General features: G+C 42.2%; 111 protein-coding genes, 22 tRNA genes, 3 rRNA genes, 1 pseudogene and 1 riboswitch (2 of these 138 cut by a window edge). Of the genes and pseudogenes, 90 read left to right on the top strand and 47 right to left on the bottom strand.

Annotation, left to right across the window (positions count from 1 at the left end; translation table 11 throughout):
- Positions 1-1,158, bottom strand: the 5' portion of a protein-coding gene (locus MKY17_RS25625) for a glycoside hydrolase family 18 protein (RefSeq protein ID WP_098371424.1). The gene continues 129 nt to the left of window position 1, outside the view; the window shows 1,158 of its 1,287 coding nt (coding positions 1-1,158); its start codon is at positions 1,156-1,158; its stop codon lies beyond the left edge, outside the window.
- Between the two features lie 164 nt (positions 1,159-1,322).
- Here MKY17_RS25625 and MKY17_RS25620 point away from each other — a divergent pair, with 164 nt between their 5' ends.
- Positions 1,323-1,526: an alpha/beta-type small acid-soluble spore protein gene (locus tag MKY17_RS25620; RefSeq protein WP_057278019.1), complete on the top strand. Its 204-nt coding sequence runs from the start codon at positions 1,323-1,325 to the stop codon at positions 1,524-1,526.
- Between the two features lie 60 nt (positions 1,527-1,586).
- Here the strand turns inward: MKY17_RS25620 and MKY17_RS25615 are convergent, their stop codons facing one another.
- A complete protein-coding gene (locus tag MKY17_RS25615) occupies positions 1,587-2,330 on the bottom strand; it encodes a glycerophosphodiester phosphodiesterase (RefSeq protein ID WP_179891055.1) in 744 nt (247 codons plus the stop codon).
- Between the two features lie 153 nt (positions 2,331-2,483).
- Here MKY17_RS25615 and MKY17_RS25610 point away from each other — a divergent pair, with 153 nt between their 5' ends.
- The 4 genes from MKY17_RS25610 (at position 2,484) to MKY17_RS25595 (ending at position 6,781) form a co-directional block, all read left to right on the top strand.
- A complete protein-coding gene (locus MKY17_RS25610; protein ID WP_286177032.1) occupies positions 2,484-3,311 on the top strand; it encodes an undecaprenyl-diphosphate phosphatase in 828 nt (275 codons plus the stop codon).
- 374 nt (positions 3,312-3,685) lie between these two features.
- Positions 3,686-5,008 carry an amino acid permease gene (locus tag MKY17_RS25605; protein WP_098371422.1) on the top strand — a complete coding sequence of 441 codons (1,323 nt, stop codon included), beginning with the start codon at positions 3,686-3,688 and terminating at the stop codon, positions 5,006-5,008.
- Positions 5,009-5,157: 149 nt separating this feature from the next.
- Positions 5,158-6,348 carry an MFS transporter gene (locus tag MKY17_RS25600; protein WP_098371421.1) on the top strand — a complete coding sequence of 397 codons (1,191 nt, stop codon included), beginning with the start codon at positions 5,158-5,160 and terminating at the stop codon, positions 6,346-6,348.
- 103 nt (positions 6,349-6,451) lie between these two features.
- Positions 6,452-6,781, top strand: a complete 330-nt coding sequence (locus MKY17_RS25595) for a hypothetical protein (RefSeq protein ID WP_061465409.1) — start codon at positions 6,452-6,454, stop codon at positions 6,779-6,781.
- Positions 6,782-6,886: 105 nt separating this feature from the next.
- Here the strand turns inward: MKY17_RS25595 and MKY17_RS25590 are convergent, their stop codons facing one another.
- Positions 6,887-7,030 (bottom strand): hypothetical protein, encoded by a 144-nt coding sequence (locus MKY17_RS25590; RefSeq protein WP_179891054.1) that lies wholly within the window; start codon positions 7,028-7,030, stop codon positions 6,887-6,889.
- Positions 7,031-7,174: 144 nt separating this feature from the next.
- Here MKY17_RS25590 and MKY17_RS25585 point away from each other — a divergent pair, with 144 nt between their 5' ends.
- From MKY17_RS25585 to MKY17_RS25575, 3 genes are all read left to right on the top strand, one after another.
- Positions 7,175-8,038, top strand: coding sequence for an STAS domain-containing protein (locus MKY17_RS25585; RefSeq protein ID WP_098371420.1), 864 nt, complete (start codon positions 7,175-7,177; stop codon positions 8,036-8,038).
- Positions 8,039-8,216: 178 nt separating this feature from the next.
- Complete coding sequence (locus MKY17_RS25580; RefSeq protein WP_098371419.1) at positions 8,217-8,654, top strand: hypothetical protein; 438 nt, start codon at positions 8,217-8,219, stop codon at positions 8,652-8,654.
- Positions 8,655-8,949: 295 nt separating this feature from the next.
- Positions 8,950-11,319 carry a penicillin acylase family protein gene (locus MKY17_RS25575; protein ID WP_339201062.1) on the top strand — a complete coding sequence of 790 codons (2,370 nt, stop codon included), beginning with the start codon at positions 8,950-8,952 and terminating at the stop codon, positions 11,317-11,319.
- 54 nt (positions 11,320-11,373) lie between these two features.
- Here MKY17_RS25575 and MKY17_RS25570 read toward each other — a convergent pair whose 3' ends face one another.
- Both MKY17_RS25570 and MKY17_RS25565 read right to left on the bottom strand, forming a co-directional pair.
- Positions 11,374-11,592, bottom strand: coding sequence for a hypothetical protein (locus MKY17_RS25570; RefSeq protein WP_081395591.1), 219 nt, complete (start codon positions 11,590-11,592; stop codon positions 11,374-11,376).
- A complete protein-coding gene (locus MKY17_RS25565) occupies positions 11,585-12,208 on the bottom strand; it encodes a sigma-70 family RNA polymerase sigma factor (RefSeq protein ID WP_098371417.1) in 624 nt (207 codons plus the stop codon). The genes MKY17_RS25570 and MKY17_RS25565 overlap by 8 nt, the downstream gene beginning before the upstream one ends.
- Positions 12,209-12,364: 156 nt before the next feature.
- Between MKY17_RS25565 and MKY17_RS25560 the strand changes: the two genes are divergently transcribed.
- The 4 genes from MKY17_RS25560 to MKY17_RS25545 all read left to right on the top strand — a co-directional run bounded on the left by MKY17_RS25560 (position 12,365) and on the right by MKY17_RS25545 (position 18,405).
- On the top strand, positions 12,365-12,529 hold the full coding sequence (locus MKY17_RS25560) for a YvrJ family protein (protein ID WP_098371416.1): 165 nt from the start codon (positions 12,365-12,367) through the stop codon (positions 12,527-12,529).
- A gap of 411 nt (positions 12,530-12,940) precedes the next feature.
- Positions 12,941-13,771: a GNAT family N-acetyltransferase gene (locus MKY17_RS25555; RefSeq protein ID WP_098371415.1), complete on the top strand. Its 831-nt coding sequence runs from the start codon at positions 12,941-12,943 to the stop codon at positions 13,769-13,771.
- 11 nt (positions 13,772-13,782) lie between these two features.
- The gene (locus MKY17_RS25550; RefSeq protein WP_098371414.1) at positions 13,783-14,241 is read left to right on the top strand and encodes a DinB family protein; all 459 of its coding nucleotides are present in this window, start codon (positions 13,783-13,785) and stop codon (positions 14,239-14,241) included.
- 345 nt (positions 14,242-14,586) lie between these two features.
- Positions 14,587-18,405, top strand: coding sequence for a bifunctional 2',3'-cyclic-nucleotide 2'-phosphodiesterase/3'-nucleotidase (locus tag MKY17_RS25545; RefSeq protein ID WP_286177031.1), 3,819 nt, complete (start codon positions 14,587-14,589; stop codon positions 18,403-18,405).
- 80 nt (positions 18,406-18,485) lie between these two features.
- On the opposite strand, the gene MKY17_RS25540 is transcribed toward MKY17_RS25545, so the two are convergent.
- Positions 18,486-18,944 (bottom strand): TspO/MBR family protein, encoded by a 459-nt coding sequence (locus tag MKY17_RS25540; RefSeq protein ID WP_098371413.1) that lies wholly within the window; start codon positions 18,942-18,944, stop codon positions 18,486-18,488.
- Between the two features lie 142 nt (positions 18,945-19,086).
- Here MKY17_RS25540 and MKY17_RS25535 point away from each other — a divergent pair, with 142 nt between their 5' ends.
- Positions 19,087-19,950: a DUF4349 domain-containing protein gene (locus MKY17_RS25535; RefSeq protein WP_098371412.1), complete on the top strand. Its 864-nt coding sequence runs from the start codon at positions 19,087-19,089 to the stop codon at positions 19,948-19,950.
- Between the two features lie 46 nt (positions 19,951-19,996).
- Here MKY17_RS25535 and MKY17_RS25530 read toward each other — a convergent pair whose 3' ends face one another.
- The 5 genes and pseudogenes from MKY17_RS25530 to MKY17_RS25510 all read right to left on the bottom strand — a co-directional run bounded on the left by MKY17_RS25530 (position 19,997) and on the right by MKY17_RS25510 (position 23,745).
- A complete protein-coding gene (locus tag MKY17_RS25530) occupies positions 19,997-21,364 on the bottom strand; it encodes an amino acid permease (RefSeq protein ID WP_098371411.1) in 1,368 nt (455 codons plus the stop codon).
- A gap of 316 nt (positions 21,365-21,680) precedes the next feature.
- Positions 21,681-21,797, bottom strand: a pseudogene (locus MKY17_RS25525) (endonuclease); the annotation flags it as partial.
- 257 nt (positions 21,798-22,054) lie between these two features.
- A complete protein-coding gene (locus MKY17_RS25520) occupies positions 22,055-22,402 on the bottom strand; it encodes a phage holin family protein (protein ID WP_098371410.1) in 348 nt (115 codons plus the stop codon).
- 139 nt (positions 22,403-22,541) lie between these two features.
- Positions 22,542-22,742 carry a hypothetical protein gene (locus tag MKY17_RS25515; protein WP_339201058.1) on the bottom strand — a complete coding sequence of 67 codons (201 nt, stop codon included), beginning with the start codon at positions 22,740-22,742 and terminating at the stop codon, positions 22,542-22,544.
- A gap of 112 nt (positions 22,743-22,854) precedes the next feature.
- On the bottom strand, positions 22,855-23,745 hold the full coding sequence (locus MKY17_RS25510) for a TetR/AcrR family transcriptional regulator (RefSeq protein ID WP_098372287.1): 891 nt from the start codon (positions 23,743-23,745) through the stop codon (positions 22,855-22,857).
- 604 nt (positions 23,746-24,349) lie between these two features.
- Between MKY17_RS25510 and katA the strand changes: the two genes are divergently transcribed.
- The 3 genes from katA to MKY17_RS25495 all read left to right on the top strand — a co-directional run bounded on the left by katA (position 24,350) and on the right by MKY17_RS25495 (position 27,413).
- Entirely contained in the window at positions 24,350-25,813 is a 1,464-nt protein-coding gene (katA, locus tag MKY17_RS25505; protein ID WP_179891105.1) for a catalase KatA, read from the top strand.
- A 194-nt stretch (positions 25,814-26,007) separates the two neighbouring features.
- The gene (locus tag MKY17_RS25500) at positions 26,008-26,181 is read left to right on the top strand and encodes a hypothetical protein (protein WP_179891106.1); all 174 of its coding nucleotides are present in this window, start codon (positions 26,008-26,010) and stop codon (positions 26,179-26,181) included.
- Positions 26,182-26,219: 38 nt separating this feature from the next.
- The gene (locus MKY17_RS25495; RefSeq protein WP_098372289.1) at positions 26,220-27,413 is read left to right on the top strand and encodes a M14 family metallopeptidase; all 1,194 of its coding nucleotides are present in this window, start codon (positions 26,220-26,222) and stop codon (positions 27,411-27,413) included.
- Between the two features lie 438 nt (positions 27,414-27,851).
- Here the strand turns inward: MKY17_RS25495 and MKY17_RS25490 are convergent, their stop codons facing one another.
- Positions 27,852-28,178, bottom strand: coding sequence for a hypothetical protein (locus MKY17_RS25490; RefSeq protein ID WP_260399879.1), 327 nt, complete (start codon positions 28,176-28,178; stop codon positions 27,852-27,854).
- Between the two features lie 270 nt (positions 28,179-28,448).
- Here MKY17_RS25490 and purT point away from each other — a divergent pair, with 270 nt between their 5' ends.
- From purT to rpsN, 10 genes are all read left to right on the top strand, one after another.
- Entirely contained in the window at positions 28,449-29,603 is a 1,155-nt protein-coding gene (gene purT / locus MKY17_RS25485) for a phosphoribosylglycinamide formyltransferase 2 (protein WP_098372290.1), read from the top strand.
- A 682-nt stretch (positions 29,604-30,285) separates the two neighbouring features.
- On the top strand, positions 30,286-31,653 hold the full coding sequence (locus MKY17_RS25480; RefSeq protein ID WP_098372291.1) for an alkaline phosphatase: 1,368 nt from the start codon (positions 30,286-30,288) through the stop codon (positions 31,651-31,653).
- Positions 31,654-31,675: 22 nt separating this feature from the next.
- Positions 31,676-32,323 carry a DUF4352 domain-containing protein gene (locus MKY17_RS25475; RefSeq protein ID WP_098372292.1) on the top strand — a complete coding sequence of 216 codons (648 nt, stop codon included), beginning with the start codon at positions 31,676-31,678 and terminating at the stop codon, positions 32,321-32,323.
- A gap of 103 nt (positions 32,324-32,426) precedes the next feature.
- Positions 32,427-32,579, top strand: a complete 153-nt coding sequence (locus MKY17_RS25470; protein ID WP_076368068.1) for a YpzG family protein — start codon at positions 32,427-32,429, stop codon at positions 32,577-32,579.
- 197 nt (positions 32,580-32,776) lie between these two features.
- Positions 32,777-33,157, top strand: coding sequence for a nucleotide excision repair endonuclease (locus MKY17_RS25465; protein ID WP_170946990.1), 381 nt, complete (start codon positions 32,777-32,779; stop codon positions 33,155-33,157).
- Between the two features lie 165 nt (positions 33,158-33,322).
- Positions 33,323-33,493 (top strand): hypothetical protein, encoded by a 171-nt coding sequence (locus MKY17_RS25460; protein WP_179891107.1) that lies wholly within the window; start codon positions 33,323-33,325, stop codon positions 33,491-33,493.
- Positions 33,494-33,908: 415 nt separating this feature from the next.
- Positions 33,909-35,102: a GTP-binding protein gene (locus MKY17_RS25455; protein WP_286177131.1), complete on the top strand. Its 1,194-nt coding sequence runs from the start codon at positions 33,909-33,911 to the stop codon at positions 35,100-35,102.
- Positions 35,103-35,124: 22 nt separating this feature from the next.
- Complete coding sequence (gene rpmG / locus MKY17_RS25450) at positions 35,125-35,274, top strand: 50S ribosomal protein L33 (protein ID WP_034310390.1); 150 nt, start codon at positions 35,125-35,127, stop codon at positions 35,272-35,274.
- A gap of 103 nt (positions 35,275-35,377) precedes the next feature.
- Positions 35,378-35,512 (top strand): hypothetical protein, encoded by a 135-nt coding sequence (locus MKY17_RS25445; protein WP_286177132.1) that lies wholly within the window; start codon positions 35,378-35,380, stop codon positions 35,510-35,512.
- Between the two features lie 45 nt (positions 35,513-35,557).
- On the top strand, positions 35,558-35,827 hold the full coding sequence (gene rpsN, locus MKY17_RS25440) for a 30S ribosomal protein S14 (RefSeq protein ID WP_098372293.1): 270 nt from the start codon (positions 35,558-35,560) through the stop codon (positions 35,825-35,827).
- Between the two features lie 196 nt (positions 35,828-36,023).
- On the opposite strand, the gene MKY17_RS25435 is transcribed toward rpsN, so the two are convergent.
- Positions 36,024-36,428: a VOC family protein gene (locus MKY17_RS25435; RefSeq protein WP_098372294.1), complete on the bottom strand. Its 405-nt coding sequence runs from the start codon at positions 36,426-36,428 to the stop codon at positions 36,024-36,026.
- Positions 36,429-36,733: 305 nt separating this feature from the next.
- On the opposite strand from MKY17_RS25435, the gene MKY17_RS25430 reads away from it, so the two are divergent.
- The 3 genes from MKY17_RS25430 to MKY17_RS25420 all read left to right on the top strand — a co-directional run bounded on the left by MKY17_RS25430 (position 36,734) and on the right by MKY17_RS25420 (position 39,266).
- Positions 36,734-37,003 carry a DUF1292 domain-containing protein gene (locus MKY17_RS25430; RefSeq protein ID WP_034310405.1) on the top strand — a complete coding sequence of 90 codons (270 nt, stop codon included), beginning with the start codon at positions 36,734-36,736 and terminating at the stop codon, positions 37,001-37,003.
- Between the two features lie 221 nt (positions 37,004-37,224).
- Complete coding sequence (locus MKY17_RS25425; RefSeq protein ID WP_098372295.1) at positions 37,225-37,653, top strand: cell wall hydrolase; 429 nt, start codon at positions 37,225-37,227, stop codon at positions 37,651-37,653.
- 146 nt (positions 37,654-37,799) lie between these two features.
- The gene (locus tag MKY17_RS25420) at positions 37,800-39,266 is read left to right on the top strand and encodes a PAS domain-containing sensor histidine kinase (protein WP_098372296.1); all 1,467 of its coding nucleotides are present in this window, start codon (positions 37,800-37,802) and stop codon (positions 39,264-39,266) included.
- A gap of 37 nt (positions 39,267-39,303) precedes the next feature.
- Here the strand turns inward: MKY17_RS25420 and MKY17_RS25415 are convergent, their stop codons facing one another.
- Positions 39,304-40,296: an acryloyl-CoA reductase gene (locus MKY17_RS25415; RefSeq protein WP_098372297.1), complete on the bottom strand. Its 993-nt coding sequence runs from the start codon at positions 40,294-40,296 to the stop codon at positions 39,304-39,306.
- A 167-nt stretch (positions 40,297-40,463) separates the two neighbouring features.
- On the opposite strand from MKY17_RS25415, the gene MKY17_RS25410 reads away from it, so the two are divergent.
- A complete protein-coding gene (locus MKY17_RS25410; protein ID WP_063234129.1) occupies positions 40,464-40,904 on the top strand; it encodes a peptidylprolyl isomerase in 441 nt (146 codons plus the stop codon).
- Positions 40,905-40,982: 78 nt separating this feature from the next.
- Here the strand turns inward: MKY17_RS25410 and MKY17_RS25405 are convergent, their stop codons facing one another.
- Positions 40,983-41,921, bottom strand: a complete 939-nt coding sequence (locus tag MKY17_RS25405) for an oxidoreductase (RefSeq protein ID WP_098372298.1) — start codon at positions 41,919-41,921, stop codon at positions 40,983-40,985.
- 107 nt (positions 41,922-42,028) lie between these two features.
- A complete protein-coding gene (locus tag MKY17_RS25400) occupies positions 42,029-42,799 on the bottom strand; it encodes a TSUP family transporter (protein WP_098372299.1) in 771 nt (256 codons plus the stop codon).
- Between the two features lie 216 nt (positions 42,800-43,015).
- On the opposite strand from MKY17_RS25400, the gene MKY17_RS25395 reads away from it, so the two are divergent.
- On the top strand, positions 43,016-43,798 hold the full coding sequence (locus MKY17_RS25395) for a helix-turn-helix domain-containing protein (RefSeq protein ID WP_098372300.1): 783 nt from the start codon (positions 43,016-43,018) through the stop codon (positions 43,796-43,798).
- Positions 43,799-43,859: 61 nt separating this feature from the next.
- Here the strand turns inward: MKY17_RS25395 and MKY17_RS25390 are convergent, their stop codons facing one another.
- Positions 43,860-44,213 carry a hypothetical protein gene (locus MKY17_RS25390; RefSeq protein ID WP_098372301.1) on the bottom strand — a complete coding sequence of 118 codons (354 nt, stop codon included), beginning with the start codon at positions 44,211-44,213 and terminating at the stop codon, positions 43,860-43,862.
- 181 nt (positions 44,214-44,394) lie between these two features.
- Between MKY17_RS25390 and nagZ the strand changes: the two genes are divergently transcribed.
- Together nagZ and MKY17_RS25380 are read left to right on the top strand one after the other, a co-directional pair.
- On the top strand, positions 44,395-45,630 hold the full coding sequence (gene nagZ / locus MKY17_RS25385) for a beta-N-acetylhexosaminidase (RefSeq protein ID WP_098372329.1): 1,236 nt from the start codon (positions 44,395-44,397) through the stop codon (positions 45,628-45,630).
- Between the two features lie 91 nt (positions 45,631-45,721).
- Positions 45,722-45,910, top strand: a complete 189-nt coding sequence (locus MKY17_RS25380; RefSeq protein ID WP_098372302.1) for a hypothetical protein — start codon at positions 45,722-45,724, stop codon at positions 45,908-45,910.
- A gap of 434 nt (positions 45,911-46,344) precedes the next feature.
- Here the strand turns inward: MKY17_RS25380 and MKY17_RS25375 are convergent, their stop codons facing one another.
- Both MKY17_RS25375 and MKY17_RS25370 read right to left on the bottom strand, forming a co-directional pair.
- Entirely contained in the window at positions 46,345-46,746 is a 402-nt protein-coding gene (locus MKY17_RS25375; RefSeq protein WP_034310428.1) for an SET domain-containing protein, read from the bottom strand.
- Positions 46,747-47,031: 285 nt separating this feature from the next.
- A complete protein-coding gene (locus MKY17_RS25370) occupies positions 47,032-48,657 on the bottom strand; it encodes a M4 family metallopeptidase (protein ID WP_098372303.1) in 1,626 nt (541 codons plus the stop codon).
- A gap of 442 nt (positions 48,658-49,099) precedes the next feature.
- Between MKY17_RS25370 and MKY17_RS25365 the strand changes: the two genes are divergently transcribed.
- The 3 genes from MKY17_RS25365 to MKY17_RS25355 all read left to right on the top strand — a co-directional run bounded on the left by MKY17_RS25365 (position 49,100) and on the right by MKY17_RS25355 (position 52,711).
- Complete coding sequence (locus MKY17_RS25365; protein ID WP_098372304.1) at positions 49,100-50,584, top strand: amino acid permease; 1,485 nt, start codon at positions 49,100-49,102, stop codon at positions 50,582-50,584.
- A 244-nt stretch (positions 50,585-50,828) separates the two neighbouring features.
- Positions 50,829-51,929, top strand: coding sequence for a CaiB/BaiF CoA-transferase family protein (locus MKY17_RS25360; protein ID WP_098372305.1), 1,101 nt, complete (start codon positions 50,829-50,831; stop codon positions 51,927-51,929).
- Positions 51,930-52,186: 257 nt separating this feature from the next.
- On the top strand, positions 52,187-52,711 hold the full coding sequence (locus MKY17_RS25355; protein ID WP_098372306.1) for a hypothetical protein: 525 nt from the start codon (positions 52,187-52,189) through the stop codon (positions 52,709-52,711).
- Between the two features lie 222 nt (positions 52,712-52,933).
- Here MKY17_RS25355 and MKY17_RS25350 read toward each other — a convergent pair whose 3' ends face one another.
- Positions 52,934-54,037 (bottom strand): 5-methyltetrahydropteroyltriglutamate--homocysteine S-methyltransferase, encoded by a 1,104-nt coding sequence (locus tag MKY17_RS25350; protein WP_098372307.1) that lies wholly within the window; start codon positions 54,035-54,037, stop codon positions 52,934-52,936.
- Positions 54,038-54,119: 82 nt separating this feature from the next.
- A riboswitch (SAM riboswitch) is annotated at positions 54,120-54,221 on the bottom strand.
- Between the two features lie 175 nt (positions 54,222-54,396).
- Between MKY17_RS25350 and MKY17_RS25345 the strand changes: the two genes are divergently transcribed.
- The 6 genes from MKY17_RS25345 to MKY17_RS25320 all read left to right on the top strand — a co-directional run bounded on the left by MKY17_RS25345 (position 54,397) and on the right by MKY17_RS25320 (position 60,257).
- Positions 54,397-54,825 carry a hypothetical protein gene (locus MKY17_RS25345; RefSeq protein ID WP_098372308.1) on the top strand — a complete coding sequence of 143 codons (429 nt, stop codon included), beginning with the start codon at positions 54,397-54,399 and terminating at the stop codon, positions 54,823-54,825.
- 165 nt (positions 54,826-54,990) lie between these two features.
- Positions 54,991-55,533 (top strand): glycerol-3-phosphate responsive antiterminator, encoded by a 543-nt coding sequence (locus MKY17_RS25340; RefSeq protein ID WP_286177135.1) that lies wholly within the window; start codon positions 54,991-54,993, stop codon positions 55,531-55,533.
- A gap of 227 nt (positions 55,534-55,760) precedes the next feature.
- A complete protein-coding gene (locus tag MKY17_RS25335) occupies positions 55,761-56,585 on the top strand; it encodes an MIP/aquaporin family protein (RefSeq protein ID WP_076368047.1) in 825 nt (274 codons plus the stop codon).
- Positions 56,586-56,606: 21 nt separating this feature from the next.
- Complete coding sequence (gene glpK, locus MKY17_RS25330; RefSeq protein WP_098372309.1) at positions 56,607-58,097, top strand: glycerol kinase GlpK; 1,491 nt, start codon at positions 56,607-56,609, stop codon at positions 58,095-58,097.
- Between the two features lie 231 nt (positions 58,098-58,328).
- On the top strand, positions 58,329-58,508 hold the full coding sequence (locus MKY17_RS25325) for a hypothetical protein (RefSeq protein ID WP_339201054.1): 180 nt from the start codon (positions 58,329-58,331) through the stop codon (positions 58,506-58,508).
- Between the two features lie 96 nt (positions 58,509-58,604).
- Positions 58,605-60,257, top strand: coding sequence for an FAD-dependent oxidoreductase (locus tag MKY17_RS25320; RefSeq protein ID WP_098372310.1), 1,653 nt, complete (start codon positions 58,605-58,607; stop codon positions 60,255-60,257).
- Between the two features lie 336 nt (positions 60,258-60,593).
- On the opposite strand, the gene MKY17_RS25315 is transcribed toward MKY17_RS25320, so the two are convergent.
- The 4 genes from MKY17_RS25315 to MKY17_RS25300 form a co-directional block, all read right to left on the bottom strand.
- Positions 60,594-61,814, bottom strand: a complete 1,221-nt coding sequence (locus MKY17_RS25315; protein WP_098372311.1) for a helix-turn-helix domain-containing protein — start codon at positions 61,812-61,814, stop codon at positions 60,594-60,596.
- A 134-nt stretch (positions 61,815-61,948) separates the two neighbouring features.
- Complete coding sequence (putP, locus tag MKY17_RS25310; RefSeq protein WP_098372312.1) at positions 61,949-63,415, bottom strand: sodium/proline symporter PutP; 1,467 nt, start codon at positions 63,413-63,415, stop codon at positions 61,949-61,951.
- Positions 63,416-63,581: 166 nt separating this feature from the next.
- Positions 63,582-65,123 carry an L-glutamate gamma-semialdehyde dehydrogenase gene (gene pruA / locus MKY17_RS25305; protein ID WP_098372313.1) on the bottom strand — a complete coding sequence of 514 codons (1,542 nt, stop codon included), beginning with the start codon at positions 65,121-65,123 and terminating at the stop codon, positions 63,582-63,584.
- A 56-nt stretch (positions 65,124-65,179) separates the two neighbouring features.
- On the bottom strand, positions 65,180-66,097 hold the full coding sequence (locus tag MKY17_RS25300; protein WP_095394596.1) for a proline dehydrogenase: 918 nt from the start codon (positions 66,095-66,097) through the stop codon (positions 65,180-65,182).
- A gap of 416 nt (positions 66,098-66,513) precedes the next feature.
- Between MKY17_RS25300 and MKY17_RS25295 the strand changes: the two genes are divergently transcribed.
- Complete coding sequence (locus MKY17_RS25295; protein ID WP_179891108.1) at positions 66,514-66,681, top strand: hypothetical protein; 168 nt, start codon at positions 66,514-66,516, stop codon at positions 66,679-66,681.
- 562 nt (positions 66,682-67,243) lie between these two features.
- Here MKY17_RS25295 and MKY17_RS25290 read toward each other — a convergent pair.
- The 4 genes from MKY17_RS25290 to MKY17_RS25275 all read right to left on the bottom strand — a co-directional run bounded on the left by MKY17_RS25290 (position 67,244) and on the right by MKY17_RS25275 (position 70,151).
- The gene (locus MKY17_RS25290) at positions 67,244-67,474 is read right to left on the bottom strand and encodes a helix-turn-helix transcriptional regulator (protein WP_098372314.1); all 231 of its coding nucleotides are present in this window, start codon (positions 67,472-67,474) and stop codon (positions 67,244-67,246) included.
- Positions 67,475-68,393: 919 nt separating this feature from the next.
- A complete protein-coding gene (locus tag MKY17_RS25285) occupies positions 68,394-69,392 on the bottom strand; it encodes a phosphotransferase (protein ID WP_098372315.1) in 999 nt (332 codons plus the stop codon).
- Positions 69,393-69,458: 66 nt separating this feature from the next.
- Positions 69,459-69,932, bottom strand: a complete 474-nt coding sequence (locus MKY17_RS25280) for a hypothetical protein (RefSeq protein ID WP_098372316.1) — start codon at positions 69,930-69,932, stop codon at positions 69,459-69,461.
- Positions 69,933-69,989: 57 nt separating this feature from the next.
- Positions 69,990-70,151 carry a hypothetical protein gene (locus MKY17_RS25275; protein ID WP_179891109.1) on the bottom strand — a complete coding sequence of 54 codons (162 nt, stop codon included), beginning with the start codon at positions 70,149-70,151 and terminating at the stop codon, positions 69,990-69,992.
- Positions 70,152-70,965: 814 nt separating this feature from the next.
- Between MKY17_RS25275 and MKY17_RS25270 the strand changes: the two genes are divergently transcribed.
- From MKY17_RS25270 to MKY17_RS25260, 3 genes are all read left to right on the top strand, one after another.
- Positions 70,966-71,361 (top strand): VOC family protein, encoded by a 396-nt coding sequence (locus MKY17_RS25270; protein WP_098372317.1) that lies wholly within the window; start codon positions 70,966-70,968, stop codon positions 71,359-71,361.
- Positions 71,362-71,385: 24 nt separating this feature from the next.
- Positions 71,386-71,757, top strand: a complete 372-nt coding sequence (locus tag MKY17_RS25265; RefSeq protein ID WP_098372318.1) for an MmcQ/YjbR family DNA-binding protein — start codon at positions 71,386-71,388, stop codon at positions 71,755-71,757.
- A 328-nt stretch (positions 71,758-72,085) separates the two neighbouring features.
- A complete protein-coding gene (locus tag MKY17_RS25260; protein ID WP_098372331.1) occupies positions 72,086-73,288 on the top strand; it encodes a PLP-dependent aminotransferase family protein in 1,203 nt (400 codons plus the stop codon).
- 436 nt (positions 73,289-73,724) lie between these two features.
- On the opposite strand, the gene MKY17_RS25255 is transcribed toward MKY17_RS25260, so the two are convergent.
- The 5 genes from MKY17_RS25255 to MKY17_RS25235 all read right to left on the bottom strand — a co-directional run bounded on the left by MKY17_RS25255 (position 73,725) and on the right by MKY17_RS25235 (position 77,739).
- Entirely contained in the window at positions 73,725-74,267 is a 543-nt protein-coding gene (locus tag MKY17_RS25255; RefSeq protein ID WP_142323980.1) for a hypothetical protein, read from the bottom strand.
- Positions 74,268-74,393: 126 nt separating this feature from the next.
- Positions 74,394-74,633, bottom strand: coding sequence for a hypothetical protein (locus MKY17_RS25250; protein ID WP_098372321.1), 240 nt, complete (start codon positions 74,631-74,633; stop codon positions 74,394-74,396).
- A gap of 171 nt (positions 74,634-74,804) precedes the next feature.
- Positions 74,805-74,877: transfer RNA gene (locus MKY17_RS25245), tRNA-Ala, on the bottom strand.
- 382 nt (positions 74,878-75,259) lie between these two features.
- Entirely contained in the window at positions 75,260-76,507 is a 1,248-nt protein-coding gene (locus tag MKY17_RS25240; protein ID WP_098372323.1) for a hypothetical protein, read from the bottom strand.
- Between the two features lie 524 nt (positions 76,508-77,031).
- Positions 77,032-77,739 carry an MgtC/SapB family protein gene (locus tag MKY17_RS25235; RefSeq protein ID WP_098372324.1) on the bottom strand — a complete coding sequence of 236 codons (708 nt, stop codon included), beginning with the start codon at positions 77,737-77,739 and terminating at the stop codon, positions 77,032-77,034.
- Between the two features lie 150 nt (positions 77,740-77,889).
- Between MKY17_RS25235 and MKY17_RS25230 the strand changes: the two genes are divergently transcribed.
- Complete coding sequence (locus tag MKY17_RS25230; protein WP_098372325.1) at positions 77,890-78,789, top strand: DMT family transporter; 900 nt, start codon at positions 77,890-77,892, stop codon at positions 78,787-78,789.
- A gap of 32 nt (positions 78,790-78,821) precedes the next feature.
- On the opposite strand, the gene MKY17_RS25225 is transcribed toward MKY17_RS25230, so the two are convergent.
- The gene (locus MKY17_RS25225; RefSeq protein WP_098372326.1) at positions 78,822-79,007 is read right to left on the bottom strand and encodes a hypothetical protein; all 186 of its coding nucleotides are present in this window, start codon (positions 79,005-79,007) and stop codon (positions 78,822-78,824) included.
- A gap of 441 nt (positions 79,008-79,448) precedes the next feature.
- Here MKY17_RS25225 and MKY17_RS25220 point away from each other — a divergent pair.
- The 24 genes from MKY17_RS25220 to MKY17_RS25105 all read left to right on the top strand — a co-directional run bounded on the left by MKY17_RS25220 (position 79,449) and on the right by MKY17_RS25105 (position 86,319).
- A 16S ribosomal RNA gene (locus MKY17_RS25220) occupies positions 79,449-80,999 on the top strand.
- 174 nt (positions 81,000-81,173) lie between these two features.
- Positions 81,174-84,106 (top strand): 23S ribosomal RNA (locus MKY17_RS25215).
- Positions 84,107-84,224: 118 nt separating this feature from the next.
- Positions 84,225-84,340, top strand: a 5S ribosomal RNA gene (gene rrf / locus MKY17_RS25210).
- The 16S, 23S and 5S rRNA genes sit together here with 21 tRNA genes alongside, the layout of an rRNA operon.
- A gap of 10 nt (positions 84,341-84,350) precedes the next feature.
- A tRNA-Val gene (locus tag MKY17_RS25205) sits at positions 84,351-84,426 on the top strand.
- Between the two features lie 10 nt (positions 84,427-84,436).
- A tRNA-Thr gene (locus MKY17_RS25200) sits at positions 84,437-84,512 on the top strand.
- Positions 84,513-84,532: 20 nt separating this feature from the next.
- Positions 84,533-84,608, top strand: a tRNA-Lys gene (locus MKY17_RS25195).
- Positions 84,609-84,616: 8 nt separating this feature from the next.
- Positions 84,617-84,698 (top strand) — tRNA-Leu (locus MKY17_RS25190).
- 8 nt (positions 84,699-84,706) lie between these two features.
- Positions 84,707-84,781 (top strand) — tRNA-Gly (locus tag MKY17_RS25185).
- A 12-nt stretch (positions 84,782-84,793) separates the two neighbouring features.
- A tRNA-Leu gene (locus tag MKY17_RS25180) sits at positions 84,794-84,882 on the top strand.
- Between the two features lie 9 nt (positions 84,883-84,891).
- Positions 84,892-84,968: transfer RNA gene (locus tag MKY17_RS25175), tRNA-Arg, on the top strand.
- An 11-nt stretch (positions 84,969-84,979) separates the two neighbouring features.
- Positions 84,980-85,056 (top strand) — tRNA-Pro (locus tag MKY17_RS25170).
- Between the two features lie 17 nt (positions 85,057-85,073).
- Positions 85,074-85,149, top strand: a tRNA-Ala gene (locus MKY17_RS25165).
- Positions 85,150-85,177: 28 nt separating this feature from the next.
- Positions 85,178-85,254: transfer RNA gene (locus tag MKY17_RS25160), tRNA-Met, on the top strand.
- A 10-nt stretch (positions 85,255-85,264) separates the two neighbouring features.
- Positions 85,265-85,341: transfer RNA gene (locus tag MKY17_RS25155), tRNA-Ile, on the top strand.
- A 21-nt stretch (positions 85,342-85,362) separates the two neighbouring features.
- Positions 85,363-85,455, top strand: a tRNA-Ser gene (locus MKY17_RS25150).
- A 104-nt stretch (positions 85,456-85,559) separates the two neighbouring features.
- Positions 85,560-85,633, top strand: a tRNA-Met gene (locus MKY17_RS25145).
- A 6-nt stretch (positions 85,634-85,639) separates the two neighbouring features.
- Positions 85,640-85,715: transfer RNA gene (locus tag MKY17_RS25140), tRNA-Asp, on the top strand.
- Positions 85,716-85,738: 23 nt separating this feature from the next.
- Positions 85,739-85,814 (top strand) — tRNA-Phe (locus tag MKY17_RS25135).
- 17 nt (positions 85,815-85,831) lie between these two features.
- Positions 85,832-85,907 (top strand) — tRNA-His (locus MKY17_RS25130).
- Positions 85,908-85,911: 4 nt separating this feature from the next.
- A tRNA-Gly gene (locus MKY17_RS25125) sits at positions 85,912-85,985 on the top strand.
- Between the two features lie 5 nt (positions 85,986-85,990).
- A tRNA-Ile gene (locus tag MKY17_RS25120) sits at positions 85,991-86,067 on the top strand.
- A 10-nt stretch (positions 86,068-86,077) separates the two neighbouring features.
- Positions 86,078-86,152 (top strand) — tRNA-Asn (locus MKY17_RS25115).
- 1 nt (position 86,153) lies between these two features.
- Positions 86,154-86,244, top strand: a tRNA-Ser gene (locus MKY17_RS25110).
- Between the two features lie 3 nt (positions 86,245-86,247).
- Positions 86,248-86,319, top strand: a tRNA-Glu gene (locus tag MKY17_RS25105).
- Positions 86,320-86,360: 41 nt separating this feature from the next.
- Here the strand turns inward: MKY17_RS25105 and MKY17_RS25100 are convergent.
- Positions 86,361-87,110 carry a TraR/DksA C4-type zinc finger protein gene (locus MKY17_RS25100; RefSeq protein ID WP_098369231.1) on the bottom strand — a complete coding sequence of 250 codons (750 nt, stop codon included), beginning with the start codon at positions 87,108-87,110 and terminating at the stop codon, positions 86,361-86,363.
- Between the two features lie 138 nt (positions 87,111-87,248).
- Entirely contained in the window at positions 87,249-88,169 is a 921-nt protein-coding gene (locus tag MKY17_RS25095) for a 1,4-dihydroxy-2-naphthoate polyprenyltransferase (RefSeq protein ID WP_098369232.1), read from the bottom strand.
- A 299-nt stretch (positions 88,170-88,468) separates the two neighbouring features.
- Between MKY17_RS25095 and MKY17_RS25090 the strand changes: the two genes are divergently transcribed.
- From MKY17_RS25090 to MKY17_RS25060, 7 genes are all read left to right on the top strand, one after another.
- Entirely contained in the window at positions 88,469-89,878 is a 1,410-nt protein-coding gene (locus MKY17_RS25090; RefSeq protein ID WP_098369233.1) for an isochorismate synthase, read from the top strand.
- Complete coding sequence (gene menD / locus MKY17_RS25085; RefSeq protein WP_098369234.1) at positions 89,871-91,622, top strand: 2-succinyl-5-enolpyruvyl-6-hydroxy-3-cyclohexene-1-carboxylic-acid synthase; 1,752 nt, start codon at positions 89,871-89,873, stop codon at positions 91,620-91,622. The genes MKY17_RS25090 and menD overlap by 8 nt, the downstream gene beginning before the upstream one ends.
- The gene (menH, locus tag MKY17_RS25080) at positions 91,619-92,440 is read left to right on the top strand and encodes a 2-succinyl-6-hydroxy-2,4-cyclohexadiene-1-carboxylate synthase (RefSeq protein ID WP_098369235.1); all 822 of its coding nucleotides are present in this window, start codon (positions 91,619-91,621) and stop codon (positions 92,438-92,440) included. Before menD ends, menH begins: the two co-directional genes overlap by 4 nt.
- Position 92,441: 1 nt before the next feature.
- Entirely contained in the window at positions 92,442-93,260 is an 819-nt protein-coding gene (gene menB, locus MKY17_RS25075) for a 1,4-dihydroxy-2-naphthoyl-CoA synthase (protein ID WP_076369982.1), read from the top strand.
- A gap of 86 nt (positions 93,261-93,346) precedes the next feature.
- On the top strand, positions 93,347-94,825 hold the full coding sequence (locus MKY17_RS25070; RefSeq protein ID WP_098369236.1) for an o-succinylbenzoate--CoA ligase: 1,479 nt from the start codon (positions 93,347-93,349) through the stop codon (positions 94,823-94,825).
- The gene (menC, locus tag MKY17_RS25065; protein ID WP_098369237.1) at positions 94,822-95,925 is read left to right on the top strand and encodes an o-succinylbenzoate synthase; all 1,104 of its coding nucleotides are present in this window, start codon (positions 94,822-94,824) and stop codon (positions 95,923-95,925) included. The genes MKY17_RS25070 and menC overlap by 4 nt, the downstream gene beginning before the upstream one ends.
- Positions 95,926-96,307: 382 nt before the next feature.
- Complete coding sequence (locus MKY17_RS25060; RefSeq protein ID WP_179890951.1) at positions 96,308-96,454, top strand: hypothetical protein; 147 nt, start codon at positions 96,308-96,310, stop codon at positions 96,452-96,454.
- 47 nt (positions 96,455-96,501) lie between these two features.
- Here the strand turns inward: MKY17_RS25060 and MKY17_RS25055 are convergent, their stop codons facing one another.
- Together MKY17_RS25055 and MKY17_RS25050 are read right to left on the bottom strand one after the other, a co-directional pair.
- A complete protein-coding gene (locus tag MKY17_RS25055) occupies positions 96,502-97,197 on the bottom strand; it encodes a response regulator (RefSeq protein WP_098369238.1) in 696 nt (231 codons plus the stop codon).
- Positions 97,190-98,800 carry a sensor histidine kinase gene (locus MKY17_RS25050; protein ID WP_179890952.1) on the bottom strand — a complete coding sequence of 537 codons (1,611 nt, stop codon included), beginning with the start codon at positions 98,798-98,800 and terminating at the stop codon, positions 97,190-97,192. The genes MKY17_RS25055 and MKY17_RS25050 overlap by 8 nt, the downstream gene beginning before the upstream one ends.
- Positions 98,801-98,940: 140 nt before the next feature.
- Here MKY17_RS25050 and MKY17_RS25045 point away from each other — a divergent pair, with 140 nt between their 5' ends.
- A complete protein-coding gene (locus tag MKY17_RS25045; RefSeq protein ID WP_098369239.1) occupies positions 98,941-100,005 on the top strand; it encodes a DctP family TRAP transporter solute-binding subunit in 1,065 nt (354 codons plus the stop codon).
- A gap of 63 nt (positions 100,006-100,068) precedes the next feature.
- Here the strand turns inward: MKY17_RS25045 and MKY17_RS25040 are convergent, their stop codons facing one another.
- Both MKY17_RS25040 and yidD read right to left on the bottom strand, forming a co-directional pair.
- Positions 100,069-101,013 (bottom strand): zinc ABC transporter substrate-binding protein, encoded by a 945-nt coding sequence (locus MKY17_RS25040; RefSeq protein WP_098369296.1) that lies wholly within the window; start codon positions 101,011-101,013, stop codon positions 100,069-100,071.
- Between the two features lie 121 nt (positions 101,014-101,134).
- Positions 101,135-101,374 carry a membrane protein insertion efficiency factor YidD gene (gene yidD, locus MKY17_RS25035; protein WP_076369996.1) on the bottom strand — a complete coding sequence of 80 codons (240 nt, stop codon included), beginning with the start codon at positions 101,372-101,374 and terminating at the stop codon, positions 101,135-101,137.
- 191 nt (positions 101,375-101,565) lie between these two features.
- On the opposite strand from yidD, the gene MKY17_RS25030 reads away from it, so the two are divergent.
- Positions 101,566-102,039, top strand: coding sequence for an S-ribosylhomocysteine lyase (locus MKY17_RS25030; protein ID WP_098369240.1), 474 nt, complete (start codon positions 101,566-101,568; stop codon positions 102,037-102,039).
- A 38-nt stretch (positions 102,040-102,077) separates the two neighbouring features.
- Here MKY17_RS25030 and ytzI read toward each other — a convergent pair whose 3' ends face one another.
- The gene (gene ytzI / locus MKY17_RS25025) at positions 102,078-102,233 is read right to left on the bottom strand and encodes a YtzI protein (protein ID WP_081108936.1); all 156 of its coding nucleotides are present in this window, start codon (positions 102,231-102,233) and stop codon (positions 102,078-102,080) included.
- A gap of 124 nt (positions 102,234-102,357) precedes the next feature.
- Between ytzI and MKY17_RS25020 the strand changes: the two genes are divergently transcribed.
- Positions 102,358-102,798, top strand: coding sequence for a DNA starvation/stationary phase protection protein (locus MKY17_RS25020; RefSeq protein WP_339201046.1), 441 nt, complete (start codon positions 102,358-102,360; stop codon positions 102,796-102,798).
- A 95-nt stretch (positions 102,799-102,893) separates the two neighbouring features.
- On the opposite strand, the gene MKY17_RS25015 is transcribed toward MKY17_RS25020, so the two are convergent.
- Positions 102,894-103,151, bottom strand: coding sequence for a DUF6154 family protein (locus tag MKY17_RS25015; RefSeq protein WP_339201045.1), 258 nt, complete (start codon positions 103,149-103,151; stop codon positions 102,894-102,896).
- Between the two features lie 241 nt (positions 103,152-103,392).
- Between MKY17_RS25015 and MKY17_RS25010 the strand changes: the two genes are divergently transcribed.
- A complete protein-coding gene (locus MKY17_RS25010) occupies positions 103,393-103,737 on the top strand; it encodes a hydrolase (protein WP_339201044.1) in 345 nt (114 codons plus the stop codon).
- 113 nt (positions 103,738-103,850) lie between these two features.
- Positions 103,851-104,321, top strand: a complete 471-nt coding sequence (gene ytkD, locus MKY17_RS25005) for an RNA deprotection pyrophosphohydrolase (protein WP_339201043.1) — start codon at positions 103,851-103,853, stop codon at positions 104,319-104,321.
- Between the two features lie 221 nt (positions 104,322-104,542).
- Here ytkD and MKY17_RS25000 read toward each other — a convergent pair whose 3' ends face one another.
- From MKY17_RS25000 to MKY17_RS24990, 3 genes are read right to left on the bottom strand one after another with little or no spacing between them, the layout of a single operon-like run.
- Positions 104,543-105,334 carry an ABC transporter permease gene (locus tag MKY17_RS25000; protein ID WP_260398182.1) on the bottom strand — a complete coding sequence of 264 codons (792 nt, stop codon included), beginning with the start codon at positions 105,332-105,334 and terminating at the stop codon, positions 104,543-104,545.
- Positions 105,324-106,094 carry an ABC transporter ATP-binding protein gene (locus MKY17_RS24995; RefSeq protein WP_098369246.1) on the bottom strand — a complete coding sequence of 257 codons (771 nt, stop codon included), beginning with the start codon at positions 106,092-106,094 and terminating at the stop codon, positions 105,324-105,326. Before MKY17_RS24995 ends, MKY17_RS25000 begins: the two co-directional genes overlap by 11 nt.
- 27 nt (positions 106,095-106,121) lie before the next feature.
- Entirely contained in the window at positions 106,122-107,084 is a 963-nt protein-coding gene (locus tag MKY17_RS24990; protein WP_144529375.1) for an ABC transporter substrate-binding protein, read from the bottom strand.
- 180 nt (positions 107,085-107,264) lie between these two features.
- On the opposite strand from MKY17_RS24990, the gene MKY17_RS24985 reads away from it, so the two are divergent.
- The 4 genes from MKY17_RS24985 to MKY17_RS24970 all read left to right on the top strand — a co-directional run bounded on the left by MKY17_RS24985 (position 107,265) and on the right by MKY17_RS24970 (position 109,886).
- Positions 107,265-108,056 carry a prolyl oligopeptidase family serine peptidase gene (locus tag MKY17_RS24985; protein WP_260399859.1) on the top strand — a complete coding sequence of 264 codons (792 nt, stop codon included), beginning with the start codon at positions 107,265-107,267 and terminating at the stop codon, positions 108,054-108,056.
- 38 nt (positions 108,057-108,094) lie between these two features.
- Complete coding sequence (locus MKY17_RS24980) at positions 108,095-108,337, top strand: DUF2584 domain-containing protein (protein ID WP_076370015.1); 243 nt, start codon at positions 108,095-108,097, stop codon at positions 108,335-108,337.
- Between the two features lie 272 nt (positions 108,338-108,609).
- Entirely contained in the window at positions 108,610-109,074 is a 465-nt protein-coding gene (locus MKY17_RS24975; RefSeq protein WP_141994719.1) for a DUF523 domain-containing protein, read from the top strand.
- A 41-nt stretch (positions 109,075-109,115) separates the two neighbouring features.
- Entirely contained in the window at positions 109,116-109,886 is a 771-nt protein-coding gene (locus MKY17_RS24970; protein ID WP_339201037.1) for a TSUP family transporter, read from the top strand.
- 189 nt (positions 109,887-110,075) lie between these two features.
- Here MKY17_RS24970 and MKY17_RS24965 read toward each other — a convergent pair whose 3' ends face one another.
- Positions 110,076-110,264, bottom strand: coding sequence for a Fe3+ hydroxamate ABC transporter substrate-binding protein (locus tag MKY17_RS24965; protein WP_141994705.1), 189 nt, complete (start codon positions 110,262-110,264; stop codon positions 110,076-110,078).
- Positions 110,265-110,437: 173 nt separating this feature from the next.
- Entirely contained in the window at positions 110,438-111,580 is a 1,143-nt protein-coding gene (gene wecB / locus MKY17_RS24960) for a UDP-N-acetylglucosamine 2-epimerase (non-hydrolyzing) (RefSeq protein WP_098369250.1), read from the bottom strand.
- 190 nt (positions 111,581-111,770) lie between these two features.
- On the opposite strand from wecB, the gene MKY17_RS24955 reads away from it, so the two are divergent.
- The 3 genes in view from MKY17_RS24955 to MKY17_RS24945 are tightly spaced (at most 41 nt apart) and all read left to right on the top strand, a layout consistent with a single transcriptional unit that may run on beyond the window.
- Positions 111,771-112,976 carry a glycosyltransferase family 4 protein gene (locus MKY17_RS24955; protein ID WP_339201034.1) on the top strand — a complete coding sequence of 402 codons (1,206 nt, stop codon included), beginning with the start codon at positions 111,771-111,773 and terminating at the stop codon, positions 112,974-112,976.
- Between the two features lie 23 nt (positions 112,977-112,999).
- Positions 113,000-114,316: a glycosyltransferase gene (locus tag MKY17_RS24950; protein WP_260399860.1), complete on the top strand. Its 1,317-nt coding sequence runs from the start codon at positions 113,000-113,002 to the stop codon at positions 114,314-114,316.
- Between the two features lie 41 nt (positions 114,317-114,357).
- Positions 114,358-114,529, top strand: the 5' portion of a protein-coding gene (locus MKY17_RS24945) for a nucleotide sugar dehydrogenase (RefSeq protein WP_098369251.1). It continues 1,130 nt past the right edge of the window; the window shows 172 of its 1,302 coding nt (coding positions 1-172); it begins with the start codon at positions 114,358-114,360; the stop codon falls past the right edge of the window.

Genomic DNA, 114,529 nt, shown 5'->3' with positions numbered 1-114,529 from the left:
GGATCTGGCATCTTCAAACCACACCTCATGGCGCCTATCCTCTATATCGGTATAGTTGAAGTGCGGGGCCTGTGCGGTTTCATCATACTCGATGGCAACTTTATTGGCCGCCGCAATCTGGATGGCCTGCTGCGGACTCACGGCCTTGGCAGTGGATCCCTGTACAAAAGGCAGGGTCCAATCATAGCCATATAGATTCTGCCCCATCAGGATCTTGTTTGAGGGAATATCGGTGACAGCATATTCGAGAACTTCCCTAACAGGTCCAATAGGAGACACAGCCATTGCCGGTCCTCCGCTATATCCCCATTCATAAGTCATGATGATAACGAAGTCAACGATTTCACCATGTGCTTTATAGTCATGTGCCTCATACCAACGGCCTTTTTGCTCTGCACTTGTTTTAGGGGCAAGTGCCGTGGAAATGAACCATCCTTCTTTCTTGAATCGTTCCTTGGCTTTTCGGAGAAATTGATTATACGCTTCTTTATCGGCCGGCCTTAAAAACTCAAAGTCAAAGTGAATATCCCGGAATCCATATTTCTTTGCCGTTGTAACGATATTGTTCAGGAACTTATTCTGAACGGAAGTATTCGTTAAAATGATTCGCCCAAGCTCATCGCTGAATTGGTCATTTTCCTGATTCGTGATGACCATCATCAGGACATTTTTATTTTCTCTGGCGATGGCAGGGAATTCATTGAGCAAAGGCTCTTTTAAGGAGCCGTCACGAAGCGCCTGGAAGCTGAATGGGGCTAAATAGGTTAAATAGGGCCCGGCTTCCCTGGCGGCCGTTTCAAGGGCCGGTGCAACCGATGTACCCCGCGGCTCGACATAACCGTTGAATTCGGCGGTCCTTTTCTTTCGTGCCGGAATATAGAGCCGGTATCCAACGGATAGGTTTTGATTTTCGGAAATGCCATTTATTTTTGCCAATTCTTGAACAGGGACATCAACTTTTTGAGATATCGAATATAAACTATCACCCTGTTGAACGAAATAATAACTGCCGACGATTGGAATGACAAGGGCCTGCCCCGAAACAAGATTATTTGGGTTAGGGATCTTATTTGATTCGATGAGCCTGTCAACGGTTACGCTGTATGTCTGGGCGATGCCATATAACGTCTGGCCTGGCCTAACCACATGTATTTGCAATTCTTTTCCCTCCTACTGAAAGTTTCCTAACAGTTTATGAGCATAAAAAGAAATTCATGATAAAGAGCTTAGGTTTGAGAGACGGTAATCAAAAAAATTCAATAAATTGGCAATAATAATTTAAGCTTAAAATGCTAATTAATATTAGTAGGAGGTGAAAACACATGGCAAACAACAATAACAGCAATCAACTAGTAGTAGCTGGTGCAGAACAAGCCCTTCAACAAATGAAGAATGAAATCGCTAGTGAATTTGGTGTAAACCTAGGTGCTGACACTACTTCTCGCGCTAACGGATCAGTTGGTGGGGAAATCACAAAACGTTTGGTTCAAATGGCTGAACAACAATTAGGCGGATATTCTCGTTAATTAACTGAATAAAAATGGATTAGAAAGAGAAGGAGCATCGCTCCTTCTCTTTCGCATTGTTCAGCTAGTTGCCTGCCAAGCCTTTAAAATCTTGATTGCCTTTTCAGGGAAATCGGTCATGATGACGTCGACTCCCAACTCTGCCAGCTTGACGATGTCGGCTTCATCATTGGCGACCCAAGGCCGGATTTTATATCCAAGTTTTTTCGCTGTTTCATTAACTGCTGGAGTCAGGCTGTTTTTATCTGGATGGAAACCCGATTCTTTTTTATCACGTAAGATTTCTTCGAAGTTTTCAGGAAGCCCCTCGAACAATAATGCACGTTCAAGTTCTGGAGCAAGCTTCTTCACTTTTTCAATCGATTGATGGTTGAAGGAAGAGAGGATCACCCGCTTTTCCATTTGATATTGATGAATTAAATCAATGATCTTCTGTTCAATTCCTTCGTAAGCGAGTTTATCTGTCTTGATTTCGATGTTCATCAATAAAGCATTTCCCTTAGCCCAGTTGAAAACGTCCATTAAAAAAGGAATCCGCTCCCCAAGGAATTCACTGGAAAATTTGCTCCCGGCATCAGCCGTTTTCAGCCTTTGTGCTGAATGCTCTTTTACATAACCAGTAAGGGTGGTCGTTCGATCAAGTGTTTCGTCATGGATGATGACCAATTCCCCATCAGAACTGAGATGGACATCGAACTCGATCCCTTCAGCCCCAATTTCTGCCGCCTTTTGAAATGCAGCCATGGTATTTTCAGGATGCGTCCCCTTGGACCCCCTATGGGCAAAAATAAGTATGTTTTGCAAAATCATCACATCCCCTTTAAACTTTATCTTGAACCCTATCATACATGTATCAATGAATTGTTTCAGCAATGTTTAATAGACAATATTTTAAACAACGAGTAAAATACATATGGTATTTCCATAAATAGGTGTTCGAAATATGAGGTGAATAAAATGAATATGTGGGAAATTTTTGTTGCAGTTATCCTTGGTCTTGTAGAAGGATTAACTGAATTTGCTCCTGTATCGTCTACAGGGCATATGATCATCGTCGATGATTTATGGTTGAAATCGACCGAGATCTTCGGGAGTGAAGTAGCCAATGCCTTTAAGGTGGTCATCCAGCTTGGTTCGATACTCGCCGTCGTCGTGCTCTTCTGGGGACGGTTCATGGACTTGCTTGGGTTAAGGAGGTTGAAAGATACAGGTGCTGTGAAGGGACCAAAGCTTAACCTATTGCAGATATTCATCGGATTGCTGCCGGCTGGCGTTTTAGGTCTATTATTCGAAGATTACATTGATGAACATTTATTTACGATGAAGACGGTTATCGTCGGATTGTTCCTTGGCGCGTTATTGATGATTGCTGCGGATAAATTCCGTCCAAAACTGACTGCAGAAACGGTTGACCAAATCACTTATAAACAAGCTTTCGGTGTAGGGTTAATTCAATGTTTGTCACTGTGGCCGGGATTCTCGCGTTCAGGTTCAACCATTTCCGGAGGAGTGCTTTTAGGAATGAGCTATCGCGCTGCTTCCGATTTCACGTTCATCATGGCAGTGCCGATCATGGCTGGTGCCAGTCTCTTGAAAATCGTGAAATACTGGGAGTTCTTCACGCCTGAAGTTCTGCCATTCTTTATTGCAGGTTTCATCAGTGCATTTATCTTTGCGTTATTCTGTATCCGCTTTTTCTTGATTTTAATCAATAAAGTTAAATTGACTCCTTTTGCCATTTACCGGATCGTCTTGGCGGTTGTGCTTCTATTCATTATTTGGTAATACGAAATGAAGCGTGAAATAGGAGAGGAGCCACCCCGTTGATTCGGGGTGGCTTTTTTTGTGGCCGAAAAAAAGCTGGAATCCCAGAAAAATAATTACGAATGATAATTGAGTTTTAAGGTTTTTGATTCGTTATTATCGAGGTAATTATCAATAAATCCTTTTGTGATAAAAAAATATTCGGTTTTTGATGCAGTTTCAGACATAATTAGTAAAAAAAATATAAATGTAATAAAGCTCCCTGAGCGTAATGATACCAACGTGTTTGATTATTTTTTGTAATATTCAAATGATTACATAAACTATTTCCATATAATATATATGATATAATTTTAGTATAAATAAAGTACATGTGTACACCTGGGGAGGACAACATGGGGAATGACCAATTGAAGAAAACGATTGGCTTTTGGGTTGGAACATCTATTGTAGTTGGTACAGTTATCGGTTCTGGTATTTTCATGAGACCTGGTGACGTGCTTGAATTGAGCGGTAATTCAACCATGGCCTTGTTAGCTTGGCTGATAGGCGGTCTGATTACCCTTGCAAGCGGGTTGACGATTGCGGAAGTGAGTACACGTATCCCTAAAACGGGAGGCTTATATGTCTATATGGAAGAAGTGTACGGTAAAGCATGGGGATTCCTATGCGGCTGGGTTCAGACATTGGTATATGGACCTGCAGTCATGGGCGCACTCAGTTTATACTTCGGGTTATTAGTTGCAGGAATATTTAAGATCGCTTCAGGCTACTCTTTGGCGATAGGGATTCTTACGATTATCTTCATAGCAGGCATGAATTTGCTGGGGACAAAATACGGCGGTATCATCCAAACCTTATCGACCGTTGCTAAATTGATCCCTATCATTTTCATAGCGGTGTTCGGTATCGCACAAGGTGATATGCCTGTATTCAATATCAATAGTGAAAGTTCAATGAAAATCAGTATGGCCGGTGCGATTTTGGCTACGCTCTGGGCTTATGATGGCTGGATGAATGTAGGCTTCATGGCAGGGGAAATGAAAAATCCGCAGAAAACGTTGCCGCGGGCAATCATAACGGGATTGGTCGTGGTCATGGTCGCTTACTTGGCTGTGAATCTTGCCATGCTTCATGTATTGGGGGCAGAGGGAGTCATAGCCCATGGTACGAATGCAGCGAATGTTGCAGCAACGCTTTTATTCGGTGAATTGGGCGGGAAATTGATATCAATCGGAATTGCGATTTCAATCTTCGGCTGTTTGAACGGAAAGCTTTTGACCTTTCCGCGCATTACCTTGGCGATGGCGACTGATAAAATGATGCCAGGCCATAAACAAATCGGAAAAATATCGCCCAAGTTCAAAACGCCTATAAATGCGACGATATTACAAGTGATCATTGCAATCATCATGATGGTTGCAACAGACCCTGACAAACTTACCAATATGGCCGTATTCTCTGTCTTCTGTTTTTATGGATTAGCCTTCTTTGCGGTCTTCATCTTACGCAGAAAAGATCCGAATGCAAAAACTTATAAAGTACCATTTTACCCATTCATACCCATCGTGGCGATTGCTGGTGCAATATATATTGTTTTAAGCACATTAATCCAAACACCTTTAAATGCCCTGTACTCGGTGATCATCCTCATTATAGGAATGCCTGTGTACTGGCTGCTTAAAAAAAGTGAGCGGATTGATAAACGGTCATATTAATGAAAAACCCTTCACTGCATGCAGTGGAGGGTTTTTTTTAAAATTGCTGGAACGAAACTTTCCCTTTGGACAAAAGTGGCGAAATAGACAACTAGGGAAGTTCGTATTAACATAGGGGGAAAGTTAAATAGTGAAGGGTCTGAACAAAAGTGAATTATATCGAGCCTGCTGGTAAATCATTCAGGAAAACAATCTTGGCTTTATTTCTTGGTAGCTTTGTAACGTTTGCGGATCTGTATAGTACCCAACCGGTCATACCGGTTTTCGCAAAGCAATTCGGAGTCTCTCCTGCAATGGCAAGTCTTACATTATCTTTTGCAACAGGAACGCTTGCCATCTGTTTATTGCTTGTTTCCTTTTTCTCAGAAAATATCGATAGGAAAAAAATAATGGGGACGGCCCTCACTCTGTCTGCATTGTTATCCATATGTGTCAGCTTTATCCAGGATGACCTATACATCCTTATCGCAATACGGGCGATTCAAGGAGCGGTGCTTGCAGGTTTCCCGGCAATTGCGATGGCCTATATCAATGAAGAATTTCATCCGAAAAGCCTGGGCTATGTGATGGGGATCTATGTGAGTGGTTCGAGTATCGGCGGATTGGCAGGCAGGCTGATTGTCGGGGTGCTGACCGACCATTTTTCATGGAACATAGCGATTGGAAGCCTTGGGGCTTTAAGTTTGATCATCAGTCTGGCTTTTTGGTGGATGCTTCCGCCTTCGCAGCATGCCATCCGCGTAGGGGCCTCATTTTCGAGAATCAAAACCTCCCTTATTAATAACTTAAGGAATGGCAGACTAGTACTATTATTCGGCATGGCCTTCCTATTAATGGGCTCGTTCGTTACCGTCTATAACTTTGTGGGCATACCTTTAATGGGACCGCCATATCATTTATCTCAAACATTGATAGGCTTCATTTTCATTATCTATCTTGTAGGGACATTCAGTTCCACATGGATGGGGAAGCTTGCCGATCAATATGGTCGGAGGCATGTACTTCTTATCGGAATCGCAATCATGCTGATGGGCGCCCTTTTAACCTTATTGGATCCGCTTTTGCTTAAAATAATGGGACTTGCATTGTTTACATTTGGTTTTTTTGGAGCTCATTCAATTGCGAGCAGCTGGGTCGGAAGGTTGGCTGATAAGAATGAAAAGGCACAAGCGTCCGCTTTATATCTCCTGTTTTACTATGCGGGATCAAGTGTAGTGGGGGCATCAGGCGGTTTATTCCTGATGAAGTTCGGCTGGGGAGGGGTCATCTCGGCTGTATCCATTCTGATCATCCTGGCGGCCGTTTGTGCAATGATGGCTGGAAAAGTGAAAACCGTTTAAATAAAATGATCTTTTCTATCATGTTTTTCCGGAATCCTGAATATAATCTAGTGAAAATGGATATTGAATAATAGATTGATAAGAGAAGAGGGTAATAGATAGAGTGAAACGAAAAGCAGTAATTCTCATTGGGTTAATAGCCGTTTTAATTATATTATTCGTTGTATACTTAACAAGTCCGGGCAGATTGGAAAAGGTGGAGATTGTTGAAAAATATTATCCTCATTTCTCCGATGGCAAGGCAGTCGGTTTTAAGACGAACGAAGTCATTGATGTGACGGAAACCGAAGAGGGATCCAATTGCGCAATGAAATTCAACAATGGGAAAACGTTGGAAATTGATTGTGACCGTTATTTAACTTACAAAATTGATGAAACAGTCTATATTACTACTGAAGGGAACCATGTGAAGGAAATCCGGAGAAAAAGGTAGAGGCTATCAATATTTAATGACGGAAGAGCTGGGTTTGCATAATAAAGCAACTCAGCTCTTTTTTTTATCCACTCAAAAACCCAGACCGTTTTGGACTGGGCTTTTTCATTTTTTATCTTTGATTTTACTTTTATCCTTTTTATTACGCCGAAGTACATCCATGATTCTGCGGCTGTTATTCTTACTGTTTATGAGTTCGACTAAATCGCTCATGTTTTCAGATTCAAAGTCTTTTTGATCTTTTTTCATGATAATCCCTCCAAGTTATATATCATAATACCCTTATGTAGAAAAGGGTAAACGTCTACTATCATATTGGTAATAGAATGATTTTATATCCTTAACCATTCATTATTTGATAAAATGTATAAAAGCCCTGTATGGGAGGTCCATATGGAAGAATTAAGAATGATCGGTGAAAAAATTGAAAAATTTAAATATATCTTAGTGGAGCATATCGAGTTGTTTGAAGAAGAGGAACCGCTCTATGATTTTGAAACGAGTAAAGAGGTACGGTCAAAGCTTATTCAAATACATGCAGATGCCTTGATTCATGGAAAGGCACAAGCGATGGAAAGTATGAAAATAACGGGTATGGAAATAGGTAAGCGCATCGTGGATATGGGCATTCCTTTAGATAAGAATATTGAGGAAGCTCAGCTGATACGCAATCTTTTCTGGAGTTTCATTGAAGAAGAAGTAAGCAATCGCTATTACTCCATCGAAATTCTGCTAAAGGCAAGCTCGATAATAGATGCAATCCTGGACCAATTCATACACTGTGTAAGTATCAGTTACGTGAATCATTATAAAGAAATGGCGAAAATGGCAAACGATTCTTTGCGGAAGATAAAAGAAAACCAAGAAGTCATGGAAGAACTGTCCACCCCGATCGTTCAGACCGTATTAAAGGATGTGCTGCTCTTGCCATTGATCGGACGCATTGACGATTGGAGAATGGAGTCGATGCAATCGACTGTGCTGCAAAAATGTGCAGATTTGCATGCGGAAGTAATAATCATGGATTTCTCGGGAATTACCTTTACGAAGGAAAGCAATATGCTCTCCCTGCTGGATCAATTAGTGGGGGCACTGGCGTTGATGGGTACGGAAACGATTTTTGTCGGCTTTACTCCTGATGTCGTGAAAGAGATCGTCACACTTGATTTTGCAAATCGGGTAAAAGCCTTTCTATCGTTCAGGAAGGCTCTGGAATATCTGTTTAAACAAAGGGGACTGGCTGTTCAGCCAGTATGATGGAGGTATCCTTTTTCAGGGTATCTTTTTTCTATGTCAGGCTAACATTCCAGCAGCATTCATATTTTATCGCCCATCGCCATTTCTCCATGTTATAGTGAAATGACGTCGGCGGACATGTTGATCTTCATTTGTATTAAATAGGACATGTAAAGCGTGTAAGGAAGGTGGATGAAGAGTGTTTTTCAAGAAAAGTGAAGAACCTGATCATAACGAAAAATGGTATTGTGTAGGAATCATGACGGATAAAGGGCTGGAGGATGAAGAATATGATGTTTTGTCCAAACGCATCCTCGACTCAGTCCAAAATGTCTCGGTCATATCGGACTTGGTAAGGGTGGAATGGGATCGGGATAAATTGCGAGCCTTGAACGAACGTTTTCAGGACCCTTCATTTTCCGACCCGTGTTTTATCATTAATGAATTCATACCAGAGGATATAAAAAGGGAAAGAAAACTTCTGGAGAAAACCAACAAATGGAAGAGACTCTTTGGACTCCTTTCCCCGATTGAATACATGGAAGCCGAGACGAAGGCGGCCCATGACTTTGATAAGGCTCTCTTTTATACAGACGATGCAGATAAAGTGATTGAATACATTCTTGCAAATAGCTAGCATCCCCTGCCACATCGATACATTGTATCGGTGTTTTTGCATTTGATTCAAAGTTTATCGGTACAATTTCGCGGTAGTAATTCAACTATAAGTGGGATGATTCGACTTTACGGCACTAATTCGACCTTGCTCGGAATAATCCGTCCTTGTGCGAGTAAAGTCCGACCTTGCGCCTTTCCAACCTTTTGGAAATAAAAAGAGAGAATGTAAGGAAGTTGGTAGGAAAGATGGGGATAAACGCGGAATATCTAAAATAGAAAGAAAGAGAGTTTTAAGGGGAGAGGAAGATGAAGCGATGGAAGTTGCCATACCTCAGCAAAAGCCAAAACGGAAGTGGAGAAAGCGTGCGCTATGGAGTTTTGGTATCCTGATTATTCTTTTGCTGTCCGTTTTGATAGCTGCAAATGTATTTCTTTCAAGATCCTTGCCGGAAACAAAGGGGGATATATCGCTTCCAGGTCTTTTGGAACCGGTTACGGTGGTGAGGGATTCAAGTGGGGTCCCGCATATCAACGCAGCGAATGAACATGATTTGTATTTAGCCCAAGGGTATATCCAAGCACAGGACCGCTTATTTCAAATGGATTTAAGCAGGCGTCAGGCGTCAGGAAGATTGAGTGAAGTGATTGGTGAGAAAACCGTCAAAAATGATAAGTATTTCCGCACACTTGGCTTGAGGCGGGCGGCTGAAGCCTCTTATGCAGCATATTCAAGTGATGGGAAAGAAGCCTTGGATGTGTTTGCCGAGGGGGTAAATCTTTATATCGATGAATTGAAGGAGAATGGGAAATGGCCGGCGGAGTTCACTCTGCTTGGATACGAACCAGAGCCTTGGACACCCGTCGACTCGCTGACCATCGGTAAATATATGGCCTTTGATTTAGGCGGGAACTGGGAGGATCAGGCGTTTAGGCAGTATTTGCTGCAAACGTTCCCAAAGGAAAAAGCATATGATTTATTTCCTGATTATCCAAAGAACGCTCCATATATCATCAGCAAGGAAGAACTGGATATTGAAAAAAGTTTTGCCGGGGCCGTTATTCCTTATGAATTCAATGGCAGCAATAATTGGGTCGTTTCAGGCAAGAAAACGGATTCCGGTCAGCCGTTATTGGCGGATGATCCCCATCTGGGATTAGCTACACCATCCGTTTGGTATCAAATGCATTTGGAGGCCCCGTCAGTCAATGTGAGCGGTGTTATTTTTGCGGGGATTCCGGGAATCATACTAGGTCATAACGAAAAGGTCGCTTGGGGTGTGACCAATACCGGTCCTGATGTTCAGGATCTGTATATCGAGAGGAGGAACCCGGAAAACGAGAAAGAATTCTCCTACAAAGGTAAATGGGAAAAAGCCGATATCTTGGACGAACCCATCAAGGTGAAGGATGGTAAAACACTTGACTATCAAGTGACGGTTACCCGCCATGGACCTGTGGTCTCCGAGTTTGCCGGGAAAAGCGGAAAAGATACCGTGCTTGCATTAAGGTGGACGGCACTTGATCCATCCGCCGAGCTTGAAGCGGTACTGAATATGAATAAAGCGGGGAGCTGGAAAGAATTCGAAAAGGCCCTCTTGAAATTCGAAACGCCGGCACAGAATTTCGTCTTTGCCTCAACCGATGGGACCATTGCCTATAAGGCGAATGGGAAAATCCCAATCCGGAAAAAAGGCGATAGTATGCTGCCTGTACCTGGCTGGACGGATGAATTTGAGTGGAAAGGCTTTATTCCCTTTGATGAACTTCCAAAAACGGTGAATCCGGAAGAGGGATTCATTTCGACAGCGAATAATAAAGTCATCTCGGATGATTACCCTTACCACATCAGCAATAACTGGGCACAGCCGTACCGTCAGATGAGGATACAGGAGTTTTTAAAAGCCAATAAAAGGCTTACGGCAGAGGATATGCAAAGCCTGCAGATGGATAAGGTGAATTTGCAAGCCAAGGAGTTTGTTCCTCAATTCGTGGATGTATTGAAAGGTCCATCGGGGAAACAGGAAGACCAGGCACTAACGATTCTGAAGAAATGGAATCATATTGATTCCGTTGATGAAGCGGCACCGATGATTTTCAATGTCTGGATGAAAAAAATAGGGGATGTTCTGCTTACGGAAGAAATACCGGAAGAAACCCTCAACCTCTTTAATGGAAGGCGTTCGGCCGTTGATGAACTACTAAGGCGGGCGCTGGACGGTAAACCGGGCCCTTGGATTGAAGAGGCAGGCGGACTTGAGCAGGTGCTTGCCAAGTCGTTACAGATGACGTTAACGGATCTTGAAGAATCACAAGGTGACGATATAACTGATTGGGAATGGGGAGACTATCATCAGGTCAGGTTTAACCACCCGCTATCGAGTGTAGTCCCGTTAAATTATTTATTTAACAGCGGCGGCGGAATACCGGTAGGCGGTAGCAGTGTCACCGTACAGGCGGCGGCATTTTTAGATGATGGAACCGTTAATCACGGTGGCTCCTGGAGATTCGTCATCGACCTAGCCGACATGAATCAAGGATATCACCTCGTTGGCCCGGGTCAATCAGGTAACGTTAAAAGTAAGTGGTACCATGATCAGCTTGATGATTGGGCAGAAGGTACTTATCACAAGACCACAATGGATGATCCAAAAGGGGATAAGCTGACATTGAAACCATCATACTGATATTCAGAGAAAAAATACCAAGTCCAGCATCCTTGCTCTGGACTTGGTATTTTTTCATTGTTTTTGCTTAGTAAAGAATTCTGCAAGGAACTCCTCAAAATTAGGGGCCTCGATTGCTGCGATTTTTTCATATGATTCAATGATCTTGAGTTTAATTTCTTGCTCCAGATCATTTCGGTCTTGATAGTTCGTGTTTTTTAACGATTTTTTTATTTTAGGATTCAAAGAGTCTATGAGATCCAACAATTCTTCTTTTGACAGTTTTTTATCCACAATGGCTTTTCTCCTTTCTAACATATACCTCATCCATATAGTGCTTTCGAAGTTTTTTTAAAGCTTGTTTACGGATGCTTGAGATATTCTGTGGCGACTCATGGAAATAGGCAGCAATTTCCTTGTTGGATAGGCCGTAGGAAAAGATCATGGTCAATACCAGGCTTTGTTTGGCTGTTAACTTCTTCAAGGCTTTTATCATCTCTTCATCACTTATGTGTGAAGCGAGTTCATTCGTTTCCCCCATCTTTTCAAGTTGACCGTCCAAGGTGCCGATTAGATCGATCAATCCGCCAGTATCCCTTGGTGTCGCATCAAGTACCATTCGATAGCGTTCCCGCTGCTTCCGTGCCCTTTTATCAAAATCAACAGAGAAAAAGTAAATTAAGGAGCACATGTATTTGTATACTTTAGCCCGGTAATAGAAAATTTTGAAAGTCTCGTTCAGATGACCAATGTTGTAGGTTGAAGGGGAATCAAGAGTTTCAGTGAAAATCTTTAAATGCTCTGGGTTCTGTAAAAATACTTGAATGATCGGTTGTTCAAAGAAAGATGAGTACTGTTGCTGCAGAAACTCCAATGAATGAGAAAAAAAATGAGAAGTTAATTGGTTCATTGTTATCCCTCCTTTAATTAATAAAGTGAAAGACAAGGGGAATAAATCAATTATATAGGAACATTCGTTCTTTTTTCCATAAATCAATAGTGCTAGATTGATTTTTTTAAACAAGTTTCACTTTAGATATCAGATACAAGAAAAGGGGTGAAGAGGATGATGATTGAGGATGCTAGTATGTGGGTTTCATTAGTTAGCGAATTTGGCTATCCATTCGTCGTTTCTATGTTTTTGCTCTTCCGCTTCGGTAAACAATTAAAAGAACTGACAACGGACGTAGAGAACTTAAAAAAGTCCGCTCATAAAACGAAAAAACGATAACCTCAGGACGTAATGTGCCAGGTGATAAACACCGAATTTCGGATTCTATTCTAAAAAGGGTCCGGAATTCGGGTATAAAGAAATGGGTACTCTGAAAATCATGACTTAGTTAAATCCCTCCTTTAAACTCAAGTAAAATAATGGTAAACCATTATTTGGAATATAGCACAAAATAGGTAAAAAATAATCGTCATTTGGAATCATTTTACTACTATAATTCATCCGACAATGGAATTAGATAGGAAATCCTCCCCTCGTACGATTTTAGTTTTATGGATTAAAGTGAAAATACTTTTAAAAAAACAACATTCATCAATAAACTTATGAATAGTATGCGGCATCCAAGTAAAAGGGTGCTGCTTTTCTTATTTTTTGGTAATAAACTGATAATATGGAAAAGGGGTGGATAATTTGAAGGATAAACAGCTAGAAGATATTCGAATCCTACAGCAAGAATGTGAACGTGAAGGTTTTACTTTAAAGCTGAACTGGGAAACGCTTCGCAGTCGAAATGGTGTGCATAAGAATGACTTTTTTCACTATGATGGATTGAAGCTTGTTGGTTTTATTGGTCTTTACGATTTCGGAAACAAAGTGGAGATATGCGGGATGGTGCATCCTGATTACCGGAGGCAAGGCATTTTTACAAAGCTGCTGGAAGAGGCTATAAGGAGTGCCGTGGAGCGCAACTATAAGTTGATTCTCTTGAACTCACCTGCCCAATCCGATTCAGGGACAGGATTTTTGAAACAGCTCCCATGTGAGTTTGCTTTTTCTGAGTTTCAAATGAAGTGGTCCGAAACGGAGCTTGACGATTATGGCGATGCAGTCGTTCGCCCTTCAAGGAGAGATGATGAGAAAACGGAAATTCAGCTGGATATTCAATGTTTTCAATTTACGAAACAAGAGGCGAAGGATTATTATCAGCGCATCCTATATGAGGATACTCTGAAAACTATGATGATTGAAAAGGATGGCCGCGCGGTCGGTAAGATCCGTGTTGATCACTCAGACCGGGAAGCATGGATTTACGGATTTTCCATTTTGCCAAAATACCAGGGAAAAGGACTTGGCAGAAAGGCATTGAAAAAGGTAGTAGCCGAACAATGCCAGCTGGGATATGATATTTTTCTCGAGGTCGAGGCGACTAATGAGCATGCTTTAAGACTCTATGAATCTTGTGGATTCAAAACCATCCAAAGACAGGATTATTATCAATACAAAGGGACGACAAAGAGTTAGGGGCTGGGATGATGTTGACATTATTCATTTATAACTGGCAGGTGCGAAGTGAGTGGTTCAAATGGTGCAGGGCCATACCGAGTGAGGAACTGAAACGGCAGCGCACAGGAGGGATGGGCAATATACTGAAGACTCTTGCCCATATTATCGATGTCGAATGCAGCTGGATCAAGGCCATACAAGGGAAGCCTGATGTCGCGATCGATTTGGACGCTTATGATACGATCGAAAAAGTGGAAGATCTATCTATCCGTTATCATTCTGAGGTCATGGACTATTTATTCTCGCATTCAATTGATGATGAGAATGGAATGATTCAGCCATCATGGATGGAGGGGACATACGAAAAAGGCAGGATACTGCGCCATCTGATAGCACACGAAATTCACCATATAGGCCAGCTGTCCATCTGGTCGAGGGAAATGGGCATCGAACCGGTATCCGCCAGTTTAATAGATCGGGCTTTATAGGCTTTATACTTTAAAACTGGTAATGCAACTTGCATTACCAGTTTTTTATATTGAAAGGAATTCCGAGGTTTTTTAAAAATGTTTCATTGAAGTATAGAGTCTAAGAAACTTATCTTTGATATCTATCTAAGCTAGATTTTTATTAATAGGGAACTTTCTCCCTAAGGATTCAATGATGATTATATACATGATTGAAGGTATAACGAGCTATGGACTCTGAATGGAAATGAGTAAATAGTACCATTTATTCAAAATTCGTAATATTACGGTAAATTTTGGCGCTTATTCGACAAAATCATGATATATTATTCTAGCATTTTACAAAAAATAGAAGGGTTGTGAAGTATGTCGTTCAAGATGCATGTTAATAAGATGCTCGCCCCGATTCTTGCTGTGAGTTTGGTTGCAGCCCCATTTACCGTACCGGGGGAGACATCTGCCAAAGAGTCTAATAAGAAACCTGTCACGACTGAACCATTTATCATTACAGCTCCTACTGTTAATTACACAAAAGGCACAAAAGCGACTGTAACGGTCACACCGAAAAAAGGGAACAAAGGAAATGAAACCGTTGTCTTCCAATTGATGAATGGGAAGAAGGTCATTTCACAGTCAGCCATTGAGGCGGATATTAAATCGGCCCAAAAGTTCTCCGCGTACTTCAATTCGTACAAATCGGGTTATTGGGTCAAAGTATCGGTTGTCTCCAAGTATAACGGCAATACTAGTAACTTCGGCAACAGCCTGGCAGCCTCCGTTTCGGATGCACCATTTGAACTAAGGATCATGGAAACGACTGATATACACACTAATCTGGTGAGCTATGATTATTATAAGGATGCCGTATCGGACTCGGTCGGCTTTTCGCGCACGGCTTCTTTAATCAAACAGGCACGAAAAGAAGTGAAAAATAGCGTTTTAGTGGATAACGGCGACCTTATTCAAGGGACCCCGCTAGGTACGTACAAAGCGAAAATAGCGCCACTGAAAAAAGGTGAAGTCCATCCCGTCTATAAAGCGATGAACTTGCTTGACTACGATGTGGCCACGTTCGGCAATCATGAATTCAATTATGGTTTATCTTATTTGGACGAGGCCATCAACGATGCGAACTTCCCATACGTCAATGCCAATGTTTATAAAAAAGATAAAGACAATAATCCAAAGAATGATAAAAATAAATATACTCCATATAAAATCGTCACGAAGAAAGTGAAGGACATCAATGGAAAAGAAAAATCAGTGAAAATAGGCTACATTGGATTTGCCCCTCCGCAAATCATGGATTGGGATAAAGCGAATCTTGACGGTAAGGTCATTACAAAGGAAATCGTCACGACAGCGAATAAATATGTACCTGAAATGAAGAAAAAGGGCGCGGATGTCATCGTGGCGCTCACACATTCCGGGTTTAATGGCGACACCAAGAATACCGAGGATGTCATCTACTCATTAAGCAAGGTATCCGGCATCGATGCCATCACGTTCTCCCATACGCATAAGGTCTTTCCGGCACAAGATGAGGCTTCTTTAGACAGCCTATTCAAAGATGGCCAAGGAAAAATCCTTAAAGGCGTGGATAATAAAAAGGGTACCATCAATGGTGTACCAGCCGTTCAGGCAGGATATGGCGGCAGTAATCTCGGGATCATCGATCTTGATATCCAAAATATTAAGGGGAAATGGAAAATCGTCAATTCCGATTCATCAACACGGGCAATCAACGACAAAATAACAGGAAAAAAAGCTGCTGAAGATGCGTCTGTCGTCAAAGCCGTGAAGAAGGATCACGAAGGAACGATCAAGTATGTTAACACGCCAATTGGAACGACTACAGCTCCAATTCATAGTTATTTCGCCCTTGTGCAAGACGATCCTTCCGTACAGGTCGTGACAAGCGCACAGAAATGGTATGTAGAGAAATACATCCAAAGCAACCGCCCAGAATACAAGGACCTGCCCATTCTCTCTGTAGGGGCCCCTTTCAAAGCAGGTCGCAATGGAGTCGAGGAATTCACCGAAATCAAGGAAGGCGGACTGACCATTCGCAGCGCCGGTGATTTATATTTATACGATAATACATTGAAGGCAATCAAGATCAAAGGGTCTGTGGTTAAAGAGTGGCTTGAGATGTCTGCAGGGAAATATAATACAATCGATCCGGCCAAGTCCGAGGAACAGGAGCTGCTTAATGGAAAGTTTGCCGTCTATAATTTTGATGTGATTGACGGCGTCACGTACCAAATCGATGTCACCAAGGCTCCGCGCTATGATGAAAAAGGGGTAAAAGTGTCGGATTCCAGCAGGATTGCAGATTTGAAATATAATGGTGAACCAGTGGATCCGAATCAAGACTTCATCGTCGTGACGAATAATTACCGTGCTTCGGGCGGGGGGAACTTCCCGGGAGTCAAGGGCAGCGAATATGTAGTTGACTCTGCGGATGAAAATCGCCAAATCTTGATGGATTACATCACACAAGAGGGTGAGATCAATCCAACCGCTGATAATAACTGGTCGATCGCCCCGATTTCAGGCAAGGTGAACGTTACCTTCACCTCATCACCAAAAGGTGCGGAATATTTAAATGAAGACAGCGCGATTTCCTATACAGGCAAAAAGGATGATAAAGGCTTTGGCATTTACAAATTCAATTTGGGGAAAGAAAACGTCAAGGTGCAACTGCTCGGGATAAATGATCTTCACGGCCAGCTTGATACCACCTCCGATTTTGGCGGTATCAAACAAGGGCGTGCTGATTATTTAGCTGCGCACTTGAAGCAGCGTAAAGCTGAAAACCCTGAAAATACACTTTTACTTTCGGCAGGGGATGCTGTTGGGGCAAGTGCTCCCGTTTCTTCATTGATTCAGGACAAACCGACGCTTCAGTTTTTGAATAATATGAAATTCGATGTCGGAACTGTCGGGAACCATGAGTTCGACAAAGGGGTAGAAACCCTGATGGCTCAAATCAATGGCGGAAAGTCACCAACATCCGATGTGGTATTCGATAAATTGAACTTCCCGTATGTAGTAGCCAATGTCGTATATAAAGACACGAAAAAACCGATTTTGGACCCTTACGTCATAAAAGAGGTCGGCGGAGTTGATATTGGGTTCATAGGTGTAGTCACGAATGCCACACCTCAAAAAGTAAGTCCGGATGGCATTAAGAATGTGGAATTCATAGAACAGGCACCTGCCGTAAATAAGGCGGTTAAAGAGTTGAAAGAAAAAGGCGTCAAATCGATTGTGATCATCTCACATGACCCAGGCACGGAAAAGGAAGGGGTCATCACAGGTGAAGTGGCTGATCTTGCTAATGCCGTGGATGATGAAGTAGATGTGATCTTAGCCGGAGATAATCATGCAAAGGTCAACAACTATGTGGATGATAAATTGATTGTACAAGCTTACTCTTATGGAACGGCTTTTGAAGATGTGGATTTGGAAATCGACCCAAACACAAAGGATATTGTTAAAAGATCAGCTGAAATTGTTACGGTTACACAAGATGGCATCACGCCTGATGCCGGGACGACGAAATTCATTAACGACTACCTAGACATGTTCCCCGAGTTGAAGGCCCCGCTTGGGACAACGGATGAGAAAATTTTAAGAGCTAATGCCTATACACAGGAAACGGGCCTTGGGAATTTAATTGCCGATTCGATGAAGGCAGATTTGAATTCCGATTTTGCCTTCATGAACCCAGGTGGAATTCGTGCAGATATTCCAAAGGGGGAAGTCACTTTTTCCGATTTAGCGAAAATCCAACCGTTCGGAAACGTATTGGTTAAGCTGGAACTGACTGGAGCAGAAGTGAAAACGCTGCTTCAACAGCAATGGGTCGTCGAAGGATCTCCGAAAACTTTGCAAATTTCTGGATTGAGCTACACAGCCGATTTCAGTAAACCTGTCACGGAACGTGTCACTTTATTGAAGGAAGCGGACGGAACGCCGATCAAGGATACCGAAACATACACGGTGGCCGTCAATGATTTCATGGCTAGCGGCGGTGATAACTATACCGTCCTGAAAGGAAAAGAGCGTGTGTTTGGACATGCTGACCTGGAAGCATTCGTTAACTATGTGAAAGAAACCTTTAAAGGCGGGAAGATCACGGCAGAAATCGAAGGCAGAATTACGAATATCAATAATTGAGGTTTACTCGTGAATTGAGCATTTACTCGTGAAACTCTAAAGAGAACGCCCCTTAATACAAGGGGCGCTTCTTTATGTGATTAATTGTTTCTGAAAATGGAAAAGTTCAATCCTAATGCGAAGGTGACCCATGCTATATAGGGAATCATAGCTAAACCGGATGCACGGTCTATTCTATAAAACTCGAATGCCGTTAAAGTAATCAGGGTCAGCAGTGCAGCCATTTCAATAAAGGCTGTTCCGCGCAATCCCCATTTGAAGAATAAAAAAGACCATAAGAAATTCAACCCTAGTTGAGTATCATAGAGGCGTTCAGCGGACTTCGATTTTTTTTCTTTGGATGCAATGCGATATTTCGCTATTCCCATAATCGTATAAAGGCTTGTCCAAGCAACGGGGAAAGTCCAGGAAGGAGGCGCAAATGCAGGCTTCTTGAGTTCATCATAAATTTCTTTTGAATTCCTTGTGGCGAATATACCCACAAGTGAACCTCCGACCACAGGTACCAATAAACTTTTAGCGAATTTTCCGTAGTTCATAATGAATTCACTTCTTTCTTCATAATTTGGATGTTCTTATACCTTTACCTATTCATATGAAAATAAAACAGGGCCTTTAATGACCAAGTGTAACTTTCTTCCAGATTATACGTCGGTACTATTAAGAAAAGGGGGAATACCGATGAACCGTAAAACAATGATGCTTATGTTCTGTTTGTTACTTTTACTTGCTGGATGCAGCAGTAATGAAAAAGATGATTCAGCATCTAAAGCACAGGATGAAACGGAGGACAGTAAAATGGACGCTTCAATTTCCGGGAATAAGGTGCAGGAAGAAGCAGCGGAAAAGGAAGGGATGACGGATGAAAGAAAGGTCATCCATCAAGCCCAGCTTGAGTTGAAGGTGAAGAACCTTGAAAAAGCACAAATGAAGATTGAGAATAAGGTGGCTGAATATGGCGGATATGTGGTCGAGTCCAATGTATACAGGGAAGATGAAGAACTGGTGGAAGGAATGATCACTGTTAGGGTCCCTGAATCCCATTTTCAGGAATTTCTGACCGATAGCGAGGGCGAGGCTTCAGAAGTGGTCGGAAGGAATGTGACAGGACAGGATGTAACGGAGCAATATGTAGATCTAAAAGCAAGATTGAAATCAAAGAGGGCAGTAGAGGAAAGATTACTTGCATTCATGAAGGATGCTGAGAAGACGGAAGATTTACTGAAAATATCATCCGATCTTGCCGTGGTGCAAGAAGAAATAGAACAGCTGACCGGGCAAATGAAGTATCTAGAAAACCAAACCTCATATTCGACGGTTACCATCACGTTATCACAGGACCGGATAGTTGTGCCGGGCATTGATAATAAGGAATTGAATACATGGGAGAGAACGAAGAAACAACTTGCAACGAGTGCGAATCTATTACTTAAAGCGGGTTCAGGAATCATTGTTTTCATAATAGGAAACTTGCCTATCCTCATCATTTTAGGCGGAGCTGGTGCGGTGGCTTATTGGGTGATCAAAAGACGGGGTAATAGGTGAAAGGCAGAAATAGAGGGTGCCAATTAGATTGGGCACCCTCTGACATTTATCTATTCCGTTTATGCAAGCCAGTCACATAATACAGGGCTACCAACAGTAAGATCCAAATCGGACCAACGATTAGAGCGATTCTTGTATCTGCTGAAAAGCCGAGTACTACCATTACGAATACTAAAAAGGCTAAAGTGAAATAAGAAGTGAATGGGAAAAGCGGCATTTTGTAAGACAAGCCTTGCTTTTCTCCCTGACTCATTTTCCGTCTAGACATGATCTGTGTGACAAGTATGGTTCCCCATGTCCAGAGGGCACCGAATGTAGCGACACTTGTGACGTAAGTGAAAACTTTATCGGCTTCCATGTAGTTAAGGTAAACACCGAAAAGAAGCACGACAGCCGAAACGATGATGGCAACGCCAGGAACGCCTGACTTTGTAGTACGTTCGAAACTTTTTGGTGATTCACCTTGCTGCGCTAGGTTGAATAACATTCTTCCTGTACTGAAGATCCCGCTGTTACAAGATGAAAGGGCTGCTGTCAGTACGACAAACTGAATGATTCCTGCTGCGCCTGGTATACCGATTTTATCAAACATCATAACGAATGGGCTGTTTTCTCCATTCATTTCATCCCATGGAGTGATCGATAAAATGACTGTCAGAGCTAAAACGTAAAAAAGTAAAATCCGATAAAAAACGGTATCGATGGCTCTTTTTAAAGATTTTTCAGGATTTTTAACTTCACCTGCGGTTACTCCAAGCATTTCAATTCCCAAATAGGCGAACATGACCATTTGGAAAGAGAGGATGACACCGGAAATCCCATTAGGGAAAAACCCTCCATGTTCAACAAGGTTGCCGAATCCGACCGCGATTCCGCCGTTCCCCAGTCCGAAGATGATCATTCCGAAGCCAAGGACGATCATAAGGATGATCGTAATGATTTTCACTAAGGCGAACCAAAACTCCAATTCACCATATGCTTTTACAGCAAGAAAGTTAACCGTAGTCATGATGGCAAGAGCGGCTAACGCCCAAGCCCATTGCGGGGTGTCAGGGAACCAAAATTGCATATAAATTCCGACTGCCGTAATTTCAGCCATACAGGTGGCAATCCAAACGAACCAGTAATTCCATCCGGTTATGTATCCGGCAAGAGGACCGACAAATTCGCTAGCATAGCGACTGAAAGAACCTGCGACAGGATTTTTAATCGCCATTTCCCCTAGTGCACGCATGATAAGATAGATCATAAGCCCGCCAATGGCGTAGGAAATGATGATGGCTGGGCCGGCTAATTTAATCGCAGATGCCGAGCCGAGAAATAAACCGACTCCAATGGCTGCGCCAAGAGACATTAATGCGATATGTCTTTCTTCCAAACCTCTATGCAGTTGAGATTCTTTGGAGTTTTGCATAATTTTCCCCTTTTCTATGTTGGAGTTTAATTTTCTCTATCTAGCATTTTATCACTAGTAGAGGAGAATACATATAATTTATTGATTTTTCACATAATATTACAACTAAATAATATATTTTAATAGGAAGAATGTAAAGCAAAAAATGAAAACGCTTACTACAAAGTGATTCAATCTGTTTTCCTCGTATATATAATCTTTCAAAAACTATTAGAATGCTATTCAAACAAAATATAATTATGTGATTTTTCTAAAAATTTAGACTTTTGATGATGGAAAAGCTGGCTCCAAAATAAGGAACAGCATATTCGTTCCATCATTGCCAGATGGCGGAGGCCAATTCAGGATGATCTACGAAAGGGTTGCGATTATGCTGATACTGATTATAAATGACCTCATTTCGGTTAAGCTCGAAGGCATCTACAGGATTTTCTGTTCATACCACTCCAGTAAGAAGCCATTCCATGAATCGTTTGATACTGATTTCCAGAGAAGTCGATTTATATGTAAAGTGAAGCTTAGCGGAATTTAGGGGAATTGCCCGGGAAATAGCGAAGGCTGTTATGGAAATGAAAATGATACGAAAAACCGTCAGCATTCGACTTACTGTTTCAGTATGTAGATCCTAAAAAAAACTGTAGACAAACTCGATTTTCATCGAGTTTGTCTACAGTTTTAACTAACAGCATGCTACTGATGGTTTTTTTTACTCTGTTTTATAAGAAGACTTTGAATGAAACTCAATAACAATGATCCGATTAAAGCTCCCCAAAAAGAATTTATTACAAAGCCACTGACGGCATAGGAAGTGATTTGGAATGTGAAGGCATTGATAATGAAAGAAAACAACCCGAACGTCAGGATGGTGATCGGCAATGTGATAAGTAGGAGAATGGGTCTAACCAGCAAGTTCATGATCGATAATATAAAAACCGCCAGCAAGGCTGTTCCGTAAGATTTAATCGTGATGGAGTCGAGAAGCCAGTCAATAACGAGCAATACCAGCCCGTTGATAAGAAAACGCATTATTATGTTCATGAATAACTCCTCCTGAAGACACTTTACTACAAGTCATTATACTAAAATTTCATGAATTTCAGTTATATGTTTGCAGAATTGTCACAAAAAAAAGAGGAATACGATATGTATTCCCCCAGAACCGAAAGGACCTTTTTACTTAAAAAAAGGTCCAGTTGATTTCAGAAATCCGCTCCCTTTCCGCCGACTGTCTGCCAAGCCTCCTCGGCACAAGTGCCTGTGGGGTCTCGGCTAGCCAGTTATTCGGCAGGAGTGTCGCAAATTTCTTCAATCCAATATAGGTTTCATCCAATATAAAAAGTAAACGATGGAGGATAAGCAAGTCTTGTTTTAAAAACACGGTTCGGCTACAGTCTATTCATTTAAAAAGGTCCAGTTGATTTCAGAAATCCGCTACCTTTCCGCCGAAAGGACCCCCATTTGTCTGCAAAATGGGACCCATTAGGTTCTATTTAGTTGTTGGCAATGATTCTTTCGAATTCACTTAATTCCAATGTGTTTTTCAATTTTGGGTTGGTGTTTAAGGAAAGCAGAGCACTTTCGATGAGAAAGGTTCGCGGTTCAGTGTTTTGTAATAATTCCTCTTGGATAAAGTGAATCAATTTTAAGTTTTTGACCCTTTCCGCTTCATCATCTTGGCATAGCCTCAAGATCATCTTTTTTAGGCCATTTGCAGAGTGCAGGAGTGCTGTATGAAAATCCTGCTGTGTATGAAAGCACTCAGGCAGCCATTGCTTGATGAGATCGGGTTCCAATAGCTGTGCTTTTGACGTGCTGACATCTTCGAAAATCGATTTAATCCTATCGACACAATAACGGATAATTTCAGTAGGGTTGAAATCGGGCTCTTTAGCCAAGGCATTAAAATGAATCGTTTGATGCATCATCCCCGAGTAGAGAATGGCACAGTCCAAAATATAAGGTTTTTTATCAGCACCGAAAATGTCCAGAAACCGTTTTGATAGCCAATGGATATGCTGGAATTTAGCATGAGTTATGAAGTTCTTAAGTTCGGTATCATTTGAAATCATTACTTCTTCATATAAGAAAAAGATTTTATTGTTTTTGTTGGAGTGCATTTGTAATTCGGATTGTTTGATGAATATTTCAATATCTGCAAGGTTTTGCCCAATCAGCAATTCATTCCGCTCTTTTTCGAATTTTTCTTGCGAAGTTAGGAAAACTGCCTTAAGCAATTCGCTTTTAGAAGAAAAATAGTTATAAAATGTTCCTTTTGAAATGCCGCTATAATCTAAAATATCCTGAATGGAAGTGGCTTGATAACCCTTTTCAATAAATAATTGGTGTGCATATTTAACTACCAGTTGTTTGCGCTCATTCATATATATCACCCTTACTCTTATTGGACGGTCATTTTAACGTAATAGTATCTTATTTTCTATACGAACACAAACCAGTATGTTTACAATTTCTCCAGCAAAATAAGGGTGAAGGCCTTTTGTTTCAGTCCGTTTATGAATAGTTCTGCTGAAGATAAGGTTCACAAAAGTCAGTTTCTATGCCTCCTTCTATTCGTCATGTAAATAAAGCCTGATGTAGTGAACAAAGTCACAGGAGATCATTTCGGTTTGTTATAAGATAAATAGAAGGAAATAGGTAAAGTTAGCGCAAAGTATCTATGAATATTCGTTATCATTCTCGATTACTAACCCATTGGTAGGAGAAATGATAAAATCACTTGTCATGAAGGATTATTGGTTATGAAGGTCGTATACCATTATTAGGAATTCTATTATGCCTATAATTTGTTCCGTCAACGTTTATAGATTTTGAATTCTCCATATTACGGTTGGAGGTGAAGTCATATCATCAACGAAAAAATAATGAATTGATTATTATATTAAAATTATTATAAATAAGTATTGATTTTTTTCTAAGAAGCTTTATCATTATATACATAAATATTAATGAAAAGGTGGTTCAATTATGTCGAATAAGAAAAACCTTACTACAAGCTGGGGAGCGCCAGTAGGAGATAATCAAAACTCGATTACTGCCGGCGAACGCGGCCCGGTACTCATTCAGGATGTACACTTATTGGAGAAACTAGCCCACTTCAACCGTGAACGTGTGCCTGAACGTGTAGTTCATGCGAAGGGGGCCGGTGCATTCGGAACTTTCGAAGTAACGAACGACCTTTCTCAGTACACGAAAGCTAAACTTTTCAATGGTGTGGGCAAGAAGACAGATCTTTTTATCCGTTTCTCCACAGTTGCAGGAGAATTGGGTTCTGCTGATACAGTCCGAGACCCGCGTGGATTTGCTGTTAAATTCTACACGGAAGAAGGAAACTACGATATCGTCGGTAATAATACGCCTGTATTCTTTATTCGCGATGCGATTAAATTCCCCGACTTCATCCATACACAAAAAAGAGATCCTAGAACACATTTGAAAAACCCTACGGCTGTTTGGGATTTCTGGTCACATTCACCGGAATCTCTGCACCAAGTGACGATCCTGATGTCCGATCGGGGCATTCCTGCTACACTTCGTCATACACATGGTTTCGGAAGCCACACATTTAAATGGGTGAATGCTGAAGGAAAAGGCGTTTGGGTGAAATACCACTTCAAAACAGAACAGGGCATCAAAAACCTTGATGTGGATCTAGCTGCAAAATTAGCAGGTGAAAACCCTGATTATCATACGGAAGATCTTTTCAATGCCATTGAAAAAGGGGACTTCCCTGCATGGAAATTATATGTTCAGATCATGCCTCTGGAAGATGCGGATACATACCGTTTCGATCCATTCGATGTGACGAAGGTATGGTCTCAAAAAGATTATCCACTGATCGAGCTTGGTCGCATGGTATTGAACAGAAATCCTGAAAACTACTTTGCTGAAGTAGAGCAAGCCACGTTCTCACCGGGAACATTCGTACCGGGAATTGAAGCTTCCCCAGACAAGATGCTTCAAGGACGCCTATTCGCATATGGAGATGCACACCGTTACCGTGTGGGCTCGAATCATAACCAGCTTCCGGTGAACCGTCCGAAAGTGGAGGCGAACAACTATCAGCGTGATGGCTTCATGCGTGCAGATGACAATGGTAAGGGATCTGTTTATTATGAGCCGAATAGTTTTGACGGCCCTGCCGAAACAACGGAAAATAAAGTCACTCCTTTCGAGGTGACTGGGAAAGCTGCACAAGTCGGTCATAATAGTGATGATCACTACACTCAAGCAGGTGACTTATACCGTCTATTAAGTGCCGAAGAGAAAATTCGCCTTGTTGACACGATCGTGGGCGCAATGAAACCTGTGGAATTGGAAGAAATCAAGCTTCGTCAAATCGGACATTTTTACAAAGCCGATCCGGAATACGGAACGCGCATAGCCGAAGGTTTAGGTTTGCCCGTACCGCAAGAAGCGCAAAATATGTAACTACCAATCTATTAAATGAAAACAGGCATCCATTCATGAATGGGTGCCTGTTTTGTTTGTTTATGGAGGGCTCCGTTATATAAATGACACCCGACAAGTTCGGTAAGAATATATAGTTATAAATGTTTGTAAGGAAGTCATGCTGTCAGATTAATTGGGGGCCAGTTACTTAGATTCGGTAAAGGGTGGAATTAATGACTAGTAATAAGAATCGGGTTTTAGTTGGTAGTCCAATTTACAAGAAAATCCAGCTCTCACTTAAAAGGTTGGATGGGGAGGGAATGGAGCTTGGCATTTTCTTAATTGATGAAAAGCAAATTGCTCGAAGATTTCAGTCAGGAGCAGAACAATGTCAAAGCAATAATTAAATCGAATCAGCATACATTTGGTTAAGAGGAGGTGCAGTATGGACGTTTTTGTGCGGCAAAATGATTCCTTGTGGTATTATAGCCAATTATTCAAGGTGAATTACCAACTTATTATTGATTCCAATAGTGGGATTGATCCACTTGCACTTATGATTGGCCAACAAATCAAAATTCCTGGCTTTACGACGACCAGTTATAATATTAAACAAGGTGATTCGTTATGGGCAATTGCCAGGTCACGTAATCTTTCATTGGATGCCCTATTTTTGGTTAATCCCAATCTCAACCCGAATGCCCTGCAAGTTGGTCAGACAATTTCTGTGCCATTAAGGATTACTTGGAGGCTAATTCAAGGAAACCGGGAATATGATTATGAGACAATGATGACCGATGTAAGACGGTTGAAAACTATCTATCCATTTATTAAAACCTCCCCGATCGGAGACTCTGTGCTTGAAAGGGATATCCCTGAAGTGCTGATTGGAAATGGTAACAAACGAGTTCACTATAATGGTTCCTTTCATGCGAATGAGTGGATAACGACGCCTGTGATCATGACCTTTTTAAATGATTATTTACTCGCGATCACGAATCAGGCAGACATCCGCGGTCTATCTCTGTTTCCCTTTTATCAACAGACGATGCTGTCGATCGTCCCAATGGTGAATCCGGACGGAGTGGAGTTGGTTCTTAAAGGCCCTCCTGCAGATGAGTCATTGAGGCGACGGCTCGTGGAATGGAATAATGGAAGCGAAGACTTCTCTGGCTGGAAGGCAAATATTAACGGGGTGGATCTGAATGATCAATTTCCCGCCAAATGGGAACTGGAAAAAGAACGCAATAATGTAACGGAGCCAGGTCCGGCAAATTATTCCGGGGAAGGGCCGCTTACACAGCCAGAGGCCATTGCAATGTCAGAGTTGACAAGAAAACGTGATTTTGGCAAAGTCCTTGCGTTCCATACCCAGGGAGAAGTCATTTATTGGGGGTTTGAAGGTTTGGAACCGCCCGAGTCGGAAACGATAGTCAATGAGTTTGCGAGGGTCAGTGGATATGAGCCTGTAAAATCCGCCAATAGTTACGCAGGGTATAAGGATTGGTTCATTCAGGATTGGCGCAGGCCGGGGTTTACCGTGGAGCTGGGCAAAGGAACGAATCCCCTCCCTATATCACAGTTCGATGAGATTTATCAGAAGTCGCTTGGAATTTTCTTGGCAGGGTTATATATGTGAATTTTGACCAAATGAAAAAGCTCAACTCCGTTACCATGGGGAAGAGCTTTTTAGTCTTATAAACTATTAGACTTGAAACGATGAGGGCTGCTGCAAAAAATAAGTAAAGTCATGCTTTACTTATCGATTGCATGAATGACACGCTTTTTAGCCTGAAATTAACGGACATTCTCCATGTCCCAGTAATATTGCAGCCCTTAACAAAAGGAATTCTAAAGTTTTACGGTAAGAAGTTTGACTTCCTTAACGCTAGTATTGGCCCCACCTACGCCAAATACTGTGACGGCCACGCATGCCATCCAACCTAATTTCATTATAATAGAAAGCGCTTACATTTTCAAAAATAATCGTAATGCAAATTTCGACATTCGCATAAGTGTCCCTTACCAGTAGGATGAGAATGGGCGTATTACTGATAAGGGCACTATAAGATTCAGGTTAATCTGCAATGAACTCCTGCAGCTTTTTTGTTAGTCCGCCACTGCCAAATTTAATGAACTTTGTCTTTCCGGCTGCTTGTGCCGGGGGAGCAGCAAATTCCAAAAAGGCTAATAGGTTGATCCTTCGGTAAAGTATATGGTCAATGCCATATTGATAGAACCAATTATCGATTGCATTGTAAACCCCTCTATTCAGGGCATATTGCTGCCGGCACCATTCGAAGAATAATCTGTCAGGCAGATTGATGTACTTCATATCCTCAAAGCGGCCATTTTTCTTCTCATTCAAAATAGGGAAAATGGGCCTTACCAATTCCTTTTGCATAGTGTATTTCCTCCCTTATTGATAAAAACGAAAAGGCTCCCTACTCATGTTGAATAGGGAGCCTCCAGTGAACTGGTCAGCGTATATATTTTCATCTAGCATAATGCTTATTATTCCTATTTGTCAAGTGTGTATTTAAAAAAACTTAAATGAAATACGTTTGTTTAATGTTTTTGGTGCATTTTAAATGAAAATACGAATAAATATTTATGTTTATTCATTTATAGTTCGTATATAATGATTTTGAGGATATGGAGGAGGAGAGACTGAATGTATAAATCGAAAAAGATTTTATTATTGGGCTCGGGTGAATTGGGGAAAGAGGTCATAATTGAAGCACAGAGACTTGGTGTGGAGACCGTTGCTGTAGACCGCTATGAACATGCACCTGCCATGCAAGTGGCTCATCGCAGTTATGTGATCGATATGCTGGATGCGGAACAACTAAGGGGAATTGTGGAAAAAGAACAACCCGATTTGATTGTACCGGAAATCGAAGCCATCGCTACATCTGAATTAATCAAATTGGAAGAGGAAGGCTTTCATGTCATTCCGACGGCAAGAGCGGCTAAATTGACTATGGATCGTGAAGGAATCAGGAGGTTGGCTTCTGAAACCCTGGAGATTCCGACCGCAGCCTACAAATTCGCCGATACATATGAAGAATTTGTCCAAGCTGCCAAGGAAGTTGGATTTCCCAATGTCGTAAAACCGCTGATGAGTTCCTCAGGTAAAGGGCAAAGTGTGTGCCGCACGGAAGGTGACCTGGAGGATTGCTGGAGGATCGCGATGGAAGGCGGCCGGGTTCAAAATGGACGGGTGATCATTGAAGAATTTATCCGTTTTGATTCGGAAATCACGCTGCTTACTGTCCGGGCCATAAATGGTACCATGTTTTGTGCCCCAATCGGTCACATTCAGCAGGGCGGGGATTATATTGAATCCTGGCAGCCGCATAATATGACAGAAGCGCAAATCATGGAAGCGAAAAGAATTGCCCATGCTATTACGGATGAACTTGGAGGGTACGGATTATTCGGGGTTGAGCTTTTCCTTTCAGGGGATAAAGTCTATTTCAGTGAAGTTTCCCCACGTCCTCATGATACGGGACTAGTGACTTTAGTGACTCAGAATTTGTCGGAGTTTGCCCTGCATATTCGGGCGATTCTAAGATTTCCCATCCCGGAAATCAAGCTGATCAGCCCAGGTGCCAGCCGTCCATTAAAAGCGCAGGATGAGTTATCGGAATATTCTATAGTCGGTGTTGAACAGGCTTTGGCTTTACCTAATACACAAGTGCGTCTTTTCGGAAAACCTGTTACAAAGGCAGGTAGAAGGGTCGCAGTCGCCCTGTCGACTGCCGATTCAATCGAGTTGGCGAGAGTGAATGCGGCCCGTGCTTTGGAATGTTTAGTTGTAGAATGAAGTAATCGTGCAAAAAGCCCTTTGAATGGAGAGCTTCAGTTTTGTCGACAAAGGGGGGCGGAAAGGGATCGGATTTCTTTAATGTCAACTGAAACGTTGATTCCACTCCCGGCACTCGCTTTCCGCCCTAAAGAAAAATTGTAGGCTGGTCTCATCCCGAACTGTTTAAGACTAGTTTATTCCATGGTTTTTTACTCTTTTATAAAACTCCTATTAAATTGAAGAAATTTGTGACACTTCTGGCGAATAGCTAGCTAGCCGAGACTCCAAACGCGCTTGCTTTGATGAGGTTTGGCAGACAGCCGGGGGAAAGAGAGCGGATTTCTGGATAAACTGTAGGGATAGGCAGTCTGACTCTGAAGCATCCTGATAGGGTGCTTTATTTTCTTTTGTCCATTAATTTTTTAGCACTTTCAAATCACCCTGATTTGAAGAAGTTAAATGAAAGATCACTTACCCACGCTGGTGTTAACTCCGCTAAACCCTGTAACATGCCCCACTACTGGTGATTTTTCTCCAACAACCAACATCCCTCATAAAAGTGGCATGCAATTCCGTGACATGTCTCCTTTACTTTGTCTTAACAATTATCCTGCTGCATTTTTACATTGCCTTGACATTGAGTTCATCTTCTTCACCTATAGTTTAATTAAATAGAAAACATTAAAGGGAGGCTATTCATTTGAATCGCACATGGAGTAAAAAGGTATTGCCCATCACACTGGCTTCTGCATTAGCATTTGGAGGTTTATCATGGTCCGCTGCGGATCGTGTTTCGGCAAAGGATAAGACAAAAAAAGAACCGGAAATCAAGAACGTGATTTTCCTGATCGGTGACGGCATGGGTGTTTCCTATACCTCCGCTTACCGGTATTTAAAAGATAACCCTGGTACGAAGGTGGCAGAACGGACAGAGTTTGATAAATACTTGGTTGGCCAGCAGATGACTTACCCAGAAGACTCTGCACAAAATATAACGGATTCAGCTTCAGCTGCAACGGCAATGTCTTCCGGAGTGAAGACTTATAACGCTGCGATTGCAGTGGATAACGATAAATCTGAAGTCAAAACCGTATTGGAAGCAGCAAAGGAAAAAGGAAAAGCGACGGGATTGGTTGCCACTTCAGAAATCACTCATGCTACACCTGCATCTTTTGGCGCCCATGATGAAAATCGGAAAAACATGAATTCAATCGCAGACGATTATTATAATGACTTAATCAAGGGAAAACATAAAATTGACGTCCTATTGGGCGGTGGGAAGTCCAATTTTGTCCGGCCTGATGTCAATTTGACGAAAGCCTTCGAAAAAGACGGTTACAGTTATGTGACTGATAAAAATCAAATGCTTAAGGATAAAAATGAACAGGTCCTTGGTTTATTCGCTTCTGAGGGACTTCCGAAAATGATTGACCGCCCAAGTGAAACGCCTTCTTTGTCAGACATGACAAGTTCGGCGATCCAGCGCTTGAATAAAGACAAAGATGGATTCTTCCTTATGGTCGAGGGAAGCCAGGTCGATTGGGCCGGACATGATAATGATATCGTAGGTGCAATGAGTGAAATGGAAGACTTTGAAAAAGCATACAAAGCGGCCATTGAATTTGCGAAGAAAGACAAACATACCTTAGTGGTGGCTACTGCGGATCACTCTACAGGAGGATTCTCGATCGGGGCAAAAGGAATATATAACTGGTATGGTGAACCGATCAAGGCAGCCAAACGCACCCCTGACTTCATGGCGGATGCCATCGTCAAAGGGGCCGATGTTGAAAAGACGTTAAAGCAATATATTGATCAAAATGAAGTGAAGCTAACTGACGGTGAAATCAAAACGGTAACAGAAGCTGCCAAATCAAAAAATGTGACGAACGTCGATAATGCCATCGAAGCCATATTCGATAATCGGACCAATACTGCATGGACTACCGGGGGACATACAGGTGAAGATGTTCCGGTCTACGCATATGGACCATATAAAGAACGGTTTGCAGGACAGGTCGATAACACGGATCATGCCAAAATCATTTTTGATCTATTAAAGAAGTAAAAAAACTTCAGGGAGGGATTCAATGAACAGACTGATGATTGGTGCCCTGTTATTAACTGCTTTTGGTGCTCTTAATACACAACCAGCTTACAAAGAAGAAACGACAGCTAAAGAAAAAACAGAGGAAGTTGCACGACCACTGGTAAAAAAGGATGTCTATGTTCCGAATCCACAGCTTCCTGATGATATAAAATTGAATCAGATCGGTCAGAACGTTTCCGATGCAAAAGGCGAATTAACTTTGAAGGCCTATAAAAAAGTGAATGAAACAGTGAATGTTGGCCCGATCGAGGTTAAGGTCAAAGAAATGAAAGTGATGCATGCTACTCCGGATTACAGCATGATTGATTTCTTCCACGGCTATACGCATGATGAAGATTTCGATATCGTAAAAATGAACGTGGAAATCAAAAACAATACGGATAAAAAAATTAAGTTTTCCCCAGTTGCTTTCCTTGAAACGGACAGAGGAGAACATCTGACATGGGAAGATGATATCTACTTAGAAGAACTTGCTGGTGAAATAGAAGGAAACGGTTCAAAAAGCGGAAACATTGGTTTCATTCTAAATGATGGAAACATAAAGGGCATATCCGTCATGACAAGTGATGCGGTGGATGAAGAAGGGGAAGTCCTTGCAAAAGGCAAGTCAGCTGAATTCGCTTTTTAAAGAATATGTATAAATGCCTTGGAAAAATAAAATACTAGAACAAGTGATGGAGATTACTATCACTGAACGGAATATCCAAATCCTAATGATGAGGTGACACAGAATGAGCTATAAAGATCAATTAGATCCACATTCTCAAAAGTTTCACCATAATTGGACAAGACCTAAGCGTTCAAATTCTCAAGTTAATGGCCACACGCAAGAATCACAAACAAACATTATACTAAGAAGCAATGCAAAGGCTCACAGGTGGTAACGGATATTTCAGACAAAGAAGGAGGCTCCCAGCGAGTCTTCTTCTTTATATTTAATCCAAAACCGATCAAGGCATACATGGCTTTTCACTCATAATTATGATACCATTTACCTTTAAGATTGAAGTGATAAGCTTGGCGTGAAACCGGAGTTTCGATTCCGATTGAAAGTTTCACTTTATACAAATAGAGGACGTGAATTGTAATGATTAAAATTGAAATCCCTGCAGCGGATATAAGCATCAAACAAAGAAAGCAAGTTATAGAAGGAGACGAAGCTGTCATTCCTGAAATTTACGGGTTTATCGATTTTCATTTGATTCCCCGTGATAAAGGCGGCATCATCTTGTTTTACAATGAGAATGATGAACTGATTTTTGTCGGTAAGGCCCGTAAATTAAGACCAAGGGTCAAGAAGCATTTCGAGGATAATGTTTCTCCGATTAAAGAGCATCGTAATGAAGTCAAGAAAATTGACATTCTTTTAGTCGAAGACGCTATGGAACGTGAAATCTATGAAACGTACATGATCAATAAGCTTCATGCTAAATACAACGTCGACAAAGTGTTTTATAAATAAGATGTACCTATGAAAAGCTGACTGCTTATGCACTCAGCTTTTTTGTGTGCAAACTTAAGTTTACATATGTCAAAAATAATTTCGTACATTTACAGCTGCTACATGCTAGGTTAACAATGTTGGTTTATATTTAGAGTATTCCAATACATTCTCAGGAGGAAGCTATTGAAGAAAATACTTTGTAAAAAGGTGTTAGTTATCTCGATCGGGACAGTGATTGCTTTTGGGAATTTAACGTGGTCCGTGTCACAAGCTTCTAAACTGACGAAACAGAGAGAAATTGAAACTTTTGAACAAAAGACAGTAAAATCTTCAGGGTGGGAAATGGCGGAATAAGCATAGTGACCAATAATTTTTTTCTCGATTTGCAACAAAGAAAAAGAAAAATGTATTGGAAAATGAAACGTTGTTGATGATCAGCAGCTTGTCAAACGTACATTAAATGATAAAACTCAATGGAGGTTCATTACACATGATGTTATGTGTGATTGGGCTTCCATTTAATTTTTGTTTTAATTTCATGAAGAATGTCAGCACCTTTCATTTATCCGTGATTCCCTGCAGCAGTATTGAAGCAATCGTGATTAAATTTGTCAGGAAAAGTATTCGGGGGTAATTTCGAAAAAAACTTGCAAATAGTAATGATTACGTTTTATTATTAAAGGGTGTTTTTACATGAGAGATAGCTTCGGTGTTTAAATCGTAATGATTTTGATTTATGCGAAGGTATCAGGTAAAGGAGTGGGAAGCGATGGAGATGAAGAAAATTCCGGTTACGGTATTGAGTGGATACCTTGGTGCGGGAAAGACGACGCTTTTGAATCATATTCTTGAAAATAGGAATGATCTGAAGGTTGCCGTCATCGTTAATGATATGAGTGAAATCAATATTGATGCTTCTCTGGTCAAACAGGGAGGGTTTACCCGGACGGATGAAAAACTGGTGGAAATGCAGAATGGCTGCATTTGCTGTACGCTTCGTGAGGATTTAATGATTGAAGTGGAGAAATTGGCGAAGCAAGGGGACATTGATTACATCGTGATTGAATCGACTGGGATAAGCGAACCGGTACCTGTAGCCCAAACCTTCTCCTATGTTGATGAAAGCATGGGAATTGATTTAGCGGAATATTGCCGGCTTGATACGATGGTCACCGTTGTTGATGGGTATAACTTTTGGCAAGACTTCACTTCCGGAGAAACACTTATTGACAGGATGCAGGCAACTGATGCTGCGGATGGCAGGGAAGTGGTCGATCTATTAATAGATCAGATAGAGTTCGCCAATGTCATCCTGTTGAATAAAATCGATCTAATTGATGCTGAAGCCGTTGAGGAATTGAAAGCGGTTCTTCAAAAAATGAATGCGGATGCGAGGATCATCGAAACAAATCATTCCAAGGTGCTGCTAAAGGATGTATTGAATACCCATTTATTTGATTTTGAAGAGGCGAGCCAAGGAGCCGGCTGGATAAAGGAATTGAATGAAGAGCATATTCCGGAGACCCTGGAGTACGGGATTTCTTCCTTCGTTTATAGAAGGAAAATACCCTTTCATCCCGAGAGGCTAATGGAGTGGTTAGAAAACTGGCCCGTACAAGTGGTGAGGGCAAAGGGCTTCCTTTGGCTGGCATCGAGAAATGATACGGCAGGCTTGCTGTCGCAGGCAGGACCGTCATTAACCTTACAAGCAGCCGGTAAATGGATTGCAGCATACCCTGAGGAAGAACAGCACCGAATTTTAAAGGAAGCACCTGAATTATTGGAACGGTGGAATGCAGTATACGGTGACAGGATGACGGAGCTGGTGATGATTGGCATTCAAATGAATCAACAGGAAATCGAAACTGAATTAGATCAATGCTTATTAACGGAAATCGAGTTGCAGCAGGATTGGTCTCTGTATGAAGATCGATTGCCTGCATTTACGGAAATCGTTCATTAAAAAACGTTAGGAGGAAACAAAAATGAGAGTAAACATTACTTTAGCATGCACAGAATCAGGGGATCGAAATTATATCACGACGAAAAACAAGCGGAATAACCCGGACAGGATCGAATTGAAAAAGTACTGTCCGCGATTAAAGAAACACACGCTACACCGTGAAACGAAGTAATTTTGAGGTTTAAATCGTAATGATTATGTTTTATCGAAGAGATGGATGTAAAAGGCGGGAAGTTCATGTTGGAATGGATTATTATTGGCGGAGGCATTCGAGTATGATGATGGCTGCATTGTACGGAATTCTTTGCAATGCCATATTTACGTTCTCCATCCATACAATTGGTGAACATGCTCCCGATATCGAGGAATATATCGGGAGCAAGACAAACAGCGGAACGAATTGTGAATAGTTTATAGAATCTATAAAAAAAAGATCTTTAAAAAGGAGAATATAAATGGCGAAAAAATCCAAGGTGATAAAAGCGGAAAAACAGCTGGCAATGGTCAAAAAGTATGCACAACTTAGAAAGGAATTGAAGGAGAAAGGGGATTATGCCGCATTGGCCAAACTCCCGCGTGATTCCTCGCCGACAAGGGTCCACAATCGTTGTGGAGTAACGGGGAGGCCCCGTGGATATATGCGCAAATTCAACATGTCACGTATCGTTTTTAGGGAGCTTGCTCATAAAGGGCAACTGCCGGGTGTCAAGAAGTCAAGCTGGTGAAGCGGGGAGGTGAAAGGTGATTTAATAGTCTTTCTTTCATTCACTTTTTATGGAAATCATTCATAAGAAAAGGAGCCTATGTTGAACAAGGGCTACTGGTAAAAAAAGGGTTTTTAACTGTAAACTTTGTTGAACATTGACGAAGCGGCTTTTAAAGTGAACGTTAAAAAAGCAGAAGTCTCTAAGACTCTGCTTTTTACCTTTGGAAAAATTCAATCCACTCTTTTTCCGGGCCATATACGTAGAAATAGCGATAGCCATTTGGAAGGGTGACTATCTCTTCATCAATCAGCTCAGTGTTATCCAAGCTTTTGATCCGGGCATATTCTTCCTCGATATCATCCACGGTAATGGCAAAATGGTGGATCGTTGCTTCGGATGGCAGTGTGTCGCTATATCCCTGAATCAATTCTATTTCTGTTTCGTCCGACTCTTCGTAACCCAGGAATGCCAGTTCGATTACCCCATTAGTATGAGTGATGCGTGCTTTTAATTTTAAATCCAGCACATCTTGATAAAAGGCGATGGATTTTTCAAGATCTTTTACAACGACGCCAATGTGATCGACCCTTTTCACAGCCAAGAAATCTTCCTCCTTCATTATATCCAGATGCAAAATGCTAATATTAGTATATATAAGATTATTCGGAATTAAATTACATTTTTATAGGCGTTTTTAGATGATTTTTTAAATGATGTTAATATAGGGAAAGTATTGGTGAATACTGAAAAATGATAAATGGCTTATGTTATAATATTTTTCTTCCATAATTTTTCTTGATAGATTTTATTCTTGGAAAGAATGAAATTAAGCATTTTCCAGGGCCAAAATTTGTTTCTAAATGGAATAGTCGATATACTTATTGAAACAACTCCATTATTAATGGATATGAAAGGAGAGGTAGTATGGGAAAAATTCGTGAAGGTGAAGTTTTCACCCTTACTGATGACAGCGATGAGGGCCATGAAGTTGAGGTTTTAGGATCATTGGATGTAGAAGGAACGGAATATGTAGCAGTAGGTTTGCTTGAGGATATTGAAGAGGATACAGATGAAGATATCGATATTTTCTTTTTCAGGGTCGAAGGCGAAGGTGAACTGCTCGATATCGAATCGGATGAAGAGTTCGAAAAGGTATCATTGGCGTTTGAAGCGGCATTTGAAGCGAAAGAATGACAAGATAAAAGACGGCACATTGTGTGTCGCCTTTTTTTATGTATAAAGAAAGTATCGGCCCCGCCTTCGCCAAATACCATGATAGCCACGCGTGCTATCCAGCCTTACTTAAGTATAGGGTTGTATTATTGATAGGACGTGTACTATCTATGAAGATTTTGTTAATAAACGGAGTATTTTTCCATCTCCAAGACATAGGATAAAAAAGTGGAGGTGATGGGATGGCCGTTGTTAAGCACACTGATGCCGATATTGCCTTATTGGCAAGATTGCTTAGGGCGGAAGGTGAGGGTGAAGGTGATCAAGGCATGTTGATGATCGGTAATGTAGGGGTCAATCGGATTAGGTCGAATTGTTCCGATTTCATAGGGTTGAGGACGATTCCAGATATGGTTTATCAGGAGCATGCCTTTGAAGCTGTACAGAAGGGGTATTTTTATCAGCGGGCAAGGGATAGGGAAAAAAGGCTTGCACGCCGGAGCGTAAGTGGTGAAAGGCTATGGCCCTCGAAATTTAGCCTATGGTACTTCAGGCCACCGGGAGATTGTCCGGAAACCTGGTATAATCAGCCCCTGGTTGGGCGTTTCAAGCTTCATTGCTTTTATGAACCAACAGGTACAGAATGTCCGAACATTTATAATACATTTTAAGGAGGAGGCTGAACCTTATGGAGGTTTGGCCTCTTTGTGCATCAGTCTTTAACTAGGAAAAATCATATGATAAAACTGGCAAATGATTTACTGATACTGTAAAATTGAGACTGTAAATTTCCGGATAAGAAAGGAATAAAAAATTGATGAGTAAAAGGCTTATTAATTATGGACAAGGGCAAATGGGAGTACAGCCGGAGGATAATACCGAGAAATTTATGTCTTTCATGGAGAACAACCCGGACGCCATTTCCATTGTTGATCTGGAAGGAAAAACCCTTCAAGTGAATGCAGCTTTTGAAGAGTTTTTCGGTTGGACGAATGATGAGCTCATTGGCAGTCCGTTTCCTATTATTCCTGATTTCTTGAAGGAATCAGTCAATGAATTGCATGACCAGATTAAGGCAGGGGTACAAAAGAAAGGCTTTGAAACGGTCAGGCTAAGGAAGGATGGCCAGTTAATCGATGTAAGCATCTCCCTGTTCAATATTCGGGATGATGAAAATGAGCCGTGCGCTCTGGTTTTCGTTTATCGGGATATCACGAATCAAAAACTTGCTGAAGCTGCCTTGAAGGAAAGTGAGCAAAGGTATCGCAGTTTAGTGGAGGTGTCACCTGAAGCGATTTTTGTACATCGCAATGGGATCATCGAGTATATGAATCCCATGGGGGCAAAAATGCTTGGGATGGATAGTGTGGAAGATATTATCGGTAAATCGGTTTTTCAGTTCGTTCACCTGGAGTCCCGGGAAAGTGTACAAAGAAGAATCGATATCATGAGAGATGATCATCAGGCGGTTGGTTTACTGGAACAAAAGTTCATTCGACTTGACGGACAAGTATTTTATGGAGAAACACTCGGTCTTCCGATTATTTATAAAGGTCAACCGGCCATACAAGTATTCTGCAGGGATATTACGGAGCGTAAAAAGACCGATGAGATGCTCTGTAAATCCAATATGTTATCAGCGGTAGGACAGATGGCTGCGGGTATCGCGCACGAATTAAGAAATCCATTAACTACGGTCAAAGGATTTTTACAATTATTAAGGGAAAATCCTGAGCAAAAGGACTATCTTGAAATGACGGTCAGCGAAGTGGAAAAAATTGAAACCCTGGCCAATGAATTTTTAAGTTTAGCAGAGCCTGAAGCGAAGGTTTGTGAATACATCCAGCTTAACGATATATTGGATAGTGTGATTACGTTAGCCGAGTTACAAGCGATTTTGAATGATGTTGAAATCATCAAGGAATATAATACGGATTCGGCATCTGTCTTTGGCGAACCGAATCAGTTAAAACAAGTATTCACGAATGTCGTCAATAATGCGATAGAAGCCATGCCGAATGGCGGCAAACTTCATATACAGTTACACCATGGAGGAGACTCTGCGATGATCCGATTCATTGATTCAGGCTGCGGAATCTCAAATGAGCGCATGGAGCATCTAGGGCAGCCTTTTTATAGCATATCTGAAAAAGGAACGGGGTTTGGGCTCATGGTCAGTACTAAAATCATCCATGAGCATAATGGGGAAATTCATTTCAGCAGCGAAGTGGGAGAAGGGACGATTGTAGATATCAGTCTTCCCATCAATGAAAGTTCACAATGAAAGTGACGAGAAGCCATGCTCTCGTCACTTTTTTGGTTTATAGCTTAACGATCGTCCTGCCTCTTGCTTCCCCTTTTAATAGGGTAGGAAGGACGTCAGGCAATTCTTCAAGTGTAATTTCCTGTTGAATGAGCTGTTCTAATTTTTCGAGTTTAAAGTCGGTGGCAAGGCGATGCCAAACTTTCAATCTTGTATCCATCGGGCAATTGACCGAATCGATCCCAAGTAGATTAACCCCTCTTAGGATGAATGGAAAGACGGTGGCTGGCAGGCTTGTACCAGCTGTCAATCCGCTGACCGCCACAGCTCCGCCATACTTGATTTGGCTAAGGACTGAAGCTAACGGTTCACCGCCGACGGGATCTACCGCCCCGCTCCACTTCTGTTTGCCCAGTGCCCGCAGCTTGCCATTAAATACATCTTCACGCGATACAATGGTCGCCGCGCCGATTTCCTTCAAATATCCATGTTCCGAATCTTTTCCTGTACTCGCCTCAACGGAATAGCCAAGTTTGGAAAGGATCGAGACTGCGAAACTGCCGACCCCGCCAGTTGCACCAGTGACGAGAACGCTCCCTTGCTCAGGGGTGAGGTTATTTTCTTCCAGTCGCAGAACCGATAAGGCTGCAGTGAAACCGGCCGTTCCGATGATCATCGCCTCTTTCATTGTAAGGCCATCAGGAAGCGGGACGATCCACTCTGCAGGAACGCGGGCAAATTGACTATAGCCCCCTGATTGGGAAACGCCAATCCCGTAGGAGGTCGCAATGACTTCGTCTCCTTCTTTAAAGCGGGAATCCTCAGATGAAACGACAACACCAGCCATGTCAATTCCCGGAACGATCGGATAGCTGCTGACAATGTTTCCATTTGGAATTGCTGCAAGGCTATCTTTATAGTTCACACCGGAATAATGAACACGGATGAGCACTTCCCCTTGAGGTAGATCATCAAGTGATAGTTGCTGAATGTTAACGGTGAATTGATCATCTTGCTTGTTCACGACTAATGCATCAAATTGCTGTATCATGGTTCGTTCCCCCTTATAATAATGAATCTACCCCATTATAAAAGAAAAAATATAGGAATGTATAATGATACAATTCGAAATAAGTAGCGCTTGCTTTTCTTTCTGCTTCTAAAAATGGTACTATTAGATTTGATTCAGTTCAGTTCATATTAAAGGAGATGTTTTACATGGCTAAAAAAGGATACATACTTATGGCAAATGGAGAAAAGATCGAATTCGACCTTTTCCCGAACGAAGCACCGAACACAGTGGCTAACTTCGAAAACCTGGCAAACACAGGTTTTTATAATGGTGTAGTCTTTCACCGTGTCATCCCTGGTTTCGTAAGCCAAGGCGGAGATCCAACAGGTACAGGTGCAGGCGGAAGCGGCAAGCAAATCAAATGTGAAACAGAAGGCAACCCTCACAAACATGAGGCAGGAAGCCTATCGATGGCACATGCCGGAAAAGATACAGGCTCAAGCCAATTCTTTATCGTGCACGAACCACAACCGCATCTTAACGGTGTTCACACAGTATTCGGTAAAGTGACATCTGGACTTGAAACAGCTAAAGCTATGAAAAATGGCGACAAAATGGAAAAAGTCGAAGTTTTTGACGCTGAATGATGAAAGCGAAAAGAGGGGGCATTATGCTCCCTCTTTCTTTTTGCACTGTTCATGAGTGAAAACAGGGGAATGATAGAGTCATTTTGGCGTCATGCTTTCAGTGAAACGATATTCGACCTCTGTCAAGGTTTCCGAAATACTCCATAATCTTTTCGAGGTTTCTTCATTATATAAGGAATCGATGATATCGTCTTTTCTCGGAAAGCCTTTTCTGCTCTTCTTTCCATCGGGTCCGATATACTCCCCGCCTGTTAATGTAGGTTCCGTTGCGGCATAAAGGGTAGGCAATGCTCCCATACTCGCCGGCTGGGTGATGGTTTTCGAAAGAAAATGCACGAATCTATTTATGGGTTTGCCAGATCCGCGAGACATGAGATTAGTATGGGAAAGGCCCGGATGACAGGCAATGCTCATCGGGTTTGTATCATGCTGGTTGAATTTATTCTGTAATTCGCGGGCGAAGAGCAGATTGGCCAGCTTGCTTTGCCCATAGTATTTCATTGGTTTATAACCGTTTTCACCATTTAGGTTTTCGAAGTCTATAAATCCATTGATGGCGGCCAAGCTGCTCAATGTGACCACACGTGATTTTGGCGTAGAAAGGATACGCGGAAGAAGGAGTCCTGTCAAAGCAAAATGACCGAGATGATTGCTGCCGAATTGCAGTTCGAAACCATCTTTCGTCTTACTGTATGGCGGAATCATCACACCTGCGTTATTGATGAGGACGGATAGAGAGTCATAGTTTTCCTGAAAGGAATCAGCAAAATGCCGAATGCTGCTTAAATCACTTAAATCCAGCTGCATCACGTGTACAGTTGCTTTAGGATGGACCGATAAGATTCTATCGACTGCCTTTTCACCCTTCGAAGCATTCCGGACTGCAAGGGTGATCTCTGCCCCCTTACCGGCCAGTGCAAAAGCCGTTTCGAAGCCAATTCCACTATTTGCACCAGTAATCACAATGGTTTGCCCCGATACATCTGCCATTTCTTCGCCATTCCACTTTTCAATCATCCAATCACACCTTCCGACACAGTCTATATCTATCATATACCCAAATAATTCCTATATGTCACATTCTGTGGCGGGAACATGTGCTGTATTTTATTTTTTAAAAAAAATTAGCCGCCCATTAAATAATCCATTATATTTTTCAAGATCAGAATGACGGTTACTATGATAAATAATACCCTTACATAGGCCACTCCCTTTTTAATGGCGAATTTAGATCCGGCCAATGCACCTGCTATCATGGAGATCCCCATCGGTATTCCATAGGAAAAGTTGACGGTATCAAGGAATATGAACATGATCAGTGCTGCCAGATTGCTTCCGAAGTTCAAAAATTTTGCATTTCCTGCAGAGTGCAAAAAATCAAAGCCAATCATTAAAAAGGCAAACAGAATGAAAGATCCCGTTCCAGCGCCCAAAAACCCATCATAAAAACCAATGGCAAATATAGCTAACGCAAATAGTGCAGCCTTTTGCCATGTGAGTTTATGGTAAGTCGATTTCTGTCCCCAGTCCTTTTTAAAAAAGGTATAAATGGCAATAGCTATTAATAGGACCAAGATCATTGGCTTTAATAATTCAGGCGAGACGAAATTAACAACCCAAGCGCCTAGCAGGGAACCTATGAAAATCAGTGGAAAAAGTTTGGAAACCAATCGAAAATCAACCTTACCTGAGCGAATGAAGGCAATGGTACTTGTTAAAGACCCCATGGAACTTGCTAGCTTATTCGTTGCGATCGCTTGAGAAGGGGGAAGTCCTGAAAATAATAAAGCGGGTATGGAAATCAGGCCCCCGCCGCCTACCACAGAATCAATGAATGCTGCCAAAAATCCGAAAAACATCAGCAGCAAGAGTGTTGAAATATGTATTTCCTCCATCCAAGAAGCCTCCGTATCAATGGCGTTATGGCTGAAATGCTTGTTATGCTCAAGCCATAACCCAAGTTTTTCTTTTAGTCACTATTTAAATAGTAACTAATAAAACCCGTTCTGTAAATAAGAACATTATGAGTCATACCATTTGAAATCGAATAGATTTCGATAAGAGATTTGGTATGATAGGCATATAACTTACTAAAAGCACTAGGAGGTACTATGCAAGATATCATTCAAAAACTACAGTCTCTCGGGTTTAGTCAATATGAAGCAAAGGCTTATGTTTCTTTGGTTCGCCAAGGTCCAACCAGTGCCTATCAAGTAAGCAAGGAATCAGGAATTCCCAGGGCCCGCATCTATGAAATATTAAATGGACTGCAAGAAGAAGGAATCGTCTTAAAAGAGGAAATCAATGACTCGATACAATATTCACCGCTACCAGTCGATGTGTTTCTGGAATCTGTCCAATCAAAATGGAACGATACCTATCAATCCATCAGCCATACACTGAAACAATTCGAGAAAATCGAACCGATGTCCGACAATCGTGTAATGACGCTTAAGGGTGAAGGGCACATCCTTTCCTTTTGCCGTACTTTGATTCAAAAAGCCGAGAAAAGGGTGGTGGTTTCCTTATGGGACGAGATGTATGGAAAACTTGAACAAGAGCTAAAAGGGATTGCTGCGCATTGCACTCTCAAGGGGATTGCATTTCAGGTTGAAAAACCATTATCAGGTATAGATATACATCGCAAAACAAGCTATGTGGAAAATATCGGAGAAAACAAATGGTTCATCTTATCCATCGATGGCAAGGAGACGATTTACGGCCCTTCTCCGGAAACGAGAGAAACGGCGTTCTACACAGATGATCCCATTCATATCAATTTTCTCGAAAATTACATTTGGCATGATATCCTCGTTAACCGCTTGGTTAAAAAGGATGAAGAAGATACCGAGAATTGGATTTCAAGTGAAAGAGAACGTTTTTTCTCCCTATAAGAAAAAAAGCTGATATCCCCATTGCAGGGAATATCAGCTTTTTTATATTTGTACCAAAGTGTCATTCGGATAAAAGGGTTTTAGGAAATCTAATGGCCGTGGGCAAGCTGGATTTATCTCGATAAGACCTGTAAGACACAATCGGATGATTATGCGCTTGAACATCCAATTGGAGAATCTGTGAGCTTTTCATTTCCAAATAGTACGTAACGTCTTCTTTTTGTAAATGATAAAAAGAAAAAGGTATCCCTAAAAGGTTTTTCCTGATTAGTTTTGTTTCAGGCTGATTGATGATGTGCTCACTCAATTCCGCTATCGTAACAGGGGTTGTTCCTGTAAAGGCTGTTATTTTTTCTTTTGCATAATCGACTGCATGGCTGAAGGTGACGGCAAGATTCTTCAACATTCCGTTCATGGGGGGCATCTCCTTTTAATTAGGCTATGTTTGTAGTATGGTGCGTGGCTAATGCTTTATGCAAAAAAATACGCATTGATGATATAGAATTGACACTTTATGAACATGATTAAGAAGTGTGCATCGAAATCAAAAAGGGCAATCAAGGAAGGACAGAGAAAATGTCAATGAAGGTCAAATCATGAAGAATAAAAAAATTTATATAGGCCTGCTTTTCATCGCAATCCTCGCTTTTTCAATATTGTTCATTCAGTTGAATATCAATGTGAATTCCAGAGTGGAAAAAGGGAAAGACGCCGAAGCGGATAGCCATGAGAAAATAGAACAATTGCTGAAAAAAATGACGCTTGAAGAAAAAATCGGGCAGCTTATGATGGTCGGTTTCAAGGGAACTGAAAAGGGCAATGAAATTACGGAACTTATCGAACAAAAACATATAGGAGGCGTCATTTATTTTGACCGCAATATGAAATCACCTAAACAAGTGGCCAGGTTATCCAATTCGCTTCAGCAAACGGCCAATCAAAGTACACATTCGCTTCCGTTGATGGTGGCCATCGATCAGGAAGGAGGGGACATCATCAGGATGAAGGAAAGGGTATCGCCACTCCCTGCCCAACAGGATCTTGGAAAAAATGCCTCTATTGAAGAAGTGTACAAAGTTGCCAAATTGAATGGAACAGAACTTGGATCCATGGGGATTAACATTAATTTCGCCCCTGTACTAGATCTATCGCAAACGGATAAACGTTCATTTGGGAAAGATCCCGAAAAGGTCTATCAATACGGAAAGAAAGCCATTCAAGGCTTGAACGATGTATCGATAACTGGTGCATTGAAGCACTTTCCTGGAAACGGACGCAGCGAAATCGATCCGCATGTCGAAACATCCTCCGTGGAGGCAAACCAACTGGATCTGGAAAATTCGGATATTTATCCTTTCAAGAAAATCATAAGTGAAATGGATAACCAAAAGTTTTTCGTGATGGTGACCCACATTAAATATCCAGCCTATGATAAAGAAAAACCAGCAAGCCTTTCTAAAATCATCATAGAAGAACTGCTTCGTGGGAAACTCAAATATGAAGGACTTGTCGTTACCGACGATTTGGAAATGGGTGCTGTGAACAAGTATTACTCCTATGAAGAGCTGGGGAAGCAGGCAATCCTTGCAGGAGCTGATTTATTACTTGTCTGTCATGAATATTCCCATGAGCTTGAAGTATATAACGGATTACTCCAAGCAGTGAAAGCAGGGGAAGTTCCAATCGATAGAATTAACGAGTCAGTGAAAAGAGTGCTGACATATAAACTTTACAATATGAAGCAAAAGAAAGCTGACCCGGATCAAGCTGAAAAAGTGGTGAAAAATCCCGAAAGCATAAAGTATATTGAAAGCCTGGGCGATGATGAATAAAAGCGAAACTACTCTCTCAAAAGGATGCTTTTGTTTAAATCAGCTGATAGAGGGAATACTATATATGACTAACTTGAAGGAGGAAACTAACATGCCATCAAACAAAATGCTTGGAACCGTCCTGATAGGAACAGCCGCATTTTTAATGCGCAATAAGAAAACCCGTGAAAAAACCATGAGTCAAATAAGGTCCTTAGCGACACCGGAAACCATTGATAAGGTTAAGAGCCAATTCCAATCAATAACCAAAACTAAATCAAGTAACCCATCCGTACGTTAAGGTGGAATAACCCCATTAAAAGTTTTAATGAGACCTGACTGTAAATTAGTGAAGAACTAGTTTACAGTCATTTTTTTCTTAAAAAAAGTGCCAGTTGATTTCAGAAATCCGCTCCCTTTCCGCCGACTGTCTGCCAAGTCTCATCAAAGCAAGCGTCTGTGTCGCACATTTCTTCAACCTTGAGAGGGTTCATTCGTATAATAAAATCATGGTTCGGGGTGAGAGCATCCCGAACTTTCTTTTGTCGTCAAGCTGTCCCCATTAAGTAGTTCTTAATGGGGCTTTTTAATTGCTTAACATCCTTTTAGTGAACGATTAAAACCCAGCAGTGAATTCATCAAGCCGGTAAAAGGAAAAAGGAAAAGCACCCGTTTCTTTCGAAAACCTTGGAAAGGTTTTTCAAAAGTACAAGTGCTTTCATGAATGGTCAATGATCATTCAGCTTCATCTTCACCGTCATTTTCTTTATTGAACCAAAGCGGATCCTCATTATCGACTTCACCATTATAATTAATCAGGATTTCTTCTCCTGCTTTTATGTCGGTGTAAGCAAAGAAATCAAACGTATGATTCTTGAAGTTTATGTCATACGTAGCGTTGGGTGTATAAGAATGATTAAACAGCATGCCATAACCTAAAAGCATGGCAGTATGGTTAATTCCATATTCAAACGCATAATCAGCCAGCAATGTCTTCTCTATGAAAACATGCTCCTCGTTCGGATAAGCAATGACAGGTGCCTCATGCAAAAGCTCACCTTTTTTAATGTCTCGTGTTGCGAATACGCCTCTATTGAACTCACCATCACTGAGTGTGGAAGTTTTAACTTCAATCATGTTCGTCACCTACTTGTTCTATTCAATATAGTCCAGATCATCTAAGCTTGACAGTTAATAAGAAGAAAAGCAACTATTTTACGGAATTAATCAATTTTAGCAAACGGCACGATTGTTTTTTATTGAGGCTCTACCGGTACCGTAGGACGGAATTTGTCACATGAAGGACGAAAAAAGGTAGCGAACGGCTGAAATAATCGGGAGAGCCCCGATTATCCATTACAATAAAAAAACACCTCCGCTAGAAGTGAAGCTAGGGAGGTGTCGGTCATATAGGTAAATCCCTTAATTCACACCGACAGCTGTAAAGGCATTTTTGACAGCTGTGACTTCTGCACTGCTAGAACCGTATAAATCAGAGGCCGCTTGTACGACTGCCGCCCTGGCTTGTGAAAATGTCGACGAGGAAGTTAAATAAATCGTGTTTGCCCGGTAAAAGATGGTTCCCAGTTTATCGATGCCAATCCCGGATACGCTCACACCATGGTGAGTTCCGCCGGCAGAAATCAAATAGGCCGCCTTATTGATGATTCCACTGTTCGTGTGGACTCCGCCGTTATCACCCGTTCCCGTATAGCGGTTCGAATAATGGTCAGGGTCACCATTCAATGTAGGATTGGCCATTGAACGGAGTGCATCACCGGAAATGTTAGGTGTGTAAATATCTTCTCCGACCAAATAATCGGCTTTGGCACTTTGGTTCTTGAATTCGACGACGGTGCCAAATATATCAGAAATCGCTTCATTCAAAGCACCGGATTCATTCTGATAGGTAAGGTTCGATTCCGAGGAAGTCACGGCATGCGTCAGTTCATGTGCAACGACATCCAGACCGCCGGACAATGGGATGAAAGTCGTGCCATCTCCATCACCGTAAACCATTTGGGTGCCATCCCAGAATGCATTATTGTATCTTGAGCCATAATGAACGGTTGATTTCAGGATGGTTCCATTTCCATCATAAGAGTTCCGTCCAAATGTGGATTTATAATAATCATAGGTTTTACCTGCATAATAATGGGCATCAACCGCAGCTTTATCGGTAGAAGTAGTGAAAGCATTTGTCGTGTTGGAAAAGAGTGTACCAGGCAATTTTGAACGGTTATTGGCATTATAAGTGTAGATGCCTTTACCGCGTGTATTGTCCTGTAAATAGTATCGGCCGCTGGATAAGGTAGTGTTCAATGACACGGTATTGTTTAAGACGCCGGTGCCCGTTCCGACGGAATTGGTCCCCGTCACTTCATCTAGTGTATTAAATTTATTCAGGATTTTACCTGTCTTGACTGATATGAAATAATTATGATTTCCTGGTTCAGGACTTAAGAATTTCAAATTGACTTTATATACATAATCGGCCTTGCCTTCATTTGCGTATACATATAGGTCAGATTCAGGTGATTGTTCGTAGGCAGGAGTGTACCCAAGATCCGCTTCAGCTATTTTGATAGCTTCGGATTTACTGATGCCTTTTTTAGCCTTTTTCCCTAATTTCGTGTTTAGATTGGCTTCAACCGTACCGGACACGACCGTCAATACACCTTTAGTATCAATCAATACCGCTTGTGTGGAATTCCATACAGGTACGCCTTTATAGGTTTGTTGCAATTTAAGGACGGTATTGCCTAGTTCATCCTTGCTTTCTTTCTGGATCGTGAAGGAGTCTTTCGCCTTTTGCTTTTCTAGCTTGTAAGACTTTTTGTTTTCATCAAAAAAGGTAAGAATGATATCTTCTGCAGTTTGCTTCGATGGGTCCGTAAGTTTCCCAGACTTGAATTCTAGCGAATCCTTATGCTTATTGTACTTTTCAACACTCAACACATTTTTTGCCGCTAAAGCTTCTTGATGGGGAATGGCAGAAAATAATAGACCGAGAGATAGTGCAGTTCCTAAAAATACCTTACCTTTCATAACACTCAACTCCTTCATGAGAATAACCTCATTTTTGCATCGTTTCATATTATTTACAAATGGAGAAAACTCGTAAAAAATATGACATTTAAAGGAATAAAATGGAGAAAAATGGATTTTAATAGAAATATTCTCTGAATATATTCTTTTAGTAATATTTGGAATGTATTTAAATTGAACCAAATGAATAAAAGTGCAAAAAAACATGGCATAATGTGCAAAAAAACGTGGCGTAAAGTGCAAAATATTTTGTCTATTGAGGGCGTTTTTTTTGATAATTTGTTGAAATATTGCGTTTTATAATTTTGGCATGAAAATTGCATATATTCAGAAAAGGAATTCGAATTGTAAATTAGATCTATTTGAAGTCTATGAAATAGGAAAATTTATTAAATGGATTTCCCATATATGAAAGCGCTTATATAGAAAGGGATGAAAAATTATGATACCAAAACAAGAACATGACATCGTTCAACATCCTCCGCAGCAAGAAGGACAAGAACTAAAGCGCGGTTTAAAATCCCGCCATTTAACGATGATTTCCATTGGCGGGGCTATTGGCACCGGGCTGTTTCTTAGCAGCGGGGCAGCCATTCATACAGCTGGGCCAGGCGGCGCATTACTTGCATATGCCTTAGTTGGGGCAATGGTTTACTTTGTGATGACGAGCTTAGGGGAACTGGCAGCCTTTATGCCGACAAGCGGCTCATTCAGTACCTATGGAACGAAATTTGTCGATCCGGCATTTGGTTTTGCCTTGGGATGGACGTATTGGTTCAATTGGTCGATGACGATAGCGGCAGAGTTGGCAGCCTCGACAATGATCATGAAATTCTGGTTTCCGAATAGTCCATCATTGTTATGGAGTTCATCATTCTTGGTGCTCATTTTCCTATTGAACTATTTATCCGTTAAAGGATATGGGGAAGGGGAATACTGGTTTTCCTTCATAAAAGTAACAGCCATCGTTATTTTTATAATCGTCGGGCTGCTAATGATCTTCGGCATTATGGGCGGCGAAGCAGTAGGTTTTAAAAACTTCACCGTCGATGACGCTCCTTTCCCGGGTGGGTTCATGGGTGTCTTCATCGTGTTCATAGCAGCTGGCTTTTCTTTTCAAGGTACCGAAATTGTCGGTGTGGCTGCCGGGGAAAGTGAAGATCCTGCACGGAATATACCGAAGGCCATTAAAAGTGTCTTCTGGAGAATCTTGCTCTTTTACGTATTGGCGATCTTTGTAATAGGGCTGCTTATCCCTTATACGAACTCAAGTTTACAAGGTGATAACGTCATGGTAAGCCCATTCACGCTCATTTTTGAAAAAGCTGGAGTGGCCTTTGCCGCTTCGCTTATGAATGCCGTCATTTTAACAGCGGTATTATCTGCAGGTAACTCAAGTCTATATGCATCAACGCGTATGTTATACTCAATGGCAAAAGATGGACAAGCACCGCGTATTTTTGCAAAACTTAATAAACGCGGAGTACCGGTTGCAGGCATGATTTTGACATGTTCCATCGGCATGCTGGCCTTTTTAGCCTCCGTATTCGGTGATGGTAAAGTGTATATTTGGTTAATGAATGCCATTGGAATTACAGGATTTATCTTTTGGCTCGGCATTTCCATCAGTCATTACCGTTTCCGGAAAGCATTCATCGCTCAAGGCCATTCATTGGAGAAGCTGCCATATAAGGCATTATGGTTCCCGATTGGACCGATCTTTGCCATTTTAATTGGGATGATCGTCATCCTGTCCCAAAATATCCAAGCATTTTTCTCAGACCAGATCGATTGGGGCAGTGTTATAGCTGCATACCTTGGAATCCCGCTTTTCCTTGGTCTATGGTTTGGCTATAAACTGGTAAGAAAAACTAAATTCGTTAAACTTGATGAAGTAAAATTTGACTTTGACAAAAAATATGAATGAACAAGCGTAAAGTAAAATCAGCCGGACAATGTAGTTTTAAATTGTCCGGCTTTTACTTGTTTTCTATAGGCTCATTAACAAAAGCCAGGAAGCTGATTCCTGGCTTTTTATTTTTATTAAATGGAAATTTATACAAAAATTTCAGGCGGTGTTATATGATAATCGTAAACTCTGCTAAATTCCATGTACAGAACGACGGGGAAAGCTTTTACTATTTCCAATGGAAAGGGAAGGTGCACGGCTGATGACCTTATTGACTCATTTAAAAGTATTGGACTTTTCAACGTTACTGCCAGGCCCATTTGCCACTTTGATGCTAGCGGATTTAGGAGCGGACGTTTTGAAGGTAGAGAGGCCGGGAGCAACGGATTCATGGGGTGTGAACCAGTATCTTAACAGATCTAAGAAGTCGATCACACTTGATTTAAAACAATCTGAGTCCATCGAATCCGTAAAAAATCTAGTGAAGGAATACGATATCGTCATTGAACAGTTCCGTCCAGGCGTCATGGAACGCCTAGGGCTGGGCTATGAGGCATTAAAATGGATCAATCCGAAGCTGATTTACTGTTCCATCACGGGCTTCGGCCAGACAGGTCCCTATAAAGACCGACCGGGACATGATATCAATTATATTTCGATTGCAGGCTTATCAGGCTATTCCGGTACGAAAAAGGATGGCCCGGCAAAAAACGGAACCCAAATAGCAGATCTTGCCGGAGGATCACTGCATGCTGTTATCGGTATATTATCTGCAGTCATTCACAGGGAAAGAACGGGATTCGGCCAAGCCATCGACATCAGCATGACCGACTGCAGTTTTGCCTTGAATGCCATATCCGCACCCCTGAATTTACAAGGGGGCCTCGATCTTGAACCAGAAAAACTGATGTTGAACGGAGGATCCTTTTATGACTTTTACGAAACGAAAGATGGACGCTATTTTTCGGTAGGAAGCCTTGAGCCCCCTTTTCGAAAAGCCTTATGTGAAGCGATCGGTGCACCCGAATTGTATGAACTGAGCATGAAAAGCGATGAAGAAAGCGGAATCAGGTTTAAAACGGCCGTCCGACTGGCTTTCCTTGAAAGGGATTTTCATGAATGGCAGGAAATATTCGCTGATTTCGAGGCCTGTGCAGAACCAGTGCTGACCTTCACTGAAGCGGCCGAACACCCCCAATTGAAGGACAGGGGAATGATCGTCGAGGTACCGGACGGAAAAGGAAATGCCCAGAAGCAAATCGGCTGCCCGATCAAAACATCGGTTTTCACCCCTGAATATAAACATGCAGGCTTGAGGCCAGGACAAAACAACGCAGAAATTCTTCACACCCCCAATCGCTAAATAAAGCTGTAAAGGCTATCACTTTTCCGAGTTTTTTTGGAAGGGGATAGCCTTCTTTTTGAAGGTCGAATTAAGTTGGAGATAGGTCGAAATAAGCGGAGGAAGGCCATATTAAGCTGGAAACAACCCAAATTAAGCAGAAGGAGAACAATAGCACTTGTGGAAAGCAATATATGATTAATGTGAAAAATTTACCAGTTATAACTAATGTGGGCAGGGTATCAGAGTAGCATCCTGGTAAGGAGGGTTGCTTAAACATGTTTGGTCTCTCTGATATCATTAAATTTCTATTTTCCTTTTTTTTGATCATGCCGATCGTTACGCTGATACATTTGAGCGGGCATATTTTCTTTGTTACGATCTTTGGGGGATCAGAAAAGAAGATCTTGATAGGTTGTGGTAATAAACTTTTCGCCTTTCGGAACATAGAGGTGAGGAAATATTATTTTTGGAATGGGACTTGCGAGTTCAAGGGATTGAAACATGATAATCGATTGACGAATACGCTGATATATTTAGGGGGGGCTATCTTTAATTTAGTCAGCATGCTGACCATCTATAGTTTAGTGTATCAGAATATCCTGGACAGCTCGGTGATCTGGTATCAATTCATCTATTTTTCTTTCTATGTTATGTTTTTCTCCTTGTTTCCGATGTATTTCTCGGACGGGTCGCCTAGTGATGGGAAGGCTGCGGAATTGGCCTTGAGGAACAAGCTGGAAGATAGGGTGACGGATGATATATTTGTGAAGAAAATGGATGATGATGATAACTGCAAGTAAAAAGGGGACGTGCTGGTGACCGTTCTTTTTTTGTTTGCTTTCAGCTTTAGGATTCATCATTCATCGTTAGTTTCATAATTAGCAAAACTTGATACCGTTATCTAAAGAGTCATTAAAGGAATGGAAATGTATTATTGCAAGAACCTAATCGGCTCCCTTATAAGTGCGGCCGATTAGGTTGTTCAAATCCTGTAAATCAGAATTAAAGTCTCCGCTAAAAAATCATTTCCATACTTCTTTTGCTACATCAACGACGAATTTCAGCTTTTCCCATTGCTGTTCTTCGGTCAGCTTGTTGCCGTGATGGGTGGAGGCGAAGCCGCATTGCGGACTTAAGCATAATTGTTCGAGAGGAACGAAGTGCGAGGCTTCTTCAATGCGTGCCTTAACAGCTTCCTTGTCTTCGATTTCTCCATTTTTTGAAGTGACGACACCCAGTACGACCCGTGCTCCGCCATTTGGAATGTATTCCAATGGTTTGAAATCTCCTGAGCGTTGATCATCATATTCCAAGAAAAATCCATCCACTGTTTCTTTTGCCAATAAAGTTGGGGCGATACGGGCATAGCTTCCTTCAAACGCCCAAGTCGACTGGTAGTTCCCACGACATAGGTGTGTAGTGACGACAAGGTCTTCTGGTTTGCCTTCCAATGCGCCATTAATTACGCGAAGTGCAAGATCGATTAACTGTTCCCTCGTATATTTTCCATCTTTGAACTGGAAATCTGGAGCTGAAAGTCTGGCAATATATACATCATCCAATTGAAGATAACGTACACCTGCTTCATAAAAAGCCTTCAAAGCATGCTGATACGCTTTGATGATATCATTAGCATAGTCTTCAATATCAGGGTAGATGTCTTCATTATGAATGCCTACAGCAAATAATTGATTTGGGCTGGGAATGGTTTGCTTGGCAACGGCGCGTCCGTTCACGATTTTGTTCAATTCAATGAAATCGCGAATGAAGGGATGTTCAGGATTGAATGAAACCTTCCCGGTATTGCGAACGTTATATCTCTCTGTTTCCACACCATCGAATGTGAGACCTTTTTCAGTCACATATCCCTCGATGCCATTTAAATGTTCGAGGAAGTCAAAGTGCCACCATGTTCGTCTGAACTCACCATCCGTCACGGCCTCTAATCCAACTTCAATTTGTTTTTCGACAATCCGATTGATTTCTTCGGTTTCAACTTCACGAAGCCGCTCTGCTGAAATGGTACCTTCCTTAAATTGCTTTCTGGCAATATGTAAACGTTCTGGTCTTAATAAACTTCCGACGTGATCAGCCCTGAATGGTGCTTTCGTTAATGTGATTGACATGTTGCATTCCTTCTTTCCTTTTAAAAATAAAAAACCTCTTCTTAAAAATAAGAAGAGGTGTTGGCAGCAAAGCTATATACTCTTCTTATCTTCAAGTTTTTACACTTCTGGAATTAGCACAGTACATGATCAGTCTGTTGCTGAGGCATCAAAGGGCCAGTCCCTCCACCTCTCTGGATAAGAGTTGTCTATTAAATTAATTATGACTATACAGATAGTTTTTATAAAGGTCAAGTATTGAAGGTGGAAGATTTCGAATATACCGATTATTAATATGGGTTGAAAAGTTAACTACATCAGGGAACCTGGCATATGCTATAACCGACGTTCCGTATGAGCGGCAGGAGGGGAATGCAAGGATGAGTACATTCAGTCCATTCAAAAATGGCATACCAATAACGGTAACTGAAGCCATGATAGAGAAAATCTTAAGAATGAAATCATATGGTCAGGATATTAAAGTCGAGATTACGCCAAAGCATATAGTACTTTCCGGAACGATGGAAGTGAAAAAAATGATGTTTAAGAAAAACGTAGCTTTTCGGATTACATTAAAACCGGTTCATGTGGAAAAAAGAACGATTGTATTTGAATTAGTGGAAATGGAACCAATTGACAGGAATTTCATCAACCAAAGGATATTTAACAGACCTCCATTTTTTGAATTTGAAAAAAGAACGATCAAAATGAATGTTAATGCTTGGAGCATCGTGAGAAAAATTCCCGTTGGCACAATTAAATCGTATGAACTCGTCGAAGGTGCATTGAAAATGAAAATTACTTTATGATGGAGTTTACATACATTCTTAGCCGAAAACTATAAAGGGAGTGACAGGTATGATAGTGTTATGGTGACATTGGTCATGAAAAAAATGTGTTTGATAAATCAAGCTCTTTAAAATATACTAAATGACTTGAAGTTTTGAGTTTTTCTGGGAATGAGGAGGATAATGATGGATCAGAAGATTTTGCCTGCTTCAGCAAGCATGAAGGATTTCGAAAGATTTTTAGAAAGTTCCTATGAAATAGGTGTGTTTCTTGATTTGCATATATCACAATTGAAAAACGTAAGTATGATGGCAAAGCAGCATAATAAGAAAATGATTTATCATGTCGATTTGATCCATGGCATAAGAAGTGATGAGTACGCGACAGAATTCATTTGTCAGGAATATAATCCATATGGGCTGATTTCAACTAAATCAAACGTTATATTGAAGGCGAAGCAAAAGGGAGTCATTGCCATCCAGCGAATCTTTTTAATAGATTCACATGCGCTTGAGAAAAGTTATAAGCTGGTGCAGAAAACCAAGCCGGATTATATCGAAGTATTGCCGGGCGCTATGCCATGGATGATAAAAGAAGTGAAGGAACGATTGCAGACACCGATTTTTGCAGGCGGCCTCATACGTACTTCGGATGAAGTCATGAACGCCCTTGATGCTGGAGCGTCGTCAATCACCACTTCCAAAACTGAATTATGGGATATCGTTTAATAGGGGAAATTAAAAAAAATCACAGAAAAATAGATTAATTTTTTACAAAATATTGACAGCGTTTTCATTACCTAGTATATTTTATTGTACAAGTTAATATATGTGACGGAGACTAGGAGATTCACAACAGATCTATTCATAATTTATTTTATGAAGATAGTTCTGCTGTGGATCTCCTTTTATTTGTTGGCATGGTTTAAAAATTTATCAGGGGAGGGGTTTTATTCATGACTCCATTTTGGGGAGAAGTGTTAGGTACGATGATATTAGTTTTATTCGGAGCAGGCATTGGGGCTGGTTCATCCTTAAAGGGTTCCTATGCAAAAGATGCCGGCTGGATCGTTATCACGATTGCATGGGGATTGGCTGTTACGATGGGTGTTTTTGCAGTGGGGTCCATAAGCGGGGCGCATTTAAACCCGGCAGTCACAGTAGGGTTTGCGATTATTGGGGAATTTCCTTGGAGTGATGTGCCCGGTTACATCGTTGCCCAAATGATTGGCGCAATCCTTGGAGCAACTCTAGTATTCCTGCATTATTTGCCACACTGGAAAGCTACTGATGATCCAGGAGCGAAGCTTGGTGTGTTCGCGACTTCACCTGCGATCCCGCATACATTTTCAAATCTATTAAGTGAGATGATTGGAACTTTCATCCTTATTCTTGGTTTATTATTTATAGGTGCCAATAATTTTACAGAGGGACTAAATCCATTCGCAGTCGGGTTATTGATTGTCGTGATCGGGATGTCTCTTGGGGGAACGACAGGATACGCGATTAACCCGGCACGCGATCTGGGGCCGCGCATCGCTCACTTTTTGCTGCCAATCCCGGGTAAAGGCAATTCCAATTGGGGCTATTCATGGATTCCGGTCGTTGGACCGATTATTGGGGGTTCACTTGGTGCCGTTTGTTATAAAGCATTCTTTATGGGAGAAATAACAGCAGGATTTTGGTCTGTTTTGGGTGCAAGCCTGGTACTATTGATATTAGCCTATGCATTTGGTAAAAAACAGTCACATGAATTGGAAAGCAGAAATATTGCCAGTTAATTAAAAGGAGGGGCATACACATTGGAAAAATACATTTTATCATTAGATCAAGGAACAACGAGTTCGCGGGCGATTTTATTTAACGAAAAGGGGGAAATCGTCCATTCCTCCCAAAAGGAATTCACGCAGCATTTCCCTAAACCAGGCTGGGTCGAGCATAACGCCAATGAGATTTGGGGATCGATCCTGGCGGTGATTGCCGGTGTACTATCTGAATCCGGTGTAAAGCCAGAGCAAATTGCCGGGATCGGGATCACCAATCAGCGTGAAACGGCAGTCGTTTGGGATAAGGAAACAGGTACCCCTGTCTATAATGCGATTGTATGGCAGTCCAGGCAAACAAGTGAAATCTGTGATGATTTGAAGGAAAAGGGACTTAATGATCTATTCCGGGATAAAACGGGATTGTTGATAGATGCTTATTTTTCCGGAACGAAAGTGAAATGGATCCTCGATAATGTGGAAGGGGCCCGGCAAAAGGCGGATGAAGGCAAGCTGTTATTCGGTACCATCGATACTTGGCTGATCTGGAAGCTATCAGGAGGCAAGGCCCATGTAACGGACTATTCCAATGCATCCCGGACATTGATGTACAATATCCATGAACTGAAATGGGATGAAGAACTGCTCGATATATTGACTGTACCAAAATCAATGCTGCCGGAAGTGAGGCCTTCCTCTGAGGAATATGCACGTACGATCGAATATCATTTCTTCGGCCAATCGATTCCGATCGCCGGGGCAGCCGGTGATCAGCAGGCAGCATTATTCGGCCAAGCCTGCTTTAATGAAGGAATGGCTAAAAACACGTATGGAACAGGCTGTTTCATGCTCATGAATACAGGAGCCAAGGCTGTCAGTTCCGAACACGGACTATTGACGACCCTTGCCTGGGGACTGAATGGGAAGGTCGAATATGCACTGGAAGGCAGTATATTCGTAGCGGGCTCCGCAATCCAATGGCTGCGCGATGGCCTGCGGATGCTTCATGATGCAAAGGACAGCGAAGCCTATGCAAAACGGGTGGAAAGTACCGATGGAGTATATGTGGTACCGGCTTTTGTAGGACTTGGAACTCCATATTGGGACAGCGAAGTGCGAGGAGCCGTTTTTGGTTTGACGCGCGGCACATCCAAAGAACATTTCATTCGTGCCACACTTGAATCACTGGCATATCAAACGAAGGATGTCCTTGATGCAATGGAGGCGGATTCAGGAATCGAGCTCCAGACATTAAGAGTGGATGGCGGGGCAGTCAAGAATGACTTCCTGATGCAATTCCAAAGCGACTTATTACGGGTGCCCGTCGAGAGGCCGATCATAAACGAAACTACAGCATTAGGAGCTGCATACTTAGCAGGCCTTGCTGTCGGGTATTGGAAGGATCAAGAAGAAATCTCCCGGCAATGGGCGGTAGACAAAACCTTTAAACACTCCATGGAAGAGCAAAATAGTGAAAAATTATATGAAGGCTGGAAAAAAGCTGTACATGCCGCTATGGCATTTAAATAAAAAACAAGATGTATTCTTTCTCAAACGAGCTGGAGTATGCTATAATGAAATCAAGTTAATAACTCGGCCGGAGAACAGGAGAGACCATGAATGCGTTATCGTTAATTCGATAATGTCATTTATGGTCTCTTTTTTTGTTTTTAATGGCAGATTAGGGATATTAATATCTATATAAACTATGCGAACAAATGAACCAATTGAATATATTGACCAAACTCACGAGTAAACCGTGTGAATTCACGAGTAAATGCAGAATTCACGAGTAAACCGAGCAAATTCACGAGTAAAGCGCGCGAATTCACGAGTAAACCGTGTGAATTCACGAGTAAACAGCGCAAATTCACGAGTAAACCGCGTGAATTCACGAGTAAAGCGCGCGAATTCACGAGTAAATGCAGAATTCACGAGTAAACAGCACGAATTCACGAGTAAACCGTGTGAATTCACGAGTAAATGTGCAGAATTCAAGAAAAAAATAGAATGCAATACTTAAAGGAGGAGTCAGGCATGAGGTTTTCAAATATATATCGCGAAGAAACGATCGAACTTCTGAAAAAAGAGAAATATGATGTGGTTGTCATTGGCGGGGGAATTACCGGTGCAGGGATCGCCCTGGATGCAACGACCCGTGGAATGAAAGTGGCTTTGGTTGAAATGCAGGACTTTGCAGCAGGTACTTCAAGCCGCTCGACAAAACTTGTTCATGGCGGATTGCGGTATTTGAAGCAATTTGAAATAAAAATGGTTGCCGAGGTTGGTAAAGAGCGGGAAATCGTTTATGAAAATGGACCGCATGTTACCACGCCGGAATGGATGCTGTTACCGATGCACAAAGGTGGCACCTTCGGGAAATTCAGTACCTCCATTGGCCTTCGGGTATATGATTTCCTTGCGGGGGTTAAAAAAGCTGAACGCAGGAAAATGCTTTCGGCGGAGGAAACACTAAAACGGGAGCCGCTCGTTAAGAAAGAGGGACTGAAGGGCGGAGGCTATTATGTTGAATACCGGACAGATGATGCACGTCTGACGATTGAAGTGATGAAGGCGGCTGTCGATAAAGGTGCAACACCGATAAATTATACAAAAGTGGAAAAATTGTTATATGACAATGGCAAGGTGAACGGCGTCCAAGTTGCCGATTTACTTTCAGGTGATTCTTATGAAATATACGCAGACAAAGTTATTAATGCAGCAGGTCCATGGGTCGATTCCATTCGTGAGAAGGACCAATCGAAAAAAGGGAAAACGCTGAAGTTATCCAAGGGTGTTCATGTGGTCATCGACCAATCGAAATTCCCGTTGAAGCAGGCGCTTTATTTTGATACGCCTGATGGCCGGATGATTTTTGCCATCCCGAGAGCCGGTAAAGCTTATGTAGGGACTACGGACACTTTTTATGATGGTGATCCTGCAGTGCCGACCGTTACTTCCGAAGACCGTGCCTATTTATTAAAGTCGATACATTATATGTTTCCAGAAGTGAACATTACGGGTGATGATATTGAATCAAGCTGGGCTGGAGTGAGGCCGTTGATTCTTGAAGAAGGGAAAGATCCTTCCGAAATATCAAGGAAAGATGAAATTTGGGAGTCCGATTCGGGCCTTATCACGATTGCGGGAGGGAAATTGACCGGTTATCGCAAAATGGCAAAAACGACGGTCGACCTTTTGGCAGGGAAGCTTGCCCAGCAATCCAATAAAACTTACCCAGCCAGCAGTACTAAAGGAATGCCGATTTCCGGTGGGGATGTCGGGGGATCAAGCAACTTCTCCGATTATATCAAGCAACATATTCAAATGGGAGTTGACTCAGGGCTTGCAGTTAAGGACTCCGAAGAAATATTGGCCATGTACGGGTCCAACGCACCTGTGATATTCGATATCGCAAAAAGCGAAGGAGACGGAGGAGCAAGCAGTGGTCTTCCAAAGAAATTGTTCGTACAGCTAAAATACGCACTAGATCATGAAATGGCCGCAACTCCAGTGGATTTCTTCTTCCGCAGGACGGGGACGCTATTATTCGATATCGATTTAGTCCAAACGCATAAACATGGAGTAATCGATTATATGGCTGGATATTTTGGATGGACGGAATCAACAAAAATGGAGAGGACCAATCAATTGGAACAGGAAATATCGGGTGCGATTAGAGTATCTTGACCTATATGCAAAAACATGACGCCGGCGGAATCGCTGGTGTTTTTTTCATGGCCCTTTTCTTCTTTCGCTCATCATCCTGGCGGCACTCCGCAAAGTGGAAGGACTATTGAAACTCTTGGTCTTAGCAAACTATCGAAAGAGGAAATCATGGATTTCGTTCTTACTGGGACGCATAAAGTGAGTCCAGTAAAATCGTAACAAAGGAAAGAAACTGTTACCCTATAAAAAAATAATAGAAGAAACATGTATAAGGAGAGAGGAAAACGGCAGACCTAGCCGCGTTTCTTCTCTCCTTAGCTTGTTGAATCTCCCGAACTCAAAAATCGGGGACGCTCTTTAAGATCTCTGCTTTATAAGCTGTAAATCGATGTATAGTTGCATTCTTGAATGAAAGTCATCAAAATCGATTGAGGTAAGATCGGTTATTTGATTCAATCTATATTTCAATGTGTTGGTATGAATGTATAGCTGTTCAGCTGTCGGTTTAATCCTGCAATTGTTAAACAGATATATTTCCAGTGTTTGAAGGAGTTTGGTTTGGCTTTCCTGGTCCTTCTTTTGAAGAATCTCTAAATCCGTATTGATATAATTCGTTTTAGTATGATGGTTGGAGATCATTTCGAGGTAACGGAAAATCCCAAGCTTGCTATATTGGAAGGGAAGCTGTTCAGGTTCACCGATGAACTTGGCTGCGTTGATCACTTCCAGGGCTTCGAGATAGGATTTTCTTAATTGAAGAATGGAAGAGTACTCATTTCCGATTCCCGGGAATACCTTTTTGTCATTGAATTGGGAAAGAACGGTGTTCGTTAAATCATTGGCGCTATCGGTAAGCAGGTCTTTCCCTTTTCCGTTACTGCCAATCAAGACGATGATCTTCAATTGGTTTGTGAATACATGTGTAAAATGATTCAATGCATTGGCGAATAGACTGACTGTATCCGATAATTCATCGAAATGTTCCGCATCGGATTGAGCGATGGTAAAGACATTGACAAGGAAAGTTTCCGGAATGAGAAGACTCATATTGGCGGCTTCCCATTTTATTTGATTTTCCGTTTGATAGACTTCGTCAATGACCTTTTGATAAAACTCATTTTTTTCTTCATCTTTTTTCATGTTTATCTGTTTTTTCTGATAAAGGAGCTTGCCGATATGATGGGAAACTTCATGTAAAAATTCCAAATCGGAATCAGTCATCATTTCCGTTTCTTGGACCCAAATGAATCCGAAGACCTGTCCTTTGTGAACGGCGCTCACAACGACTCTTTGATTTAATCCGATTTCCTCGATTTGTTTCACCCTGAATGGATGCTCCACGGTTTTAAGCTGTTCGACAATGCCCTCATCCATGAATTTTTCCAGAATTGGAATCGGCCAATGCTTTGTGAAGATGGTTTGCCGATTGGCTTGGTCGAAGTGTTCGATATAATATGAACTATATGCCAGCAATAAAAATTGATCATTTTCGATGACGACTGGTTTTTTTAAATAAGTGCTGACCATATCCGTTATATCGTTGATGTTTGTGAGAGTCAGGATTTTTTCTAATGACATATATGGCCCCCTGTAGATTTTTGAAGTGTATGACAACTTAGTATAATAATACTTTTAAAGTCATGATGTGTATAGGGGCAAGAACAAAGAAGGAACGGTATATGTAAAAATACCGTTCCTTTTAAGGGGATTTATTATTGTTTTAATGTTCTTTCGAATTCTTCGAATTGATTTTCTACTTCTTTTGATGGTTTCGCTGTTAGAAGACTGACCACTATGATGGCAATCAAGCTTGCGCCAAAACCAGGAATCATTTCATAAAGCGTATCGGATAATCCGGCCATGGACCAGAAAATTACAGTGCCTGCACCTACGATCATCCCTGCTAAAGCTCCCCATCTTGTCATCCGTTTCCAGAAGAGGCTTAGTAAGACCAACGGACCGAATGAAGAACCGAACCCAGCCCACGCGTACCCGACAAGTCCAAGAATCGTGTCATTCTGCTCCCAAGATAGGATCAGCGCGATGATCGAAATGATCAGTACGGAAAGCCTGCCAAGGAAAACAAGTTCTTTATCTGAAGCGGTACGACGGAAGAAGGTTTTGTATATATCCTCCGTTAAAGAGCTGGCAGTAACCAAAAGCTGCGAAGAAATCGTGCTCATGATGGCCGCCAGTATTGCCGAAATCAAGAAACCAGTGATAAGCGGGTGGAATAGTATTTCCCCTAACTCTATGAAAATCGTTTCAGGATCAGCTAACTTGAGTCCGTTCTGGTGATAATAAGTGATTCCGATGAATCCAGTCAGCATCGCACCGATACTGGAGAAAATCATCCAGCCCATCCCGATAGTACGGGCTCTCTTTATTTCCTTAACAGAGCTGATCGCCATAAAGCGGACAATGATATGCGGCTGTCCGAAGTAACCCAGTCCCCATGCAAATAATGAGATGATGCCTAAAAAGCTCGTCCCTGTGAAAATATTCAATAGAGCTGGATCAATGGAACGTGGCGTGTCGATCGAAGGACCGAAACCGCCAACATGGAAAAGGGTGACGATCGGTACAAGAACCAAGGCGACGACCATGATGATTCCTTGAACAAAGTCTGTCCAGCTTACTGCCAGGAATCCGCCGAATAAAGTATAGGCGACGACGACACCTGTCAAGATCCATAGACCTGAGTGGTAATCAAGGCCAAATGTACTTTGGAATAAGACTCCGCCGGATACCATTCCGGAAGAAACGTAAAAGGTGAAAAATACGAGAATAACCAATGCCGAAATGAGCCTTAAGATCCGTGAGCCCTCTCCAAAGCGATTTTCCAGGAAAGCGGGGATCGTAATGGAGTTATTGGCGACTTCCGTATAAGTTCTCAATCTTGGTGCAACATACAGCCAGTTCGCATAGGCTCCTAACGTGAGACCGATTACAATCCAGATGGAACTTAGTCCTGTTGCGAACATGGCACCAGGCATACCCATTAAAAGCCAGCCGCTCATATCCGCAGCTCCGGCGCTTAATGCAGTGACAGCAGGTCCAAGACCCCGGTCGCCCAGCATATAATCATTTAAATTGGAAGTCCTTTTGTAAGCGAAGTAACCGATGAAAAGCATGCCAGCCATGTATATGCTGATCGAAATTATTAATGCGTAATCCATAAAAGACTCCCTTCAGGTTGAAATAAGTAATTTTTTGTTTTAAAAGAGGAAGCAACCTATTTGTCACTTCCTCCATTTAACCTCATTTTGGTTTCCGTATCCATAATGGGAGATACATAACCATAGTGTGTTTCAAATCATCTGCAAACTGCTTAATCGAACATTATCAGAATGTTTCGGATGTTGTTTTGGCTTGCATATGAAGCTGCAAGTAGTCCGGTCCGCCTGCCTTGGAATCAGTTCCTGACATGTTGAACCCGCCGAATGGCTGATAACCTACGATTGCGCCAGTACAGCCGCGGTTGAAATACAAGTTCCCTACATGGAATTCTTCGCGTGCTTTTTCCATGTTAAGGCGATTTGTCGTAATGACAGCCCCAGTCAAACCATATTCAGTGTTATTGGCAATCTCAAGAGCTTCGTTAAAGTCCTTCGCTTTTGTGAAGGCAACAACTGGTCCGAAGATTTCTTCTTGCATCAAGCGGGCTTGCGGATCGACATCAGCAACGATTGTCGGCTGAACGAAGTAGCCTTTAGAGCTATCTCCTTCTCCTCCAGTCAGAATGCGTCCTTCTTGGTTCCCGATTTCAATATAGCTCATGATTTTGTCAAAAGCAGCTTGATCGATAACTGGTCCCATGAAATGATTTTCTACAGGATTACCAACTGTTAGTTGTTTTGTTAATTCAACAGCGCGATCTAATACTTGATCGTATACGTCTTCCACGATGACAGCACGGGAGCAAGCAGAACATTTTTGTCCCGAGAAGCCAAATGCAGATTTCACGATCGATTGAGCGGCCAATTCAAGATCTGCCTCTTTGTCGACGACGATCGTATCTTTTCCGCCCATTTCGGCAATGACACGCTTCAGCCAAATTTGGCCTTCGTTCACTTCAGAAGCACGTTTGTAAATGCGCAGACCTACATCACGTGAACCTGTGAAGGAAATGAAACGTGTTTTAGGATGATCAACCAGGTAGTCGCCCACCTCGGCTCCGCTTCCTGGAACGAAATTCAATACACCTGCTGGAAGGCCGGCTTCTAGCATCACTTCAACGAATTTCGCAGCAACGATAGGAGTAGTCGAAGCTGGTTTCAACAGGATTGTGTTACCAGTAACGATAGCGGCAACAGCTGTACCTGCCATGATCGCAAATGGGAAGTTCCAAGGAGAAATGATGATGCCTACCCCTAATGGAATGTAATCATAGCGGTTAAATTCACCCGGACGGCTTTGAACAGGCACACCATCTTTAAGCGTCAGCATTTGACGGGCATAGAATTCAAGGAAATCGATCGCTTCCGCTGTATCCGCATCAGCCTCATTCCAAGGTTTTCCCGCTTCTTTCGTCAATAACGCAGAGAACTCATGCTTGCGTCTGCGAATGATGGCAGCCGCTTTGAACAAAACGTCAGCACGGATTTCCGGCTTCACTTTTTTCCAGCTTTCAAAAGCGGTTACAGCTTCCTGCATGGCTTTTTCAGCAAGATCTCTGTTCGCTTTCGATACTCGGCCGATGACCTCTTGCTTATCTGCAGGATTATATGAAACGATTTTCTCATCAGTCGTCACTTTCTCTGCCCCGATATAAAGAGGGTAGTCTTGCCCTAAGTAGCCTTCAACAGTTTGAAGTGCTTCCTGATATGCTTTTTTATTTTCCTCGTTTGTAAAATCAACAAATGGTTCGTGTTTATATGAAATCATTGAAAATCACACCTTTTAATAGAATTTTTGTAGCATTAGTAATGTTGAATGTATATTTAGCTTCTGACCATCCCTTTGAAGGCAAAGGCAATATTGGATGGCCTTTCTGCAAGCCTTCTCATGAAGTATCCATACCAATCCAGACCATATGGCACATAGACGCGCATTTTGTAACCTTGCTTGACCAATTCGTATTGAGTTTTGTTTCTCATGCCATAAAGCATTTGAAATTCGAATTGTGTATTCGGGATGTCGAACTTCTTAGCCAGCTCTTTTGTATATTCGATGATTTTGTCATCATGTGAGGCAATGGCCGTATAATTTCCGTTAAGAAGACTTTGCTTAATCAACTTTTTATAGTTTTCGTCTACATCATTCTTTTCGGGAAAAGCCACCTCGGCAGATTCCTTGTAGGCACCCTTTACGAGACGCAGGAATGGCTTATATTGGCCAAGGTCCTCCAAATCTTTCTCTGTGCGGAATAAATATGCTTGTAGAACAGTACTTATGCAGCTGTATTTTTCTTTGAACTGCCTAAAGATATCGATAGTTGCCTGACAGCGAACTTCATCTTCCATATCGATCGTGACCATGACTTTATGTTTTTCGGCTGTATCAAGAATTTTCGTCATATTCTCAATCACGAGTTTATGATCGATATCAAGTCCCAGAGAAGTCATCTTCAGAGAAACCTGTGAATCAAGTTTTTCCCTGCTGATCATTTCGATGGTTTCGATGCATTCTGCCGTCCGTTCCTGAGTCACTTCCTTAGAATCAACGAATTCCCCAAGATGGTCTACTGTAACAGACAAGCCGCTATTGTTAAGTTGTTTAATGAATTTAATGGAACTTTGGAAATCAGTTCCCCCAATGATCTTTCCGGCAGCGAAATTTCCTCCGCTTTTTTTAGCAATATTATTAAGCAGATTATTTTTAGATAAAAATAAGAAAAAGTCCCTTGTAATGGCTTCCATATAAAGCGCACCCCCTAAGAAGATGTATTTCAATAAATTAAGCTTACGGTTTTTCGACAAAATTCTCAATGTTCTAAAAAAACAATAATTCTGTCATTTGTTTGTCGGTTTTGGACAAATGAAAAGGTTTACATTGTTTCTTGTTTGTTCGGATGAAACGAAGGTTTATATTTTAACTTAAAGAGAAACGCTAGAGGTAGAGCCTTTATTAGTAAGCAATGATGTGAATGACATCAATAAATACGTTTAAAAGTGGCATCTCGACCATAATCATCCAATGCGTTATAATGAACCTTATTTAACAGAATGGGCAAGGTCCAAGAAAAGACGATAAATGATAGAAGTAAAATGATAGAAATAAAATGGATGTAAAACCGTAAAATTAAGTCGCATCGGCAAGCCAGGGAGGATAAGGAATGATGGATGCTGTACTTGAAGAACTTAGAGAAACATCAGGATTGATAATAGGATTAATCTTGGCCCTGGTAATAATGGGTCTGATCGGTTATGCCCTTACGAATGTACATGAATCGATCGTGTCACCTGTGGTTCAGTTCATAAAGAAAATGGTTAGTCGAAAATAGCTTAAGCGGAATACATAAGCTTTTGTCCCTAATCGATAACAAGCCGTTGTTTAAAGAAATCGCTGCAGGGCTTGTTTAAAAGGGACAAAAGAACCGCAAGATATACATATCATCTGAAATCCCCCGCTCCTAATGGAAGTGGGGGATTTCAGACTGTAGACAAATTCGGAAGAAAAAAAATATAACCGAAGAAATCATGGTAATAATTCCTCGGCAAAAGCGTGCAAAGGATTCGGGACCATTCCGAACCCTATTTATTGAAAAACTGAAAACCCCTGCTCCTAATGGAAATGGGGAATTTTAATTTTTAAATTCGGGGGATGTTGTTGAATCTCATTTAAATCTTTTTTACCTAATAATTTCTTCCACGGAAACTCTACGGACATAAGTGAACTTTGAAAAGTTGGGGGGGAGATGGACACGCAGTATCAGGAAATGATTTCTTTTTAGGTGACTTCAAAGTGGGGGGGCGCTTGGATTATGGGTGTATGGATAAGGAGGGCATGAACAAGAATTGAACAAATACATTTAGCCCCGGCCATTACGCTAGGGCCCTTTTTGTTTACAAATCAAAGTAGTCATCTGCCTTTGCGCCAGCATCTATGCTTCGAACCGCCTTCATGATTTTCTTTAAAACCCCGGCTGACGGTACATACTTAGGATCTCTGCAAACTCTGCTTATCGTATTACGTGAGATTCCTGACGCACTTACAAACTCCTCTTGAGTATATCCGTGCTTATCGATTAATTTACCGACATTGCTCCGCAGCTTTCTCTTCCCGAATCTAAACATTTTGATTACCTCCTAGAATTATTTACTAGCAGTCTAGTCAAACTATCACAAAAATATACGCATAGTTTCGCAAATAATCGGTATCACGGAAAAACGGTAAGTGCTAATAACAGTTAACTACCGTAGTAGCCTTACTAGAGTAGTCTTTGCCAAATCGTAAGCGAAGCGATAAAGGACGAAAGTGTTTTGAAGAAGCGGAACAGATGAAAACAGAAGGGGGAGCACGAGGGGGAACTATTGCTGGTAATATGTGGATTTATATTTACTTTACTAGCAAGGGAATAAGGGTGTGGGATGAAGCCATTATCGATGATAATTAAGTAAGAGACTGTCTAATTTAATGCTACAATCTACAGATATGTAATGATCTAATTAATGGAACTCTTAATGAAGGTTACAGTGTATTCCTCTATTGTATTTTTCATATAAAGGGAGTACCATCGTTCGATAATAGGTTGGGGATATATCCTTTTAGGTATTGCAGGTTACGCATATATCGTGACAAGCACCATTGGCCGTAACCAATCGAAACCCCACCGAACAGTTACTTTCAAAGTAACAGGGCAGGGTATTTGAAGAAGAAAATTCATACTAATAATACTTGCAACCGCTAGAAAAAGAATATTTACGATACGGTTCGGTTACATATGAAATAAAATAACCTTAGTCCTGTGTTCGCTAGTCACGACTATGCTTGTTCAATTTATGATAGTGTTTGATAATAAGTGTCTACATGAAAAGGGGGTATAAGTTAATCATAGTTCACATCAACAAAGTCACATGACTGAAAAACGTGATTGTTCATGGGAATCCCCTTTTCATCGGTTTCGTTGACACTGACCTTCCATTTTCTCTGCTTCTTCATCCACATTTCCTTTAACCGTTATCCTAAAATTTCTCTTGTAGTTGTGCATAAAAATTACAATAGATTTATTATCTTAAACTGTTGTAGCATATAGTTGGTTTTCTCCTGTTCTCTTTTAATAAATTCTCTGATTTCTCTTGTGGACATTTTTGTATACCGCCAATTTTTCAAAAAGCGACCATAATAATGTGGAAAGGCAAAATCTAAATAGAAAAAGGATAATTCTTGATTGGTAAGTTGATTTTGTGAAAGATAGGATGAAAGAAAGATATTAAACTTTTCAGAATCCCAACGATTTTCATAAGACGTCATTTTATAGATTATTTCCATGCAGTCTCTAGAGGGGAAGTCATGTCTAGCAAATTCCCAATCGATTATGCACCATTCAGGACTGCTCATCAATATGTTTTTGGGCTGAAAATCACCGTGGGACAAATAGTGTTCATGTAATGGTTTTTTCTTCCAAATAGCGTGATAGGGGTGATGTATTATCTGTTTTTCAAGCTCTTTTCCTGTGTTTATGAAGAAATCAATAGACTCTAGTATGATGGTTTTTTTTGGATTTTGCGTATTTTTCATTAGGTTAGCCCACTTGACCATATACTTTAGAGTATCTTGATATTCGTTTTCCCACATGGAACTTTCAAGCATCGCAGTATCATCTGTGGAAGAATGAAATCCAAGGGATAAAACGTGCATTTTCCCTAGTAAATTTCCAATCTGTTGTATGGATTGATCCAGTGAAAATTGAAATACTTCTCCTGATATCCATTCTTGTAAAATGCATGGATATCCTTCTAACAGAAAATATGGACGATTTTCTTTTGTTTGAATTATTTGTGGGATGTTGATGTTTTGCTCTCTTAAAAATGCTTCAATCTGAAGAATAAATCGTAATCTTGATTCCGTTATATACATCCTTTTCAATACATACTTTCTTTGGATTGTATTAATTTTTGCAACATGTGTTCTAGGGGTTTTTTGGAGGATGTCAAATGAAAGTATGGAAAGTCCATACGTATCTTCAACAGTTTTTATTAACTGATCATTCATTTATAACACTTCCTTCTCTAAGGAAGACCTTTTAAGATATAATAGTGGTCGCTAAGTTTTCAGCCATTAAGAATCCGTATCAGATTTACTTTCCTCAACAACCCAGCTTCCGTAAGGTATAAATGTCGATGCATCGGAGACGAATAAACCAGATAATGCTTGTCCGCCTGCAACCACACTTATCTCCAGTTTTCCGCCAGCGGGTCTCCCGTCTATTACTTCATAGTCTCCTCTAGATATTACTTTAATGAATGGACGCGAATCAAAAACGATTGGAACTTGGTACACTTGGCAACTATGTCTAGGGATATCCATTCTTGGAAAGAATGCCAAGTTGCTTTCGGGTATATTAAAAGTACTCAGTTCAGGTTGAGGGGTAACAGGGAAGCAAGCATCAATGGTAACATCTGCTTGTAATGTATGTTCTGAATGGTTTTTAATGGTTATGACAAGTCTAGTAGTGGAAAAACCCCCCTGGTTCAATGTTGGGATATGAAATGGGCCAGAATTCAAGGTTACTTCTTTTGAGTGAGTAGTCATTTTTAAACCTTCCTTCTTTCTTTTTTTTATTGATTGGACGGTATTTCTTTTTGATTGTTATTTCTCGAGGATATAAATTAGACTAAGGGTTTGTCCATTTTCTTTGTAAACTTGTTTATATCCTAATGTTTGAAGTTTCATAACTAATTGATCAATATCTGCTTGAGAAGTGATGCCACTTTGGTTCGTGTAACTAATTTTTATCACATCTTTTGCCATTTAATGACCTCCTTTCCTTACCATCTATAATATAAAATGCAAAGATTTTAATGATGTATAGGTCATAATGCTAGTTAAGTAGCACATTATTAATCAAAATTTAATCCACCATGCTTATCTAAAGCATTTTCAATTTGAGGTAAACGAAAAGCGGGTAATGTTTCGGTAGCAATTTTGATTATGATAGATTTTAGAAGTTGCGGTAATGTAGTAGGTGAAAATAAATAAACGCCAAATGATTGGCGCTTAAATGTTAGTAATTGTCTAAACCGGTATCTAACTGTGCTCCATACTTAACATGCAGGGGCTTGGTCTAATATTATTTGTTTTTAGAAGCATCCGAAAAAATAAATCGTTATTGCTTTTATTGGGATGCCTTTTTAATCGAAAGGGGTAGGATAGCAGAAGAAGGTATTTAATTTTTGGATGTTGAATACTAAGAAAAGTAAGTTAATGGTAATGGGAAAGCATCAATCCTAAAAAAGTAGATCCTATTCAACAATTTATTTATAAATTATACCTACCAACATCTCATGTGTTGCCACATACATTCAACGCATGTGGAGTGCGTTTCACAATAAATTTTAAAAAAATAATTGAGTAGATATGTAGAAGGGGCATGGAGCCGATTCTGTTGGTCGGAACTAACTATATTTGAAAAACGGCTCCTGTGTATGACAGATTGTATGATGAAGCTCTAAGTTCTTTGAATTTATTTCCATTTACATTATAATAATAAAAGGGTATTTGTAAGCGAACACAGAATGGATAAGGTAAGTAAATGGTTAATTCATATGTTACTTAGGAGGGAATCATGGGAAGATTAGTTCATTTCGAAATTCATGTGAATGACATGGAACGGGCAAAGAAGTTTTATGGTGAGGTATTTGGATGGTCATTTCAAGATTGGAGTGAGTATGCAGGTATGCCTTACTTTGGAGCGGTAACTGGCGATGAGAATGAACCTGGGATCAATGGTGCTTTGATGCAGCGTCAAAGTGCTCCGCCGGAAACAAACCAAGCTTTAAATGCATTTGCTTGTACAATGGGTGTGGAAAATTACAATTTAACGGAAGCTAAAATTATTGAGAATGGCGGCAATGTCGCAATGCCTAAATATGCCCTGCCTGGTATGGCGTGGCAAGGATACTATATTGATACCGAAGGCAATTTATTCGGAATTCATCAACCCGATGTGAATGCAAAATAGATTTGATAATAGGTGAATTAAAACATGAAATTACAAGACACGGCAGGCATGCTTGAAAGTCTACGCAATATCTGTCTTGCATTGCCCGAAGCTGCTGAATATATTGATGGTTTCGGTCACAATACTTTTAAAATCAATGGAAAATCCTTCGTGATTTCAGGTGAAAGCGAGAAAGGATTCAGCTTGTCGTTCAAGTCAGATCGAGAAACTCAAGAATTATTGCTACAGAAAGAGAATTTTTTCAAAACCCCATATATAGGTCATCACGGTTGGGTTTCTATTCAAAATCCGGATAGGGAAGACTGGGATGAATTGACCTATCTAATTAAAGAAGCCTATTTACGTGCGGCACCGAAGCGTTTGGTTAAGAAATGGAATGAGTTGCATAAAAAGTGAAGAAAGGCGGATGGATCTGCCTTTCTTTATTTTTTAGGTTCTTTTATCAGCTTTACAGGTACTGATAGACAAAAAATGTCCTCATCTATACACATAAAGTTTAAAGAAAAAAGCTCCTATTTTATTGGACCGGCCAAGAGAGTCTGTGTAAAAGAGACTCCGGCATTTCAAAAATATAAAGAGGCATTGTTGTCTCTCATCAGAAGAAAGTTTAAAATTAATTTCAGTTTTTTTACAAAAGATTGATGTATCATGAAATAAGCAGCTATCTTCAAAAATCGCGAGTATCAATCAGGTTTGATTGACGGAAAGGTGGTGTATGGTTGAAGTGAATGTTAAATCTTTTTTTTCTGAAAACATTAAAGCGGCACTTAAGAATGATCCGCCCGGTGCATGGATGCCAGATTTGCCAGACGGTTGCATTCGCTTGAGTTCAGGCTATCCTGATCCTGCTCTTGTTCCTGCTGAGGAGCTCAAGGCAGCTGTAGCCAGACTTCTTGATGAGGAGCAGGATTTGCCGCTCCATTATATCGGAAGTCCGAGAATTGCAAGACTAAAGCATCAAATCCAGAATAGATTGGGAGAGCGTGGAATTTGCATTTTGGAAGATCAGCTTTTGATTACATCAGGAGCTTGCCAGGGGATTGATCTTATTGCCCGCGTCCTTCTTGATGATAAAGCGGTCGTAGCGGTAGAGTCTCCCACCTATATGGAGGCTTTAGAGATTTTTCAAAACTATACGAAGCAGATTATTAGTATACCTATAGATGAACAAGGACTCCAAACGTACCGATTAAAAGAAATGCTGGATGAAAGGAAACGTACAGGTCTAACCCTCCCGCGTTTTCTATATACAATCCCAACCTTTCAAAATCCAACTGGGACGACTATGACAATTGAGCGCCGGAAGCATTTATTGGAGCTTTCCATCGAGTTTGATTTCCTCATAATAGAGGATGATGCATACGGAGAATTATCCTTCGATAAAAATCCGGTGCCAATAAAATCTTTGGATAAATGCGGACGAGTCCTCCAAGTTGGGTCATTATCCAAGGTTGTTGCTCCAGGAATGCGGATTGGATGGATAGCAGGAGAAAGTGAATTCATTAAGGCTTTAGAGTGGTTTAAAAAAGATTTAGACCATCCATTTGCTCAAAGTACAATGGCTGTATACTTAGAAAACACCAATATTGACAAACGGCTCGACCTTCTAAAAGATGTGTATCGTTCAAAATGTACTGCGTTAATCCGTGCGATGGAACAATTTCTTCCAGAATCCGTTTCCTGGTATGTACCAGATGGTGGTTACTTTGTATGGTTGAGAGTTCCAGGTGTTGATACTTCGCATCTATTATCACAGGCACTAGATGAGGGTGTTTCATATGTTCCAGGGAAATACTTTTTCATGGATCAAAACGATGGAACCGAGTTTCTCCGGCTCTCGTTCAGTTATGCCAATGAGAAAGAAATAAATGAGGGAATTCGAAGACTAGGACAGCTTATCGCATCTTTTTTTCATAGATTGTCCTGAAAGATTGTTAGTTAGTTAATCATTGCAATGGTTAACACTCCAAGCTATTTCGAAGCTTTTTTTATTGAATTTAAATGCGCCTGCTTCCGTAAAGGAGGTAGGTGCATTTTGTTAATAAAAGGATTCATTAACTCCGTCGCGATGTATTTCCAAACATGCAAGAAGAAGTGGCTTCATCCGCTCGTTTATTTTCTTTTAAACCAAAGAAAAAAACCCTTGCTACGCAAGGGTTTTCGGATATGGAGCATAGCGGGATCGAACCGCTGACCTCTACGCTGCCAGTTATCATCTATTACGAAATTAAGCGTCAAGTCTTTCGAAAGTCAATAGTATCAACGAAAGTCACACGTCTATTTATATCGTTAGGAACTGTTAGCCGCAATAGTATGGTGCTTTTATCTCCGATTTATTTGCAACGAAATGACCAATGACCCAATTATTCGCCCTCGAAATCAGTTACACCCCAAGTTTGGTCATAATCATATCCGTTGAAGTAGATATCCAAATCGTGAAACAATCGGTGAAGTTGAACCATTGCGTCACGATTATCTTCTTTGAATACGACGTTCGCATATTCTTCGATTTTCTTGAAGTCCGCCGTTATTTCTTTGTTCTTCACTTTTGCACCCTTCAACGCTTGAAGCACGTCTTCGGCATTCGCTCGTTGTGACCTATAATCCGCCGAATTAACGCCACCATAACCAAGCGTATCGTTCAAGAATGAATGAGTATCCGCAATGAACGTGTGACCGTCCCCGCCGTCCGCCAATGTTACAACGTCCATTGCAATCGGTGTGTTCACGACTTCTTGGTCAACGTCTTGGGGGATGTCCCCTTCGTCCGCTGCTGCTGTTTCATGTTTCTTTTCGATCGCTTTATAATCATTGACGTTTTCTAATACTGCGAAAGTTCCCCAAGTACCCAATCCGACAACAATTGCAATCCCTATTATCCAACCGAGAATTTTTTTCCCTTTCATGCAAATCGCCCCTATGTAATTTCCTTTTTTAACCGTAATATAAATAGATTCATATTTTAAGGAATATTCAAAAAATAAAAAACGGGCCAAACCGTCATGAATTGATTCTTTCATCCTTATATGCGACTAACTTTTCGATAATGGTTTCGACGTTGAATCCAGATACTTCGTTGCTTGGCTTTTCGGATCAAGCGATTCTTCCAGTGGGAAATCTAATTTCGACAATACCATTAAAGCATTGTATTGATCAATTCGGTCAATCGGCGTACCCGTGTCGAAACCAAACGGTTCAAGGTTGGCGGCTTCCCCTTCATTCATTAGTCGGATATGTGCTTCGATTCCTTGAACAGGTAGTCGGTAGTACAAATACTCCGTGATTATCCGATTCTCCTTTCGATTGATTAGTTTCTTCTATACGATTATTTATCGTAAAGAAAAGACGTGTTATCGGTTTGTTGGTATAGCTGTAATTCATTCAAGTCAACGAAAACGAAAAACGCCACGAACGTTGTCGTGACGTTGATTTCGTATAAAGTATGGAGCATAGCGGGATCGAACCGCTGACCTCTACGCTGCCAGCGTAGCGCTCTCCCAGCTGAGCTAATGCCCCGAATTGAGGTACAATAATTATTTTATCGGATTTTGGTGAAAAGTCAATATTAAATATGAGATTTTTGTAAAAATGATAAAAAAACCGTTTGAGGGCAGTCAAACGGATCAGACTATAGACTTGATGAATCGAGTTAACCTACAGTATTTTTGTTTATACGATAGAGACCTGCCGCAAAATGTATGCATTACACCAATGAAATCGAAAGTAGGAGGGTGGTTCTTTTCATTGGCTTTTTCAACATTAGAGATGCAGCCAGCTATCATTAAAGGCAAAAAATCATTACCACTAAATAATAATGGAATTTGATCTTGTTAATCCATCTCTGAGTTTATTTTTTCATCAGATCAAAAATATCAAGGGCGTTTATGTGTTCTATTTTCTAACTTAAACAATCATCTCTTATGATTGTTTTAAAGTCTTTTCTGTCGAATCCTTTATTCGAGATGATGTTATCTGCATGGAATGGCGGCCAAATTTCAAGACATTGGCCCTTGCAATTACTGACATTAGAATCATCTTTTGTGAAATGATAAAGTGTCATTCCGTTTTGATCTGCCCCATACTTTCCTACTTTGTCAGATTCTAGTGTTTTAAGCTTATATTTTTTTTGCTTATCCTGAATTATATCCGTGATGGCATATGTTTTAGGGTCAACACGTGCAATGGAGAGATCCCGATTCAATACATAAGCCTGATCCCCGTCATGGCTAAAGACAATTGCTTGCCTTGGTTCTTTGAAACCCCCAATTGTTTTAACTACGCGGTGATCAGCGACATTGATCACGTCAATCGTATTATCAGCTTTGTTGCTTGCGAAGAGGAGTTTATCATCAGGCGATAGAGCCGCGCCATATGGCTCACGTCCCACTTTGATTTCACCCTTTATATTACCGTCTAGCGTATCAACTGCGGAAATGCTGTTGCGTCCGCTGTTTGCGGCATATAATGTTCCTCCATCAGCGGTAATCGAGATTCCGCGAATACTGGAGAACCCTGATATTTCACGAATGATTTTTTTTGTGGTGGCATCAACGATGGACACTTTATCTCCTTGAAAGTTCGTGACAAAGATATATTTTCCGTCTGAAGAGACTTTAATGCCTTGCCTTGGTTGGGCGAAACCTGTAATGACGTCAATGGGTTTTCGTTTTTCCAAATCGACGACCGTGACGGAATTGTGTGCTTGATTGTTCACATACATTGTCTTTCCATCAGGACTCACAGCAGTCCCGAATGCACCTGGACCAACGACAACTTCATCTTTCAAGATGAAATTTTTAATGCTGTAAAACCGAAGTGTACCGAGCGTACTGTCTGAGACGACAAACTCTGAACCACCATCAATAAAAACGATGTTTCTCGGTGAACCGAAGCCGTCAATCTTTTTGCGCAACTTGCCTTTGGCGAGATCATAGACCAGGATGGAGTGTTCACGGCTGTCTGAGACAATCGCTAGTTGCTCATCAGGACTTACGGCAAGGGAATTGTTGGTGATGTGGGTGTCAAAGCCTGTCCCTAACACCGGGCTTTCATCTTTAGCAGAAGAAGCACCAATTACATTTGGTATAAAAACCACAAATAGTAAGGTGATAATCCATATACTTATTAACTTCATTTTTTTAAACATTACTCACCTCGAAAAAATTATTTTCTTGATAATTGTTTAAATCCCTGTCAATATCTTGCTGGTTGTCCTGCCCACCTTCCTTTGAAATGTTTAATCAAGCCGGAGTTCGTCCTTTCACTATATATAAACGTATAGAGAAGGATATCGGTTTGAATATTTTGCAAATTTAAAATATATGTATGTAGTGGACCCCTAAAATAAATAATGGATCAGGCCACAGTGAAGTCACGTAACACTAGACTTTCTCACTGACCTGTCCATATATGCATGGTGTTGGATTTTGATGTTAGAGATAAAACCTGAGGATTGCGGAAGTTTCGATTGGTTTATGCAGGCAAGACTTAGCCATTAATTTAAGAGGATGCCCAATTGGAATTTGCCAAGGGTCAAAAGTGGTCTAACATAGTGGACTCGTTGAGGCACGATCTCTTAATATTGTGGGAAATTAAAAGGGGTTCGGAATGTTTAATTCCGAACCCCTTTTATCTAGTGAACTGTTTGAGGGTAGTCAAATGGTTTTTTTATCATGTATTTTCGATCTCTACCCTTTTAATCTCCTTGAGATTGGAGACGGTGTAATACACTTCCGATGTTCTGACTTTATGATCGACCAGAACTTTAAGTGTCAAAAGGTGGTTGTCATTTGCCACATCTTTGATTCTAAGGTTTTTGATGAATATTTTTTCGTCTTTGATTTTTTTCAGTACAATGGCAATGTCATCTTTATTTTGTACGACCAGCTGCAGAAAGATTTCTTTTTGCCGTAACCTCTTCGGTCCGAGCCAGGTGACGATTGCGGGCACCAATTCGACACTAATGATCAATAGGATGACGCCGGCTATTGCTTCGAGAAAAAATCCTGCTCCAACGGCGATTCCGATTCCCGCCGCTCCCCAGATGATGGCGGCTGTCGTTAATCCGGATATGCTGTTGTTGTCCCTCCGGAGAATGACGCCTGCACCGATAAAGCCGACACCGGAAACGATCTGAGCCGCTAGACGCAAGGGGTCCATTGTGATATTTACGTCGTCGCTCCCCGGGAACTTATAAGCGGATTCCATGGAAACGATCGTTAATAAACAGCTGACGATTGAAATGACCAGGCTTGTTTTTAATCCAACGGGTTTTCGTTTCATTTCTCGCTCTAGTCCGATAATTAGTCCAAGGAGAGCTGAAATCCCCAATTTGATAAGGATTTGCAGTTCCGATTGAGGGTCGAATGTCCATTCCATTTTGTTTCACCACTTCCGAATTATTATCGAATAATAAGATCGTCTGTTGCCATATACCGGTTTTCTAAAAAAGACTACCCTAATAATTTTAACATAGTAGAATAGAGTTCAATGAAACGTAATTCCGTTGAAAGGAGGAATTTAAGTCAAATGCCAAAATTGAATCCTTATGTAGCGTTAGCTATCGGTGTGGCGTCCGTATCGTTTTCGGCCATCCTTGTTAAATTGGCGACCGCTCCATCGGGTGTTATCGCCTTTTACCGTTTATTATTTACTGTTCTTCTTATGCTGCCGGTTTTCTTGGTGAAATACCGTCATGAACTTAAATTCATTAAAAAAAAGGATTGGCTGTATTCGATTGCGGCAGGAGTGTTTTTGGCTTTCCATTTTATTTTATGGTTTGAATCGCTTAATTACACATCGGTCGCGAGTTCAACTGTGCTTGTCACCCTCCAGCCTTTATTCGCTTTTGCCGGAGCCTACCTGTTTTTTAAAGAAAGGTTTTCAATGAAGGCGATATTGAGCGGCGTCATTGCGATAGCAGGCAGCCTTGTCATTAGCTGGGGTGATTTGAGAATCAGCGGTATGGCGCTTTGGGGAGATATTCTTTCGCTTATCGCATGTGCGCTGGTAACTGGTTATTTACTGTTTGGTCAAAATGTTCGCAAACGCATCTCTTCTATAACATATACTTTTGTCGTGTACGCAATCAGCGCTGTCGCATTGTTTTTATATGTGATCTTCAAAGGAGAGGCATTGGCGCCTTATCCTGCTTCCGATTGGATCAATTTCGTTTTGCTTGCCATTTTCCCGACTTTATTAGGGCATTCTTTATTCAATTGGTCACTAAAGTGGTTAAGCACTTCGACGCTTTCGATGGGAATTTTACTTGAACCGGTGGGAGCGACAATTCTGGCTTACTTCATATTAGATGAACCGATACTCTGGACGCAGGTCCTTGGAGGTACCATCATATTGGGTGGTTTGATGATGTTCTTAAAGGATGAAAAGAAAAGTAAGGTAAATAAAGAAGCCCAAGTTTCCGTATAAAAGCAGTAAGTCTCCCGACTTACTGCTTTTATTTAATAGGGGTGAAACAAATAGGTGATCCGTGTAAAAATCAAAGCAAAAGTAAAGCTGAATAAAAACGTTGTACCATTTACCTTGCCTTTTTCTCTGCTGAACTTGATGGCTTCATAAAAAGCGGTACTGAATAAGTAAAGGGCCATACAGTAAGAAATGAGTAATCCGATTAATGCGAGATTCATTGCTTCACCTCATGGAAAAAAGATATCTATATATGACTATTTGTGTTTCTTTGGAAATATGCTTCGTTTATTGATAATTGATAATACATGAGCTTGGCCCGGAAACAGGGAATGGGTGTGATGATGATGTAAAGAATATATAGAAGGGAATAGGTGAAAATGTTTTTTTTGAAAAAGTTTTAAAAAACGTATTGCAAACATATTTAGTACATGGTATATTATTTCTTGTGGCTAAGACAACAACTTAAACAACTAACAAGTTGAAAAAAACATTTTAAAAAAGTTGTTGACGAAACGTGACAGAATGTGTTACATTATAGAGGTCGCTTCCGAGAGAAACGACAACAAATTGCTCTTTGAAAACTGAACAAAACAAAGCGCCAACGTTAAATTTTAAGTGAGCACACACTATCAAAAAAGCAAATGAGCAAGTCAAACATTTCTTCGGAGAGTTTGATCCTGGCTCAGGACGAACGCTGGCGGCGTGCCTAATACATGCAAGTCGAGCGAATCGATGGGAGCTTGCTCCCTGAGATTAGCGGCGGACGGGTGAGTAACACGTGGGCAACCTGCCTATAAGACTGGGATAACTTCGGGAAACCGGAGCTAATACCGGATACGTTCTTTTCTCGCATGAGAGAAGATGGAAAGACGGTTTACGCTGTCACTTATAGATGGGCCCGCGGCGCATTAGCTAGTTGGTGAGGTAATGGCTCACCAAGGCGACGATGCGTAGCCGACCTGAGAGGGTGATCGGCCACACTGGGACTGAGACACGGCCCAGACTCCTACGGGAGGCAGCAGTAGGGAATCTTCCGCAATGGACGAAAGTCTGACGGAGCAACGCCGCGTGAACGAAGAAGGCCTTCGGGTCGTAAAGTTCTGTTGTTAGGGAAGAACAAGTACCAGAGTAACTGCTGGTACCTTGACGGTACCTAACCAGAAAGCCACGGCTAACTACGTGCCAGCAGCCGCGGTAATACGTAGGTGGCAAGCGTTGTCCGGAATTATTGGGCGTAAAGCGCGCGCAGGTGGTTCCTTAAGTCTGATGTGAAAGCCCACGGCTCAACCGTGGAGGGTCATTGGAAACTGGGGAACTTGAGTGCAGAAGAGGAAAGTGGAATTCCAAGTGTAGCGGTGAAATGCGTAGAGATTTGGAGGAACACCAGTGGCGAAGGCGACTTTCTGGTCTGTAACTGACACTGAGGCGCGAAAGCGTGGGGAGCAAACAGGATTAGATACCCTGGTAGTCCACGCCGTAAACGATGAGTGCTAAGTGTTAGAGGGTTTCCGCCCTTTAGTGCTGCAGCTAACGCATTAAGCACTCCGCCTGGGGAGTACGGCCGCAAGGCTGAAACTCAAAGGAATTGACGGGGGCCCGCACAAGCGGTGGAGCATGTGGTTTAATTCGAAGCAACGCGAAGAACCTTACCAGGTCTTGACATCCTCTGACAACCCTAGAGATAGGGCTTTCCCCTTCGGGGGACAGAGTGACAGGTGGTGCATGGTTGTCGTCAGCTCGTGTCGTGAGATGTTGGGTTAAGTCCCGCAACGAGCGCAACCCTTGATCTTAGTTGCCAGCATTCAGTTGGGCACTCTAAGGTGACTGCCGGTGACAAACCGGAGGAAGGTGGGGATGACGTCAAATCATCATGCCCCTTATGACCTGGGCTACACACGTGCTACAATGGATGGTACAAAGGGCTGCAAACCTGCGAAGGTAAGCGAATCCCATAAAGCCATTCTCAGTTCGGATTGCAGGCTGCAACTCGCCTGCATGAAGCCGGAATCGCTAGTAATCGCGGATCAGCATGCCGCGGTGAATACGTTCCCGGGCCTTGTACACACCGCCCGTCACACCACGAGAGTTTGTAACACCCGAAGTCGGTGAGGTAACCTTTATGGAGCCAGCCGCCTAAGGTGGGACAGATGATTGGGGTGAAGTCGTAACAAGGTAGCCGTATCGGAAGGTGCGGCTGGATCACCTCCTTTCTAAGGATAATTACGAGAGCGCTTTTGTTTTGTTCAGTTTTGAATGAGTAATTCATTCAATAGGAAAGAGAAGCATCACGATGTGATGGATTCTTTCTGCTTTGTTCCTTGAAAACTAGATAATAGATAGAAGGCAATTAATTTTTTTCAAAGCATCTGTAAGACTTTTTTAACGGTTAAGTTAGAAAGGGCGCACGGTGGATGCCTTGGCACTAGGAGCCGATGAAGGACGGGACTAACACCGATATGCTTCGGGGAGCTGTAAGTAAGCTTTGATCCGGAGATTTCCGAATGGGGAAACCCACTGTTCGTAATGGAACAGTATCTTTACCTGAATACATAGGGTACTGAAGGCAGACCCGGGGAACTGAAACATCTAAGTACCCGGAGGAAGAGAAAGCAAACGCGATTTCCTGAGTAGCGGCGAGCGAAACGGAATTAGCCCAAACCAAGAGGCTTGCCTCTTGGGGTTGTAGGACACTCAACATGGAGTTACAAAGGAACGGGGTAAATGAAGTGATCTGGAAAGGTCCGTCGAAGAAGGTAAAAACCCTGTAGTTGAAACTTCGTTCCCTCCTGAGTGGATCCTGAGTACGGCGGGACACGAGAAATCCCGTCGGAAGCAGGGAGGACCATCTCCCAAGGCTAAATACTCCCTAGTGACCGATAGTGAACCAGTACCGTGAGGGAAAGGTGAAAAGCACCCCGGAAGGGGAGTGAAATAGATCCTGAAACCGTGTGCCTACAAGTAGTCAAAGCCCGTTAATGGGTAATGGCGTGCCTTTTGTAGAATGAACCGGCGAGTTACGATTTCATGCGAGGTTAAGTTGATGAGACGGAGCCGCAGCGAAAGCGAGTCTGAATAGGGCGAATGAGTATGAGGTCGTAGACCCGAAACCAGGTGATCTACCCATGTCCAGGGTGAAGTTCAGGTAACACTGAATGGAGGCCCGAACCCACGCACGTTGAAAAGTGCGGGGATGAGGTGTGGGTAGCGGAGAAATTCCAATCGAACCTGGAGATAGCTGGTTCTCTCCGAAATAGCTTTAGGGCTAGCCTCAAGATGAGAGTATTGGAGGTAGAGCACTGATTGGACTAGGGGCCCCCAACGGGTTACCGAATTCAGTCAAACTCCGAATGCCAAATACTTATTCTTGGGAGTCAGACTGCGAGTGATAAGATCCGTAGTCGAAAGGGAAACAGCCCAGACCACCAGCTAAGGTCCCAAAGTATACGTTAAGTGGAAAAGGATGTGGAGTTGCTTAGACAACCAGGATGTTGGCTTAGAAGCAGCCACCATTTAAAGAGTGCGTAATAGCTCACTGGTCGAGTGACTCCGCGCCGAAAATGTACCGGGGCTAAACGTATCACCGAAGCTGTGGATTGACACCATTAGGTGTCGATGGTAGGAGAGCGTTCTAAGGGCGTTGAAGTCAGACCGGAAGGACTGGTGGAGCGCTTAGAAGTGAGAATGCCGGTATGAGTAGCGAAAGAAGGGTGAGAATCCCTTCCACCGAATGCCTAAGGTTTCCTGAGGAAGGCTCGTCCGCTCAGGGTTAGTCGGGACCTAAGCCGAGGCCGAAAGGCGTAGGCGATGGACAACAGGTTGATATTCCTGTACCACCTATACATCGTTTGAACGATGGGGGGACGCAGAAGGATAGGGTAAGCGCGCTGTTGGATATGCGCGTCCAAGCAGTTAGGCCGGAAACGAGGCAAATCCCGTTTCCATTAAGGCGGAGCTGTGATGGCGAGGGAAATATAGTACCGAAGTTCCTGATTCCACGCTGCCAAGAAAAGCCTCTAGTGAGATGTAAGGTGCCCGTACCGCAAACCGACACAGGTAGGCGAGGAGAGAATCCTAAGGTGTGCGAGAGAACTCTCGTTAAGGAACTCGGCAAAATGACCCCGTAACTTCGGGAGAAGGGGTGCTTTTTAGGGTGAATAGCCCAGAAAAGCCGCAGTGAATAGGCCCAGGCGACTGTTTAGCAAAAACACAGGTCTCTGCGAAGCCGCAAGGCGAAGTATAGGGGCTGACACCTGCCCGGTGCTGGAAGGTTAAGGGGAGAGGTTAGCGCAAGCGAAGCTTTGAACCGAAGCCCCAGTAAACGGCGGCCGTAACTATAACGGTCCTAAGGTAGCGAAATTCCTTGTCGGGTAAGTTCCGACCCGCACGAAAGGTGTAACGATCTGGGCACTGTCTCAACGAGAGACTCGGTGAAATTATAGTACCTGTGAAGATGCAGGTTACCCGCGACAGGACGGAAAGACCCCGTGGAGCTTTACTGCAGCCTGATATTGAATTTTGGTACAGCTTGTACAGGATAGGTAGGAGCCTGAGAAGCCGGAGCGCTAGCTTCGGTGGAGGCGTTGGTGGGATACTACCCTGGCTGTATTGAAATTCTAACCCGCGCCCCTTATCGGGGTGGGAGACAGTGTCAGGTGGGCAGTTTGACTGGGGCGGTCGCCTCCTAAAGAGTAACGGAGGCGCCCAAAGGTTCCCTCAGAATGGTTGGAAATCATTCGTAGAGTGTAAAGGCACAAGGGAGCTTGACTGCGAGACCTACAAGTCGAGCAGGGACGAAAGTCGGGCTTAGTGATCCGGTGGTTCCGCATGGAAGGGCCATCGCTCAACGGATAAAAGCTACCCCGGGGATAACAGGCTTATCTCCCCCAAGAGTCCACATCGACGGGGAGGTTTGGCACCTCGATGTCGGCTCATCGCATCCTGGGGCTGTAGTCGGTCCCAAGGGTTGGGCTGTTCGCCCATTAAAGCGGTACGCGAGCTGGGTTCAGAACGTCGTGAGACAGTTCGGTCCCTATCCGTCGCGGGCGCAGGAAATTTGAGAGGAGCTGTCCTTAGTACGAGAGGACCGGGATGGACGCACCGCTGGTGTACCAGTTGTCTTGCCAAAGGCATAGCTGGGTAGCTACGTGCGGACGGGATAAGTGCTGAAAGCATCTAAGCATGAAGCCCCCCTCAAGATGAGATTTCCCATGGCGCAAGCTAGTAAGATCCCTGAAAGATGATCAGGTTGATAGGTCAGAGGTGGAAGCGTGGCGACATGTGGAGCTGACTGATACTAATAGATCGAGGACTTAACCAACGCTTTAAAAAAATGAAATACCTTCTTATTATCTAGTTTTGAAGGAATGAAAATTTCTTCTTGCATTTTCTCAAAAAGACGTTATAATAATATATGTCTTGAAAAAATGTTAACATTGTTTGGTGACGATAGCGAAGAGGTCACACCCGTTCCCATTCCGAACACGGCAGTTAAGCTCTTCAGCGCCGATGGTAGTTGGGGGTTTCCCCCTGTGAGAGTAGGACGTCGCCAAGCAGTTTCATATGGAGGATTAGCTCAGCTGGGAGAGCATCTGCCTTACAAGCAGAGGGTCGGCGGTTCGATCCCGTCATCCTCCACCATTTTACACCTGCCGGTGTAGCTCAACTGGTAGAGCAACTGACTTGTAATCAGTAGGTTGGGGGTTCAAGTCCTCTTGCCGGCACCATTTTAAGATAGTACAAGCACGAGCCATTAGCTCAGTTGGTAGAGCATCTGACTTTTAATCAGAGGGTCGAAGGTTCGAATCCTTCATGGCTCACCATTTTATATGCGGGTGTGGCGGAATTGGCAGACGCACCAGACTTAGGATCTGGCGCCGCAAGGCGTGGGGGTTCAAGTCCCTTCACCCGCATCTTTCATGCGGAAGTAGTTCAGTGGTAGAATACAACCTTGCCAAGGTTGGGGTCGCGGGTTCGAATCCCGTCTTCCGCTCCACTTTTCGTATGTGCCGGGGTGGCGGAACTGGCAGACGCACAGGACTTAAAATCCTGCGGTAGGTGACTACCGTACCGGTTCGATTCCGGTCCTCGGCACCATCATAATATGCGCCCGTAGCTCAATTGGATAGAGCATCTGACTACGAATCAGAAGGTTGTAGGTTCGACTCCCGCCGGGCGCACCATGTTTTTATTGCGGGAAGTAGCTCAGCTTGGTAGAGCACTTGGTTTGGGACCAAGGGGTCGCAGGTTCGAATCCTGTCTTCCCGACCACGTGATTTTTAATGAATGGGGCCTTAGCTCAGCTGGGAGAGCGCCTGCCTTGCACGCAGGAGGTCAGCGGTTCGATCCCGCTAGGCTCCACCATTTTTCAATCAGATACTTATATTATATTGGCGGTGTAGCTCAGCTGGCTAGAGCGTACGGTTCATACCCGTGAGGTCGGGGGTTCGATCCCCTCCGCCGCTACCAATAAATATAAGGACCTTTAGCTCAGCTGGTTAGAGCAGACGGCTCATAACCGTCCGGTCGTAGGTTCGAGTCCTACAAGGTCCACCATATTCACTTTTCAAAAGCCATGGAGGTATACCCAAGTTCGGCTGAAGGGATCGGTCTTGAAAACCGACAGGGGAGTCAAATCCCGCGGGGGTTCGAATCCCTCTACCTCCTCCATTTTTTCAAAAAAGCAGCAAGTTGTTTTGAAACACCCTTACATAATGGATGTGGACAAAACGATATACACGAAAACTTGATGCAAATCGTTTCATTATTACCGTCGCGGGGTGGAGCAGTCCGGTAGCTCGTCGGGCTCATAACCCGAAGGTCGCAGGTTCAAATCCTGTCCCCGCAATTATTAGGTCCCGTGGTGTAGCGGTTAACATGCCTGCCTGTCACGCAGGAGATCGCGGGTTCGATTCCCGTCGGGACCGCCATTCTTTAAATTTGATACATATGTGGCTCAGTAGCTCAGTCGGTAGAGCAAAGGACTGAAAATCCTTGTGTCGGCGGTTCGATTCCGTCCTGAGCCACCATATTTCAAAAAATTACGGCGATTGTGGCGAAGTGGTTAACGCACCTGATTGTGGTTCAGGCATTCGTGGGTTCGATTCCCATCAGTCGCCCCATTTCGCGGGTGTAGTTTAGTGGTAAAACCTCAGCCTTCCAAGCTGATGATGAGGGTTCGATTCCCTTCACCCGCTCCAAATATGGGCCTATAGCTCAGCTGGTTAGAGCGCACGCCTGATAAGCGTGAGGTCGATGGTTCGAGTCCATTTAGGCCCACCATATTCATTGTTCCGCAGTAGCTCAGTGGTAGAGCATTCGGCTGTTAACCGAACGGTCGTAGGTTCGAGTCCTACCTGCGGAGCCATGGGGAAGTACTCAAGAGGCTGAAGAGGCGCCCCTGCTAAGGGTGTAGGTCGCGCGAGCGGCGCGAGGGTTCAAATCCCTCCTTCTCCGCCAGTTGGCCCGTTGGTCAAGCGGTTAAGACACCGCCCTTTCACGGCGGTAACACGGGTTCGAATCCCGTACGGGTCATAACAAAAAAGGAAGCATACATTCATGTATGCTTCTTTTTTTCATTTCTTTTCATTGATATAACTATCTTTTTGTTTATAGGGAATGTCTCCAAGATTGGATTCTATATTTTCTTCTTCAAGTGTAACTTCATATTCCTTTTGCTTTTTGTTCGTTATATTCACTCTATTTTTTCCTTCGATATCATTTGCGGCAAATCCTTCATAGTCTTCAGGAAACCCGTTCGTTTCATCCTCGGTTTTATAAAGGCCATTATAATTATCATGATCTCCTGTGTAATCGGATGGTGTTTCGGATGTACCGAATTTGGCAACTTCACCAAAGCTATCTTCTTTATCCACCATTTTGATTCCATGACGATTTTCAAAATGATCACCCTTGGATGGAATCAGTATTTCCTCTTCCACAGGCCGGTCTTGTGAAAGTGGCCGTTCTGGGGCGTGCTCGACACAGTAGAGGGTGCTTGGGATCGCTTCAAGCCTCTCGATGGGGATTTCCCTATTGCAGGTTTTACAATGTCCATACGAACCTTCCTCCATGGCTTTCAAAGCTTCATCGATTTTCTCCATTTCGGATTGTGCATGCTCATCGAGTGCTTGATTCCGTTCCATCTCGAATAGTTCGGTTCCTAGGTCAGCAGGATGATTATCATAGGCTGATAATTCCCCTACGGATTCGGTCTGGCTTTTCTCCAGAACGGATTGTTCATCATTTTGAATTCTATTACTTAGCTCATTTTTTTCTTGAAGCAGTTCTTTTTTGAATTTTTGCGTTTGTTGTTTCGTTGCCATATCGGATTCACTCCTTCTAAAGTCTAAATCTCATTTTATAATGGTTGTATTATCTATTACCCGAATCGGGGTATAGGAAAACAATATGGAACGGATGATAGAAAAAAAGGACTGAGCGATGAGCTCAGTCCTCGGAGATTATATAAGATAGCTGATGAATAATCCAATGGCCATGAGTAAGCCAAAGAAGGTGTTCGTTTGTGCCGTGGCTTTCATTGCTGGCACCATCGTGATCGGCTGCGTTTTACCTACGAAGCCTTTGATTGCGGCCAGGGCTTTCGGGATGCTTAGGAAGGCAAGGAGGATCCACGCCGTTACGCTTCCGGTAAGGACTAGCCCAACTATCCATAGATAAGAGAAGGCGAACATGATTGCCATGAATGTCAAGGCGTTTTTCCGACCCATGACTACCGGCATCGTTTTGCGGCCATGTGCCTTATCTCCGTCATGGTCACGTAGGTTATTGGATAAGTTGATCAATCCGACCAATATTCCACTTGGAATGGCAATTAAGATAGCTGTTGAAGAAACATCACCGGTTTGAATGAAAAAGGCGATCAGTATTATCAAAAAGCCCATGAACAATCCAGAAAAAAGTTCCCCGAATGGTGTATATGAAATGGGCAGGGGGCCGCCCGTATAAAGATAGCCGACAAGCATGCAAACCAGTCCTACTGCAGCAAGCCACCAAGATGATGCGGCACAGATATAGATTCCAATTATCAAGGCGATGGCATACATGCCAAGGGCCAAGTTCATGATTAGTTTGGGGGTCATCCCATGACGGACGATCCCGCCGCCAATGCCTACGGATTCCTCCGTATCCAAGCCTCTCTTGAAATCATAGTATTCATTGAATAAATTGGTTGCAGCTTGAATCAGGATACTTGCAATCATCATGGCAGCGAATAATAACCAATTCACTCCATCTTCCAAAAGTGCAATAACAGTTCCAAGTAAGACTGGGACAAAAGCTGCGGTTAGTGTATGTGGACGAATTAACTCCCACCAAATCTTCCAGGTCCGTTTAAGGGGAAGTCCGTCGTATTCTGTTTGCATTATTTCTCTCCTCAAAATCATTATTGGTTCTCTCGAAATTATAACAAATATTGAATTGTTGCACAAAAGGTAATCCTAATAAATGCAGGAAAAGTGGGCAAGGGTGATATTTGGAATTCATGGATGGGGCATTTCCAGAATTAAGGATATTTCTCCACATTCGCTAAGATTCATATAATAAGGAAAAAAGCAGGAAAGAATCGTTCGGTAAAGGGGCGTTTTATTGACATGAGGTTCAAGGGAGGTGTATCTTTAAATAGGTTAAAAAGCTTTTAAAATGTACATTTGGGGGGATTTTTTTGGCTATCTCAGAGGAAACTGAACAGTTTCAGGGACTGGCTTCAGCTATACAAAAGGCGAAGGACTTGAATGATCAAGTTCTATTCAGTCATATTAAGAAAGTTAATTGCAACAACCCCCTTTCATTTTATCAAGCTGGAAGAGAACGGTACGCGGGTGAGCGCTTTTTCTGGGAGGACCCTGCAAAGGAAATAACCATCACCGGTTTAGGCAATGTTAAGAAACTCAAAGCGGCATCGAATGCCGAACGTTATAGAGAAGTCGAAAAGAGCTGGATCAAACTGCAGAATACTGCTGTCAAAACAGGAGTGACCGATGTAGAAGCGACAGGTCCTATACTGTTTGGGGGCTTTTCTTTTGATTATGAAACTAACAGTACGCTCCTGTGGAATCAGTTCGGGGACAACCTGTTTTATATACCTGCCTTCATGCTGTCAATAGTGGGGAATCAAGCTTACTTAACGACAAACTTACTTTGTTCGCCTGATGATTCAGAAAAACTCTTCATAGATATGATAAATGAACGGGAAGCTTTCCTTTTCGAAAGCTTGGATGGCAATGGATCGGGTGCAAATTCCCTTGTTATGCAGAGGGAAGTCGAACCTGAGAAATGGAAGCGGACGGTCGAAGAGGCTGTTCAGGAAATCAAGACGACAGATCTCGACAAGATCGTTTTGGCAAGGGAGCTTAGACTTGGCTTTGAACGTTCCATCGATTCAGGGAAAGTGCTTGAACAATTGATTGCTGAGCAGCCATTAAGCTATATTTTCAGTTTGGAGGCTGGCGGTGACTGTTTTGTAGGTGCCACCCCTGAACGTTTAATTAAGAAACAGGGAAATGAAGTTTTTTCAACCTGTCTTGCCGGATCGATGGGGCGAGGGAAAGATGAGCAGGAAGATGTTTGTCTTGGTGAAGAATTGCTGCATGACCAAAAGAATTTACAAGAACATCAATATGTCGTGTCGATGATATCCAATGCTTTTGATTCTGTATGCGAAAAAGTGATGGTTCCTGCCGAACCGACACTTATGAAAAACCGTCATATCCAGCATTTGTACACACCGGTCCGCGGTATATCCAAGGAAGGTGTCACGATTTTTGAATTCGTCGAGAACCTCCATCCTACACCTGCTATGGGCGGACTTCCAAAAGAAAAGGCCGTTGTCCGGATTCGGGAAATGGAAGATCTTGAACGCGGCTTTTATGCGGGTCCTTTAGGTTGGGTGGATACGTATGGAAACGGGGAATTCGCTGTAGGGATACGTTCTGCCCTAATACAGAACAATGAGGCATCCCTCTTTGCCGGATGCGGGGTAGTTGAAGATTCGACTCCCGAAAGTGAATTCCGCGAAACAGGGATCAAATTCAATCCGATGTTAAGTGCTTTAGGAGGAAATCTTAATGAATGACCGAGATGCATTGACAGCGTATGCTGCTTCATTCGTCGATGAGCTGGCACAAAATGAGGTGAAGCATGTGGTGGTGAGCCCAGGTTCACGATCCACGCCCATAGCTTTGTTGCTAGTGGAACATCCTGATATCGAAATTCATATTAATGTGGATGAGCGTTCGGCTGCTTTTTTTGCTCTTGGTTTGGCTAAGGCCTTAAAAGAACCTGTCGGACTTCTTTGTACGTCCGGTACAGCCGCAGCAAACTATTACCCGGCCGTCATTGAGGCTTTCTATTCAAGAGTGCCGCTTATTGTACTTACCGCTGACCGACCGCATGAATTGCGTGATGTCGGAGCCCCGCAGGCGATCGATCAGATACATCTTTACGGGAGACATGTAAAATGGTTTGTCGAAATGGCACTTCCTGAAAGCACGGATGGGATGATGCGGTATGCCAGAACGGTCGGTGCAAGAGCAGTGGCTACAGCGGCAGCTGGACCTGCAGGGCCTGTACATTTGAATTTCCCGCTTCGTGAACCATTGATTCCGGATCTTGAGAAAGCAAAGGAGTACAGACAAAATAAAATGACGCCTGCAGTGTTGATTGACAGTGGAGAACGGTCACTGTCCGCATCACAAATAGAAGCTGTGGCAACTACATTGTCACAAGCTAAGCAAGGTATGATCGTATGTGGCGAATTACCGCATCCAGAGATGAAGGAGGCCATCGTCGCATTAGCGGAAAAACTTGCTTTTCCTATACTGGCTGATCCCCTTTCACAGTTAAGGAGCGGAAGTCACGACAAAGCTGTCATAATTGATGCGTACGATACGTTTCTACGCGATGAAACGGCTACAGCGGCTTTCAGGCCGGAAGTGATCTTGCGTTTCGGGGCAATGCCTGTTTCTAAACCCTTATTGTTATTCATGAAAAAACAAAAACAGGCAATCACTTTGGTCGTCGATGGCGGAGCAGGCTGGCGTGAACCAGCCGGATTGGCAACGAATATGATTTACAGCGAAGAGAAAGATTTTTGTTTAAAAATTGCTGATAAAATTATTGCTTCCCCTGATGATGAATGGCTTCGCTTATGGCAGACCGTCAACGGAGCGACGAAGGATGCCCTGGCCTCCGTCAGGGATGAATCGGAGTTAAGTGAAGGCAAGCTGTTCGCCCTGCTTGCTGATATGATGCCATTGGAATCGACGCTGTTTGTCGGGAATAGCATGCCCATACGTGATTTGGATACTTTCTTTTTGAATAATGGAAAAGGAATCAAAACTATGGCAAATCGCGGTGCGAATGGAATCGATGGTGTCGTTTCAACTGCTCTTGGCGTAAGCACGGTATCGGAAAATACAGTGCTGGCAATCGGGGATTTAAGCTTTTTCCATGATATGAATGGCTTGCTTGCGGCAAAACTTCAAAAACAAAATATCACGATATTGCTGATTAATAATGATGGCGGCGGCATATTCTCCTTCTTGCCGCAGGCGAATGAGAGGGAACATTTCGAAACGCTATTCGGCACGCCTCATGGGCTTGATTTTTCCCATACTTCCCAGCTTTATGGCGGTAAATACAACAAGGTGCAAAGTTGGGATGAGTTTGAGAAGGTATTTACGGAGTCATTCGAAATGAAAGGTCTTAAAATCATCGAAGTACCGACAGAAAGAGAGTCCAATTTACAAAAGCATCGAAATTTGTGGAGCTTTGTTTCCCAGGAAATAAAAATGGTGTTAGACAGGGAAATATCATGAATATTGTCAGCAAGGATGTCAATTATGCTGTTGAAATAACGGGAAATGGAGATCCTCTTGTACTTTTACATGGATTTACGGGAAATCGGGATACATGGAAATTCCTCATTCCGCTACTGAGTGACAGGTATACCATGATAATGGTCGACATCATCGGTCATGGCATGTCTGCGTCACCAGCCGATCATCGAAGGTATGAGATGGAGCGTGTGGCTGAGGATATCAAGTATATTTTGGATGTGTTACATTTCCCGAAAGCCCATATCCTTGGATACTCGATGGGCGGAAGGCTCGGATTGGGATTTTCCTGTTTGTATCCTGAGTATGTTGATACACTGATATTGGAGAGCGCTTCACCAGGCCTATTAACAGAAGGGGAACGGGAAATCCGAAGGGAAAATGATAGGAAGCTTGCCGAACGGATTCTTGTAAATGGCATGGAAGCGTTTGTGGATCGATGGGAAAACATCCCGCTGTTTGAAAGTCAAAAACGGTTGTCGGCCAAAACCAGGTCGGTCATTCGGGAGCAGCGGTTGGCAAATGACCCTGCCGGCCTTTCCAATAGCCTTCTTGGTATGGGGACAGGCAGTCAGGCTTCATACTGGGAACAACTGCAAACTCTTGATTTCCCTGTGCTCCTTGTAACCGGTGAACTCGACCGTAAGTTTTGTGACATTGCGGACTCAATGAAGAGAAAGCTGAAGCGGGCTGAATGGAAAATAATAAATGATGCGGGACATGCGATTCATGTGGAAGTTGGAGAAAAGTTTGGTAAAATAATAAGTGAGTTTTTAAAGCGAAATAAAAGGAGGAATTAAGGTGACGATACAATGGGAAACAATACGTGAGTATGATGAAATTTTGTATGAAAAATATAACGGGATAGCAAAAGTGTCCATCAACCGACCACATGTACATAACGCATTCACTCCAAAAACGACTGCTGAAATGATTGATGCATTCGCAAGGGCGCGTGATGATTCAAGCATTGGTGTCATTATTTTAACGGGTGTAGGCGGCAAAGCATTCTGTTCAGGCGGAGATCAAAAAGTACGCGGAAATGGCGGATATGTAGGTGAAGATAACATTCCGCGTCTAAATGTTCTTGATTTGCAACGTTTGATTCGCGTAATTCCAAAACCGGTCGTAGCCATGGTTGCAGGATATGCAATTGGTGGCGGTAATGTCTTGAACGTGGTATGTGACTTGACGATTGCTGCTGACAATGCAATTTTCGGACAAACTGGACCGAATGTGGGAAGCTTTGATGCTGGTTATGGTTCTGGCTACCTTGCACGTATCGTGGGTCATAAAAAGGCGCGCGAAATCTGGTACCTATGCCGTCAATACAATGCACAGGAAGCATTGGATATGGGATTGGTCAACACGGTTGTACCTTTGGACGAATTGGAAACGGAAACGGTTAAATGGTGTGAAGAAATGCTTGAGAAGAGCCCGACTGCACTTCGTTTCTTGAAAGCGGCAATGAACGCTGATACGGATGGCCTTGCAGGTCTTCAACAATTGGCTGGTGACGCTACACTTTTATACTATACAACAGAAGAAGCAAAAGAAGGCCGCGATGCATTCAAAGAAAAACGCACTCCGGACTTTGGGCAATTCCCTCGTTTCCCTTAATGAAACGCGTGAATCGATGAGACTGACAGCTTGGCGGAAAATCGCCGGGCTGTTTTCTATATCAAAATGGAAGAGGGTAAGCAGCAATGGCAGAAGAAAAGTTGCCGAACTGGCTGAAAAATCGGGCGCATCTTTCACCGGATCGCCCGGCAATTGAGTTTGAAGGTCATACGTATAGCTTTCTTGAACTGCATACATTATCGGAGAAAATGGCTGGTAAGCTGGCAAGCATTGGTTTGGGCGCTGGCGATTCATGTGCGGTTTTGCTCCGTAACCATATTGATAGTGTTGTCGTTATCCATGCACTACTTTATCTCGGTGTGAAGATTGTGATGCTGAATAATAAGCTAACGGCAAAAGAGCTGTCCTGGCAGATCGGGGATAGTGAAACTGCCTTTTTGGTTTCAGAAGGCACCTTCTCCGGCAAACTCTCTGATATTGGTGAGATTCTCCCCGAATTGAACCTTCATTTAATGGAAGAATTGCCGGATGGCACTGCTGAGATACTTCAAGAGTTTTACCTTGAGGATACCGCGACGATCATGTATACATCAGGTACGACAGGAAATCCCAAAGGGGTGATCCAAACATTCGGCAACCATTGGTGGAGTGCCGTCGGGTCTGTTCTGAACCTTGGATTGCATGAGGAGGATTCGTGGTATTGTGCGGTTCCCATCTTTCATATTAGCGGTTTATCCATCCTGATGAAGAATGTGATTTATGGCATGAAAGTCGTTTTGGCAGAACGTTTCGATGAACGGGAGGCAAACCGGAGCATCCAGGAAAATGGCGTGACGATCATTTCGGTCGTGACGGCGATGCTGAATAGGATGGTGCAGGATATGAAGGGAACAAGCTATCCGGAAACCTTTCGCTGTTTCCTGTTGGGCGGCGGCCCTGCACCCGTCCATTTACTTGAGGTATGTAAGGAGAAAGGGATTCCCGTCTATCAATCATATGGGATGACCGAAACGTCTTCACAGATTGTGACACTGGCACCGGAGTATAGCATGACAAAAATCGGCTCGGCGGGAAAACCTTTGTTTCCTTCGCAGTTACGGATAGAGAAAGACGGAACTATGTGTGAACCGGGTGCAGTGGGCGAAATCGTGGTTTCAGGTCCGAATGTGACGAAAGGCTATTTTAATCGGTTGGACGCTACACAGCAGGCCATCACCGATGGATGGCTTTATACTGGGGACCTTGGTTATCTCGATAAGGAAGGCTTTTTATATGTGCTTGACCGACGCTCGGATTTAATCATTTCCGGCGGTGAAAATGTCTACCCGGCCGAGATTGAAAATGTCCTTAGTAAGCACCCTGATGTTTTCGAAGCGGGAGTGACGGGGACTGACGATGAAAAATGGGGACAGGTCCCACTTGCTTTTGTCGTCTTGCATCAAGGTACAGAGCTTGATGAAAGCGAACTGCTGGAATATTGCAGGGGATATTTGGCATCTTATAAAATTCCCCGGAACGTGATTTTTTGTAAGGAGCTTCCCCGGAATGGCGCAAGCAAGCTTTTGAGACGGGAACTGAAGAAGGAAATGGGGGAATGGCAATGAAGTTATCCTCCATTTCCCTTAAGCTCATTAAGACGCCTTTAAAGCGGTCATTCAAGACGCATCTCGAAACGGTAAGCGATCGGGAAGTGATAATTGTCGAAGCCATGGATGAAGACGGATTGATTGGATACGGAGAAGCTGTCCCTTTTACAAGTCCTTGGTATACCGAGGAAACGATCAAGACATGCTTTCATATGTTGGATGACTTCTTAATCCCGCTGACATTGGCCAGTCAGATCATGCATCCTGATGAGCTGCCGAACCTATGGAGCGGAATCAGACGGAATGCGATGGCGAAGTCAGCTTTAGAGCAGGCAATCCTTGATTTATATGCGAAGCAGAAGGGAGTCTACCTCGGACGGCTGTTTGGCGGCGAACGAAGTGAAGTGGCCGCTGGTGTAGTCGTTGCATCCAATGATATAGAAGACGCGATTCTTCAAATCGAGGATTTTTCCGGATCTGGTTATCAGCGTTATAAAATAAAAATCAATCCAGAAAATGATCTTGAGTTTTTAGGGGAAATACGTCGGGCCTATCCTGATATCCCGTTAATGGCAGATGCCAATTCAGCGTACAGTCTTGATGACATCCCACATCTTCAGAAGCTTGATGTGTTTAAGCTGATGATGATTGAGCAGCCGCTGGGACATGACGACATCGTGGAACATTCATATTTGCAGAGACAGCTGCAGACACCCATTTGCCTTGATGAAAGCATAAATTCATTTCATGATGCCAAAAGTGCGCTGTCGCTCCAGAGCTGTGGGGTGATCAACATTAAGATGGCTAAAGTCGGCGGCTGGATGGAAGCTGTAAGAATCCATGATCTATGCCTGGGTAATGGTGTACCCGTTTGGTGCGGCGGTATGATTGAATTTGGCATATCACGTGCACATAATATCGCACTTGCCACATTAAAAGGGTTCACGATTCCCGGTGATATATCATCTTCATCTCGTTATTGGGAAGAGGATATAATCGATCCCGAAGTCATTGTTGAAAATGGCATGATCCAAGTTCCCGATAAAGCTGGAATCGGTTTTGCCATCAATGAAAAGCGGTTAAAGGAATTGACTACATATAGTAAACTGTACAAGTGAAAACATCAAAAGAGGTGCATTACCGCCTCTTTTGATCAAATATTGATAATCCTCCTTTTTACCTCCCACGGTCTATGTAACTCACCCATTTAGTATTTTTTGGACAGGAATCCCACCCTTTTGGTAAATGATTTTAATAGATAAATAACAAATATCAGTTTGAGGTTTCGATTGGCATTCCGGCTAGCCTTGGCTCTGCTGGATGCTTGTGGCGAGGCAGGCAGCGGTCGCAACCCTAAAGATTTTAGAAAATTCATTTAAATGGCCGGATAAACCATATTTTTTTTCGGAAAATGGGGTTTTGTCTATTTTTTCTTTATTGGATTATTTTGTATAATGGAATTAAATGAATGGCAACCAAGGGAAAGGGAGGGGAGAGTGTATGAAAAAACCGTACCTAATTGCGGAAATTCTACTGAGAAGAGGCATGCCTGACTATGTCATAAAAGAAGTGACGGCTTTGCAGGAGTGCGAGCTGTTTCTTTTGAAGAGAAAGTGGGGCCTCTATGACCGGAAGACAGGTGCGTAAAGAATGAAAGTAAAAAGGGAACCGTTCCGAGCCGGTCCCCATGCGTTTTAAGGTTTTTTAAGCCGGTACCTATTGACAGGGCGGCCTATGCTGCCATACTGTACGTCAAGCTGAAGGACTTCTTCGCCATGCAGGTATTCAAGATAGCGCCTTGCTGTAACTCTGGCGATACCAATCCCATCAGCCACTTCTTCTGCAGAAAGTGACCCAGGCTGGGTCTTTATGAATTTCGTCACCTGCTCAAGAGTCGCGCCATTCAATCCTTTGGGAACATCATATTTCGGACTCGCTTCAGAATGTGTTTTATTTTGAAAGAGAATTCGGTCGAGCTGGGTTTGAGAAATTTGATGGTCAGGTTCAACCTCCATCCGAAAAGCGAAGTATTGTTCCAGCGTATGTTTTAGCCTATCGAATTTAAATGGCTTGATTAAATAGTCAAAAGCCCCGTTCTGCATCATTTTTCGGATCGTTTTCTGATCATTTGCCGCTGAAATGATGATGACATCCACATCAATTTGCTCTTTTCTGATTTGATAAAGTGTATCAACCCCGTTTAAAGAAGGCATGAAGATGTCCAAAATGACAAGGTCGGGATTAGACTGCCTGATTTTTACCAGACCTTCAAGCCCATTTGAAGCTGTATCAACGACTTTAAAGGCAGGCAGGCGCTCGATGAACTGTTTGTTGACCTCTTGGACCATTGGGTCGTCTTCAATTAAAAGTACACGAATTTCGTTAGTCATTTTGGTTCTCCTCTATATCGTGCATCGGAAAAGAAAGAAAAAAGCTTGTTCCTTCGTTAGGGCGTGTCGTGAATTTCATTTCGCCGTTCGCTTTTTTTACAATTTGGTCTATTAGATAAAGACCAATTCCTGATCCTTCCGCACCTTTTGTTGTAAAACCATACTCGAATATATCTTTATGAATGTCCTCGGGAATGCCGGGTCCATTATCCTCAAGCACGATTTGACAATGACGTTCATCCTGGTAGATTGATAAATAAACTTGTTTTGTTTCCTCAGAACAATGCTTTAACGCTGCGAATGAGTTTTCGATCAGGTTTCCGATTATCAAAACAAAATCGTGATGATCCAAATCAGCGGGGAAGCGGTCCAATTTCGTGTGCTTGTCCATGATGAGCTCAATTCCGAGTTCCCGTCCCAATGAGATCTTGCTTAATATCAGCCCCACTAAATTATCATCGTGAATGTGCTTCGTTAAAAACCTGGTCAATTCCTCTTGTTCTTCCGTGATTTGAAAAATGTAATGCAGCGCTTCGTCAAGATTACCTAGCTGGATTAATCCGGCTATCGTATGAAGTTTGTTCATATGTTCATGGTTTTGAACACGCAGGGCTTCAACGAATGCTTTGACACTAGTCAACTCTTCAGCTAGCTTCGTCACATCGGTGCGATCCTGGAAAATGGCCACAGCACCGATCGTTTTATCCACAATCTTTATCGGTACCCGGTTGCTTACAATATTCCTGTTTTGAACGGAGATTTCCTGATTGAAGATGGGAGATGTCCGGTCGAGCACTTCCGGGAGACGGGTATCATGTATAATATCATTGATATTCTTGCCTATGACTTCACCGTTGATATTGAATATTTGCTTAGCCTTTTCATTGAAAATCGTGATTGTTTCATTATTATCTATGGCGATGACCCCTTCATGCATCGCATTGAATGCGGCTGTCCTTTCAACCAACATCCTTGAAATTTCATGTGGTTCAAGTTGGAAGGTCTCTTTTTTTATCCTTTTTGCCATGAGCCATGAGCCGCATACCCCGAATAGAAGTGTAAGGACCAGGATGATCGCGATTTCGCCTTTCAGATCCTTGATTAACTCCGGTATCGTAGGCAAGATATTCCCTACAAGAACGACGCCGATTTGCTCTCTATCTTTATCAAGGATCGGGACAAAGGCGCGAACGGAAATGCCAAGTTCGCCAGCCGCCTTTGAAAGATACTCGTGCTCAGCGAACGCAGCGCTTTCATCACTGCTTTCCGAAGGGGTCCCCAATTGGCTGAACACCGGATGGGAATAACGTATATGCTGATTGTTAAGCACAACTATATAATCTGCTTGATGGATTTTCCTTAAGTTTTCAATAATCGGATTGAGCTGCGTCCATCCTTCGGGCTCACGGACCAATTTTTGTACTTCAGGGAGCTCGGCAATGGTATGGGCAGTGATCATGGATCGTTTGCCGATTTCATCTTCCCTGACCGAAACGATGTTTCCGAATATAAAAATCCCGCCTATTAGTATCGAAAAAGCGACGATTACGAATGATAGCAGGGTGATTTTAATTTGAATGGGCATATGAAAGGATTTATCCATTGTTTTTCCTCCATTACTTCTATACTTTATAGTAACAGAATTTCTATCACTTTTCGCTATTTTTCGCGCATTGTATTACGACAGTAAAAAGCTGTGATAGAATAGTGATAATGTGAAGTGAGCGGTGAGGAGTTGTCGGTATGCGTGCATTATGGGGGTACTTATTATTAATTGGCCTGGGGCTGTTGATAGCAGTGTATATATCGTTTCAATCGTTCTTTACAAGCTTCGGTTTCAATTTGCCGAAGGATGAGGAGCAGATCGGGATGAAGGATCAAATCGTGATTAAGTTCAGTCATGTCGTTGCCGAAAATACACCTAAAGGGCTAGCTGCGAACCGGTTTGCCCAACTTGTCGATGAATATACAGACCATCGGGTCAAGATTGAAGTTTATCCTAATCAGTCATTATATAGTGATCATGAAGAAATCGAAGCATTACAAGAAAACAAGGTGCAGATGATTGCTCCAACTACATCTAAAATTACGAGCATATCAAAGAAATGGATGCTATTGGACCTTCCTTACGTCTTTCCGACGGACGCTGCGTTGCAGGAAGCATTGAATGGGGAAGTGGGGGAAGAGCTGCTTAAGCAGCTGAACACCATCGATATCGAAGGACTCGCATTTTGGTCGAATAACTATAAACAGATTACAAGCAGTAAACCGATACGGCATCCAAGTGATTTTGCAGGAAAGAATTTTAGAATCATGCCAAGTGCAGTCCTGGAAAGCCAATTCAATCATTTTGGGGCGACAACTTCTGAGCTGGAGTTTAATGAAACGTTTAAAAGCCTTGAAATCAATGAAACGGACAGCCAGGAAAACACGATTTCGAATATCTATTCCAAGAAATTATATGAGGTGCAAAAATATTTAACGATCAGTGATCATGGCTATTTAGGGTATGTCGTCATGATAAACAAGCCGTTTTGGAACAAACTCCCGTTGGACATTCAACAGCAAATCCAACGGGCGATGGATGATACAACGAAATGGCTATGGATCAAATCAAATGAATTGAATCAGGAACAGCTTAAGGAAATCCAGCAAAAATCGAATATCGACATCTATAAACTGTCAGATGAAGAAAAGAAAGAATGGATGGATGAGATGACCGTCATCTATCCGGAATTCGAATCAACGATTGGAACCGAATTGATGACGAAGATGGAAAAGATCCGTGAAAAGCATTTAAAGGAATAACGAAAACACTCATTAAATAGCGGGGACAAAAAAAGAGCGGACCCAATGGGCCCGCTTTTTTTCCTATTGCAATGCAGTTTGAAGTGTCTTAACATTCTTTTCCATTAAACTGAAGTAATCTTCACCGGCTTTGATATCTTTATCCGTCAACACGGAAAGGTTATGGAGCTCAAGTGATTTCGCTCCCATTTCCTTTTGGATGATCTCGGTTAGTTTAGAACTGATATTTTGCTCAAAGATGACGTAGTTCAAGTCTTCTTCTTTAGCCATGGTTACGATTTTCCCCAGTTCCTTTTGAGAAGGTTCGTTTGAAGATGTTAGTCCTGTGACGCCAATTTGTTCCAATCCATAGCGTTCCTCCCAATAACCATATGCAGAATGGGAAACGATGATCTTATTGGTACGGCCCGACTCGATCGTCGTCGCGAATTTTTCATCAAGTGCCTCAAGCTTTTCGGAAAGCTCGTTGAAATGATTGTTGAAATATTCTTCCTGCTCCGGCATTTTTTTCGTTAATTCGTCCTTGATGGTTTTAGCCATGTCAATGGAATAGATGGGATCTAACCACAAATGCGGATTAACGCCCCCATGGTCATGACCGTCTTCTTCATGTGCATGTTCCTCTTCGTGTGCATGCTCATCAAGATGAACCGTTTCGCCCACCGCAATCGTACTGACGCCTTCTTTGCTTAGAATTGGTTCAGCCTTGGTTACAAAGCCTTCTAGATTATAGCCAATATAGAAAAATAGGTCTGACTCAGCCATTTTTACAATATCTTTTTGAGAGGGTTCGAATGAGTGTTCATCCGTTCCGGGAGGATAAACCGTTTCGACATTTACGTACTCCCCGCCAATGGCCTCCGTGAAGTACTGTAAAGGGTAAACCGTCGTATATATATTTAAGGCATCCTTGGTTTCTTCTTTACTCGATTCTCCCTTTGAGTTACCGCAGGCTGACAGAAATACCGCAGTAACAAGGAAAAGTGAGAGCAATGCTCGGATTTTCATATGAAATGCTCCTTTATAATTCGTATTGATTACGATTTGAATGTTATGTGGTAAAAACGAAATGATTACGATTTGACTTCTGTATGATACAAAAGATTGCAAAAGAAAGCAAGGTTTTTTTCTATTGGTCCTCACTTTTTTCTTTTTTTTCAGGAACAAGGTCAATGCCCCCTGGATGAAACGGATGACATTTAAGAATCCGGATGAGTGCTAACCAGCTTCCTTTTATCGGTCCGAACCGATTGATCGCTTCCAAACCATAATGGGAACAAGTTGGGTAAAAACGGCAGGTAGGCGGTTTTAATGGAGAAATAGCAACTTGGTAAAAACGGATGATTCCCATTAATATTTTTTTCAACACAATGCTTTCATCTCTTTTCGAGTAAATTCGCTACCCTTCATTATAGCATATTTTCTAAATTTCCAATAAGGGTAAAAAAGGAATAAGTATATAGGTATTCCGATTGATATAATAAGAATTAATTTTAAAGGATGAAATATATTGTTATTCAAGGTAAAATAGAGATGACATACAATTAAGGAGTGAATTAAATGCCTTCAGTTGAAAGCTTTGAATTAGATCATAATGCTGTTAAAGCCCCATATGTTAGACATTGCGGTGTCCATAAGGTAGGAACAGACGGTGTTGTTAATAAATTTGATATCCGTTTTTGCCAGCCGAATAAACAAGCGATGAAGCCGGATACGATCCATACCCTGGAACACTTGCTTGCATTCAATATCCGTAAGCATTCCGAGCGCTACGATCATTTTGATATAATCGATATTTCGCCAATGGGATGTCAAACAGGATATTACCTTGTTGTCAGCGGTGAGCCGACAGTGACGGAAATCATCGATGTTCTTGAAGATACATTCAAGGATGCTGTTACAATTACCGAAATTCCAGCTGCAAACGAAAAACAATGCGGCCAAGCAAAATTGCATGATCTTGAAGGGGCTAAGAAATTAATGAATTTCTGGCTTGCACAAGATAAAGCAGATCTTCATAAAGTTTTCGGTTAATAAAAAAGTTCCTGTCATATTTGTGACAGGAACTTTTTTCATTTTTCGGGTTCTTCTTTTTTTCCTTCATCCTCAGGCAAAGGATCGATGGGGTCCACTGTATGCTTGTAGCTGTAACCCTTTCCGATTGTTAGGACCGATAAGGCCAATACAATCAGAATCACAATAATGGATATGACTAAAACCGTAATCATACATCACAGCTCCTATCGTTCACAATTTAGATTCATTTTAGCATAAGAACATAATTAGAAAATGTTTCAATTTTGGAATAGAGGGAATTATAAAGGTATAACCAACTTACGGAGGTAGATATTTATGGCTCAGAAAAAATTAGGAACTTTAGTGAATAAGGAAATTGCAAACTTCAGTGTTCTTTATACGAAAATCCATAATTACCACTGGTTCGTGAATGGACCGCACTTCTTTGAACTTCACCAAAAATTGGAAGAGTTATATAAAGAAGTGACATCCAACTATGATGAATTGGCTGAAAGGTTATTGGCCATTGGTGAAAAACCGGTTGCCACCCTTAAAGAGTACATGGAATTAACGACGATCGAAGAAGCGACAGGTAATGAAAATACAGAAGATATGGTTCAAAGCGTCATCAGTGATTTTGAGAAGCTTTCCGAAGAGTTCCAGGAAATCATCGCAGTTGCCGAAGAAGAAGATCCGGTTACGGCTGATATGCTGACAGGCATGAAGAAAAGCTTAAACAAACATGCTTGGATGCTGCGAGCGTATTTAGGACATTAAGATATAGGAAAAGCTCTGCTTCGGTAGGGCTTTTTTTCTGGTTAAAACAATAAAAAAGGCATCCATCAAAAGAGGGACACCTGACAAGGTATGTATTAATGAATATTCCTTGGCGGAAAATGTGTAGGTTTCGTGTCGTTCAAACTATTTTGAGCGAACTTCCCTTTTAACGTTTCAATAATGTAAAGGCCCATTAAATTGGTCAGTTCTTGATCATCCATCTCTTGAAGCAATTCGAAAATTTCCTTGCGGTCAAGTTGTTCCAGAACCGCAAAAGTAAGCATATCAATATCTTCTTCATCACCAGTCAGCTTATCACGGTACATATTGTATAATTCTTCAATTAACTTCAAAACTCTCACCTCACATTTATTAGAAATCCGTTATCTCTTTATATGTAGGTTATCAAAAAAACCTCTGGGTGCATATAAAAATCTTAAGGGATGCTTGGGCTTATTATATGTTTTACCCTTTGAAAGATACTTTAATCTATTATTTAATATCTTTGTTCTTCTGTAAACAAAATTTTCCATTGTATGAAGTCGGGAAATACGTGAAAAATAAGCGTAGTATATATGGAAAGGGTGGATGGATGTGTCTGAAAACAGGAAAAAATATTACATTTGGCTTCCGAATGGGCAGATAACACAAGATAGGGAAAGTTCTCCATGGAATTTCGAAATCGAGGCGACCGATAATGAAATCATCAAGTTACGTGAATTATTTGATTATAATTATTCAGTAGGGGATGAAAATTTTTACCGGGCACATGTCCCATACCTTCAATACCATTTTGACCGTGAAAATGATAAACAGGATATCACGCTCCAAAAAATTTACGAAATGATTTATGCTCTAGGTACTGATGAAGGAAGACGGCATATAGAAAGCATGGGGATTTTACAGGCAAAACCAACAGACGATGGCCTCGAATATTGAGGGTCCATCGTTTTTTTGATGTGATGCAGATTCTGGCTGGATACTGGTTTTTTTTACCCATATAATGATAGAAGGGACATAGCATTATTTCTTATATGGAGAGAAGGGGAAAAATGAAACGTTTTTTTGATAAGAACGGATATAAGGTGGAATACTCCGAGGATCCTGTCTTTGGAGAATCTTGGCATGTTTTTGTGCTAAGCAGATATAAGGGCAGGTGGGTATTGACCAAACACAAAGAGCGGGGGTTGGAGTTCCCCGGAGGAAAGCGGGAAGCAGGGGAATCGATTGAAGAAACGGCCATAAGGGAAGTGTATGAAGAAACAGGAGGCTTGGTGGGCCAGCTGCAATTTTTAGGACAATATAAAGTACATGATCCAGTGAAGCCATTCGTTAAATCAATATACTACGCTGTATTGCGTGAAGTAGAGAAGAAACAGAATTACCTGGAAACGGAGGGCCCGATCTTTTTGGAAGCATTGCCGGATGTACTCGGTGAGGAGTTTAGCTTCATCATGAAAGACGAAATTGTACCGTTGAGCTTATCAAGACTGGATGATGCCATTTTGCTGAGAAACGAGTGAATCTGCCGGAACTCACGAGTAAATGTTCGAAACTCACGAGTAAATCGCTGAAACTCATGAGTAACAGCCCAATTCACGAGTAAATAGCCAAAACTCACGAGTAAATGACCGAAACTCACGAGTAAATCGCCAAAACTCACGAATAAATCGCTGAAACTCAACTAAATTCATGTTTTATCTCAGCATGAATGAAAAACTGCCGAGGGTTATCGGCAGTTTGGTTAGTCTTTGATTAATTTTCGCTCGAGCAGTTCTACTAGTTGATACATGATTGTGGCAAAGACGGCAATGATCATTAAGGCAAGCATTACAAGGGTAAAGTTGAAGACTTGAAAGCCATAAATGATGAGGTAGCCGAGTCCTTTGGCCGAAACAAGGAATTCCCCTACGATGACGCCGACCCAGGAGAGGCCGACATTCACTTTCAATGTCGAGATGATCGTTGGGAAGGAGGCGGGTAATATGGCTTCTCGAAAAGCTTGTGTTCTTGTGGCGCCAAAAGTTTGGAGTACCTTCAGGTAGTTCGGGTCGACTTCGCGAAATGCGGTGTAGACGACGATGGTGGTGATGATGATGGAGATGATCGCCCCCATCGAGATGATGGATGGAAAGCCAGGACCGAATGCTACAATGATGATGGGGCCGAGTGCCACTTTCGGCATGGCATTTAAAATGACGAGATAGGGGTCAAGTGTTTTGGATAATCTTGGCGACCACCAAAGCAGGGATGCCAGGATCGTTCCAAGCAGTGTCCCTATGATAAAGCCGAGAACGGTCTCGAATAGCGTCACTCCGGAATGAGATAGCAGTGTTCCATCACCTAGTTTCTGTATGAAAAGATGCCATACTTTAGTTGGGGAGCTGAAGATGAGCGGATCTATCACTTCCGTTCGGGATAAAATTTCCCAACTGCTGAAAAAAACGATGAAAATCAGGATCTGATAAAAGCGGATGAGCCTGTTTTCTTTTTTTAATGAGGTTTTATATTGGTTATGAAGCTGTTCAATATTCAAGGCTCTCAAGCTCCTTCCAGATTGTTTGGAATAGCATCGGATACTGTGGATGGTTTCGTGCATGGAAAGGCGTGAGTTCACACAGTTCATCGGGCACTTTGAAGATTTTGTGCACGCTTCCCGGGTTCGCGGAAAACAGATAGATGCGGTCGCTCATTGCAATGGCTTCACCGATATCATGGGTGACGAGCACGGCTGTCTTTCCGAAGGATTTCAGGGTTTCAAAAACAAGGTCTTCCAGCTTCAGCTTCGTTTGGTAATCAAGAGCCGAAAATGGTTCATCAAGCAAAAGGATTTTTGGGTCGACCGCCAGTGTCCGTGCCAGTGCTGCCCTTTGCCTCATTCCTCCCGAGAGTTCGCGCGGATATGATTTTCCGGTGCCTCCCAATCCAACGTCACTTAAAAGTTTCAGCGTTTTTATTCTTTCAAGGCCTTCATCTTTTTTAATCAGTTTCAATCCTAATAATATATTTTCTTCTATCGTCTTCCATGGAAATAGATAATCCTGCTGCAGCATATAGCCGATTGAAAGGTCACTGTTGGCTTTCAGCGGTTTGTTTTCGAGCAGGATCTTTCCTGCAGTGGGCGGAAATAGCCCGGCGATGATGGAAAGCAGGGTGGTTTTTCCGCAGCCGCTCGGACCTAGAAAAGAGACGAATTCACCTTTTTCAATGTCGAGGGAAATGTCCGCTAGTGCGGTCGCTGCCGTCTGATTTGAAAAATAAGTATGGTGAATGTCTTGGATTTTTAAAAAGCTCATCGGACATCCTCCTTACCTTTAGCTATGCTATTTTGTGACTTCTTCAGCAAAATCGGTATTGACCAGCTCATCATGGCTTATACGTGAAGGTAGCTCGCCTGCTTCATCCATGATGTTTTGCAGATTGTTCCATTCTTCTTCATCAAGAATGGGGTCTGTGGCAAAGGATCCTTGTTCTTTGTAGCGGTTGATAACTGTTTCCATCGTCTCGATATTGGTATCTTCAAAATACGGCTGAATAACTTCGGCAATTTCGGCAGCATCATTTTCTTGAACCCAATCCTGTGCTTTCTTCAATGCCCTCGTGAATTTTTCGACAGTCTCTTTGTCTTCTTTCAAATAGCTTTCCTTAGCCATATAAACTGTATAGGGAAGATGCCCGGACTCAGTGCCGAAAGAAGCGACGATATAGCCTTTTCCTTCTTTTTCAAAAACACTGGCCGTTGGTTCGAACAGTTGAACGAAATCGCCGGTTCCGGAAGCGAAGGCAGTTGCGACATTCGCAAAATCAATATTCTGGATGAGGTTCAAATCTTTTTTCGGGTCTATGTTATGTTTTTTCAATACGAACTCGCCGGCCATTTGTGGCATTCCGCCTTTTCGCTGACCTAGGAATGTAGAGTTTTTCAGCATATCCCAATTGAAGTTGTCAATTTTTTCACGTGAAACAAGAAACGTTCCATCCGTCTGTGTTAATTGAGCGAAGTTGATGACAGGTTCTTTCGAATCTTGTGCCTGAACGTAAATCGATGTTTCAGAGCCGACGAGAGCAATATCCGCACCATCGGTCAGAAGTGCGGTCATCGTCTTGTCGCCGCCTGCCGTCGTTTTCAAATCAATGCTTAGACCCTCATCTTTAAAAAATCCCTTTTCAATCGCTACATATTGCGGTGTATAGAAAAGGGAGCGGGTTACTTCGGCAACCCTGACCTTCGTTGTTTCCTGTTCCTTTTCCTTGTTGCTGCATGCTCCAAGCGGGATCACCAGCATGCACAGAAGTAAAAACACGACACCTGCTTTACACCATTTTTTCAAAAGTCCTTCCTCCTTGATATATAGGTATTTTGCCTACATTATCGTATGAACGGAAGAAAAAAATGTGAATGCCTCTCAGGGGATAAAAACAAGCGGATGTTTTACAATAAGAATAAAGAGAAAGGAGAGTGGAAATTGGAGAACGGAACGATTATTTCAAAACGGCGGTTTCCATCACCGCATCCACGAATCCATCTTTATTCAGTCACATACATATCACAAGGCCTGAAGGTAAAGGGGCTTCTAGCTGAACCGGTTGATGGCGAAATACATGACGCTTTCTTATATTTACGCGGCGGGATAAAAAATGTCGGCAAGGTGAGGCCTGCAAGGATCGTGCAGTATGCTGTAGAAGGCTTCATCGTTTTTGCTCCTTTTTACCGTGGTAATCAAGGAGGGGAGGGAGATGAGGATTTTGGAGGCGAAGATAGATTCGATGCGATATCAGGATTCAATCTTCTTGAACAGCACCCCCGGGTGAACAAGGATCACATTCATATCCTCGGATTTTCCCGTGGCGGCATCATGGCGCTTTGGACTGGGATATACTGCAGGAATGCAGCGTCGATCGTCACATGGGGAGGTGTGTCGGATATGTTTTTAACATATGTCGAACGTGTCGATATGCGTCGGATGATGAAGCGGGTCATTGGCGGAACACCTAAAAAATGCCCCGAGCAGTATGAATACCGTACGCCATTGTTTGCAATTGAAGATTTGAATGTACCCGTTCTGATCATTCATGGTGAAAAAGATGACAATGTCGCCATTGAACACGCGTACCGTTTGGAAAAAAGGTTGAAAATGCACGACAAAGAGGTCGAGAGCTGGTATTTCCCTCAATTCACGCATTACTTCCCACCCGCCGTGAACAGAAAAGTAGTCGAAGATTTAACATCTTGGATGAAAAGTAAAACCGAAAAATGATAGAATGAAGTATATATTGGCAAGAGGAGGAGATACACATGGGCATGCCTATGGAGCTAAATACCATGATCGTTACAAAAGGGAACGAAACCCGTGAAGAAGAAAACATTTTTCGGCTGTCGAAAGATGGTTACAGGTTATACCCTATCGATATTCCAATCGATGTCCGCAAGACGATTCAATCTGACTCAAGCGGAACAGCCGTTATCCAAAAAATTGAATGGACAAGTGAAAAGACCATCATTACGTACCAACTACTATCACTGAACTCAACTAACTAAATAGACAAGCGCTTGCCGGGAATCGTCTCGCAGCAAGCGCTTTTTTTGATTGTGTTGCATAATTCGACCTGTGCGCCAATAATAGCACCAACGCTCCAATAATCCGACATTTGCCCAACGAAATCGGCCGTAAACTCCCATAATTCGACTTACACGCCAATATTCCAACCGACATCTTATCAGCGCAAAATCCCTTGTGGATTCAATCTTCGAAATGATTGTCATTAAAAGAATGGTAAAATGGTGTAAAGCGCATGAGGTTGGGTGATTTGATGATTTTAGTGAGTTCTTGTTTAGCGGGCCTTGAGGTAAGATACAATGGTACACACAGCTTGGATGATAGAATTATGGAATTAGTGAAGGAGAAAAAGGCGATAGCGGTTTGTCCAGAGTTGCTTGGCGGTTTTTCGACACCGAGGGATCCTGCGGAGATAGTTGGCGGTGAAGGTGGGGATGTCCTTGATGGAAAAGCGAAGATCATCGAAAAGTCGGGCAGGGATGTAACGGATCTGTACATAAAGGGAGCGAATCTTACATTATTGAAAGCCCAGGAGGTAGGGGCGACGCTAGTCGTTTTGAAAGAAAATAGTCCATCCTGTGGAAGTGCCACGATTTATAATGGGGAATTCAAGGGGGAGAAGAAGGTCGGGAATGGAGTGACCGCGGCTTTGCTTAGGCGGCATGGATTCACGGTCATTTCAGAGGAAAGGTTATACGATTATCTGGATGAAAAATGAGTAAGGCATTATAGATAGTGCTTTTGAAAGAAGGGGTACACATGGAGGATATCAATCTCTATACTTTGCTATTTTTAGTACTTGCGGGTTTTATTGCCGCATTCATCGATTCCGTTGTGGGCGGGGGCGGATTAATTTCCATTCCGGCTTTATTGTTCACGGGGATTTCGCCTTCAGCGGCACTTGCCACTAACAAGCTGGCGGGTACAATGGGATCTTTAACGAGTACGATTTCATTCATTCGGGCTGGAAAAGTGGATTTCAAATTCGTCATCAAGCTGTTTCCGATTACTGTGATTGGAGCGGTGTTAGGAGCATACGTTGTACATTTCGTTTCCGCAGAGATACTGAAGCCCCTCATTTTGATTTTGCTGGTCATTGTCGCGATTTATACGTTGGTAAAAAAGGATTGGGGTAAAGATGCAAAGTATAAAGGGCTGAAAAGGAAGAAAATGATTCTTTTGATAGTCATAATATTTGCGATTGGCTTTTATGATGGTTTTCTTGGACCAGGCACAGGTTCCTTTTTATTATTTTCATTTTTGATTATCGGGTTTGATTTTGTCCAGGCTGCCGGGAATGCAAGAATATTGAATTTCGGGAGCAATATTGCCGCACTTATCATTTTCTTATCTATGGGGACCGTCAATTTTGCCTATGGAATTCCGATGGGTCTGGCAATGGTCGCAGGAGCATTGGTAGGAACGAACTTCGCAATTAAGAAAGGTGCTTCCTATGTGCGGATATTATTCATTTGCGTCACGATTTTATTGATTGGAAAAAATGTCCTTAATTATTTTCATGTGTTATGATGGATGGTTTTCGCGAATGATTCCTATTAAAAATGGCCGGAGATACTAAGCGTATTTGTGGCCATTTTTACATTCATTTTGTGAAATTCAAGTCCGAGTGAACACCAAATTGATCCTTGACCTTACCATACTTAGCTAGGGGGGTAACTTGATTTTTCATACTAATCCTCCTGTTTCGTGTCATGACTATCAATTCGGCAGGGAGATTTTATCCTCCTTATCAAAACAAACTTCGCAGATGAAGCTTCCTTCATTTTTTAAATATGCCTTTATTTCAGTCATCCCTTTACGCTTCGGATAACGCATTTTCACAAGAACGACTTCATCCCCCTTAATTTCTTTACCACATTTAACACACTTGGGATCTTCCCCGAACATCTAAACACCTCCCAGCAATTTAAAGTTATTGATCTACCCAAACTATCACATAGGTATCTAATATTTTCAAATTCAAATTAGGATTAGTTTTGTACTCATTGTTTTAATCTGGCTGAATAGAAAAAGCCTGCCGCTTACGTGACAGGCTTTTCTCATTATTCTCTTGTGCTTTTTCATAAAGGAAGGGGGGATTTCATTCCGCAATGCTTTAACAGGATTTCGACAATCCGCTGTGAAGCGAATCCATCTCCATATGGGTTGGAAGCTGTCGCCATTTTTCTATAGGCCTCTTCGCTTGTAAGCAGGTTATTGGTCAATTGATAAATTCGTTCTTCTTCAATCCCTGCCAATAAGAGAGTGCCAGCGTCGATTCCTTCCGGACGTTCTGTCGTATCGCGCAGCACGAGAACGGGAACGCCTAGTGATGGGGCTTCTTCCTGCACACCTCCGGAATCTGTCAGGATAAGATGTGATCGCGCCGCAAAATTATGGAAATCAATCACCTCTAAAGGTTCTATTATATGCAGCCTATCATTATCGTTGAAAACCTCATGAGCGATTTCGCGAACGACTGGGTTTTTATGAATGGGGAAAACAACTTGGATATCCCCGTGTTCATCAAGAAGCCGTTTCACGGAACGGAATATTCCTTCCATTGGTTTTCCGATATTTTCACGGCGGTGTACGGTCATTAATAGCATTTTATCACCATTCAACCCGGAGAGAATCGGATGCATGTAGTCTTTTTGTATCGTTGTTTTCAAGGCATCGATGACAGTGTTTCCGGTAATATGGATATAATCATTGTTTTTGTTTTCCGCTAGGAGATTTTCAGCAGCCCTCTTGGTAGGCGCAAAGTGCAAGTCAGCCAAGACTCCGGTCAACTGTCGATTCATTTCTTCAGGGAACGGTGATTGCTTATTCCAAGTACGGAGACCAGCTTCAACGTGACCAATCTGTATCTTATTATAGAAGGCGGCCAGGCTTGCGATGAAAGTTGTCGTTGTATCCCCATGAACGAGGACGATATCCGGTTTTATATCTTTCATGAGCGAACTCAATTTTTCAAGCCCGCGAGTTGTAATCTCTTCTAATGTTTGTCTATCCTTCATCATATCCAAATCGTGATCTGGCTTTATTTGAAAACATTGCAAGACTTGGTCGAGCATTTCCCTATGCTGGGCGGTGACCACCACGATGGTTTCTATTTCTTCTTGATGCTTTTTCAGTTCCAAAACGACTGGTGCCATTTTGATAGCCTCTGGTCTTGTACCAAATACGGTCATGACCTTTATACGTTGTTTAGGCATGCTCATTTCCTCCTCTTCTGAATGTCTCCCCCATTATAACGGGAAGTTCATGGGAAATATAAAAATGAAACAATAATTAACAGAATTTTTACAATATTAATGAGGACTTTATATTTCTTTAACCTTCAGTTAATATCTGGCATTTACAATATAAAGCAGGAAGCATAGCTAAGCAGAATAGAGGTGATAGGCGAATATGAAAAGCGTCCTGATGATCGTACAAAACTTTTATCCGGAAATCGGAAGTGCGGGAAATAGAATGAAAAATATATATCTCCATTTGAAAAGAAACGGATTTGAGGTAACGGTCATCACATTGAAGCCGAGTTATCCTAATCAAAGTTTATATCAAGATACAAAGTTTTGGGATGAAGAAAGCATTGAAGAAGATGTCATCAGGATTAAACCGGACAAAGTGAAGAGGTATACAAGCAATATGGGGAAGCGGTTGCTTCATTATCTTGAAGCGATGTGGCTTTTCATTTATACAATTATTCGTCTCGAAAAAAAATATGATTATGTGTTTGCCACGACCCCGCCGATCTTCCCGACATTTGCGGCGTTGATCGCCAAGAAGAAGATGAAGGCGAAACTCATTACCGATGTCAGGGATTTATGGCCGGAATCGTTGATAGGAGTTGGGGTATTCACTAATAAGTGGGTTTTGAAAATCGCTTTCTTCTTGGAAAGGAAGCTATATCGGCATTCGGATTTTATTATCATCAATAGTCCTGGTTTCAGGGATTATATCGTTGCAAAGGGAGTCAAGGAAGAGACCATCCAATTCATCCCTAATTCGCTTACTGCGGATGAGCTGACGTTAAAGAATTTGCTTACACCCGTATCGGAAAAAGTAATCAAAGTCGTTTATGCGGGGAATATCGGACTGGCTCAGGACTTGAAAAAACTGATAGCCGTGGCTGAAAAGCTAAGGGAACATAAACGAATCGAGTTCTCGATGATTGGATATGGATACCGGATATCCGAAGTGGAGAAGGAGATAAGCTCTAGAGGGCTGACTAATATTAAGATGATTAATGCGATGAATCGAAGAGTGACCCTTCATGAAGTTTCAACGTCCCATATTGCCTATGTGAGCTTGGTTGAAAAAGAAGTCTTCAATAAGGTTTTGCCTGGTAAAATCATCGATTATATGTGTGTCGGAAAACCGATTGTCGGTGATGTGGACGGCAGGGCCAAGAAGATGCTCAAAGAGGCGAAATGCGGGTTGGTGGCAGAGAGCAGGAATGTTGATGAAATCTGTCAGCATATCTTGACCATGGCCTCAGATCCAGCCCTTCGTGAAGAACTGGGGGAAAACGGTCATCGGTATGCTAAACAACATTTTCAATGGTCTAAAAATATTAAAGGTCTCATCAATGTGATGGAGGCGTCAGGCTGAAAAATCCGGAAGTGGAGGACAACATGGCGAAGAAAGTATGTATGTTCGTGTGGAATCACTTTACAAACGATGCGAGGGTCCTAAGAGAGTGCACAGCACTTACTGAAGCGGGTTATGAAGTCGATTTAATTGCCATTCATAACTGGAAGATCAAGGATTTGCCCAAAAAGGAGAAACACCAAAATGGTTTCTCCGTCACTAGGGTGAATAACCGCTGGGAGGCTCTTCATAGGATTCTCAGGATCGTAGGCAAATTGAAGAAAAAGAAATTTGAAATCGTTCTATTGGCCTTATTGGTCTGGAATACGTTGTGGAACTTGAACTTGATCAACGGCTGGCTGGGATCGGGAATACTGTTCGGTTCCCTTGCACTCCTTGCGATGGGCACCATGATCATCACTAAAACGAAGCTGCCGACCCTATTAACAAGGAGCTATATTTTTGGTCAAATGATCTATCATGGCCGGAAAAGGAAATATGATTTTTATCATTCGAATGACTTGAATACTCTCATGCAGGGAGCGATCAGCAGTAAATGGTTGAGAAGAAAAAAGCTGATTTATGACTCGCATGAGGTACAAACGAGCAGAACGGGATATAATAGCCGAATTTACGGGATGATGGAGAAATTCCTATTAATGTTCGTCGATGAAATGATTGCCGAAAACCATACGAGAGCTAAGTATAACGAAGACTTATATGGTCTGTATCCCAAGGTGGTCCATAACTACCCGATTCCAACCAATCCTGAGGAAAGTACGGCAGTGAATTTGCATGAGCTGCTCGATTTGCCAGAGAATGAACCGATATTGTTATACCAAGGCGGCGTGCAAATGGGAAGAGGGCTAGAGCAATTGGTTGATGCTGTACCGATGATCGAAGGCGGGACGGTAGTTTTTATCGGGGATGGAAGGATCAAGGACGAATTAATGAAAAAAGTAAGCGACATGAATCTGGAGCATCGTGTTAAGTTCCTGCCGAAGGTTCCGGTCGATGAGCTGCTCCATTATACAAAAAATGCGTATTTAGGTTTTCAGATATTGAATAATGTCTGCTTTAATCACTACTCCGCATCTTCAAATAAATTGTTTGAATACATGATGAGCGGTGTGCCTGTGGTTGCCTGCAGCTTTCCTGAAATTCAAAAGGTTGTCGATACGGAAAAAATCGGTGTGTGTGTCGATTCACATGATCCAAAATCAATTGCCGAAGGCGTCAATTACTTATTGAAACATCCTGAAAAAAGGGCGGAAATGAGCAATAACTGCCTGAAGGCACGACAAAAATACAATTGGAAACAAGAGAAGGAAATCTTTATCGAAATCTATCAAACAGCCTAACAAATGTGAGTGTAGCAGAAAAATAGATAGGAGTGGTTTATATGAAACTTTGTACAATCGGACTTGGTTATATAGGACTTCCGACTTCTTTAATGTTTGCGAAACACGGTGTCGATGTTGTCGGCGTGGATATCCATCCTGAGATTATTTCCAATTTGAATAGCGGCAGGCTCCATATTGAAGAACCAGGTTTGGAAGAGGTATTGCAAGAAG

This window comes from Peribacillus sp. FSL P2-0133 (assembly GCF_037975445.1).
Lineage (GTDB): Bacteria > Bacillota > Bacilli > Bacillales > DSM-1321 > Peribacillus > Peribacillus simplex_E.
Note: the sequence above shows the minus strand (reverse complement) of the source record. Positions and strands in the feature narration are given on the sequence as shown.

Bases quoted from the DNA above. Each gene is read 5' to 3' on its own strand.
- MKY17_RS25560 (WP_098371416.1), top strand. From the start codon at position 12,365: ATGATGATTGAGGATGCTAGTATGTGGGTTTCATTAGTTAGCGAATTT.
- MKY17_RS25050 (WP_179890952.1), bottom strand. From the start codon at position 98,800: ATGGATAAATCCTTTCATATGCCCATTCAAATTAAAATCACCCTGCTA.
- MKY17_RS25055 (WP_098369238.1), bottom strand. From the start codon at position 97,197: ATGACTAACGAAATTCGTGTACTTTTAATTGAAGACGACCCAATGGTC.
- pruA (WP_098372313.1), bottom strand. From the start codon at position 65,123: ATGATTTCATATAAACACGAACCATTTGTTGATTTTACAAACGAGGAA.
- MKY17_RS25355 (WP_098372306.1), top strand. From the start codon at position 52,187: ATGTTTGGTCTCTCTGATATCATTAAATTTCTATTTTCCTTTTTTTTG.
- MKY17_RS25340 (WP_286177135.1), top strand. From the start codon at position 54,991: ATGGATCAGAAGATTTTGCCTGCTTCAGCAAGCATGAAGGATTTCGAA.
- MKY17_RS25345 (WP_098372308.1), top strand. From the start codon at position 54,397: ATGAGTACATTCAGTCCATTCAAAAATGGCATACCAATAACGGTAACT.
- MKY17_RS25375 (WP_034310428.1), bottom strand. From the start codon at position 46,746: ATGATTGAAGTTAAAACTTCCACACTCAGTGATGGTGAGTTCAATAGA.
- MKY17_RS25225 (WP_098372326.1), bottom strand. From the start codon at position 79,007: ATGAATCTCGCATTAATCGGATTACTCATTTCTTACTGTATGGCCCTT.
- MKY17_RS25475 (WP_098372292.1), top strand. From the start codon at position 31,676: ATGAACAGACTGATGATTGGTGCCCTGTTATTAACTGCTTTTGGTGCT.
- MKY17_RS25605 (WP_098371422.1), top strand. From the start codon at position 3,686: ATGGGGAATGACCAATTGAAGAAAACGATTGGCTTTTGGGTTGGAACA.
- menH (WP_098369235.1), top strand. From the start codon at position 91,619: ATGAATATTGTCAGCAAGGATGTCAATTATGCTGTTGAAATAACGGGA.
- MKY17_RS25040 (WP_098369296.1), bottom strand. From the start codon at position 101,013: ATGAAAATCCGAGCATTGCTCTCACTTTTCCTTGTTACTGCGGTATTT.
- MKY17_RS24965 (WP_141994705.1), bottom strand. From the start codon at position 110,264: ATGTTCGGGGAAGATCCCAAGTGTGTTAAATGTGGTAAAGAAATTAAG.
- MKY17_RS25265 (WP_098372318.1), top strand. From the start codon at position 71,386: ATGAAATTACAAGACACGGCAGGCATGCTTGAAAGTCTACGCAATATC.
- MKY17_RS25275 (WP_179891109.1), bottom strand. From the start codon at position 70,151: ATGGCAAAAGATGTGATAAAAATTAGTTACACGAACCAAAGTGGCATC.
- MKY17_RS25405 (WP_098372298.1), bottom strand. From the start codon at position 41,921: ATGATTGAAAAGTGGAATGGCGAAGAAATGGCAGATGTATCGGGGCAA.
- MKY17_RS25230 (WP_098372325.1), top strand. From the start codon at position 77,890: ATGCCAAAATTGAATCCTTATGTAGCGTTAGCTATCGGTGTGGCGTCC.
- MKY17_RS25590 (WP_179891054.1), bottom strand. From the start codon at position 7,030: ATGAAAAAAGATCAAAAAGACTTTGAATCTGAAAACATGAGCGATTTA.
- MKY17_RS25455 (WP_286177131.1), top strand. From the start codon at position 33,909: ATGGAGATGAAGAAAATTCCGGTTACGGTATTGAGTGGATACCTTGGT.
- MKY17_RS24995 (WP_098369246.1), bottom strand. From the start codon at position 106,094: ATGAGCTTTTTAAAAATCCAAGACATTCACCATACTTATTTTTCAAAT.
- MKY17_RS25235 (WP_098372324.1), bottom strand. From the start codon at position 77,739: ATGGAATGGACATTCGACCCTCAATCGGAACTGCAAATCCTTATCAAA.
- MKY17_RS25295 (WP_179891108.1), top strand. From the start codon at position 66,514: ATGATGGATGCTGTACTTGAAGAACTTAGAGAAACATCAGGATTGATA.
- MKY17_RS25550 (WP_098371414.1), top strand. From the start codon at position 13,783: ATGTTGACATTATTCATTTATAACTGGCAGGTGCGAAGTGAGTGGTTC.
- MKY17_RS25240 (WP_098372323.1), bottom strand. From the start codon at position 76,507: ATGTTTAAAAAAATGAAGTTAATAAGTATATGGATTATCACCTTACTA.
- MKY17_RS25020 (WP_339201046.1), top strand. From the start codon at position 102,358: ATGGCTCAGAAAAAATTAGGAACTTTAGTGAATAAGGAAATTGCAAAC.
- MKY17_RS24990 (WP_144529375.1), bottom strand. From the start codon at position 107,084: ATGCTGGTGATCCCGCTTGGAGCATGCAGCAACAAGGAAAAGGAACAG.
- MKY17_RS25045 (WP_098369239.1), top strand. From the start codon at position 98,941: ATGCGTGCATTATGGGGGTACTTATTATTAATTGGCCTGGGGCTGTTG.
- MKY17_RS25545 (WP_286177031.1), top strand. From the start codon at position 14,587: ATGTCGTTCAAGATGCATGTTAATAAGATGCTCGCCCCGATTCTTGCT.
- MKY17_RS24970 (WP_339201037.1), top strand. From the start codon at position 109,116: ATGGAGGATATCAATCTCTATACTTTGCTATTTTTAGTACTTGCGGGT.
- MKY17_RS25495 (WP_098372289.1), top strand. From the start codon at position 26,220: ATGGACGTTTTTGTGCGGCAAAATGATTCCTTGTGGTATTATAGCCAA.
- MKY17_RS25070 (WP_098369236.1), top strand. From the start codon at position 93,347: ATGGCAGAAGAAAAGTTGCCGAACTGGCTGAAAAATCGGGCGCATCTT.
- MKY17_RS25585 (WP_098371420.1), top strand. From the start codon at position 7,175: ATGGAAGAATTAAGAATGATCGGTGAAAAAATTGAAAAATTTAAATAT.
- MKY17_RS25530 (WP_098371411.1), bottom strand. From the start codon at position 21,364: ATGCAAAACTCCAAAGAATCTCAACTGCATAGAGGTTTGGAAGAAAGA.
- MKY17_RS25315 (WP_098372311.1), bottom strand. From the start codon at position 61,814: ATGTCATTAGAAAAAATCCTGACTCTCACAAACATCAACGATATAACG.
- MKY17_RS25390 (WP_098372301.1), bottom strand. From the start codon at position 44,213: ATGAACGGAATGTTGAAGAATCTTGCCGTCACCTTCAGCCATGCAGTC.
- purT (WP_098372290.1), top strand. From the start codon at position 28,449: ATGTATAAATCGAAAAAGATTTTATTATTGGGCTCGGGTGAATTGGGG.
- MKY17_RS25100 (WP_098369231.1), bottom strand. From the start codon at position 87,110: ATGGCAACGAAACAACAAACGCAAAAATTCAAAAAAGAACTGCTTCAA.
- MKY17_RS25445 (WP_286177132.1), top strand. From the start codon at position 35,378: ATGATGATGGCTGCATTGTACGGAATTCTTTGCAATGCCATATTTACG.
- MKY17_RS25430 (WP_034310405.1), top strand. From the start codon at position 36,734: ATGGGAAAAATTCGTGAAGGTGAAGTTTTCACCCTTACTGATGACAGC.
- menD (WP_098369234.1), top strand. From the start codon at position 89,871: ATGAATGACCGAGATGCATTGACAGCGTATGCTGCTTCATTCGTCGAT.
- MKY17_RS25270 (WP_098372317.1), top strand. From the start codon at position 70,966: ATGGGAAGATTAGTTCATTTCGAAATTCATGTGAATGACATGGAACGG.
- MKY17_RS24950 (WP_260399860.1), top strand. From the start codon at position 113,000: ATGGCGAAGAAAGTATGTATGTTCGTGTGGAATCACTTTACAAACGAT.
- MKY17_RS25425 (WP_098372295.1), top strand. From the start codon at position 37,225: ATGGCCGTTGTTAAGCACACTGATGCCGATATTGCCTTATTGGCAAGA.
- MKY17_RS25060 (WP_179890951.1), top strand. From the start codon at position 96,308: ATGAAAAAACCGTACCTAATTGCGGAAATTCTACTGAGAAGAGGCATG.
- MKY17_RS25435 (WP_098372294.1), bottom strand. From the start codon at position 36,428: ATGAAGGAGGAAGATTTCTTGGCTGTGAAAAGGGTCGATCACATTGGC.
- MKY17_RS25490 (WP_260399879.1), bottom strand. From the start codon at position 28,178: ATGCAAAAGGAATTGGTAAGGCCCATTTTCCCTATTTTGAATGAGAAG.
- MKY17_RS25095 (WP_098369232.1), bottom strand. From the start codon at position 88,169: ATGCAAACAGAATACGACGGACTTCCCCTTAAACGGACCTGGAAGATT.
- katA (WP_179891105.1), top strand. From the start codon at position 24,350: ATGTCGAATAAGAAAAACCTTACTACAAGCTGGGGAGCGCCAGTAGGA.
- MKY17_RS25520 (WP_098371410.1), bottom strand. From the start codon at position 22,402: ATGAACATAATAATGCGTTTTCTTATCAACGGGCTGGTATTGCTCGTT.
- MKY17_RS25500 (WP_179891106.1), top strand. From the start codon at position 26,008: ATGACTAGTAATAAGAATCGGGTTTTAGTTGGTAGTCCAATTTACAAG.
- MKY17_RS25400 (WP_098372299.1), bottom strand. From the start codon at position 42,799: ATGGAGGAAATACATATTTCAACACTCTTGCTGCTGATGTTTTTCGGA.
- ytkD (WP_339201043.1), top strand. From the start codon at position 103,851: ATGAAACGTTTTTTTGATAAGAACGGATATAAGGTGGAATACTCCGAG.
- putP (WP_098372312.1), bottom strand. From the start codon at position 63,415: ATGGATTACGCATTAATAATTTCGATCAGCATATACATGGCTGGCATG.
- MKY17_RS25575 (WP_339201062.1), top strand. From the start codon at position 8,950: ATGGAAGTTGCCATACCTCAGCAAAAGCCAAAACGGAAGTGGAGAAAG.
- MKY17_RS25335 (WP_076368047.1), top strand. From the start codon at position 55,761: ATGACTCCATTTTGGGGAGAAGTGTTAGGTACGATGATATTAGTTTTA.
- MKY17_RS25350 (WP_098372307.1), bottom strand. From the start codon at position 54,037: ATGTCAATCACATTAACGAAAGCACCATTCAGGGCTGATCACGTCGGA.
- MKY17_RS25030 (WP_098369240.1), top strand. From the start codon at position 101,566: ATGCCTTCAGTTGAAAGCTTTGAATTAGATCATAATGCTGTTAAAGCC.
- MKY17_RS25510 (WP_098372287.1), bottom strand. From the start codon at position 23,745: ATGAATGAGCGCAAACAACTGGTAGTTAAATATGCACACCAATTATTT.
- MKY17_RS24955 (WP_339201034.1), top strand. From the start codon at position 111,771: ATGAAAAGCGTCCTGATGATCGTACAAAACTTTTATCCGGAAATCGGA.
- MKY17_RS25420 (WP_098372296.1), top strand. From the start codon at position 37,800: ATGAGTAAAAGGCTTATTAATTATGGACAAGGGCAAATGGGAGTACAG.
- MKY17_RS25620 (WP_057278019.1), top strand. From the start codon at position 1,323: ATGGCAAACAACAATAACAGCAATCAACTAGTAGTAGCTGGTGCAGAA.
- MKY17_RS25395 (WP_098372300.1), top strand. From the start codon at position 43,016: ATGCAAGATATCATTCAAAAACTACAGTCTCTCGGGTTTAGTCAATAT.
- rpsN (WP_098372293.1), top strand. From the start codon at position 35,558: ATGGCGAAAAAATCCAAGGTGATAAAAGCGGAAAAACAGCTGGCAATG.
- MKY17_RS25285 (WP_098372315.1), bottom strand. From the start codon at position 69,392: ATGAATGATCAGTTAATAAAAACTGTTGAAGATACGTATGGACTTTCC.
- MKY17_RS25370 (WP_098372303.1), bottom strand. From the start codon at position 48,657: ATGAAAGGTAAGGTATTTTTAGGAACTGCACTATCTCTCGGTCTATTA.
- MKY17_RS25565 (WP_098371417.1), bottom strand. From the start codon at position 12,208: ATGAACCAATTAACTTCTCATTTTTTTTCTCATTCATTGGAGTTTCTG.
- MKY17_RS24980 (WP_076370015.1), top strand. From the start codon at position 108,095: ATGGGCATGCCTATGGAGCTAAATACCATGATCGTTACAAAAGGGAAC.
- MKY17_RS25540 (WP_098371413.1), bottom strand. From the start codon at position 18,944: ATGAACTACGGAAAATTCGCTAAAAGTTTATTGGTACCTGTGGTCGGA.
- MKY17_RS25360 (WP_098372305.1), top strand. From the start codon at position 50,829: ATGACCTTATTGACTCATTTAAAAGTATTGGACTTTTCAACGTTACTG.
- ytzI (WP_081108936.1), bottom strand. From the start codon at position 102,233: ATGATTACGGTTTTAGTCATATCCATTATTGTGATTCTGATTGTATTG.
- MKY17_RS25280 (WP_098372316.1), bottom strand. From the start codon at position 69,932: ATGACTACTCACTCAAAAGAAGTAACCTTGAATTCTGGCCCATTTCAT.
- MKY17_RS25320 (WP_098372310.1), top strand. From the start codon at position 58,605: ATGAGGTTTTCAAATATATATCGCGAAGAAACGATCGAACTTCTGAAA.
- MKY17_RS25255 (WP_142323980.1), bottom strand. From the start codon at position 74,267: ATGAAAGGGAAAAAAATTCTCGGTTGGATAATAGGGATTGCAATTGTT.
- MKY17_RS25300 (WP_095394596.1), bottom strand. From the start codon at position 66,097: ATGGAAGCCATTACAAGGGACTTTTTCTTATTTTTATCTAAAAATAAT.
- MKY17_RS25415 (WP_098372297.1), bottom strand. From the start codon at position 40,296: ATGATACAGCAATTTGATGCATTAGTCGTGAACAAGCAAGATGATCAA.
- MKY17_RS25290 (WP_098372314.1), bottom strand. From the start codon at position 67,474: ATGTTTAGATTCGGGAAGAGAAAGCTGCGGAGCAATGTCGGTAAATTA.
- MKY17_RS25410 (WP_063234129.1), top strand. From the start codon at position 40,464: ATGGCTAAAAAAGGATACATACTTATGGCAAATGGAGAAAAGATCGAA.
- nagZ (WP_098372329.1), top strand. From the start codon at position 44,395: ATGAAGAATAAAAAAATTTATATAGGCCTGCTTTTCATCGCAATCCTC.
- MKY17_RS25470 (WP_076368068.1), top strand. From the start codon at position 32,427: ATGAGCTATAAAGATCAATTAGATCCACATTCTCAAAAGTTTCACCAT.
- MKY17_RS25610 (WP_286177032.1), top strand. From the start codon at position 2,484: ATGAATATGTGGGAAATTTTTGTTGCAGTTATCCTTGGTCTTGTAGAA.
- wecB (WP_098369250.1), bottom strand. From the start codon at position 111,580: ATGAGCATGCCTAAACAACGTATAAAGGTCATGACCGTATTTGGTACA.
- menC (WP_098369237.1), top strand. From the start codon at position 94,822: ATGAAGTTATCCTCCATTTCCCTTAAGCTCATTAAGACGCCTTTAAAG.
- rpmG (WP_034310390.1), top strand. From the start codon at position 35,125: ATGAGAGTAAACATTACTTTAGCATGCACAGAATCAGGGGATCGAAAT.
- MKY17_RS25535 (WP_098371412.1), top strand. From the start codon at position 19,087: ATGAACCGTAAAACAATGATGCTTATGTTCTGTTTGTTACTTTTACTT.
- MKY17_RS25365 (WP_098372304.1), top strand. From the start codon at position 49,100: ATGATACCAAAACAAGAACATGACATCGTTCAACATCCTCCGCAGCAA.
- MKY17_RS25380 (WP_098372302.1), top strand. From the start codon at position 45,722: ATGCCATCAAACAAAATGCTTGGAACCGTCCTGATAGGAACAGCCGCA.
- MKY17_RS24975 (WP_141994719.1), top strand. From the start codon at position 108,610: ATGATTTTAGTGAGTTCTTGTTTAGCGGGCCTTGAGGTAAGATACAAT.